General features: G+C 64.5%; 100 protein-coding genes, 4 tRNA genes and 1 riboswitch (1 of these 105 running past the window's edge). Of the genes, 53 read left to right on the top strand and 51 right to left on the bottom strand.

Annotated features, from left to right (window positions below):
• Nucleotides 1-5: 5 nt before the first annotated feature.
• Entirely contained in the window at nt 6-311 is a 306-nt protein-coding gene (locus A4H34_RS02580; protein WP_064230973.1) for an MTH1187 family thiamine-binding protein, read from the top strand.
• 170 nt (nt 312-481) lie between these two features.
• On the opposite strand, the gene eda is transcribed toward A4H34_RS02580, so the two are convergent.
• From eda to A4H34_RS02595, 3 genes are all read right to left on the bottom strand, one after another.
• The gene (gene eda, locus A4H34_RS02585; protein WP_009197931.1) at nt 482-1,135 is read right to left on the bottom strand and encodes a bifunctional 4-hydroxy-2-oxoglutarate aldolase/2-dehydro-3-deoxy-phosphogluconate aldolase; all 654 of its coding nucleotides are present in this window, start codon (nt 1,133-1,135) and stop codon (nt 482-484) included.
• 492 nt (nt 1,136-1,627) lie between these two features.
• Entirely contained in the window at nt 1,628-2,707 is a 1,080-nt protein-coding gene (locus A4H34_RS02590) for a zinc-binding dehydrogenase (RefSeq protein WP_064230974.1), read from the bottom strand.
• Nucleotides 2,708-2,850: 143 nt separating this feature from the next.
• Nucleotides 2,851-4,317 carry a GntP family permease gene (locus A4H34_RS02595; protein WP_231870926.1) on the bottom strand — a complete coding sequence of 489 codons (1,467 nt, stop codon included), beginning with the start codon at nt 4,315-4,317 and terminating at the stop codon, nt 2,851-2,853.
• Between the two features lie 357 nt (nt 4,318-4,674).
• On the opposite strand from A4H34_RS02595, the gene A4H34_RS10585 reads away from it, so the two are divergent.
• Genes A4H34_RS10585 through A4H34_RS02610 form a run of 3 tightly spaced genes read left to right on the top strand, consistent with a single transcriptional unit; the run spans nt 4,675 to nt 8,081 of the window.
• The gene (locus A4H34_RS10585; RefSeq protein ID WP_197480396.1) at nt 4,675-5,667 is read left to right on the top strand and encodes a FadR/GntR family transcriptional regulator; all 993 of its coding nucleotides are present in this window, start codon (nt 4,675-4,677) and stop codon (nt 5,665-5,667) included.
• Between the two features lie 26 nt (nt 5,668-5,693).
• A complete protein-coding gene (locus A4H34_RS02605) occupies nt 5,694-7,184 on the top strand; it encodes a mannitol dehydrogenase family protein (RefSeq protein ID WP_064230975.1) in 1,491 nt (496 codons plus the stop codon).
• Nucleotides 7,185-7,244: 60 nt separating this feature from the next.
• Nucleotides 7,245-8,081: a DUF6891 domain-containing protein gene (locus tag A4H34_RS02610; protein ID WP_064230976.1), complete on the top strand. Its 837-nt coding sequence runs from the start codon at nt 7,245-7,247 to the stop codon at nt 8,079-8,081.
• Nucleotides 8,082-8,877: 796 nt separating this feature from the next.
• Here the strand turns inward: A4H34_RS02610 and A4H34_RS02615 are convergent.
• Nucleotides 8,878-10,608, bottom strand: coding sequence for a hypothetical protein (locus tag A4H34_RS02615; protein WP_064230977.1), 1,731 nt, complete (start codon nt 10,606-10,608; stop codon nt 8,878-8,880).
• A gap of 59 nt (nt 10,609-10,667) precedes the next feature.
• Entirely contained in the window at nt 10,668-11,081 is a 414-nt protein-coding gene (locus tag A4H34_RS02620) for a hypothetical protein (RefSeq protein WP_064230978.1), read from the bottom strand.
• Nucleotides 11,082-11,546: 465 nt separating this feature from the next.
• On the opposite strand from A4H34_RS02620, the gene A4H34_RS10590 reads away from it, so the two are divergent.
• Nucleotides 11,547-12,308: a chemotaxis protein gene (locus A4H34_RS10590; protein WP_231870927.1), complete on the top strand. Its 762-nt coding sequence runs from the start codon at nt 11,547-11,549 to the stop codon at nt 12,306-12,308.
• A 411-nt stretch (nt 12,309-12,719) separates the two neighbouring features.
• A complete protein-coding gene (locus A4H34_RS10850) occupies nt 12,720-13,226 on the top strand; it encodes a hypothetical protein (RefSeq protein WP_156510221.1) in 507 nt (168 codons plus the stop codon).
• A gap of 886 nt (nt 13,227-14,112) precedes the next feature.
• Here the strand turns inward: A4H34_RS10850 and A4H34_RS02630 are convergent.
• Together A4H34_RS02630 and A4H34_RS02635 are read right to left on the bottom strand one after the other, a co-directional pair.
• Entirely contained in the window at nt 14,113-14,640 is a 528-nt protein-coding gene (locus A4H34_RS02630) for a hypothetical protein (RefSeq protein ID WP_231870928.1), read from the bottom strand.
• Nucleotides 14,641-15,228: 588 nt separating this feature from the next.
• Nucleotides 15,229-16,170: a TetR/AcrR family transcriptional regulator gene (locus A4H34_RS02635; protein WP_197480397.1), complete on the bottom strand. Its 942-nt coding sequence runs from the start codon at nt 16,168-16,170 to the stop codon at nt 15,229-15,231.
• Nucleotides 16,171-16,405: 235 nt separating this feature from the next.
• Here A4H34_RS02635 and A4H34_RS02640 point away from each other — a divergent pair, with 235 nt between their 5' ends.
• The 10 genes from A4H34_RS02640 (at nt 16,406) to A4H34_RS02675 (ending at nt 25,932) form a co-directional block, all read left to right on the top strand.
• A complete protein-coding gene (locus A4H34_RS02640; protein ID WP_064230982.1) occupies nt 16,406-17,419 on the top strand; it encodes a zinc-binding dehydrogenase in 1,014 nt (337 codons plus the stop codon).
• The gene (locus A4H34_RS02645; RefSeq protein WP_064230983.1) at nt 17,410-17,859 is read left to right on the top strand and encodes a hypothetical protein; all 450 of its coding nucleotides are present in this window, start codon (nt 17,410-17,412) and stop codon (nt 17,857-17,859) included. Before A4H34_RS02640 ends, A4H34_RS02645 begins: the two co-directional genes overlap by 10 nt.
• Before the next feature lie 124 nt (nt 17,860-17,983).
• Nucleotides 17,984-18,529: a hypothetical protein gene (locus A4H34_RS10855; RefSeq protein WP_156510222.1), complete on the top strand. Its 546-nt coding sequence runs from the start codon at nt 17,984-17,986 to the stop codon at nt 18,527-18,529.
• Nucleotides 18,526-19,209, top strand: coding sequence for a hypothetical protein (locus tag A4H34_RS02650; RefSeq protein WP_138587141.1), 684 nt, complete (start codon nt 18,526-18,528; stop codon nt 19,207-19,209). The genes A4H34_RS10855 and A4H34_RS02650 overlap by 4 nt, the downstream gene beginning before the upstream one ends.
• A complete protein-coding gene (locus tag A4H34_RS10860; RefSeq protein WP_197480398.1) occupies nt 19,175-19,780 on the top strand; it encodes a hypothetical protein in 606 nt (201 codons plus the stop codon). The genes A4H34_RS02650 and A4H34_RS10860 overlap by 35 nt, the downstream gene beginning before the upstream one ends.
• 189 nt (nt 19,781-19,969) lie before the next feature.
• On the top strand, nt 19,970-21,622 hold the full coding sequence (locus A4H34_RS02655) for an MFS transporter (protein ID WP_064230984.1): 1,653 nt from the start codon (nt 19,970-19,972) through the stop codon (nt 21,620-21,622).
• A 19-nt stretch (nt 21,623-21,641) separates the two neighbouring features.
• Nucleotides 21,642-23,123 carry a sensor histidine kinase gene (locus A4H34_RS02660; protein ID WP_064230985.1) on the top strand — a complete coding sequence of 494 codons (1,482 nt, stop codon included), beginning with the start codon at nt 21,642-21,644 and terminating at the stop codon, nt 23,121-23,123.
• Nucleotides 23,120-23,758 carry a response regulator gene (locus A4H34_RS02665; RefSeq protein ID WP_064230986.1) on the top strand — a complete coding sequence of 213 codons (639 nt, stop codon included), beginning with the start codon at nt 23,120-23,122 and terminating at the stop codon, nt 23,756-23,758. Before A4H34_RS02660 ends, A4H34_RS02665 begins: the two co-directional genes overlap by 4 nt.
• 334 nt (nt 23,759-24,092) lie before the next feature.
• Nucleotides 24,093-25,415 (top strand): C1 family peptidase, encoded by a 1,323-nt coding sequence (locus A4H34_RS02670; protein ID WP_064230987.1) that lies wholly within the window; start codon nt 24,093-24,095, stop codon nt 25,413-25,415.
• A gap of 37 nt (nt 25,416-25,452) precedes the next feature.
• Nucleotides 25,453-25,932, top strand: coding sequence for a hypothetical protein (locus A4H34_RS02675; protein WP_197480399.1), 480 nt, complete (start codon nt 25,453-25,455; stop codon nt 25,930-25,932).
• 421 nt (nt 25,933-26,353) lie between these two features.
• Here the strand turns inward: A4H34_RS02675 and gndA are convergent, their stop codons facing one another.
• From gndA to A4H34_RS02750, 15 genes are all read right to left on the bottom strand, one after another.
• Nucleotides 26,354-27,805 (bottom strand): NADP-dependent phosphogluconate dehydrogenase, encoded by a 1,452-nt coding sequence (gene gndA, locus A4H34_RS02680; protein ID WP_064230989.1) that lies wholly within the window; start codon nt 27,803-27,805, stop codon nt 26,354-26,356.
• A gap of 201 nt (nt 27,806-28,006) precedes the next feature.
• Nucleotides 28,007-29,683 (bottom strand): phosphoglucomutase (alpha-D-glucose-1,6-bisphosphate-dependent), encoded by a 1,677-nt coding sequence (pgm, locus tag A4H34_RS02685; protein ID WP_064230990.1) that lies wholly within the window; start codon nt 29,681-29,683, stop codon nt 28,007-28,009.
• A 228-nt stretch (nt 29,684-29,911) separates the two neighbouring features.
• A complete protein-coding gene (locus A4H34_RS02690; protein WP_064230991.1) occupies nt 29,912-30,265 on the bottom strand; it encodes a fluoride efflux transporter FluC in 354 nt (117 codons plus the stop codon).
• A complete protein-coding gene (locus tag A4H34_RS02695; protein ID WP_064230992.1) occupies nt 30,262-30,756 on the bottom strand; it encodes a fluoride efflux transporter FluC in 495 nt (164 codons plus the stop codon). The genes A4H34_RS02690 and A4H34_RS02695 overlap by 4 nt, the downstream gene beginning before the upstream one ends.
• A 15-nt stretch (nt 30,757-30,771) precedes the next feature.
• Nucleotides 30,772-32,490, bottom strand: coding sequence for a DUF2079 domain-containing protein (locus A4H34_RS02700; RefSeq protein ID WP_082903018.1), 1,719 nt, complete (start codon nt 32,488-32,490; stop codon nt 30,772-30,774).
• A 292-nt stretch (nt 32,491-32,782) separates the two neighbouring features.
• Nucleotides 32,783-33,646 carry an LPXTG cell wall anchor domain-containing protein gene (locus A4H34_RS02705; RefSeq protein WP_064230993.1) on the bottom strand — a complete coding sequence of 288 codons (864 nt, stop codon included), beginning with the start codon at nt 33,644-33,646 and terminating at the stop codon, nt 32,783-32,785.
• Nucleotides 33,647-33,913: 267 nt separating this feature from the next.
• Nucleotides 33,914-36,691 (bottom strand): lysylphosphatidylglycerol synthase transmembrane domain-containing protein, encoded by a 2,778-nt coding sequence (locus A4H34_RS02710; RefSeq protein ID WP_156510225.1) that lies wholly within the window; start codon nt 36,689-36,691, stop codon nt 33,914-33,916.
• A 415-nt stretch (nt 36,692-37,106) separates the two neighbouring features.
• The gene (locus tag A4H34_RS02715) at nt 37,107-39,422 is read right to left on the bottom strand and encodes a DUF7926 domain-containing protein (protein ID WP_156510226.1); all 2,316 of its coding nucleotides are present in this window, start codon (nt 39,420-39,422) and stop codon (nt 37,107-37,109) included.
• 310 nt (nt 39,423-39,732) lie between these two features.
• Nucleotides 39,733-42,048 carry a heavy metal translocating P-type ATPase gene (locus A4H34_RS02720; RefSeq protein ID WP_009197885.1) on the bottom strand — a complete coding sequence of 772 codons (2,316 nt, stop codon included), beginning with the start codon at nt 42,046-42,048 and terminating at the stop codon, nt 39,733-39,735.
• Nucleotides 42,049-42,253: 205 nt separating this feature from the next.
• Entirely contained in the window at nt 42,254-42,490 is a 237-nt protein-coding gene (locus A4H34_RS02725; protein WP_009197883.1) for a heavy-metal-associated domain-containing protein, read from the bottom strand.
• 87 nt (nt 42,491-42,577) lie between these two features.
• Nucleotides 42,578-44,143, bottom strand: coding sequence for a hypothetical protein (locus A4H34_RS02730; protein WP_064230996.1), 1,566 nt, complete (start codon nt 44,141-44,143; stop codon nt 42,578-42,580).
• 114 nt (nt 44,144-44,257) lie between these two features.
• A complete protein-coding gene (locus A4H34_RS02735; protein ID WP_064230997.1) occupies nt 44,258-44,794 on the bottom strand; it encodes a hypothetical protein in 537 nt (178 codons plus the stop codon).
• Nucleotides 44,795-44,918: 124 nt separating this feature from the next.
• A complete protein-coding gene (locus A4H34_RS02740; protein ID WP_009197880.1) occupies nt 44,919-45,605 on the bottom strand; it encodes a DedA family protein in 687 nt (228 codons plus the stop codon).
• A gap of 618 nt (nt 45,606-46,223) precedes the next feature.
• Nucleotides 46,224-47,795: an adenylosuccinate lyase gene (gene purB / locus A4H34_RS02745; RefSeq protein ID WP_064230998.1), complete on the bottom strand. Its 1,572-nt coding sequence runs from the start codon at nt 47,793-47,795 to the stop codon at nt 46,224-46,226.
• Between the two features lie 112 nt (nt 47,796-47,907).
• Nucleotides 47,908-48,825, bottom strand: a complete 918-nt coding sequence (locus A4H34_RS02750; RefSeq protein ID WP_064230999.1) for a fructosamine kinase family protein — start codon at nt 48,823-48,825, stop codon at nt 47,908-47,910.
• A gap of 142 nt (nt 48,826-48,967) precedes the next feature.
• On the opposite strand from A4H34_RS02750, the gene A4H34_RS02755 reads away from it, so the two are divergent.
• The 3 genes from A4H34_RS02755 to A4H34_RS02765 all read left to right on the top strand — a co-directional run bounded on the left by A4H34_RS02755 (nt 48,968) and on the right by A4H34_RS02765 (nt 51,040).
• Entirely contained in the window at nt 48,968-49,240 is a 273-nt protein-coding gene (locus tag A4H34_RS02755) for a hypothetical protein (RefSeq protein WP_156510227.1), read from the top strand.
• A complete protein-coding gene (locus A4H34_RS02760; protein WP_064231001.1) occupies nt 49,228-49,875 on the top strand; it encodes an LppA family lipoprotein in 648 nt (215 codons plus the stop codon). The genes A4H34_RS02755 and A4H34_RS02760 overlap by 13 nt, the downstream gene beginning before the upstream one ends.
• An 826-nt stretch (nt 49,876-50,701) precedes the next feature.
• Complete coding sequence (locus A4H34_RS02765; protein WP_064231002.1) at nt 50,702-51,040, top strand: hypothetical protein; 339 nt, start codon at nt 50,702-50,704, stop codon at nt 51,038-51,040.
• Between the two features lie 363 nt (nt 51,041-51,403).
• Here the strand turns inward: A4H34_RS02765 and A4H34_RS02770 are convergent, their stop codons facing one another.
• Together A4H34_RS02770 and A4H34_RS02775 are read right to left on the bottom strand one after the other, a co-directional pair.
• Nucleotides 51,404-52,198, bottom strand: coding sequence for a MerR family transcriptional regulator (locus A4H34_RS02770; protein ID WP_064231003.1), 795 nt, complete (start codon nt 52,196-52,198; stop codon nt 51,404-51,406).
• A gap of 219 nt (nt 52,199-52,417) precedes the next feature.
• Nucleotides 52,418-52,804 carry a phage holin family protein gene (locus A4H34_RS02775; protein ID WP_064231004.1) on the bottom strand — a complete coding sequence of 129 codons (387 nt, stop codon included), beginning with the start codon at nt 52,802-52,804 and terminating at the stop codon, nt 52,418-52,420.
• 223 nt (nt 52,805-53,027) lie between these two features.
• Between A4H34_RS02775 and hisC the strand changes: the two genes are divergently transcribed.
• Entirely contained in the window at nt 53,028-54,083 is a 1,056-nt protein-coding gene (hisC, locus tag A4H34_RS02780; protein WP_064231005.1) for a histidinol-phosphate transaminase, read from the top strand.
• Between the two features lie 154 nt (nt 54,084-54,237).
• Here hisC and A4H34_RS02785 read toward each other — a convergent pair whose 3' ends face one another.
• Together A4H34_RS02785 and A4H34_RS02790 are read right to left on the bottom strand one after the other, a co-directional pair.
• Entirely contained in the window at nt 54,238-55,056 is an 819-nt protein-coding gene (locus A4H34_RS02785; RefSeq protein ID WP_082903019.1) for a YwiC-like family protein, read from the bottom strand.
• A gap of 242 nt (nt 55,057-55,298) precedes the next feature.
• Nucleotides 55,299-56,180: a hypothetical protein gene (locus A4H34_RS02790; protein ID WP_064231006.1), complete on the bottom strand. Its 882-nt coding sequence runs from the start codon at nt 56,178-56,180 to the stop codon at nt 55,299-55,301.
• Between the two features lie 277 nt (nt 56,181-56,457).
• Between A4H34_RS02790 and A4H34_RS02795 the strand changes: the two genes are divergently transcribed.
• The 6 genes from A4H34_RS02795 to A4H34_RS02820 are packed head-to-tail and all read left to right on the top strand — an operon-like array spanning nt 56,458 to nt 61,782.
• Nucleotides 56,458-57,465 carry an AAA family ATPase gene (locus A4H34_RS02795; RefSeq protein ID WP_009197866.1) on the top strand — a complete coding sequence of 336 codons (1,008 nt, stop codon included), beginning with the start codon at nt 56,458-56,460 and terminating at the stop codon, nt 57,463-57,465.
• A complete protein-coding gene (locus A4H34_RS02800) occupies nt 57,462-58,355 on the top strand; it encodes a DUF58 domain-containing protein (RefSeq protein ID WP_009197865.1) in 894 nt (297 codons plus the stop codon). Before A4H34_RS02795 ends, A4H34_RS02800 begins: the two co-directional genes overlap by 4 nt.
• Nucleotides 58,345-58,782, top strand: a complete 438-nt coding sequence (locus A4H34_RS02805) for a hypothetical protein (protein WP_009197864.1) — start codon at nt 58,345-58,347, stop codon at nt 58,780-58,782. Before A4H34_RS02800 ends, A4H34_RS02805 begins: the two co-directional genes overlap by 11 nt.
• Nucleotides 58,776-59,747, top strand: coding sequence for a vWA domain-containing protein (locus tag A4H34_RS02810; RefSeq protein ID WP_138587145.1), 972 nt, complete (start codon nt 58,776-58,778; stop codon nt 59,745-59,747). The genes A4H34_RS02805 and A4H34_RS02810 overlap by 7 nt, the downstream gene beginning before the upstream one ends.
• Nucleotides 59,747-60,730 carry a vWA domain-containing protein gene (locus A4H34_RS02815; RefSeq protein ID WP_064231008.1) on the top strand — a complete coding sequence of 328 codons (984 nt, stop codon included), beginning with the start codon at nt 59,747-59,749 and terminating at the stop codon, nt 60,728-60,730. Before A4H34_RS02810 ends, A4H34_RS02815 begins: the two co-directional genes overlap by 1 nt.
• On the top strand, nt 60,727-61,782 hold the full coding sequence (locus A4H34_RS02820) for a tetratricopeptide repeat protein (RefSeq protein WP_064231009.1): 1,056 nt from the start codon (nt 60,727-60,729) through the stop codon (nt 61,780-61,782). The genes A4H34_RS02815 and A4H34_RS02820 overlap by 4 nt, the downstream gene beginning before the upstream one ends.
• A gap of 102 nt (nt 61,783-61,884) precedes the next feature.
• Here A4H34_RS02820 and A4H34_RS02825 read toward each other — a convergent pair whose 3' ends face one another.
• Nucleotides 61,885-62,505: a TetR/AcrR family transcriptional regulator gene (locus A4H34_RS02825; RefSeq protein ID WP_009197860.1), complete on the bottom strand. Its 621-nt coding sequence runs from the start codon at nt 62,503-62,505 to the stop codon at nt 61,885-61,887.
• Nucleotides 62,506-62,695: 190 nt separating this feature from the next.
• On the bottom strand, nt 62,696-63,124 hold the full coding sequence (locus A4H34_RS02830) for a (deoxy)nucleoside triphosphate pyrophosphohydrolase (protein ID WP_040322959.1): 429 nt from the start codon (nt 63,122-63,124) through the stop codon (nt 62,696-62,698).
• A gap of 266 nt (nt 63,125-63,390) precedes the next feature.
• Here A4H34_RS02830 and A4H34_RS02835 point away from each other — a divergent pair, with 266 nt between their 5' ends.
• Nucleotides 63,391-64,182, top strand: a complete 792-nt coding sequence (locus A4H34_RS02835; protein ID WP_064231010.1) for a DUF6882 domain-containing protein — start codon at nt 63,391-63,393, stop codon at nt 64,180-64,182.
• A gap of 263 nt (nt 64,183-64,445) precedes the next feature.
• On the opposite strand, the gene A4H34_RS02840 is transcribed toward A4H34_RS02835, so the two are convergent.
• Together A4H34_RS02840 and A4H34_RS02845 are read right to left on the bottom strand one after the other, a co-directional pair.
• On the bottom strand, nt 64,446-65,366 hold the full coding sequence (locus A4H34_RS02840; RefSeq protein WP_082903020.1) for an NAD(P)H-dependent flavin oxidoreductase: 921 nt from the start codon (nt 65,364-65,366) through the stop codon (nt 64,446-64,448).
• Nucleotides 65,367-65,522: 156 nt separating this feature from the next.
• Nucleotides 65,523-65,596 (bottom strand) — tRNA-Gly (locus tag A4H34_RS02845).
• Between the two features lie 230 nt (nt 65,597-65,826).
• Between A4H34_RS02845 and dcd the strand changes: the two genes are divergently transcribed.
• The 10 genes from dcd (at nt 65,827) to A4H34_RS02895 (ending at nt 74,770) form a co-directional block, all read left to right on the top strand.
• Nucleotides 65,827-66,420: a dCTP deaminase gene (gene dcd / locus A4H34_RS02850; protein WP_064231011.1), complete on the top strand. Its 594-nt coding sequence runs from the start codon at nt 65,827-65,829 to the stop codon at nt 66,418-66,420.
• Nucleotides 66,421-66,563: 143 nt separating this feature from the next.
• A complete protein-coding gene (locus A4H34_RS02855; RefSeq protein WP_064231012.1) occupies nt 66,564-66,860 on the top strand; it encodes a DUF4235 domain-containing protein in 297 nt (98 codons plus the stop codon).
• Nucleotides 66,861-66,934: 74 nt separating this feature from the next.
• Nucleotides 66,935-67,036: riboswitch (TPP riboswitch) on the top strand.
• A gap of 34 nt (nt 67,037-67,070) precedes the next feature.
• A complete protein-coding gene (locus tag A4H34_RS02860; RefSeq protein WP_064231013.1) occupies nt 67,071-68,093 on the top strand; it encodes a thiamine ABC transporter substrate-binding protein in 1,023 nt (340 codons plus the stop codon).
• A gap of 118 nt (nt 68,094-68,211) precedes the next feature.
• Nucleotides 68,212-69,861 carry an ABC transporter permease gene (locus A4H34_RS02865; protein ID WP_064231014.1) on the top strand — a complete coding sequence of 550 codons (1,650 nt, stop codon included), beginning with the start codon at nt 68,212-68,214 and terminating at the stop codon, nt 69,859-69,861.
• A complete protein-coding gene (locus A4H34_RS02870) occupies nt 69,858-70,691 on the top strand; it encodes an ABC transporter ATP-binding protein (protein ID WP_064231015.1) in 834 nt (277 codons plus the stop codon). Before A4H34_RS02865 ends, A4H34_RS02870 begins: the two co-directional genes overlap by 4 nt.
• A gap of 230 nt (nt 70,692-70,921) precedes the next feature.
• Entirely contained in the window at nt 70,922-71,818 is an 897-nt protein-coding gene (locus tag A4H34_RS02875) for a GNAT family N-acetyltransferase (RefSeq protein WP_009197852.1), read from the top strand.
• A gap of 332 nt (nt 71,819-72,150) precedes the next feature.
• Nucleotides 72,151-72,855: a DUF3137 domain-containing protein gene (locus A4H34_RS02880; RefSeq protein WP_009197850.1), complete on the top strand. Its 705-nt coding sequence runs from the start codon at nt 72,151-72,153 to the stop codon at nt 72,853-72,855.
• 326 nt (nt 72,856-73,181) lie between these two features.
• The gene (locus A4H34_RS02885; RefSeq protein ID WP_156510229.1) at nt 73,182-73,877 is read left to right on the top strand and encodes a DUF3137 domain-containing protein; all 696 of its coding nucleotides are present in this window, start codon (nt 73,182-73,184) and stop codon (nt 73,875-73,877) included.
• Nucleotides 73,878-74,140: 263 nt separating this feature from the next.
• On the top strand, nt 74,141-74,386 hold the full coding sequence (locus A4H34_RS02890) for a type III secretion system chaperone family protein (RefSeq protein ID WP_156510230.1): 246 nt from the start codon (nt 74,141-74,143) through the stop codon (nt 74,384-74,386).
• Nucleotides 74,387-74,392: 6 nt separating this feature from the next.
• Nucleotides 74,393-74,770 (top strand): hypothetical protein, encoded by a 378-nt coding sequence (locus A4H34_RS02895; RefSeq protein WP_064231018.1) that lies wholly within the window; start codon nt 74,393-74,395, stop codon nt 74,768-74,770.
• 173 nt (nt 74,771-74,943) lie between these two features.
• On the opposite strand, the gene A4H34_RS02900 is transcribed toward A4H34_RS02895, so the two are convergent.
• Together A4H34_RS02900 and A4H34_RS02905 are read right to left on the bottom strand one after the other, a co-directional pair.
• Entirely contained in the window at nt 74,944-76,212 is a 1,269-nt protein-coding gene (locus tag A4H34_RS02900) for a DUF4921 family protein (protein ID WP_064231019.1), read from the bottom strand.
• Nucleotides 76,213-77,148, bottom strand: a complete 936-nt coding sequence (locus tag A4H34_RS02905; protein WP_064231020.1) for an ROK family glucokinase — start codon at nt 77,146-77,148, stop codon at nt 76,213-76,215. It lies immediately after the preceding gene.
• Between the two features lie 468 nt (nt 77,149-77,616).
• On the opposite strand from A4H34_RS02905, the gene A4H34_RS02910 reads away from it, so the two are divergent.
• The 5 genes from A4H34_RS02910 to A4H34_RS02930 all read left to right on the top strand — a co-directional run bounded on the left by A4H34_RS02910 (nt 77,617) and on the right by A4H34_RS02930 (nt 81,343).
• Nucleotides 77,617-78,246 carry a YbaB/EbfC family nucleoid-associated protein gene (locus A4H34_RS02910; protein WP_009197845.1) on the top strand — a complete coding sequence of 210 codons (630 nt, stop codon included), beginning with the start codon at nt 77,617-77,619 and terminating at the stop codon, nt 78,244-78,246.
• On the top strand, nt 78,243-78,554 hold the full coding sequence (locus A4H34_RS02915) for a type VII secretion target (RefSeq protein ID WP_009197844.1): 312 nt from the start codon (nt 78,243-78,245) through the stop codon (nt 78,552-78,554). The genes A4H34_RS02910 and A4H34_RS02915 overlap by 4 nt, the downstream gene beginning before the upstream one ends.
• A 76-nt stretch (nt 78,555-78,630) precedes the next feature.
• The gene (locus A4H34_RS02920) at nt 78,631-80,235 is read left to right on the top strand and encodes a hypothetical protein (RefSeq protein WP_064231021.1); all 1,605 of its coding nucleotides are present in this window, start codon (nt 78,631-78,633) and stop codon (nt 80,233-80,235) included.
• Nucleotides 80,236-80,314: 79 nt separating this feature from the next.
• Entirely contained in the window at nt 80,315-80,767 is a 453-nt protein-coding gene (locus A4H34_RS02925) for a hypothetical protein (protein WP_009197842.1), read from the top strand.
• A gap of 135 nt (nt 80,768-80,902) precedes the next feature.
• Nucleotides 80,903-81,343 (top strand): hypothetical protein, encoded by a 441-nt coding sequence (locus A4H34_RS02930; RefSeq protein WP_009197841.1) that lies wholly within the window; start codon nt 80,903-80,905, stop codon nt 81,341-81,343.
• A 328-nt stretch (nt 81,344-81,671) separates the two neighbouring features.
• Here the strand turns inward: A4H34_RS02930 and A4H34_RS02935 are convergent.
• A tRNA-Ser gene (locus tag A4H34_RS02935) sits at nt 81,672-81,761 on the bottom strand.
• Between the two features lie 389 nt (nt 81,762-82,150).
• Entirely contained in the window at nt 82,151-82,936 is a 786-nt protein-coding gene (locus A4H34_RS02940; protein ID WP_064231022.1) for a hypothetical protein, read from the bottom strand.
• A 354-nt stretch (nt 82,937-83,290) separates the two neighbouring features.
• On the opposite strand from A4H34_RS02940, the gene A4H34_RS02945 reads away from it, so the two are divergent.
• Entirely contained in the window at nt 83,291-83,944 is a 654-nt protein-coding gene (locus A4H34_RS02945) for a Pr6Pr family membrane protein (RefSeq protein ID WP_064231023.1), read from the top strand.
• Nucleotides 83,945-83,988: 44 nt separating this feature from the next.
• On the opposite strand, the gene A4H34_RS02950 is transcribed toward A4H34_RS02945, so the two are convergent.
• The 5 genes from A4H34_RS02950 to A4H34_RS02970 all read right to left on the bottom strand — a co-directional run bounded on the left by A4H34_RS02950 (nt 83,989) and on the right by A4H34_RS02970 (nt 89,889).
• Nucleotides 83,989-84,417 carry a hypothetical protein gene (locus A4H34_RS02950; protein ID WP_009197837.1) on the bottom strand — a complete coding sequence of 143 codons (429 nt, stop codon included), beginning with the start codon at nt 84,415-84,417 and terminating at the stop codon, nt 83,989-83,991.
• A 36-nt stretch (nt 84,418-84,453) separates the two neighbouring features.
• A tRNA-Ser gene (locus A4H34_RS02955) sits at nt 84,454-84,541 on the bottom strand.
• A 115-nt stretch (nt 84,542-84,656) separates the two neighbouring features.
• On the bottom strand, nt 84,657-87,518 hold the full coding sequence (locus A4H34_RS02960; RefSeq protein WP_064231024.1) for a hypothetical protein: 2,862 nt from the start codon (nt 87,516-87,518) through the stop codon (nt 84,657-84,659).
• A gap of 415 nt (nt 87,519-87,933) precedes the next feature.
• Entirely contained in the window at nt 87,934-89,097 is a 1,164-nt protein-coding gene (locus tag A4H34_RS02965; protein ID WP_009197834.1) for a carboxylate-amine ligase, read from the bottom strand.
• Between the two features lie 21 nt (nt 89,098-89,118).
• Entirely contained in the window at nt 89,119-89,889 is a 771-nt protein-coding gene (locus A4H34_RS02970; RefSeq protein WP_009197833.1) for a glutamine amidotransferase-related protein, read from the bottom strand.
• Nucleotides 89,890-90,264: 375 nt separating this feature from the next.
• On the opposite strand from A4H34_RS02970, the gene A4H34_RS10865 reads away from it, so the two are divergent.
• Nucleotides 90,265-91,815, top strand: coding sequence for a hypothetical protein (locus A4H34_RS10865; protein WP_138587147.1), 1,551 nt, complete (start codon nt 90,265-90,267; stop codon nt 91,813-91,815).
• Between the two features lie 108 nt (nt 91,816-91,923).
• Here A4H34_RS10865 and A4H34_RS02980 read toward each other — a convergent pair whose 3' ends face one another.
• Together A4H34_RS02980 and serS are read right to left on the bottom strand one after the other, a co-directional pair.
• A complete protein-coding gene (locus A4H34_RS02980) occupies nt 91,924-92,748 on the bottom strand; it encodes an HAD family hydrolase (RefSeq protein ID WP_009197831.1) in 825 nt (274 codons plus the stop codon).
• A gap of 127 nt (nt 92,749-92,875) precedes the next feature.
• Complete coding sequence (gene serS / locus A4H34_RS02985) at nt 92,876-94,138, bottom strand: serine--tRNA ligase (RefSeq protein ID WP_064231025.1); 1,263 nt, start codon at nt 94,136-94,138, stop codon at nt 92,876-92,878.
• Nucleotides 94,139-94,214: 76 nt separating this feature from the next.
• Between serS and A4H34_RS02990 the strand changes: the two genes are divergently transcribed.
• A complete protein-coding gene (locus A4H34_RS02990; RefSeq protein ID WP_064231026.1) occupies nt 94,215-95,354 on the top strand; it encodes a diacylglycerol/lipid kinase family protein in 1,140 nt (379 codons plus the stop codon).
• Nucleotides 95,355-95,508: 154 nt separating this feature from the next.
• Here A4H34_RS02990 and pheA read toward each other — a convergent pair whose 3' ends face one another.
• Nucleotides 95,509-96,456: a prephenate dehydratase gene (gene pheA, locus A4H34_RS02995; protein WP_064231027.1), complete on the bottom strand. Its 948-nt coding sequence runs from the start codon at nt 96,454-96,456 to the stop codon at nt 95,509-95,511.
• Nucleotides 96,457-96,911: 455 nt separating this feature from the next.
• On the opposite strand from pheA, the gene A4H34_RS03000 reads away from it, so the two are divergent.
• From A4H34_RS03000 to A4H34_RS03010, 3 genes are all read left to right on the top strand, one after another.
• Nucleotides 96,912-99,215: a hypothetical protein gene (locus A4H34_RS03000; protein ID WP_064231028.1), complete on the top strand. Its 2,304-nt coding sequence runs from the start codon at nt 96,912-96,914 to the stop codon at nt 99,213-99,215.
• A 623-nt stretch (nt 99,216-99,838) separates the two neighbouring features.
• Nucleotides 99,839-101,281 carry a hypothetical protein gene (locus A4H34_RS03005; RefSeq protein ID WP_009197824.1) on the top strand — a complete coding sequence of 481 codons (1,443 nt, stop codon included), beginning with the start codon at nt 99,839-99,841 and terminating at the stop codon, nt 101,279-101,281.
• A gap of 90 nt (nt 101,282-101,371) precedes the next feature.
• Entirely contained in the window at nt 101,372-103,288 is a 1,917-nt protein-coding gene (locus tag A4H34_RS03010; protein ID WP_064231029.1) for an alpha/beta hydrolase, read from the top strand.
• A gap of 311 nt (nt 103,289-103,599) precedes the next feature.
• On the opposite strand, the gene A4H34_RS03020 is transcribed toward A4H34_RS03010, so the two are convergent.
• The 5 genes from A4H34_RS03020 to upp all read right to left on the bottom strand — a co-directional run bounded on the left by A4H34_RS03020 (nt 103,600) and on the right by upp (nt 108,959).
• Complete coding sequence (locus tag A4H34_RS03020; RefSeq protein ID WP_009197821.1) at nt 103,600-104,376, bottom strand: glycosyltransferase; 777 nt, start codon at nt 104,374-104,376, stop codon at nt 103,600-103,602.
• A 53-nt stretch (nt 104,377-104,429) separates the two neighbouring features.
• The gene (locus A4H34_RS03025; RefSeq protein WP_082903022.1) at nt 104,430-105,362 is read right to left on the bottom strand and encodes a DUF5926 family protein; all 933 of its coding nucleotides are present in this window, start codon (nt 105,360-105,362) and stop codon (nt 104,430-104,432) included.
• Nucleotides 105,363-105,609: 247 nt separating this feature from the next.
• Nucleotides 105,610-107,064, bottom strand: coding sequence for an amidohydrolase (locus A4H34_RS03030; protein ID WP_064231030.1), 1,455 nt, complete (start codon nt 107,062-107,064; stop codon nt 105,610-105,612).
• Nucleotides 107,065-107,241: 177 nt separating this feature from the next.
• Nucleotides 107,242-108,279, bottom strand: a complete 1,038-nt coding sequence (locus tag A4H34_RS03040) for an alpha/beta hydrolase (protein ID WP_064231032.1) — start codon at nt 108,277-108,279, stop codon at nt 107,242-107,244.
• 41 nt (nt 108,280-108,320) lie between these two features.
• A complete protein-coding gene (gene upp, locus A4H34_RS03045; protein ID WP_064231033.1) occupies nt 108,321-108,959 on the bottom strand; it encodes a uracil phosphoribosyltransferase in 639 nt (212 codons plus the stop codon).
• A gap of 191 nt (nt 108,960-109,150) precedes the next feature.
• Here upp and tadA point away from each other — a divergent pair, with 191 nt between their 5' ends.
• Nucleotides 109,151-109,597: a tRNA adenosine(34) deaminase TadA gene (gene tadA, locus A4H34_RS03050; protein WP_231870929.1), complete on the top strand. Its 447-nt coding sequence runs from the start codon at nt 109,151-109,153 to the stop codon at nt 109,595-109,597.
• 72 nt (nt 109,598-109,669) lie between these two features.
• Here the strand turns inward: tadA and A4H34_RS03055 are convergent, their stop codons facing one another.
• The 3 genes from A4H34_RS03055 to A4H34_RS03065 are packed head-to-tail and all read right to left on the bottom strand — an operon-like array spanning nt 109,670 to nt 111,704.
• Complete coding sequence (locus A4H34_RS03055; protein ID WP_009197814.1) at nt 109,670-110,272, bottom strand: TetR/AcrR family transcriptional regulator; 603 nt, start codon at nt 110,270-110,272, stop codon at nt 109,670-109,672.
• On the bottom strand, nt 110,269-110,994 hold the full coding sequence (locus A4H34_RS03060; protein ID WP_064231035.1) for an ABC transporter permease: 726 nt from the start codon (nt 110,992-110,994) through the stop codon (nt 110,269-110,271). The genes A4H34_RS03055 and A4H34_RS03060 overlap by 4 nt, the downstream gene beginning before the upstream one ends.
• A complete protein-coding gene (locus tag A4H34_RS03065) occupies nt 110,991-111,704 on the bottom strand; it encodes an ABC transporter ATP-binding protein (protein ID WP_064231036.1) in 714 nt (237 codons plus the stop codon). Before A4H34_RS03065 ends, A4H34_RS03060 begins: the two co-directional genes overlap by 4 nt.
• A 603-nt stretch (nt 111,705-112,307) precedes the next feature.
• Here A4H34_RS03065 and A4H34_RS03070 point away from each other — a divergent pair.
• The 4 genes from A4H34_RS03070 (at nt 112,308) to A4H34_RS03085 (ending at nt 114,795) form a co-directional block, all read left to right on the top strand.
• A tRNA-Ser gene (locus A4H34_RS03070) sits at nt 112,308-112,396 on the top strand.
• A 426-nt stretch (nt 112,397-112,822) separates the two neighbouring features.
• Complete coding sequence (locus A4H34_RS03075; RefSeq protein ID WP_138587148.1) at nt 112,823-113,899, top strand: hypothetical protein; 1,077 nt, start codon at nt 112,823-112,825, stop codon at nt 113,897-113,899.
• Nucleotides 113,900-113,911: 12 nt separating this feature from the next.
• Nucleotides 113,912-114,208: a hypothetical protein gene (locus A4H34_RS03080; protein WP_138587149.1), complete on the top strand. Its 297-nt coding sequence runs from the start codon at nt 113,912-113,914 to the stop codon at nt 114,206-114,208.
• A complete protein-coding gene (locus A4H34_RS03085) occupies nt 114,205-114,795 on the top strand; it encodes a hypothetical protein (RefSeq protein WP_064231037.1) in 591 nt (196 codons plus the stop codon). The genes A4H34_RS03080 and A4H34_RS03085 overlap by 4 nt, the downstream gene beginning before the upstream one ends.
• A gap of 114 nt (nt 114,796-114,909) precedes the next feature.
• Here the strand turns inward: A4H34_RS03085 and A4H34_RS03090 are convergent, their stop codons facing one another.
• Nucleotides 114,910-115,343: the final stretch of an HAD-IC family P-type ATPase gene (locus A4H34_RS03090; RefSeq protein ID WP_064231038.1), read on the bottom strand. It continues 2,035 nt past the right edge of the window; the window shows 434 of its 2,469 coding nt (coding positions 2,036-2,469); the start codon falls outside the window, past its right edge; the stop codon is at nt 114,910-114,912.

Here is a 115,343-nt window from a genome sequence, read left to right on the forward strand (position 1 = left end):
GCCCTATGTTGCTTGCATTCTCCATTGCGCCGATGACGTCCGATCGGCCCGACGGCTCCGTGTCCCAAGCGGTCGCGGCCGCGGTCGAGGCCGTCCGCGAGTCTGGTTTGCCGCACGAAACCACGTCCATGTTCACCACCATCGAAGGCGAATGGGACGAGGTCATGTCGGTGGTCAAGCGATGCGTCGACGTCGTCGCCAAGCGCTCTCCTCGAATCTCGCTTGTCATGAAGGCAGACATACGCCCGGGCTACACCAGGCAGATCACCGCGAAGGTCGAGCGGGTCAACGAAATCCTCGAAAACGGGTGAGCCGCCGCGGCCGGGGGACATGCCGACGCCGTTGCCGCGCCGCAAGGCCGGTTCCGCGAGGCGGGCGCCGCCGAGTCTCCCCAGCCGGATGCGACGTCGCTGCTGTATGCGTCTGCGGCGAACGCCCCGACGCCGGCGAACGCCCCGACGCCGGCGACGCCGGCGACGCCTCACATCTTCTGCACGGCCCCGACCAGCGCGACGGCGGCCTGGGCGATCCGGGTGATCCCGGCCCAATCCTGGGCCTTGACGAGCCTGTGAGGCACCACCCATGAGGTCCCCACCGCGGCGACGGAGGGGATGGCCAGGTATTCGGCCGCGTTGCCCGCGGAGATGCCGCCCGTGGGAACGAAGCGCACGTCGCCGAAAGGCGCGGAAAGCGCGCGTATCGCGGCCGAGCCGCCCGACGCGGCCGCGGGAAACACGTTGACGTCGGTCGCTCCGGCGTCGACCGCGGCCATGAGGTCGGTTGCGCTGGAGACGCCCGGCAGCGGCAGCATGCCCATGCCGAGGGTGTGCTGAACCACCCGCCGTGAAAAACCGGGGGAGACGACGAAGTCCGCGCCCGCGTGGAAGGCCGTCTCCACCTGCGGGACCTTGATGACTGTTCCTGCCCCCACGATCATGCCGGCCTTGGCGAGCTCCTCGTCGTCCCGGATCGATGCGATTGCCTTGGCTGCCGCCGCGGTGCGCAGAGGCACCTCGAGCACGGGAAGCCCGCCGGCGACGAGGGCGCGGGCCAGGGGCACGGCCGCCTCGGCGACGTCGATGGCCGCGACCGGGATGATGCGGTGGGCTGTGAGCTGTTCAAAGGTGATCGGCATGAGAGTCCTCGTCGTTGTGGGGTGTATTCGATGAGTGCGCTCTTTTTGGGTGCGCACTCCCTGTGGGACGCCGTCGCCCGCGCGGGCCGACGTCGGCGGAGTGAAAGCCGCCGACGTCGATCAGGGCGGACGGCCGCACCGGCGATTGCCCGAATCGGCGGGCGCTCGAACCGCGTGGCGACCAGCCATGGCCGACGGCGAATCTGGGCCGACGGGCGGCAGATTCGGCCGGCAGCCAAGCCCTGTCGACAACCGGTCCGAGGGCTGCGGCGGTTGAGCACGCGAGTCCGGCTCGCCTGCCTCCCGATCGGGCGTCAAACAGCGGCGCAACGGCATCCGCTACGATCTTACGGGCTGTGGCCGAGGGCCGACAGCGGCTCGCCGACCTCCGCCGACAGCGGCTCGCCGACCTCCGCCGGCACCGGCCCCCGTCGGCGCGGATCAGCCTTGCGTTGCGGCACTGTGCCGTCAAATCGAGGCCGCCTGCCCTGCTCAGCCTCGCATGTCCACGAGCACCTTTCCCGAGGCGTCGGAGTCCTTCGCCGTCGTGAACGCCTCCACCGCGGAATCCGCCGAATCGCCTTTGAAAACGTGGGTGACGACGACGTCGGCGATCTCCGGGCGGGCGGCCAGAAGCTCGATCGCCTCGTCGATCTCCGTGTTGAAACGGAAACACCCGCGAAGCTGAATTTCCTTGGCGATGAGCGTCGCGAGCGCGATCGGCTGCGGCCCGGCGCCCATCATTCCGATCTGGGCGTGGACGCCCGCCGGCCGGACGGCCTCGATGGTGGCCGACACGGCTGCGGGTATTCCCGAGCATTCGAGGGCGACGTCGAAGTGTCCGCGGGGAAGCTCTTCGCCGCCCGCGGTTCCTGCGCCGCCCGCACCGTCCGAGGCGTCCACGTCGGCGCAGCCCGCCCCGCCGACTCTCACCGGGCGCGCCCCCAGCCGCCGCGCCCGGTCCAGCGGCCCCGCCAAGACGTCGGTGGAGACGACCTCGGCCGCGCCTTTCGCCACGGCCGCGGCGGCCGCGAGCAGGCCGATGGGCCCGGAGCCCGAGACCACTACACGCTTGCCCTCGACGCCGCCGGCCACGTTGATCCCGTGCAAAGCCACGCCCAGGGGCTCGGCGAGCGCGGCCACGTGAAGGTCCATGCCTGCGGGCAGCGGGCGCACCATGAAATCCTTGACGATGAGAAACTCGCTCATCCCTCCCTGCGTGTGAGGGTGGGTGGAGGCCGAGCCGAGGTAGCTGCCTCCTGGGAAAAGGTGGCGCTTGTCCTTGATTCCGGGGATTGGCTCGCCGAACGTCGCCGGATGGACCGTCACGGGCGTGCCGGAGGCCAGCTTTCCCGAGGGGTCGAGGTCGACGACGCCGGAAACTTCGTGCCCGGGTGCCATCGGCTCTTCGACGACGAAGGCGCCGTTGGCCCCGTTGAAGTAATAGTGCAGGTCGGATCCGCAGACGCCGACGTAGGCAATGCGCAGGCGGACTTCGCCGGGGCCCGGCTCGGGCGTGGGAACGTCCTCGAGGCGGATGTCCTCGCGGCCGTGGATGAAGAGGGTTTTCACTTTCGCTCCTCGCTGTTCTTTTTGGTCAGGTTGTTTCTCAGCGGCTGGGTCCGGCTGCGGGTTTCCCCTTTCCGCGCCGGACCCCGCCATGTCTGCGTCGGGCCGCTCCGCCCAGCGCGGAGCGGCGGTCTGGCCGCGTCCGGCTACGCCACGACGAACAACAGGGCGGACAGAGCGAACACCATGAGGGATTCAAGCATCTGCTGAACCGTCCATGTGCGCAGGGTCGTGGCCGTGTCCATGCCGAGGAGGCGGCCCACCAGCCAGAAGCCGGAGTCGTTGACGTGCGAGGCGAAAACGGAACCCGCGGCGGTGGCCAGGGTGATGGCGACGATTTGGAGCTCGTTGTAGCCCCCGCCGAGGACGCCCGCGGACATGAGGCCGGCCGCCGTCGTCAGGGCAACCGTCGCCGAGCCTTGTGCCAGGCGCAGAGCCACCGCGATGATGTAGGCGGCGACGATGATGGGGACGCCGATGTTGTCGAGCATGTACTTGAGGGCGTCGCCGATGCCGGAGGCGCGGAGCACTCCGCCGAACATTCCGCCCGCGCCGGTGATGAAGACGACCGAGGCGATGGGCGCAAGAGCCGAGTCGAGGAGTTTCTCCAGAGCCGATCTGTGCACTCCCTTGGACGTTCCAAGCACGGGGATCGCTGTGAGGACGGCGATGAGCAGTGCGACGCCGGGCTTTCCGAGCAGGCTGAAAACTTGTGCCCACAGCGGCAGGCTGACGTGGGAAAGCTTGGGGTCGGCGTTGTACTCGCCGAACGTTCCCGCCTTCGTCATGAAATCGACGGACGTGTTGAGGAGGATGAGGAACATCGGCAGGAGAAGGATGCCCACGACGGTGGCGACCCTCGGCGGATTCTCAACGGGTTCGGTCCTCGCGCCGAAGATCGTCTTGGAGATGTCGATGTTCGGGAACTTTTTGGCGCAGCGGCGCCCCCACAGCACGCCGGTGACGTAGAAGGTGGGGATCGCGAAAATGATGCCGACCACCATGAGGTAGCCGAGGTTGACGCCGTAGAAGGTGGATGTGGAGACCGGGCCGGGGTGCGGCGGCACGAAGACGTGCATCACGGAGAAGGCGACGGCCGTGGGGAAGGCGTAGAGCAGGATGGGCCCGCCCAGCCGCTTGGCGACGGCGAAGACGATGGGCAGCATGACCACGAGGCCGGCGTCGAAGAACATGGGGAAGCCCAGCAGAAGGGAGGCGAAGCCGAGCGCCATGGGGGCGCGCTTCTCACCGAATTTTCCGATCATGTAGTCGGCGAGCACCTGGGCGCCGCCGGAATGTTCGACCAGCACGCCCAGCATTGCGCCGAGGCCCACCAGTATTCCGACGCTGCCCAGCGTTGAATTGAACCCTTCCATGACGGTGTCGTAAAGCTTGTCGAGCGGGATTCCCGCGGCGACGGCGGTCACGATCGAGACGACGACGAGCGTGATGAAGGCGTGAAACTTAAGTGCGATGACGAGGAAAAGGATGACAGCGATCGCTGCGGCCGCGATCGCGAGCAAGGCTGCAGGCGGGATGCTGCCGACCCAGGCGCCGCTTTTGTCGATGAATACCCGTTTGTCATCGGCCAGTATGGCTGTTGTTGGTTCCATGTGTGTCTCCGTTGAGCGGTGAGCCGGGACGAACTCGGCTCGAGTGTTTGGAGTGAGCCGGGGCGAGCTCGGCTCGAATGCGTCTGCCGCGGGGGCTGCCTTGCCCCATGCGACTGTGATCGCCATAATAGTAGTATCATTGACGCTTTGCCAGACGAGTGACGAAATCGCGAGATTCCGCCGTTTGCCGAGGCGAGGGTCTTCGATATGGCGACGTCGAAGCGTCTGGTTCGACGTCGGAACATTGGTTGGACGTCGAAACGTTTAATCAAGCATCGAAACTTTAGGTTTGACGCCGATTCACGTCGGTTCGTCGGTGCTCGTCCCGGCGAGACCGCGACTCCTAGCGAGGTGACCATGGCCCCGAACGACGACGGCGCAGGCGCGCAAGGCGCAGGCGCGGCCCGTGCTGGGCAGCCCGTGCCCGAGCGGAGCCTCGACTCGCCTCACGCGGGGAGAAAGGCGTGGGCGCTCCCTCCCGCGCGCAAAGCCGACGTCGAGGGTTCGCGAGCCGGCGGATCCGAGGGACGCGCGTTTGAGCGTGCCTCTGGCCCCGCTTCGGCGCGTGCCTCTGGCCCCGCTGCTCCGGAGGGGGCGACCGATTACGAGGCTCTGCTCGGCGAGCTCGGCAGGCAGATCGCGACCGGGAGCCGGCCTGCTGGAACCGTCATGACGCTCGCCGATCTCGAAGCCGAGTTCGGCGTTTCGCGCACGCTGGTCCGCGACGTCGTCAAGGTCCTCGAAGGCCTGGGAATGGTCACGTCCCGCCGTCGCGTGGGAGTGACCGTTGAACCGCGCGGAAGCTGGCAGCTTCTCGATCCGCACGTCATCGCCTGGCGGATGTACGACGCCGACGAGCGCCGCCACCACATCCTGGAAATCAGCGAATTGCGGCGCGGCATCGAACCCGAGGCCGCGCGGCTGGCGGCGTCGCGCGGGCTGCCCGGCGCCCAGCGACTCGTCGAACTGGCCGAACGCATGCGCGATCTTGGGGTCGAAGGGCGCGGGGCCGATCCGGAATTCCTCGCGGCGGACATTGAGTTTCACGAGCTCGTCTCCTCCCTTTCCGGCAACGAGATCTTCGCGCGGTTGGGGGCGATGGTCGGCTCGCTGCTGGTCGAGCGCACCCACTGGGACCTTCAGCCCGCACACCCTGACGCCGACGCCGTGCGCTGCCACATCCGCCTCGCCCGCGCGATTCGGGACGGCGACCCGGAGACGGCGGCAGAATCGGCCTCTTTCATCGTCACTCAGGCCGCCGATGAGGTGGGCGGGGCCAAAACCGAGCAAACCAGCGGTGCCAAAGGCCGGCCAAGCGGCGACGAAACCCACACGAATTCGGCCAACTAAGTTGGCGCAGTCAAAGGAGACAGTCCATGAAACTCGATCGGAAGCACCTTCCCCTCGACCGGAGAATCGGCGCAAGCGCGCCGGCAGAAACCGGGATCGTGCACATCGGCATCGCGCAGTTCCACCGTGCGCACGCCGCGGTGGCAACCGCCCAGGCTCTCGCGGCCGAGCCGGGGGAGTGGGGGATCGTCGGCGTGGCCAGCCACAACCCCGCCGTCGTCAATGCGCTGCGCGAGCAGGACGGGGTCTATTCGATCCTTGAGCTGACGCCGGAGGGCGAGTCGGTGTCCGTCGTCGACGTCCATCGCGATTTCGCCGTCGCGGCCGAGGAAACCGAGCGGGTCCTCGACCTTCTCGCCGAGCCGCGGCACAAGATCATCACGTTGACTGTCTCCGAGAACGGGTATCGCCGCGATTCCCGCACGGGGGGCCTCGACCGCTCCGACCCGGCCGTCCTCGCCGACTTCGCGGGCGGGGCGCAAACCACCGTGGGGCTCGTCGCGCGCGGGCTCGTGCGGCGCTTCGAGCGCGGCGGCGCGCCTGTCACGGTCCTTTCCTGCGACAACATGGTCTCGGCGGGCGACGTCACCCGTTCCCTCGTCGTCGAATTCCTCGAAGAGATAGGCGCGGGGCCGGAGTTCTTCGCCTGGCTGGAGGCCAATGTGACCTTCCCCAACGCGATGGTCGACCGGATCGTCCCCGCCACGACGGACGCCGTGCGCGAGGCGGTCCGCCGGATTGCGGGCTTCGACGACGCCGTTCCCGTTCCCGCCGAGGGATTCACAATGTGGGTCATGGAGGACAAGTTCGCGGCCGGCCGGCCCGCCTGGGAGCACGCCGACGGCGTCGCCTTCACCGACGAGGTCGGCAAGTACGAGCTGGTCAAGCTGCGCCTGCTCAACGGATCGCATTCGCTCATTTCGTACCTGGGCGCGCTTGACGGGCGCGAGACGATTCCGGACTCGCGCACCCAGCCCTTCGTCGAAGAATGCGTGCGCGCCGCCCTTTACGACGAGTATCTGCCCTCGATCGACCTTCCCTCGGGCTTCGATCCGGATGCCTACATCGCCCGGCTGTTCGTGCGGTGGACGAACTTCGCGCTGGGCGACAAGACGGCCCGGGTGGGATCCGACGGGTCGGCGAAGCTCCTTCAGCGCATACCCGCCCCGGCCATACGACTGCTCGAAAAGGGGAGCGTGCCGCAGCAAATGGCGCTGACGGCGGCGGCCTGGATCGCCTGCGTCTGCCCTCCGCAAGGCTTCGACCCAGGCCCGATTGCGCGTGAAATGGTCGAGCCGAAGCGGGAGGCGCTCGCCGCGGCGACGGCCGGCGCCTCAAACGTGCGCGAACACGTCGATGCCGTCATGAGAGGCGGCTTCCTTCCCGACGAACTCGTCGCCTACGAGGCCTTCACACGCAGGGTGGCCGAGCTCGTGGAGGCCATCGTGCGCGACGGCGTGCGCGCGGCCGCGGCGGACGCCTTGGCGAAGCGGCCATTGGAGGATCGCGAAGGATAGGGGGAGCTCTCGCCGAAGCTTGAGGCGACTTTTGAGCGGCTTGCACGATAGCGTAGGGCCATGACGAAGTACAACGAGCAACCGGCGGGGCTGCGCATCCCTTCTGTTGGGGATCCCGATCTGGAGCAAGAGCTCAGGGACCGCTGCTGGACGTCGATCGTGCTGGGGCGCCCTTACGCAGACATATGGAACGACCTGTCCGCCGATCTGGCTGACCTGGATCCTATGCCCGTGCAGCGCCCTTCTGCCGAGCGGGCTTCCGATCCTTCGTCTGTGCGGAGCTCCGACCCTTCGACGGTGCAGGGCTCTGGTCCTTTGGACGGACCAGGCGCTGCCATTTCGCGGGGGCGGACGTCCGGCGCGCTTGACACCGACGTCGTCGCCCAAAAGATCGTCAAGGGCCTCTTCGAAGCCCGGCGTTCCCAGCAAAGGGAATTTGGCCCCGTGAAGACGAACCTGTCTGCGGCCTTCGCCGCCCTCAACGACTACGGCGTGGTGGCGCGGCAGAACTTCATGTGCTGCATGTCCTGCGGGCTTGACGCGATCAGCGGCGAGGTCGAATCTTCGGCGGAGTGGGACGGCTATGCGTTCTACCACTCGCAGGACGCCGAGAGGCTCGTCGAGACGGGGTCGACCTATGTCGCCTTCGGGGTGTTCTTGCGCAGGTACCTCCCGATCGACGAGATTAAGGCGATGTCGCCTGCCGAGAGGGACGCGTTCGCGGACGAAAAGGCGGAAGCTCTGGCCAGATCCGTGATTGTTCCGACGTTCGAGATGTATGGGATCGACGTCGAATGGGACGGCTCGGCTGGGTCGCGGATGGCTCTGCACGACGTCGATTACTACGTCCCTTTGAACGAGGGCAGGTTGAAGGATGAACGCGCGGTCGGCGGATGATGCGAGGGCGCCGGTGGAAGCGGTGAATGAGCGCGAGAATTGGCGGATGCGGCAGGTTAGGCGGACGGGCGCGAGGCTGTGAGATCGGCGGGCAGACGGAGGCACATGGCAGGCGCAGGGTTGACGAAGGTCGAGGGCAAAGGACGAGCGCGGAGTTGGCGGACAGATTGGGGGCTGCGGGTGCGCGTGGTGTTGCGGATCAGGGGTGGCGATGTGAGTGTCGGGCTGGCGACGTGATGTTAGAGGGTGCGTGTGCCGTTGCGGTGGATGACTGGTGCGGCGGACAATCGCGGGGTCGATGGATGCGAGATCAGCGGACAGGACGATGAACGTGGGATCAATGTGCGGGCAAGAGACGGGTCGGGGATAGAGGGCAGTAGGTTTGACGGATGAAGCGAAGCAAGAGGACGGACGCGAGGAATGGCGGATGAAGCGAGTTTGACGAGGGGTCGTTGGCCGGAAATTGGCGGAGCGAAAGAGGGTGAAAGGCAGGGCTGACAGGCAGGAGGCGACGGAAGACAGAGTTGAGAGGCATGCAGAGTTGAAGGGCCAGAGTTGAGAGATTCGAGAACAGACAACATGGCGAATGGGGTGGGAGCCTAGCGGTTCCCACCCCATTCTTAGCTTTGCAACGAGGCCCTCTCTTAGCTTTGCAACGAGGCCCTCGTTGCCTTGTGTCAACCTCGGCCATCCCTTCACGTGCGCGCAGTCGCCCTGCGTCGAGTACATGCTTTGCGGGGATGCCCCACAATGGGGCATCCCCGCAAAGCGATTGTGAGCGCTCGGCTTCCTCCCGTCAGGCAGGAACGCCGTCGCTTGGCGTCTCCTCGCGCCGCCCGGCTTCCAAGAACGTGATCGTCTTGTCGTCTTCGTACAGGGAAACCTGCGTTTCCTCGATTGGATGCGAGCGGGAGTCTTCTCTCTTGTCCTTGCCTCGACGTCCCCCGGTCAAACCAGCGATAGCTCGCGAGGACGCGGAACGCCCGGTGGATCCCGAGCCTCCGGTGCGCCCGGCTGCGCCCATTCCCGCGGAGCGCGCGCCGCCGAATGATCCTGCCGATCTCCCGGCGGCCGAGCCGCCGGCCCGTCCGGCTGCGCCCGAAGCGGTGGCTCCGCGGGCTGAACCGGTGGTGCGCGCAGCGGTCGAGCTCGTCGAGCGAGCGGCCAGTCCGCCTCGCGCTGCGCCGCCCGCGCGGTTTGCAGTTCCACCGGAACCCTCGTTGACCGATCCGGCCTTGCCGACCGACGTCGCCGACGAGGTAGCACGGACCGCGGTGGTCGCGCCACGTGTGATCCCCGACCCGCGAGCGGAGCTCGTTGGGCTGGCGGTGCGGGCGGCGGTGGTCGCGCCCTTGAGGATCCCTGAACGCCCGGTAGAGGTCGATCCGGCGGACGTGGGACGCGCTATCCCGGTGGCCCCGCCTCGTGCGGGAACGGCCTTGCCGACCGACGTCGCCGATGAGGCAGCACGGACCGCGGTGGTCGCGCCGCGCGTGATCCCCGACCCGGAGGGAGACGTGGCGCGCACCGCCGCGCCCGACCGCATGGAGCTGGCCTTCGAGGTCGGCGCGGCCTTCGCCGCAAGCGCCGCACGCGCTGCCTGGTAGGCCTTGTATCCGGCCACTGCCGCGCCGCCGCCGACTGCGGCGCTTGTGGCCAGGGGGTTGAAAACGGCCGAGGAATGCGACGACGAACCCGAACTGTGAAAAGCGGCCGTTCCCGATCCCGGAACGAGCGCGCTCGATTGCGGCGTCGTGTAATGCGAGTGTTGCAGCGACATGCCGCCCGCAGACGAGCTGGCGCTGTGGCTTCCGGCGTCGCTATAGCTGCCGGCCGTGCCCGCAGAAGCGGGAGGAGCGGAAACTCGCCAATCCGTGGCAGATCGCGACGGAGCCGACGAATGCCCGGAAGATCTGCGATCCGATGAGCCTTGCCGCTCGGGCTTGTTAGGCGCCCACTTCTCTCTCTGATACGCCGAGCGCGCCGCTTTCTTGATACGAGAGATTGCAAACCGCTTCGGAAGCGCACCGATGGCAGCGGCTGTGCGAGCGTCCAGCGTTGCCAGGACTTCTTTCGCGTGGGTGTCGATTTTCGCGTGTGCGTTGTCGCGTATTTGCTCGACTTGTCCGGAAATGGCCTGCTCGATCAAGGGGCCTAGTAACGGCGTGTTTCTGGCTTCGCTCTTGCTCTTGTCGATTTGGCTGTTCACCGAGTCGAGGTTCGCCTGAATTGCCCTGCTTTCGTCTTGAGCTTGGCGGCCGCCTTCGACGAAGTCGTTTTGGACCTCGACAAGTTTGTCGACGCCCGTGGACGTTCTACGCAAGCTCGAGGCCAGCTCGTCAAGGCGGGCCGAGGCCGATTTAGCGGCTTCGCCTTCGATGCCCAAGTCGGCTGCGACCCTCCGGTTGACTTCGGCGATTGTCTGCAATCGGCCGCTTATCTTGCCGAGGGTTTGATTCGTGTGCTCGATCAGGTCGGGATTCCAATCGTTGATGGCCCTGAGGCGATCGGCGTTAGGAGTTGCCATGGTTGCCCCCCGAATTGTTCCTATTGGTCTTTACACGAGACGGGCTCGTCCGCTGCTGTTTAACTATTGAGGGCATCGTGAATCTTGCTCATTCCCTTTGGGCTGGTGTAAGAAAACTTCTCGCTGAGCCCGTCAAGCGTACTCAGAATGTCCTGGCGTTCCGCCTCGTCTTCAAACTCGAACGAGTCGACAGACCATCGCAGATCCTCGATCGTCTCTTCCTGGTCAAGGGACAGATTCGCCATTTCCTCGTCAAGGGTCACCAGCGAGACGTGAGCCGGCCTCCCGAACTGCTGGAGCTCCTTGAGGGCTGAATACTGGGACGAAGCCCCTTGCGTGTTGTTGATGCCTAGAGCGGCTTGGTCCACGGCTACGCTGAGCTCTTGCTTTGCGGCCTCGTACTCGTCGCCGGCCTGCTTCAGTTCGTTCAACTGGCGCAGGAACTGGTCCTTGTCCAACCGGAATATCGCCACGCGATCATCCCCACTTACTTCCTGGGCGCAAGCTGCGCCTTCCCGACATAATGGCGGCAGGATCGCGAAAAACCCCTGTCGTCACAGCTTTAGGATACGCGTCCCGAGGCCCCGCAAACTAACCCGTTTGGGGGCACTGGCATGCCACGATAAATGAAAAGTCAATGAATGCAAAGAAGAGCCGCGGAAAGGAAGCTGAGGGGACTCGTTCCCTTTGGAGTAGCACGCTTTCCCCTTGGAGTGGCACGCTTTCCCCTTGGAGTGGCACGCTTTCCCCTTGGAGTGGCACGCTTTCCCCTTGGAGTGGCACGCTTTCCTGTGGAGTGCCACGCCGGCCTGGGATTGCCTGCTCTTTCCCTGCTCATCGTTCGCCGAGAAGGGGTGTGGGTGAGAAGCGCGGAGGAAAGGGGTACTATCCTGAATGGCACAGTTTCCTGCAATTCTGAGTGCAGAAGGAAAACAAAAATGAACGACCACCACCACTTCATAGGTCTATCACACGCAGTGAAAGGTTCCTCATTCGCGCTGAAGCTAACGATGGTCTGCCTGGCCTTTTTGTTGAGCGCCTGCAGAATTGACGGGACTCTCGAGTTTCAAGCCAACGGTTCAATGCACTTAGAGATAGTATTTGAAGACACCAAGGGTTTGATGGCGAAAATTGGGAAGAATTGTTCCAATCTAAAGAACTATATTAGTTCTCTTCGCCCTTTTTTCGCCAAGGCCACTTATGAAGAAATAATATCAGATGAAGGTGTGCGTAAGTGCAAAGTGGTGTCTGATGAACCATTGGATAATGTTGAGACAAGAAAAGAGGGTGATAATAACCTACTGATAATAGGTAAACAGGGTGTCATTAGAGAAGAGAATGAACTGGATGTAACGATGCGTATCGGAGTGCCAGGAAAAATTATAAAAACGACGAATGGGGTCATTGAGGGCAACAAGGTAGTCATAAGGGGCGTTAATCGCACAGCTCGAGGTGTCACGATCACCTGGACAAGCGACGCGAACGCGCCACGTAGCTCTTCGTCGTCAGATTCATCAAGCAGCTCGGCGGGCGGAAAGACAGCTGCCGGTTCGTCAGCGGATGACAGTGGTTTTCCTGCGTGGGCGTGGATCGGCTCCGGCGTGGGCGTCCTTGCTCTTGCCTTGATTCTTGGCGTTCTCATTGGGCGACGTAAGAGGCGTGCCGCCGCACCGCCTTCGCTCAATCTCGGCCAGAGGTAATTGGCGGCGGCCCTGCCACCGCCGCGGCGGAGCCCGAGCTCGCGCACGGCGACGCCGCAGAAGGGGTCTTAGTCGACTCAGCGTTGAACGAAGCGTGAGTGAGAATCGCTTCTCGCCCGCGCCTCGTCAAGTTTCCGCCTGTGCGGGAGCTAATCGCGGTCATTTTCGCGACGGCCAGCTTCCAGGAAGGTGATCGTTCTGTCGTCTTCATACAGACGGACTTCTGCAGACGCGATTGGTTCGTCGCTGCGAGACCTGCGCTCGTTCTTCTTGCGGCCTTGGCTTCGGCCCGTCAGACTCGACAAGGCTCGCGAGGTTTCGCCACGGGAGGCAGTGTTCGCTCGGTTTACCGCACGGCCGGCGGAAGCGCGTCTCGCAACGGCCCCGCCCCGTTCCGAAGAAGCTGTCGCTTTGCCGCCTGTCGCCGCCGAGCGGCCTGCGGCGGTCCTGGAAATCGAACTGCTCGTCCGGCTTGCTGCTCCGGCTCCGCGTGTGGAAGCCGCTTCGCGCGTTGCGGAGGTTTGGCTCCGAGCGCCGGGGACCTTGCCAGCCTCTCCCGCGGACGAGGATGAGGCAGGTTTGCGGACCGCCGTGGTTGCGCCCCGCACGATTCCGTTGCCTCGAGCCGACGGCGAGGGCGCCGGAGCCCGGCTCGCCGTCGTCGCTCCCCGGAGGATGCCGCCCGATCGCGCTGAAGCAGAGGAAGAAATCGGCCGAGCAACCCCGGAAGCGCCGCCACGCGGCGTCGCTCCGCGCGCGCCGGCAGACGGAGTTGTGGACCTGACCGCCGTGGTTGCGCCTCGCACGATGCTCGCCGACGAGGGCGGCGTCGATCGAATCGTCGCTCCGGACCGCATCGAGGAGGGCTCCGATCGGGGAGAGGACGCCTGTGCGGCACGAGCGGCCCGCATGGCTTGATATGCCTTGTATCCGGCTACCGCGGTTCCGCCGCCGATGGTTGCGGCGGCCAACGGATTGAAGAGCGCGGAAGGGCGCGCGGGCAAATGCGTTGAATTTGAGGGGCCAAACCCTCCCAACTGTGAAGGCGCGTAGTGCGAGGCCTGCAAAGCCGGTCCGTCTGATGGCGTGCCGTTTGGGCTGAGATGCCCGCTCGTGTAACTGCCCGAGCCGCCAATCGAAGGGGTACTGTTCGGGGTGTGCCAGGCTGTCGCCGACCGAGTGGGGCCCGCCTGGGTGCCGCTTGCGGGCCCGCTGTCTGAACCGTTGGCGCCGCCGTTGCCCTTGCCGGCTGAGTCCGGTGGAGCCGAGACGTGCCTTGACGCGGGCTCGTTGTCCTGAAAAGGAAAATCGCGAGCCAAAGCTTCTGTGCTTTCGCGCAAAACGCGCAGCACATCCTTGGCTTGGCGATCCACCTCTGCGCGGGCGGAATCGTCCTCTGCTTTAGCGATGCTCTGTAAGGAGCGATCTTTTTTCGCGCTTGGAAACGAAACGCTAGCTCCATTGTAAGTATTGTAAGCACTGTTGATATTTTTGAGTAACTTTTGAATCTCCTCGTTGTCGCTTTGCGCCTTCTTTCCCAGGCCGAGGGCTTTGTGCTGCACTTCGGCAAGCTGTTTCACTTTCTGAGAGCCGTCCAGCAAGCGGGTGGCGAGCTTGTCCAGGCGAGAGGAGGCTGAACGGGCAGTCGTCCCTTCGAGGCCGAGGTCGGCTGCCACACGCCGGTTGATCGTGGCGATGTCGGCGAGGTTGGAGCTGACTTTTTCCAGGTGTTTGTTTGCCTGCTCGATCGGGTCCGTTCTCCAGGTTTTGATGACGTTAAGGTGGTCGGCGTGAGGAGTGGCCATCATTTGCCTCCTGCACTTTTCTGCCCTTGCCCTGAACCTTTCGGCCCTTGCGCTGAGCTGGAGCTGTGTATGCCGTCTATAAGCGAATCGAAACCCGGGGTTTTGGAAAGGACGTTGCCTATGAGGTTCATTCCTTCGGGGGACACATAGGTGAATTTCCGATCGAGTTTGTCCAAGATCTTGACGAACTCGTTGCGTTCGGCGTCGTCCCGAAACTCGAATGAGCTCAGCGAGGCCCTCAAGTCCGCAATCACCTTGTGCTGCTGCTCGGAGACGTGCTTCAGCTCTTTGTCTACGGCCACCAGGGACGTGTGGACCGGCGTGCGGAGATGCCGGAGCTCATCCAGGTTCGACCACCGGTCGTCGTCGCTGGAGGGCGCGCAAACTCCGTTGCTTTGAAGGTCCTTGCAGCTCTGACCCACGGCAAAGCTGAGCTCGTTCTGCGCGTCCTCGTATTTGTCGCCCGCCTTTACCAGTTCGGCGACTTGTCGCCTGAACTGATCCTTGTCCAATCGAAACACTGCCACGTGGCAACCCTCCTTGGTGGTTGTGTATACAAGTTTCTAGTATGCGTAATGCTGTTGTGGAAGAGAACCAGCTTCTTCCTATGAATGCAGCATACTGTCAGAGGGGGCTGTTACCTAGCCCCGACCGAGAGGCAACCATGTTACTTTGACAGTAAAGTAAAGGAACTCTGGGAAAAGTTGCCGCAAATTGCTCTTGCGAGGTCGATCCTCCGCCCGCGTGTCGCGAGAGCCCCGGACGTTGCCGGTCGCTCGAAACCCGCCCGCTTCCGTGGGTAGAGGCTTCGGGAGACCTCGATTTTGAAAAGGCAGAGCCAGGCCCTCTGCGCATGGAAGCCCGTCTGGATGGCGTCGCACCGGCTGCCTGCGGTCGCCTCGGCGTATGCGCGAGCGTCGCGAATCTCCTCCGCCTGAAGTTCTTGCCCGCCGATCGCCTCGGCCCTGCGGGGGCGTTGCTGCGCTGGGCGAGGCGGGACCAGTCGAGGGGCTATCGCCTCTGCCCCTGCGGGGGCGCGGCGACCGCGCGTTTCGGCGTTGAGCCGTCGGCACTGGTTTTTCGGCGTTGCGCTGGCACGCCCTCCCGGCGTCGTCCTAAGCGCCGTCCCCGGTGCCTTCGGCGTCGGCGTGCGTTTCGCTCTCCGCGCCGTCACGCGCCGCGTTCTCGGCAACGGAACCGAGTTCGTCGAGGATCGCGGACAGATGCGCGATGCGTTCGGAGTTCCACACGACGTCGGGGTCCGGCTCGAAGTAGGAGAAGATCAGGCCCACCAGGTGGTACGCGGGATGCGTCCATTCTTCGACGGCGGTGGAGCCCCAGGCGGCGATGCGGAAGGTGCGCGTGGCGAAGTCGGGGTCGTTGAAGGCGGTTATGGCAAGCCCGTAACCCATCGCCCCCGAAGCCTCGGCGAGAAGCTCGAAGCCGCCTTCGGGGTCGATGCCCGGAATGAGCCTGTAGCCGAGCATGCTCGGCAAGCCCCTGAAGACGTTCGCACGACGGCTGACGAGTGCGACGGACGCCGACCGGAGGGCGTTCTGCGCGTTCTCTCGCACTGCGTCGTCGCGCAAGCCGCGGCAGGTGGCCGTCAGGCCGTAGTAGAGGTCCGTGTCGGGGGAGGCGAGTATGCGTTCGAAGTCGGCCTGGGTCACCATCCTCAAGCCGGTCACCGTGGCGTTGCGGCGCTGCTGCGGGTCCTCCCACGTTTCGATTCCGGAGTCCAGGAGCGGGCGGAGGAGGCGTATGTCCTCGAGCCCGTCCGTTGTGAACTCCACGCGCTGCACCGCAGCGGAGACGACGTCGGCCAGGAATGCTTGGCGGGACGGCCATTTGCGATAGGCGGTGGCGCGGCTGACCCCCGCCTCCTTGATGATGTCCTCGAAACTGATGCGGTCGATCGTCACCGAGAGGCCGCGTTCGTGGATCTGGGCCAGGGCGCAGTCGAGCATGCGAGCGCCGGCGGCGTCCGTGGCCTTTATTTTCCGATACTGCGTGAGAGGTTCGGTTCGTTGTGGCGCTGCGTTGGGCGTCATCCTCATGGCACCATTCTTGCAGAGATCGAAGTTTTCAGTTCCCGTGGAATTCACATGGTTCTCCTTGGTAAGACTTGGATTCCAAGGCGACGAGACCGTCGGAAAACGCGTGTCGCGCGGCAGCAATGCAGAGCCTGTGGATCTTCCCTTTCGCTTGAGGCTGGGAGCGGGTAGCCTGAACGGACGGGTCCGCCGCACTCGGACGGACGCCTGACGTACACCCCAAAGAAAAGGAAGAGCAATGCGCGGAGCAGTCATTTACGGCAAGGGCGACGTTCGATTCGAGGAGCGCGAGGATCCCCGCATCCTCAATCCTTCCGACGCCGTGGTTCGCACCGTCGCCACGTGCGTGTGCGGCTCGGATCTGTGGCGTTATCGCGGAATCAACGAAGTTCCCGAGCCGACGCCGATAGGCCACGAGTACGTCGGGGTGGTCGAGGAGGTCGGCGACGCGGTGAGGGGCGTCAAACCGGGAGAGTTCGTCGTCGGCGGATTTAGGACGAGCGACAACACTTGCCCCGTCTGCCGCAAGGGCGCTCACGCAAACTGCCAGAACGGAACGGGCTACGACGGCTGCCAGGCAGAAAAGATCCGCGTGCCCAACGCCGACGGCACCCTCGTTGCGGTTCCCGGGGAGGTCGACCGCGACCTCGTTCCCAGCCTTCTGACGCTTTCAGACGTGGCGTGCACGGGATGGCACGGCGCGGTTTCGGCGCTTGCGGGACCGGGCAGGAGCATCGCCGTCGTCGGCGACGGCGCGGTGGGGCTGTGCGCGGTGCTTGCGGCCAAGCAATTGGGGTCTGAGCAGGTGATCGCCATGAGCGGCCACGCTGACAGGCAGGAGATCGCCCGCGAGTTAGGAGCGGACATCATCGTCTCCGAGCGCGGCGAGGAGGGGTCTGCGCTAGTGCGGGAGCTGACCGAGGGGATCGGCGCCGACGGCGTCGTCGAAGCGGTTGGAACCGCGAGCGCGCGCGACCAAGCGGCGCTTTGCGTGCGCCCCGGCGGGATGATCGGCGTGGTCGGGGTGCCTCACGGCGGCCTGAAAGATGACGGGCTCTTCTTCCGAAACGTCGGAGTATGGGGCGGGATCGCGCCCGTTCGCCGCTACCTGGATCAGCTCGTCCAGTTGGTGGTGGACCGCAAGATCAATCCGGGCAGGGTTTTCGACCTGCAGCTTCCTCTCGCCGACGTCGCCGAAGCCTATGCGGCCATGGACGAGCGCCGGGCCACGAAGGTGCTTTTGTGGCCGTGAAGCAGCCGGCTCCCGCGCCATTGAACCGAATCGACGTTCTGCTCCTCGGGGTGGGCCTCGCCGTGGGGGCCTTTGCCGCCGCCTGCGGCGTTTACGCTGTGTTCCACGGCGGGGAACGCGTCGGGCGGGACGGCGCGACGAATGCCTTCGCGGCGATCGCCTGCGCGGGGCTGGGGCTTGCGGCGTGCGGAGCGATGCGGCGCAGGCGCGTCGCCTCCGGCCTCGGCCTCATTTTCACCGCCCTTGCACCGGCGGGGCTCGCCTGGCTTGCGGGGATGCTTTCCGCGTTGATCGGCGTCGTCCTGATTGTGCGTGCCTCGAGCTTCGCCGATTTGCTCTTCGATCGCGAGCGGCTCAACGAGGAGGCCGGCGAAGACGCGGGCAATGCCGACCAGGGAGGGCTAAGGAACAGCCGACGAAAAACTAGTACAAATTACTAAAAAACAAATGAAGACCCCTTGCCTCATTCGATGTGTCCTAAGTAATATAAAATTATAAGCACATCCATAAAGCCACACATTTAACTTGACAATGGTGGCTTATACCGTTTTGGAGGTAAAACTCATGAAAACCACAAAGTTCGCGCTAATAGCCGCATTGACGATTTCGGGCATTCTTGCACCGCAAACCGCCTCTGCCTCGGACCGGGTTTCTCCTTCCGGCGCTGTTTCCGCTGCTACTGCCCACCCTTCTGACGATCCCGCGAAAGCAGGTACATCTGATGCAACGGTGAGAGGTGGCTCTGAGTCGGCAAACAGACCGCAGGAGGTGTTCATTGGCCTGGTTGAAGCGCACGACGCGCATCTATCCGGGGGTGACGTGTCTGGCCACGTCACGTGGAAACTCCTCAGCGGCACATCTAGGAAGCTACAAGTAAAAGCAACCCTTAGAGCTCAGACATCATGGTTTTCCTATTCCACGATGGCGTCTTCTCGTCGCAAAAGTGTTTGGCCTGGCGGTGGACGTGGCAAAGCTGCGGTGGCTCGCTACAAGTGCAACGGCAAAGAAGACACTAAATGGTACACGCTCGGAGAAATCTATGCTCCGGGGGAGCAGAAATCTTATGGCCGTGCTGTCAGCAAAATTATTTCCAGGGAGTGCGGCGTTTGAGAAGCACTAATGACGCCCATGTCCGCAGATCCATTGTGCTCATCATGCGTGGGCATGTTTTGGAACATATCCGTGAGGCTCCTGCGGATGTCGTGGAGCTAGACTTCGCTGACGTCTTCTTTCAAATGAGCCATGCCCTTGGAATCGAGGGCGAACGCGACAGTTTGATCGGCCAGTGGGAGACGGTTTTCCTCTACGATGACGAGTCGTTGATGGAGGGGGACTATCTTGCCTCCGGCTTGCGGGGCGAGATCACCTATCCGGTCGATGCCGACATCCCTGTCGCGCTGTTCCTCCAAGTCGCCCAGCTGGTCTTAGAAGTTTATGCTCGTTTCGTTTTGAGCGAGGTTAGAGTCATCTTTCCGTCCAGGAGAGGGATTATCAATTGCCAGACAGATCTCTTTAGACGGTTACGAGATCAAGACCGAAAGGTGCGCGAGCCTTTCCCTGAGCCGTCGAAGGGAGAGGCTCGTGACTTTTCTCTGTTGATTCGCACTATCGATTCGGACCAAGTCAAAGAGCCGAAGGAAGAGCTTGTTCTTTTTGATAAGCCCATGCCGCGCTCGGAATGGAGTTTGAGGGCGATCGGCAGCCTGTGTTCGAGCATGATCGATGACTACCTTCCGTACATCTATGGAGGAAAGAATGTTGAATTCCTCTTTCGCAAGGAAAATCAGTAGTGTATCGATTGCGGCGATGATCTTCGTGTCAGCATGCGGAGAACGTGACTCGGGTCCGCAAGCCAGTACTGCCCATTCGCCTTCGGCCGCTGAACGATCTGTCGCTCAGCGGCCGCTCGTGCTGCATGTGCAATCCGCCGTCGGCCGATCGTCTTTCTCTGCCGACTCGCGCATCAATTCGCGACTGAACACCCCCATGTCCGATGAGATGCCAGCGCCAAAAAGATGGCATCTCTATTCTCACTCCGGGCATGACATACGCCTGACCGTTGAGAATTGCGATTCGATCGATGTGCTCGAGTTCGTCGCTTATCCTCAGGGTCTCAACGATCAGGGGATTCCGAAAAGTCATAGATACGGGCTCGTATGCGGTCCCGAGGAAGGGCGCCCCGCTTGTAAAGGCCAAGCGGCGGGATCTGAGACAAAAAGAAACAATCAGTTGGATATCGCATCAACGACGGTCCAAGACGCCGTCGGCGACAGCACGCACTTCGCAATAGCTGGGATATGCATCCAACACGATTCGGGCGAGGATCTCGGCTTTATTTTCTTCTTCCGCAAGGCCGCATGACTGTATGCCTCCGCGTCCGCCGATCGGACGACGCGGGCCTGGCCAGTTTGCCGGCGCGAGCGCCCTTTCCCGGTTCCTAGCCTTGTTTTGCGGCCGAAATTGCGGCCGCGGCAGGATGCCCGAAGGCTGGACGCGAAGTCCCGGTCGGACCGACGAATGCTCAGCCGGGGCGTAAGGGAAAGGAAGTCCATGCTGAACAAGGGCGAACGGCGGTCTGGAACGGTGCTTGCCGGACTGATCGTAGCCGTCTCGATGACGACTATCGATCAGACGATTGTTTCCGTCTCCTCCCAAACGATCGCGTCAGGTTTGGGGTTGGATTCTTCAGGAATCGAATGGGTGGTCAACGCCTACCTGCTAGCTGCGGCAGCCGCCTTCCCTCTGGGCGGGAAGATGGCCGATGCCTGGGGGTACAGGCGAGTCATGCTCGCGGGAATAGTGTTGTTTTCCACGGGGAGCGCGCTGTGCGGGGCCACGCCGGCCGCCCTGGCGCAATCGTGGATAGTTGCGGCACGGGTCGTGCAGGGGATCGGCGCAGCGCTCATGTTCCCAGCTGCAGTGGGAATCCTCATCGGCGCTTCGAGCGCGCGAGATCGGGCGAAGTCAATGGCCACGTTCTTCGCCATAACCGGGGCCATGACGGCCATTGGGCCTGTCGCGGGCACGTGGCTTGTTCAGTATTCATGGCGGTACATTTTCTTCGTCAACCTTCCTTTGGCTTTGATTGCCTTCGGCCTCGTTCTTGTCGGCTTCGTCGGCGCAAAAGACATCGACGGCGGGGCAAACGTCGCTGGTGCGGCAAACGTCGGCGGCGCTGGAAAAGCAGACGCCGTCGATCTTCGAGACGCAAAGTCCTCTGATCGGACAATCGATTGGACGGGCGCCGCCATTGCCGCAGTCGCTATGGTTCTTCTTATTTTGCCGCTGAAGAAAGGCAGCGACGTCGGCTGGTCCGATCCGCGAATCCTCGCCAGCTTTGGCGGCTCGCTCGTTCTTTTTCTGTGTTTCTTTCTGTTGGAGCGCCGCATCGCTCGGCCGGTCGTTGACGTCAGGGCCTTCGCAAACAGGGCCTTCACCCTCTCGACGCTCGCCACACTCGTCGCCTCGGCCGTTTTCGTCCCGCTCATGTACTTTGTGAGCGTATACGGCCAGCTCTCACTCGGCTTGAACGTCGGGCAGGCGAGCGGGCTTATCCTCGCGTTTTTCGTCGGCTTCCTTGTAGCGTCGCAGTTTGGCGCAAGGCTTTTCGACAAGCGGGGGATTGCCGTCGTCGTGCTCATCGGCGGGGCAGTGGCGGCAATCGGCTTTATCTTGCTGTGGCGGCGTGCGGGAGGATTGGCATCCGGTCTGCCCGCGGCCGGCGACCTCACCTGGCAGCTCGGATGCGCAGGCGCAGGAATAGGATTCATGTTCAGCCCCGCTGCGACCGACATGGTCAATCGGGCCGCCGAATCGGCGTACGGAGAGACGACGTCGATCTCCCAAAGCATGAAAAACCTCGGGGGAGCGCTCGGGATGGCGGTTTTCGCGTCGGTCAGCGTCTCGAAGTTCGCCGACGCCGTCTACCGAGGGCTCGGCAGCTTTGGAATCACGCGAGAGCGCGCCTCGGAGCTGGCGGCAAAGATAACGTCTGGCCACGCGCAGTCCGGGCGGCTGCCCGGCGGAGGCGGCGCCAAGCGAGCTGCTATAGACGCCGTTCGCAAGGCATACGCAGAGGCAGCCGGCAGCGTATTCTTGGCAATGGCCATCGCCTGCGCGCTGCTGATCGTCATAGCCCTCCTGTATCCTCGGTCTGCGTCGTCGACGCGGCAGGCGAAGAGTCAGGAGACGCAGATGCAATGAAACGAGAGAAAATGATGCAATGAAACGAGAATGGACGCTGTACTTTGCCGCGTCGACGGTGCTCCTGGCGCTGTACATCGCGTCGAGGTTCGCTTTGGATCGCGGGGCGGCCGGGGAGGGCGCGCGGGTAAATCTCCTCGCGGTTGTCGCCGCCTGCACGCTCGTCTCCGTTCCGACTCTCCTTTTCGCGACTTTGGCGAGCCGAAGCTGGAGATACGGCCCCGTGGTCGGCTCGCGAGGCGGATGGGCGTTTGCGGCAGTTACGGTTGTAAGCGTTTGGGGGGCGGCTCTCGCCGATCGGAACGCCCTCCTCGCTCAGATTTACGCGATTCCGGAGCTCTTCATCGCCCTCGCCTACCGCAGGGCGCTTGCAGCCGCTGCCGTCATGAACTTCGGCCTCGTCGCGGTGCAGGCGCTCGGCGGGGAGCCCACTCCCGACAACCTCTCGAAGTGGGCTGTGGCGGCCGTCGCCACGGTGGTTCTGACCGGGCTTTTCGGCAAACCCATCGACCTGCTTGCCGAAACGAACATGAGGAATCAGGAGCTTGTCGAGCAGCTTCAAGCTCGCAACGCGCAGATTGCCCGCCTGTCGCACCTCGAGGGGACGGCGCGCGAAAGGGAGAGGATCGCACGGGAAATGCACGACACGATCGCTCAAGGCCTCGCGTCGATTCTGGCACTGGCGCGGGCGGCGGCAGCCGAAGTCGCACAGGCGGGCGGCGCCGGAGCAAATCGCCAAGCGTCGCGGCATTTGGCCATGATCGTTGAACTTGCCCAGGAAGGCCTGGACGACACTCGCCGGATGATCGCCGACGCAAGCCCGCGGGCGCTGGACGGGCGCGGATTGGCGGAGGCTGTGGGCAGGGCGGCGGACCGGCTCGAACGTGAGGGAATCGCGGTGGCACGCTCGCTCGATTCCACGCTTCCGCCTTTGCCGCAGCCTGCGAGGGTCGCCATCCTTCGCATCGCGCAGGAGGCGATTGCCAACGTCGCCCGGCACTCCCGGGCTGCCAATGTTGCGGTTTCGCTTCGGTCCGTCGCGGGAGTGGCGGTTTTGGAGGTTCGCGACGACGGCGTCGGTTTTGACCCCGCAACGGCGGGCGCCGTCGATGCGGAAGGCGGCAGCTCCTCGAATCAAGCGACTTTGCGGAGCCGACCGGAGTCCGCGGACGAGGGACGAGCTGGCCTTGCGCGCGTGCGGCGCGTGTGGCAACGAGGCCGCCTGGGGCGTGCGCCGGAAGGAGACGATTCGGGTTTCGGGATCCCCGACATGCGCGGCAGGGCGGCGGACCTGGGCGGCAGCGTGAGCATCGACAGTTCGCCCGGACGCGGAACCCGCGTCCTCGCGCGGATTCCGGTTGAAGCTCCCGCCGTGGAGGATGCGGCGTCGGCTGAAGGCCCGACGTCGCGAGAAACGGCGAGCCAGGCGTTGCAAGAACCCGCGGACTCGGCGTCGCAAGAGGCCGCGGACTCGGCGTTGCAAGGAAAGGAAAAGGAATGATCTCGATCGTCATGGCCGACGACCATCCGATGATTCGCGAGGGCATCAAGAGCATGATCGAAAAGTACGCGAATCTCAAGGTGCTCGGCGAGGCGTCGGGAGGCGCGCGTGCGCTCGAATTGGTTGAAAAGCTGCGCCCGGACGTTCTGCTTCTCGATCTGCGGATGCCCGACATGAGCGGCTCGGACGTGGCCCGCAAGACGCTTCAAATCTCTCCCGACACGAAGATCCTCATTCTGACGATGTACGACACCGATCGCGACATCCTGGCCGCCATTGAAGCGGGCGCCAGCGGCTACGTGCTCAAGGACATCGAGCCCTTCCGCCTGGCGGAGGCGATTCGAGCGACTGCCTCGGGACGCACCGTGCTGGACGAAAGGGCGGCGAGAGCCGTGACGCAGAGCGTGAGAGGCGGTTCTTCGACCGACGGCGGAGTCGAAGAGCTGTCCGAACAAGAAAAGCGGGTCCTGGCGCTCGCGGCGGAAGGGATGACGAATCGTCAGATCGCGACGGCCTTGGGCGTGGGCGCGGCCACGGTCAAGACATACTTTTCCCGGGCTTTCGCCAAGCTCGACGTCGTCGATCGGACGTCCGCCGTGGTCGAGGCGATGAGGCGCGGCGAAATCGACGCGTGATGCGCGGCAAGTTGAATGCGGATTGGCCATTCGATGAAGAAGACGCAAGACAATCGCGGTGGCAACGGTTTTCGACGTAGGCGTTTACGAGGATTCCCGAACGCAGGCCCTTTGTAGCCGCCGTCGTCCGCGGGTTCTGAATCGGCCGCGGAGAGAAGATGCTCCCTTCGTCGCGCGGTTTGCGGCGTCCCTGCGAGAGCGTTTGCACGTCCCTCTGGTTCCTCAGGTCCACATGTGGACCGGCCGTACGAGGGCCGAATTCCGGCGTAGAATGAGGCAATGCTCAGGATGAAGGCCTTGCGATCGGCGGGGCCCGCGGGACAAGGAGGAGCTTATGACCGATGATTCTTTGACCGGGGAGGAAGTGCGGGGCTTCGCCGCTGCCTTTTCCGCCGACCGCACCGCCCGGATCGTCCAGAACGCCGTCGCCGAGACGCCCATCGACAAGGTGGCGATGGATCGGGAGATCGTCACGTCGATCGACCCGTCCGTCTCCGTCAAAGTCGACACGTGGCCGATCACGAACCAGAAGAAGTCCGGCCGCTGCTGGCTGTTCTCCGGCCTCAACTCGCTCAAGTCGGCCGTCTACGAGCACACCGGCGTCGAGGAATTCGAGTTCTCCCAGAACTACCAGCATTTTTGGGACAAGCTCGAAAAGGCGAACTACTTCCTGACGTCGATGATCGAGCTCGCCGACCGCGACGTCGACGACCGCACCGTCCGCTACCTGTTGTCGAACCCGATCGACGACGGCGGCCAGTGGAACATGTTCGTCGCGCTCGTCGAGAAATACGGAGTCGTGCCGAAATATGCGATGCCGGAGACGGAATCTTCGTCCAACACCCGCGCGATGAACCAAACGCTCCAAAAGCTGCTGCGCAGGGGCACCCGCGACGTTCGCCGGGCGTTCGCCGAAGGGGCCGACCCGCGGGCGGTCAAAGCCGCCGTGCTGGAACAGGTTTACAGGGTCCTCGCCATTCACCTGGGAACGCCGCCGCAGCGCTTCGTCTGGCAGTGGCGCAACAAAGACGGCGAATTCGGACGCGAAGGCGAGATGACTCCCCTCGAGTTCGCGGCAAGGTACCTGCCCGATTTGAGCGAGTACGTGTGCCTCGTCAACGATCCGCGCCCGACGTCGCCCTACAACGCCCTGTTCACCGTGGACAGGCTCGGCAACGTCGTGGGCGCCAAGCCGGTCGTCTACCTCAACGTGCCGATCGAGGTGATCCGCAGGGCGACGTCGGAAACCCTCGAATCGGGCAAGCCCGTGTGGATGGGATGCGACACAGCCAAACAATGCGACTCGAAGCTCGGCATCTGGGACGGGCGCCTCTTCGACTACGAAGGCACGTACGGCATCGACCTGGAGATGACGAAGGCCGAGGAGCTCCAGTACGGCGAGGCTCAGATGACGCACGCCATGGTTTTCACCGGGGTCGACATCCTTGACGGGAAGACCCGCCGCTGGCGGATCGAGAACTCCTGGGGCGACGAGATCGCCGACAAAGGCTTCTTCACGATGAACGACTCGTGGTTCGACCAGCACGTATTCGAGGTGGCCGTCCACCGCGACCGCCTCTCCGCCGATCTGCTGCCGGCGCTCGACTCCGAGCCGATCGTGCTGCCCGCGTGGGATCCGATGGGCTCGCTCGCCTGAGGGGAGGCATTCGCAGATGCCGAGGACGTGGACGCCCGTGAAACTGCGGATTGTGAGGGCGGCGGTGCGCACGGTTTTCGCCGTCGTCGCGCTGTCTGTGATCGGCTGGCTGTACCTAGGGCCCGTCACTCTTCAAGCTCCAGACGATGGTGAGCCGTTGAAGTGCGAACCGTTGGGAAAGTCCGATTTGGATAGCTACTATATGGCTAACTTCTCTGATTACGATACAGGGAAGCGGATACTCTATTACATGGACAATGAAATAATGGATCCAAAGAAAAGATTCGACACCGATACAAAGAAAAGCCTTGAACAAGGTTGGGAGCGAGGCTGTCAACTGGCCAGAGAAGGGCGCAGGGATCTTCTTATGATCGTTTTGGTCTTGTCGGCAACCGTCTTCCTTGCTTTGGGTTCTCCGCGCCCGTTCCCCAAGCTGTTCAAGTCGGCGTCGCGCGATTCCTCGCCGTCAGATGAAACTGCTGAGGCCGATGCCGCTGCGCCAACGGAGTCCAAATAGGTGACGCGCCGTCTCGAGCCGATTCGTTTCGAGACGGCGCGCCTCCAAGCAAAGAATGACACGTCAAGCGGCATGAAGGCGTCGGCGGCAGGTTCGACTTGTTAGTCAGCCGGCTTGGTCGGCTCGGTCTGCCTGGTCGGTTCGGCAGGCCCGAACCGTTCGACCATGCAAGAACAGGACCTAGATGCATGATCAGGACCGAAATGTGGTCCTTTTCTTACACCCAGGTCCTGTTCATCGGGGTCAGTCAGGCTCACCGGGAGTCGACCAGCGCCTGCGAACTTGCGAGCGCCGCAACAGCGCACTAGCCCCGCTACGACAGCTGACCAGCAGCTGCGACAGCTCCCCGGCCCCGCTACGGCGGATCACCGGCCGCCGCGCCCAGCCAACGAGGCGGACGCTGGTCGGCTTGGGCCGGCCCCTACTCCTCGATCTCGCTGCGGTCGCCGCTCCACAACGTGTGGAACGTGCCCTCGCGATCAACGCGCTTGTACGTGTGAGCGCCGAAGAAATCGCGCTGCCCCTGGATGAGGTTCGCGGGAAGCTCGGCCGCGCGGACGCCGTCGTAGTAGGCGAGCGACGAAGCGAAAGCCGGGATCGGAACGCCGGTGAGCGCGCTGAAGCTCACGATGCGCCGCCAGGACTCCACGGACTTGCCGATCTCGCCGGAGAAATAAGGGTCGGCCAAAAGCAGCGGGAGCTTCGGGTCCCGCTCGTAGGCCTCGGTGATGCGGTTGAGGAAGACGGCGCGGATGATGCAGCCGCCGCGCCAGATGCGAGCCATCGCCCCCAGGTCAACGTTCCAGCCGTTCTCCTCGGAAGCCTTGCGTATGAGCTCGAATCCCTGGGAGTAGGCGACCATCTTCGAGGCGTAGAGCGCCCGTCGGACGTCCTCGATGAAAGCCGCAGGGTCGGCGACGGAAACGTCCTCGGTCCCCGCGGGAAGCCCCCGGCCCGCCTGCCGCTCCGGCACCGAGCCGGAAAGGGAGCGCGCGAAGGTCGCCTCGGCGATGCCGGTGGTGGGAACGCCGACCTCGGCCGCATTCTGAACCGTCCACGCGCCGGTTCCCTTCTGGGAGGCACGGTCAAGGACGACGTCGACGAAGGCCTTGCCCGTCTTTGGATCGACGTGCTGGAGCACGTCGGCGGTGATCTCGATGAGGTAGGAATCCAGCTCGCCCCTGTTCCACTCTTCGAACACCTTGCCGATCTCGGCTGCGGACATCCCGAGGGCCTTGCGCATGAGATCGTAGGCTTCGGCGATGAGCTGCATGTCGGCGTACTCGATGCCGTTGTGGACCATCTTCACGAAGTGGCCGGCGCCGTCGGGGCCGACGTGCGTGCAGCAGGGAACGCCGTCGACGTGGGCGGAGATCTTCTCGAACATCGGGCCGAGCCGGCGGTACGACTCCGGCGTGCCGCCGGGCATGATGGACGGCCCGTTGAGGGCGCCCTCCTCGCCGCCGGAAACGCCCGAGCCCACGAAGTGCAGCCCGCGCTCGCGAATGGCGGCCTCGCGGCGCACGGTGTCGCGCCAATTGGAGTTGCCGCAATCGACGATGATGTCGCCGGGATCCATGAGAGACGCCAGCTCGTCGATGACGGCGTCGGTGGCGGGCCCGGCCTTGACCATGATGATCGCAACGCGCGGGGCAGACAGCGCGTTCACGAAATCGGCCATGGATTCGGCGGGGAAGAACTCGCCCTCGTCTCCGTGCTCCTTGACGACCTTCTCCGTTTTGGCCGCGCTGCGATTGTGAATGGCCACCTTGAATCCGTTGCGGGCCAGGTTGCGCGCCAGGTTCGAACCCATCACCGCCATGCCGGTGACGCCGATGTCCGCCACCGCCTTGGCCGGGGTTGGAATCGCCATGTTTGCTCCTTCGTGTGTCACGGCCGACGTCGCCGCTCGCTGCGCTTTCCCGTCGAAAGCCGCGATCGGGGCTGAAAGCCTTGTTCTGCGGATTGAGGTTTCGATCCGCGGGCGTCCGCTTCCCGCCCGTGAAATCGTCCACCCATAAAAATACGCCAGGCGCGCCCCGAGTGGAACTCGGAGCGCGCCGCAGCGGCCGATTTATGCGCCGAGCGCAGCCGAGACGACCGCCTTGGCCGCCTCCTGGACCTCGGCCAGATGCTCGGCCCCCTTGAAGGACTCGGCGTAGATCTTGTACACGTCTTCGGTTCCCGACGGGCGGGCCGCGAACCACGAGCTTTCGGTCGTCACCTTGAGGCCGCCGATCGGGGCGTCGTTTCCGGGCGCCCGCACGAGTTTGGCCGTGATCGGCTCGCCGGCCAGCTCGGAAGCGGCGACGTCCTCGGGGGAAAGCGCTGCCAAACGGGCCTTCTGCGCTTTGGTCGCGGGCGCGTCCACGCGCGCGTACGCCGAGTCGCCGTAGCGCTCGGCCTGCTCGGCATGCAGCTGCGACGGCGACTTCCCGGTCACGGCGATGATCTCCGAGGCGAGCAGGTCCATGATCAGCCCGTCCTTGTCCGTCGTCCACACCGTGCCGTCCGTGCGCAGGAAAGAGCCGCCCGCGCTCTCCTCTCCGCCGAATCCGACGTCGCCCGTCAACAGGCCGGGAACGAACCACTTGAAGCCGACAGGGACCTCGATGAGCTTCTTCCCGATTCCCGCGACGACCCGGTCGATGAGCGAGCTGGAGACGAGCGTCTTGCCCACAGCCGTGCCCTCGCGCCAGCCGGAGCGATGCGTGAAGAGATACTCGATGGCCACGGCCAGATAGTGGTTGGGGTTCATGAGGCCGCCGTCGGGGGTGACGATTCCATGGCGGTCCGAGTCGGCGTCGTTGCCCGTGGCGACGTCGAAAGGCGTCTTGCCGTCCGGGCCCGGCGTCATCCTCGCCCGCAGGGAGGCCATGGCGTTGGGGGAGGAGCAGTCCATGCGGATCTTTCCGTCCCAGTCGAGCGTCATGAACGACCACTTCGGGTCGACGACGGGGTTGACCACGGTCAGGTCGAGGCCGTAGCGCTCGCCGATCGCCCCCCAGTACTCGGCCGAGGCCCCTCCCATGGGGTCGGCCCCGATGCGCACGCCCGCCTTGCGAATCGCGGCGAAGTCGATCATCGCGGCGAGGGCGTCGATGTACTGGTCGAGGTATTCATATCCGCGCACGCTGCCCTTGGCCCGCTCGTAGGGGACCCGGGCAATGTTCTTCCAGCCCTCGCGCAGAAGCTCATTGGCCCGCGCCGCGATGACCTTCGTCGCGTCGGTGTCCGCGGGGCCGCCGGTGGGCGGGTTGTACTTGAAGCCGCCGTCGCGCGGGGGATTGTGGGAAGGCGTGATGACGATTCCGTCGGCCAGGCCCGATCCGGTCTGGCGCACGCCCGCGGCAGTCCCCGCACCGTTCGCGCGCAAAATGGCGAGCGACACGGACGGCGTGGGCGTCCACGATCCCCGGGAGTCGACGCGGACGTCGACGTCGTTGGCGACGAGCACTTCGATGGCGGTGCGCTCCGCGGGGGCAGACAGGCCGTGGGTGTCGCGGCCGATGAAAAGGGGGCCGTCATAGCCTTGGGCTTTGCGGTATTCGACGATCGCCTGCGTCGTTGCGGCAATGTGGGCTTCGTTGAAGGCTCCGTCGAAGCTCGAGCCTCTGTGGCCGGAGGTTCCGAAGACGACTGCCTGGAGGGGATCGGCGGGATCTGGTTCGATGTCGTAATAGGCGGAGATCAGGGCATCGACGTCGATGAGGTCCTGATCGCGGGCCGGAGTACCTGCGCGTTCGTTCATGGCCCAATTGAACCACGGAGCTCTCTTTAAGGCTAGGGAGGTCCGTCCCAGGAACCGCCTGCGTCTCAAAATGCGGACCTTCGACGTCGGACGCTCGATTCGGGGGCGTGCCCCCGGTCTGGTCCGCGGACGGGGGCTTGGAGCGCGGACGCTCTGCTTCTTTCGCGGACGCAGCGGTCGGCTCGCGAGCCTTCGCCTTGAGCTTCAGAAGGTCGAGGCGAACGCCGTTCAGAAGATCGAGGCAAACGCCGTTCCGCCCAGAAAAGCGAGCAGGCTCGAGCCCGCAGTTCCGAGAACCAACCCCGCGGATGCGAGCCTCCTCCCTGCGCGGGCAAGTTCGACGGCGTCGAGCATAGCCGTGGAAAAAGTTGTGAATCCGCCGAAAAATCCGGTTGTGACCATCCGCAGGGCTCTCGGGTCCATCGCGGAGAAGGCCGACGTCGCCGCGCCCAAGAGGAAACAGCCGAGGACGTTGACGGCGAAGGTTCCCCACGGAAATTCCGGATGCCGCCTGCGGACCAGGCCGTCGAGGCCGGCGCGGCATACCGCGCCGAGGCCTCCTGCCAGAGCGACCGCAATCATGCGCTCGCCTCCGGCTCCGACTCGTCTGCCAGTTGGTCGCGCCGCCCGGCGCTCCTTTGCCTTGCGTTTCCTCGCCCGGCGCGCGTTCCGAGGGACAGCCCGCCCCATGCGCACAGCAGGCCGCAGGCGATCGATCCCGCCGCGTAGGCCGCTGCCTGCGCCGTCGTCGCTGCCTCGACCTCGGCTGCGAACGTGCCGTAGGTCGTGAACGATCCCAGGAAGCCTGTGCCCAGAAGCAGGCGCACCCGAGGGTCTGCGCGCCGGAAACGGCGTGCGAGAAGGCCCGCGAGGAGCCCGAGCAAGAATGCGCCGGCGAGGTTCACGGCGAGAGTCGCCCATGGAATCGCACACGCCCATGCCTGCGCCCCGCCGGGAAGGAGCTCGCCTATCCAGGCGCGCAGCGCGGTTCCGGCGCAGCCTCCCGCGAAGACGGCGGCGTACGGCCCGGTCAGCCGCCGCGCAAGCTGGCCGGCGCGGTTTCGCTCACGCACAGGCAGCCCTTGCCGTCATTGCCGCACGGCCACCTGATAATTCAGGCGGGAGTAGACGAGCTTCCACCTGCCGCCGAACTTTTGCTCCGCCCAGACGTCGGCGGGCAGCCCCCCGGTGGAATTCGACGGCGCGAAGATGACGGCGTCGATCTTCGCCTTGCCGTACGTGCCCTCCCAATAGACGCGGTTGCCCGGCACGTTGTAGGCCAGCATGGGCAGGTTGGCGACGACGTTGTGCCCCGTGCCAAGCGCCTCGACGGCGTCCCTTCCGGCCTGGGCCTGCTCTTCCGTGACGGAAAAAGGCGTGCGGCCGTCGACGAGCTGCCCGATCGGGCCGAACCACGCGACGCCGACGTTCGATACGAGCGCGACGCAGGCCGCCGCCAAGCGCGCCCTGTACGTGCCGCGCCACCGCGAGCATGCGTCGATCAGGGCGATCGCGGCGATCGGCACGAGGATGGCCGAGTAGTGCCAGTGCCAGCCCCAGTAGTGCTCGACGTTTCCTGCGAAGCGCCAAAAGAGCGTGGGCAGCATGATCCAGACGTATGGGCTGACGAGTCCGACGAGCCCCGTCGCAAGGGCAAGAAGCAGGAGCGTCGCATATTTCGTCGCCGGAAGGAAGAAGCGAAGGAGGAAATTCGATGCGACGGCGTCGTTTTGCGCGAGCCTGTTCGTATACTCCCATCCGCCCTCGGGGTTGAAGATCGGGAGGATGACGAGTATCGCCAGAAGAGTCCACGCGAGGCCCCACGCGGCGAGGCGGGCGCCGGCCTTGCCTTGGGGGGAGGACAGCGCCTTCTTCAAGGATGCGCGCGAACGAATCGCGAACCTGTCGTCGGTGCGGGCCGCGGCTCCCCACGCCTGCCACAGAAAGACGAGGCCGACGGCGCAGACTGTCAGGCCGAGGTCCTCCTTGACGAAGACGAGGAGGCCGACGGCGACGAGCGCCGATCGCGAGTTGCCCTTCGTGTCGAGCCATCGGGCGAGCCCGTAGGCAAGCAGCGGGACCGCGAAGGCTATCTCGTGGAACTGCGATTCGACCGCGCTCCACAGGCCCCAGCTCATCGCGTAGCCGATTCCGACGACCGCCCCGAGGCTCTTTCCCAGCCGTTTGACCGCCAGAAGCGTTATCGGGACCGAGCCGAGGGCGAACAGCAGGTCTTGGAGGACGAGCAGGGTCAGCCCCGAGGGAAACAGTTTGTATACGGGGCCCAGCAGGACGAGCAGCGGGTGGAAGTGGTCTCCGAGCAGATTGAATTCGGGCCCCTTGATGTCCACCGTCGGCGCGTCGAATTGGGAGTACTGCTTGGCGAGCTCGGTGAAGATTCCCAGATCCCACGACGGCGTCGCGAAAGTCCTCCATTGCAACTGCGAGTAGAGAACGTAGGCGAAGGCCGAGAGCGCGGCTATCGACCAGGCGAGAATATGGGCCACTGCCCTCGAGGGGGCGACCGCTGCGACGGGAGCTCCGTCCTTTGAAGGCCCGGCCGATTGCTGCGGAACCCGCGATTCGGGCCCGGCGCACGATTCTGCGTCCGGCTCCGCCTCCGGATCGGGATGCGACTCGAGATTGGGCTCGGCGGCTGGATCGGAGCCGGTTTGGCGGGCGGGCTCCGTTTCTCGGTCGGAGCCGGTTTGGAGGTTGGACTCAGGTTCGGCGCCTGGCACTGCCTCCGGACTGGGCCCCGCGATCGGATCCAGCGATTCGGGTGAGGTTTCTTCTGAGCTGGTCACAACGGAAGTCTAACCATTGGCCGCGCTGTTTCGTCGCCTTGCAGCTCACGCGAGCGTGTTTCCTGCGGGGGATGGTGCGGGAGTTGGGAAGCGCATGTGGGCACAGCGAGCGCATGCGCGAGTGCGGAAAAGACTCGGACGAACGTCGGGCGCCCGGCGAGTCACAGAGCCCTCTGACAAACCAAAGTCCTCTGACAAACTAGAGCGGTTGGGGCGAAACTCGGTTCGCCCCAACCGCTCTAGTTTGTTGAGAAGGATGATCCAGCCAAAGCCGAATCACCGAATCAGTGGGTCAGTAGGCCCTGCGACGGCGTGCAACGAGAACTCCGCCGGTTCCGGCTGCGGCGACCGCGACGGCGGCGAGGGTCGTGACCGAAGCGCCCGTGCGCGGAAGCTGAGTGCCAGAGACGCTGCCCTTCTGGCCCGAGCCCGCGCGAGGCGACGGGACGACGGGAACCGATGCTCCGGGATCCTGCTGGTTGGGCGCCACGCCGTGATCGCCGCCGTTCTCGGCGCCGGTCTTCTGCGGGGTGCCGGTGTTGAGCCCGGGAACCTTGTTGTCACTCGGGCTGCTCGTGCCCGACTGAGAGGGGTCGCCCGGACTCTTCGGGTCCTGCGCCGAGGGGCTGCCCGACGAGGGCTGGCCGGAGGGAGTGGACGGGCTCGGCGTGCCGTTGTCGCCCTGGCCGTTGTCGCCGGCCTGGCCGCCGCCGTTGCCATCGTTGCCGTTGTCGCCGGCCTGGCCGCCGCCGTTGCCATCGTTGCCGTTGTCGCCGGCTTGGCCGCCGCCGCCTTGGCCGTTGTTGTCCTGGCCGCCATTGCCGCCTTGGCCGTTCTCACCCCCGTTGTCGCCGGCTTGGCCGCCGTTGCCGTTCTCGTTGCCGCCTTTGTCGGCTTCGCCGTCGCCCGGGGGCGTCCTCTTATCTTCTCCGTCGCGCGGAGTGCCGTCGTCGGCCTGCGGCAGATTTGCCAGCGGGGTCTTGGCCAGAGCCTCTTTTACGGCGGCCCCGGCGGTACCGTGCGCGTCGGGAGCCTGGGGTGTTTCTCCAGCGAAGCTCGGCGCGGCCATGCCGGCCACGCTGGCTCCGGAGATGGCGAGAGTGGCGATGATGTGGCGGGGAAGTACCCGCTTTGAGCGCGAATGCGATTGTGTCACGAGCTTTCCTTTGTTTCGTCCGTTTTGTCGTTGCGCCCAGGTTCTCGCATGGGTGAGAGGCAGCCGACAACTCGGCGGACCGCTACCTGATAGCCTGCAACGATTCTTTTGTTTCACGATAACACTTCGGAAGTGTAAGAACCTAGGAATGTGGCGGGTACTTCTACCACAAACAGCTTCCGTTTCTCGTCGAGATTCCCGCAAAACGGCTAAATCAAGGGAAAAACTCGTATATGTGCGGCTTGCCTCAGCGTGGGCGACCGCACTCTAGATGACCTCGCGTTTGGTGATCATCCGCAGCGCGAGCCACCCCAGCGGCACGCGTCCCCAGAAGGTGAGGAGACGGTAGAGCACCGCGGTGGAGACGGCGATCGACGTCGGGACTCCGGCCACGGTCAGGCCCGTCGTCAGCGCGGTTTCGACGGGGCCGATGCCGCCGGGGGACGGGACGACGGAGCCCAGGGAGTTCGACAGGAGGTAGGCCAGGGCCAAGGTGACGATCGGAAGGTTGTATCCGAAGGCGGCGAGCGAGCCGCCGAAGCAGGCGACGAAGGCGATCGTCTGGACGGTGGACCCCGCGAATCCGTAGGCGATCCTGCTGGGGTGGGTCGCGAGCCACACGAGGCGAGGCCATACCTGGTCGATCGTCGGGCGGACCTTCTTTGCTGCCCACCTGCGCAGGGGCTTGACGAGGAATAGGGCGGCGACCGCAAGCACGCCGATGGCGATCGCAACGATGACCGCGCCGGAGGGCATGGACAGGGAGCCGATCTTGCCGGTGGCGAGGCTGATCCCGATGAGCAGGATGATCGTGGTGACAAACTGCGCGAGCTGAACGAGGGTGACCGTCGCGAGGGCCACTGGCGTGGAGACCCTGCGTTTTTGGAGGAAGCGCAGATTGAGGGCGGCCGGGCCGATGCCGGCCGGGGCGACGAGGGTCACGAGCGATGCGGCCACCTGCACCATGACGGTGTCCTTGGCGTTCAAGGGCTCGGATGTGTACGCGCGCAAGGTCATCGCCGCCCCGATATAGGTGAACAGGCCGGCGACGAAGGCGAAGAGCATCCACAGGGGGTTGGCGCTGGCGAGGGTCGAGCGAAGCTCGTTGAAGTTAACCGACACGACCAGGATGTAGACCGCCGCGAGGCCGAGGGAAACGGTGACGACGGTCTTCACGGAGAACCGGTAGAGCTGGGTGGGCGTCACTTCCGCGACCTCGGGGACCTGCTCGGTGAGGCGGTCGCGCAGCCGCTCCAGCTGCTTCTTCTCGGTGAACTTCGCCATCGTCTCGGAGGGGACGATGGCCTTTTGCAGGATCGGAGCAAGCGAGACAATCTGGTCGCGCGGCAGGCATCGGCTTGCCGAGGCGATGGCGCGTTCGACGCCGACGATCCCCGCCATCATGGCCATCGCCTGCGCCATGTCGATGCGGCGCTCCATCTCGGAGGCCGCAAGGCGGCCGTTCTCCCAGTGCAGCAGCCGGGCGCGCCCGCCCTTGAGCGCCGTGACGCCCGCCCGCACGTCTCCGTGGGAGAAGCCGCGGCGATGGGCGTCTTGGAGGATGTCCCACACGTCGTCAAGCGCCTCGTCGGGAATCTCATTCGGTTCGATGTCGCTCAGGGCCGTGGAGCCATCGACTTCGAGGATGACGACCTTCGAGCTGTCTGAACCCGCCACGGCCAGGCCGCGGTCGGGGGCGAGTCCGGCGGAGGCGCTCGCCAATTCCATAAGCGCAAAGCGGTCCATCGCCCCGTCGATCGTCTTCTCTGCCTGGCGGGCCGTAGTGGTCAGCACGAGCCGCTGCCACGAGGACTGCAGCACTCCGACGATCTGCTGGTCGGCGTCGAAGAAGGAGGCGTGGTGCGGATTCCCAGAGGAATCGACGACGATGTAGTTGCGGGAGGCCTCCCCGCTCAGCGGCGGGTGATAGGAGGCCAGGAGCTCGTTTCGCAGGGCGAGGGGGTCGACGTCGTCGGCGGGCCTGAGGCGCTGCGAGGCGGCCTTCGCCGAGCGACTGATAGGGCCGAAGCCCGGCGCGGGCTCCGGAGTCTGGTGGTTCTCTTCGGATTCAAGCCGATCGTCGGCCCGCCGCGGACCGTCTGCGCGCCGGGGATCGTCGGCCTGCTGCTCGGACTCCGGCGAGGCGGCCTTGGCCCCTTTGGGCTTCGGCGGGGCGCCCTCGAAGGATTCTCCCGCCTTCTGCAGGATGCGGTGGATCTGGTCGATGCCGTACCGGTCGATGTGGCCGAGGTCGCCGTGTGCGGGGGCGAGCCATGCGGTGAGGGCGGCGTCGTCGGGGAGCCTGTCGATGCGGACCACCAGTTGGGCGTCCACGCCGGCGCGCCTGACGAGCTTGACCAGGTCGGCCCCCGTCGCGCGGTCGGGGACGTCGCCGGCGATATAGCGCCACATGAGTCCGCACAGCACGCCGAGAAGCGCCGTGATGAGGGCTCCGGGAAGGGTCTGATTGCCCTGGAGCACCGAGAGGACGAGAACGAGGGAGAGCAGCGGCCAGCCCCACCTCGTCGTCTTCGCACGTTTGCCGGACCCGGCCACCGTGAGTATCGCCGACACGACGGCGACGTACGGGATGAGCTTGAAATAGGTCTGTTCGACGAGGGAGTCGGAAAGCTGACCGGTGATGGGCGAGAGCGGGAAGTAGCGGCTGAACAGCCACAGAAGGCCGTAGGTGAAGGCAGCTGCGCTGGCCACCGCCAAGGCGCCCGTTGCGAGTGTGCGCCATCGGCGGTGCCAGGCCATGTCGATGATCAATGCGGCCGGCAGGAAGAAGCCGATGAGGCCCTCCAGGGCGTTGACGGGCATGAACAGGATCGACGTGATGATGCCGCTCGTGGCTGTGCGGACGTCGCGTATGACGGCCAGGGCCGTCGAGGAACCGTAGACTGTGACGACCATTACGCCGACGATCGCCAGCAGCGTGATGACTGCAGACACCAGATCTCGCGGACGCCTCAGCCACCGTGTTTCTTCGTCAACGAGCAACACCGGCCGCCGCGGGGTCGTATTCGTCAGATTATCGTCCACATGTGAATTCTAAGGCAATGGATTGAGAGTTAGGCCAATTGGCGAAGCTCGCCCGGGGTTCTTGCTCCCCGCCCTTCGAGGCGGGCCGCCCGCTTCTCGTCGGCCTTGCGGGAGAAACACTCGCGCTGCTGCCCGCCGCGAATCGGCCCCGCGGCCGACGTCGCCTCTCGTCGTCCTTCGTTCGTCGTGCGACGAGCGGCGGGTTTGGATGAAAACGAGCCCCTCTCGCGGCAAAGCGGACCCCCGAGGGACCCGCCCCGTCACGAGAGGGGCGACCGCTTTGGTGCGTGCAACTTTAGTCACGCTTGCCAACCCGCCCCGTCACGAGAGAGGCAACCGGCGTGGGCTCCCGTGGACCCCGCTCGGTCACGATGCGGCGGCTTGGAGCGGGGGCGTGTCCGTCAGGTCCGTTCCCTCACGAGAAGTAGCGGCGGATGACGAGGCCCGTTCCCACCAGGCTCAGAGAGACGGAGAAGACGACGCCCGTTCCCATGTCCAGACCGGTTTTGATGAGGGGCCGTTCCTCTGCGGCGCGCGCCATGGTGGGCAGGGCGACCGGAGTGCCGACGATCGGTGAGTTGATGCTCGAGCCCGGACGTCTGACGCGGGGCTTCCCCTTGCCGGAAGGCTGGCCGCCGTTGGGGTTGGCCGCTCCCGGATCGCCGCTCGGGGATTGGGAATCCGTCGGGCTCGGCGTCGCTGCGGGCGCCGAGGGCGAGATGGGCGGCACGACGACGCTCGGAGAGGACGGCGCAGCGCTCGGGGAGGCCTTCGCGCTGGGGGTGTCCGTCGGCGAAGGCTCGGTGCTTTCGGAGGGGCTCGGGCTCTCCGAGGGGCTGGCCGTCGGGCTCTCGCTGGGAGTCGGCGAGGGTTCCTCCGTGGGGGAGGCCGTCGTCGGCGAGGGGCTCGGTTCCGCGGTGCCGGTCGGCTCGCTCGACGGTTTGGGCGTTTCGACCGGTTTCGAGGGCATGGTTTCCGTCGGAGACGGAGCGGGGTGAGACGAAGGCGCTGTGGGCGTGGGCTCGGGCGGCGTCGTCGGGTCGGAGGCCAGCGAAGTTGCGCTCGGGCTCGGCGTGGGAGTGCTCGGGCTTGGTTCCGGCGCGGAGGCGCTGGGATTAGGCGTGGGCGAGCTTGGGTTCGGCTCCGGCGCGGAGGCGCTCGGGCTCGGCGCAGGGGTGCTCGGGCTCGGCTTAGGCGTGGGCTTCACATCCGAAGGCGGGCTGAGAACCTCCGTCGATACGGCGACGCCGTGGACCGTGTTCGCCTTGACGACGAAGGAGTTCCCCTTGTCGCCGTCGACGGTGTAGGAGGGGTCGCCCCACCGCACTCCCTCGGGCGCGCCGAGGGCGGCGGAGGAATCCTGCGTGACCGTGATCTTGGTTCCCGCGGGGAACTTCGATCCGGCGTCGACCTTCTGGCCGATGCCGGCGGCCAGCGAAAACGTTCCGGAGCGCTTGTCGGCAGCCAGGGTCCCCGGCGGATTCCAGCTCGGATAGTCGGAGGCCGTGGTTCCCGCGGGAAGCTCGTAGCGAGCCGTCACCGGGAAGGCGACGCGCCGCGGAATCGCCTCGGCGTGGGGGCCCGTTGCGCGCGACGTGACGGTGAACGACCCGTGCTGCGCGTCCACGAGCCCGCTGGAGGCGAAGGGGTCGGTGTACTTCGCGGCGGCGGCCTTGACGATCTTGGTCTTGCCGAGCCCGGCGGTGTTGACGTAGGCGAAGTTCGGCGTGATCCTCCCCTTGTCGGGCACGGTGGGATAGGCGATGCCGTAGTTGGTCTGCCCGCGCCACGGGCCGGTTATGGAAACCGTGGCGGTGGAGCCGTTGATCGAGACGGACATGTCGAAGTCGCCGTAGGCGGTGGTGTAGTCCGTTCCCGCGCCTCCGGTGACCCGGACGTCCCGAACTTCCTTGTCTCCCGCAGATCCGCGGTGGTAGAGGGCCCACTTCGAGGGGTCGGCGAACTTCTGGCCGGGCCCGATCGTGTCCGTGATCGTCACCGTCGAACGGGTGGCCCCGTCCGGCCGCATGTGCTGCCCGGTTTCCCTCAGCCGCTCGGCGACGTAGTCGGCCCCGAAGCTCACGGTCCAGAACACCGATCTGCTCTCGGACGTCAACGCGGGGGTGACTTTCGCGAACGTGTGCGGGTTGTAGCCCTTGGAGCGCTCGCGCACAGAACCGCCGGGAATGGCCAGCTTGTACTGGCCCCCGTTGATCGTGAAAGCGACCGGCGACGCCGTGGGGGCGAGAGCTGTCAGGCGCAGGCTGACCTTGCCCTTGGGCGCGGCGTATCCCCGGGCTTTCAAGGAGTCGACCGTTTTGTCGAAGGCGCAGTCGACCTCGTTGCGGCCGAGTTTGCACTGGCCGATCGCGGTCTGCTTTCCGGCGGCGTCGATCGTGAGGTCGGCTTGGGATCCGGGCTCCAGCGTGCGGAAGGAGGCCGGGATGCCGATCTTCATGGATTGTCCGGGAGCGATGTTCGCTTTGGCGGCGTCCCAGGCGAAAGAGAGCGATGCGTGGTCGCCGACGAGCATGGGATGCGACGCTTCGGCGGCGGTGAGCGGATCGCCGTTGGCATCTGTGCGGGTGAGCGTTGGTGAGGATATGGCAATGGCCGCGTTGACGTCTGCGTTCGATGGCGTGATGAACGCGGTCAGCGCGGTGACGAGGATGATGATCACCCCCGCTATCAAGGTCCGTGTGCCCATCGGTTTGCGTGATGAATGGGCCATAATGACTCCTTCGGTCGAAGCCATACTTAGTCCGTTAGGTAAGCGCGTGGTTAGTAGGTGGCATGTTTAATTAGAAACTAACTTATCAATGCATGTTTCCCTAGGGATCCCCCCAGGGGGGGAGGTCGCATGGGCAACACTCCCCATGTTACTACTTTTCGTTGATATTTAGCGATTTCTGGAAAGGAGCTCCGCAGGTGAGATTTAGGAGACCTTTCCCCTGGTTCTTTCTATCTTGGGAGCAAAATAAGCGGGCCCCGCTCTCGCGTGTCGGGAGAGCGGGGCAAGAATGCCCGGTAAACCGGGGAATCTAGGCTCGTCGCAGCCGCAGAGAGTTCGCCACCACGATGACGGACGAGCTCGCCATCGCCGCCGCCGCGATGCCGGGTACGATGAAACCGGCGACCGCCACGGGGATTGCCACGACGTTGTACCCGAAGGCCCAGGCCAAGTTTTCCTTGATAATTCGCAGGGTCTGCGCCGAGATGCGGATGGCCGCCCCGACGGAGCGGATGTCCGAACTCACGACTGTGATATCGGCCGCTTCCTTAGCGACGTCGGCGCCGGACCCCATGGCTATGGACAGATCTGCGCCGGCCAGGGCGGCGGCGTCGTTCACCCCGTCGCCGACCATGGCGACTTTCTGCCCGGCTGCCCGCAGCTCTTCGACGATCCCGACCTTGCCTTCAGGAAGGATCCCCGCGCGCACGTCGTCGATGCCGACCTCAGCGGCCACGGCCGACGCCGCAGCTTCGTTGTCGCCGGTCGCGAGGACCGGGTGCAGCCCGAGGGACTTCAGCTCGGCGACGGCGGCGGCGCTTTCCGGGCGAACGGCGTCGCGAATGTCAAACGCACCCAGCAGCGATCCTTCGAGCGCTACGCCGACGACGGACGCGCCCGGCTCGCCGCCGAGGCCCGACGCGCCTTCCACGCCTTCCTCGGCGAGCCAACGCGCCGTTCCGGCGGCGATTCTGCGGCCGTCAAGGATCCCCTCCACGCCGTTTCCGGCTCGAGCCGCAACCGATTCGACGGCTTTCGGCTCGATTCCGCGTTCGTGCGCCAGCGCGACGATTGCCTTGGCAATCGGATGCTCGGACCCGCGCTCGACGCCGGCCGCCGCCGCCAAGAGCTCGCGTTCGCCGACGCCCTCGGCGGGCCGGACGGCCGAAACGGCCATCGTGCCGGTGGTCAGCGTCCCGGTCTTGTCGAGGACGATCGTCTGGACGCCATGGGCCGATTCGAGGGTTTCCGGGCCCTTGATGAGGATGCCGAGGCGTGAGGCCCGGCCCGAGCCGACGAGCAGGGCCGTGGGAGTCGCCAGGCCCAGGGCGCACGGGCAGGCGACGACCAACACGGTGATCGCACTCGCCAGCGCCATTTCGAGCGGGTTGCCCAGAGCGAGCCTCGTTGCGAAGGCGATGGCGGCGATCGCGATGACGGCAGGGACGAAGACGGCCGAGACCTTGTCGGCCAGACGCTGGACCGGCGCCTTCCCCGTCTGTGCCTCGGTGAGGAGCCTGCCCATTCTGGCCAGGGTCGTCTCCTCGCCGACCCGCACAGCCCGCACGGTCAGGGCTCCAAAGGTGTTGACGGCGCCGCCTGTCAGCTTGCTGCCGGGGCCGACGTCTACGGGAATCGACTCGCCCGTCAGGAGGGAGGCGTCGACGGCCGACTCGCCTTCCACGACCAATCCGTCGGTGGCCACCGTCTCTCCGGGGCGAACGAGGAACTCGTCGCCGACTTCCAACTCCGCGGCGTCGATCGTCTCCTCGACGACGCCGCCGCCTTCCCGGCGCACCCGAGTGGCCGTAGTCGGCGCGAGGTCGAGCAGAGAGCGCAGGGCGTCGCCCGCGCTTCGGCGCGAGCGCGACTCCAGCCAGCGGCCGAGGAGGAGGAACGTCACGATGAAGGCCGCCGACTCGAAGTACAGATGCGGCGTTCCCGAGTGGCCGAGTCCGTGGATGCCGGTCATGCCCATGGTGTAGCCGATCCTTCCGGCGCCGCCCCACAGGAGGGCCCACGCGCTCCACCCCATCGACGCGAGGATGCCCAGGGCGACAAGCGTGTCCATCGTCGTCGAGCCGTGCCGCCCGGCCCGCCAGGCCGCCTTCAGGAAAGGCCAGCCGCACCAGAAGGCGACGGGGAGGGAAAGCGCGCCGACGGCCCATTGCCAGCCCGGGAACTGCCAGGCAGGGGCCATCGACACCGCGACGATCGGCGTCGAGAGGACGAGGGCCGCCCAGAATCGACGTCGAAGGTCCGCCACGCGAGCCGAGGCCGCGCGGGCCGCGGCCTCCTCGGCCCCTCGGGCCGCCTCGCTTGCCTGGACGGTGCGTTCTCCGGCGTCGTCCGTTGTGATTCTCCGCAGAACCGTGGCGCCGTATCCGGCTTTCTCAACTGTGCCGACGAGGTCGGCGTCGGAAGGCCCGGCCGCGTCCGCCCACTCGACGTGCGCCTTCTCGGTGGCGAGGTTGACGATCGCCGTGACTCCGGGGATCTTGTTGAGTTTCTTCTCCACGCGGGCCACGCACGAGGCGCAGGTCATCCCGGTGACGGCCAGCTCGACCTCGGTCTGCGGCCGCGCCGGATCCGCGCTGGATCGCGCCGGATCTGCGCCGGGTTGCATTGGATCCGCGCCGGATTGGGTCGGATCCGCGTGTCGGAGCCGCGCTCGATCGACGGTCTGCGGTTGAGCCCTGTCGGCGCGATCGGACGGTTGCCCAGGGGCGTTCCGAGATCGTCGCCTATCGGCCTCCTCGGACTGTGCTCGATTTGCGGTTGACGTCATAGCGTCGGCGCTCCTCTCCCGCGCGTGCATTGTTTCAGGACTGTCAGCGAACGATCGACTCGACCTCGTATCCGCCGGCCTCGTCAATCGCCTCCTTGAGGGTGGCGTCGGGGATGTCGGCGTTCGTGTACACGAGAACCTTGGACGTTCCGCCTTTTGCGAGGGTCACCGAAACGTTGACGACGTCGGGAAGGGCCTTGAGCTCCTCGGTCACATGTGAAACGCAATGCTCGCAAGTCATACCGGTGACGCCAAGCTCGATGGTTCGGTCGAATGTCATGTCTGTTCACTCCTTTGCTCGCGGCGCTCCATGCGCCGACACATGCTTCAACGCACGTGCCCCTCCCGGTATTTCAGAGACGGTGTTTCACAGGCCGCCGTCGTCGCCGGGATCAGTGAGCCGCGACGCCCATTCGGGCGGGTTCGGGCGCGGGAACGCCTCCATCTCGGCCGCCCAGGCCTGAGGGGTGATGGATTCGACGAGCGGAGGCGTCTCCTCGTATGTGACGTTGAGCTTCGTCTCGCCGGATGCGCTTGCCTGCAAGGTGAAGGCCAGCGGCGCGCCGCGTTCCGGGGTGGCCGCGAGCTTCTTGATCTGCCCCAGGTATTCGAGGACGGCGCTGGGAAGCAGGGAGATCTCTTCGACGACGCCGCCGTAGACGGGGCGGCGAGGCCTGCCGCTGCGCGCTCGCCGGCTTCCCGGCCCCCGGTGGGCGCCGTCGTCGGCGCTCGCGCTCCGATCCTCGGACGAGGAGGCTTCGGAACCGGCCCCGGAAGGCGGAGCGGCTTGCGAGGGCGAGCCGCCTCCGGAAGGCGGAGCGGCCTCGAAGGGGTCGGCAGAAGCCGGGATGAAGAAATTGCCTCCGTAGCGAAACTGCCCGCCGACTATCTGAACGATGAGAGTGCACGTGCGCCATCCTTCGGGCGCGACGTTCTCGATGAGTGCGTGGATGTCCTTGAGGAGGGAATCGACGTCGTAGTTCGACCGCTCCCGAAGCGACAGCGTCGTGACCGCGGGGAACGTCGAAACGTCCCAGGTTTCGGGCCGGCCTTCTCTCGCGACGGCCTTCTCCATCTCGTCCATCGGCATGACGCAGAAAAACGCACCGGGGCAGATGCGGAGCACCCTGTTGCCGATCGCGTAGGGCGCGTCGACGAGGAGGGCGAATCCGAGGGCCTCCATTCCGTTGGGGGAGTTCGCGAGGCGGGTCACCCGAACGGGCACCCCGCGGGCCAGGGCCGACAGGTAGTTTTCGTAGACGTTCAGGCCGTCGCGGTACTCGATGCGCTTGGCCCACAGGCCCGTCGACAACCTCTCGAATCCGCTTTCGGGCGGCTTTTGGGGGCTGACGAGGGTGACGGCGGTCGGCTTTCCTCCGTCGGTTTCGACGTCGACGGCGGCGGTTCCCCATTCGCGCTTGACCACGGGCCCCATGAGCTTGCTCGGTTTGGCCGCGACGAACTCTCCCGTCCGGGCGTTCTCCCACCCCCAGGCGACGCCGTGGTAGACGGCCGCAAGCTCCGGGTTCGGGTCTCCGGGGCGGAAGCGCCACAGTTCGGAGCCGCGGGTCAGGCGCCCCGGCTCTATCCACAGAAGTTCCGCCGTCGCGCCGCCCGCGCTGACGACGCCGGACGGATCGTATGGGGCGTCTTCCGTGACGCCGCCCAAAAAGGCGTCCGGGTGCAGCGGGCCGACCGCGCGCCGGGTGTGGACGAACGGGTCGATGGGCGCTTTCAGGATGTGCAGCGGCTCGTCGGCCGGGAAGTTCGCCTCGTTCACTTTGCACAGGAGAAGCTCGCGCAGGCAGCCGGCGTCGCGCACGTCCTCGACGCTTGCCGCGTCGACGGCGAATCCGCAGAAATCCTCCGCCCCCTCGGAAAGATACCTGTTGGCCTGCCAGGGGGTGACGGCCAGCTGGTAAACGACGCTCATTGGGCTCCTTCGCTCGTCGGGTTGGTGTTCTTGATCTTCACGGTTTCGCCTGCCTTATCGAGGTTCGCCGTTCGGCGCCCTCGATTGAGAGGCTCGGTTCGGCCCGTCCGATCTTCATCGGTCCATGAGGCGCCGAGCCCATTCGGGCTCTTCGTCGCGGGGGAAATATTCGAGTTCCTCCTGCCAGTCTTCGGGCGCGATGTGCTCGAGCATGGGAGGGTATTCGTCTGGGAAGGGGATCATCTCGGTGTTTTCGAGGTCTCCTCGGAAGACGCTGAGGGCGTAGGCGAGCGGGGCGCCTTGTCCTTGCAGGGCGTGGAGCACTTTGATCTGCGCGAGGTACTTGAGGATCGCGACGGGGAGCGCGTCAGGGTGGAGGGCTCCCGCTGCGCGAGACGCTTGCACGAACGGATTGGCGGGCACTTCGAGTACGTGCATCGGCTCGGAAGCAGAGAACTGCGCGGGCGCTATGGCTCCGCAGAACAGGTCGATGAAGTCGCCCACCTCAGTCACGCCGCTCACCTGGGCGGCGTCGATCGCGAAACCGCAGAAGTCCTCTTTGCCGCCCTCGATGTAGGACCGCGCGCGCCAGGGGGCTATCGCCATTCGGTAGCCGACGTCGATCCGATAGTCTTCGTAGTTTTCGTCCACGGAAGCAGCCTCCGTCCGATTGACGTCTTCACTCTATCGGGAGCGGAGCAACCCGCGCGCCGAGCGTCCAGGCTTTGGGCGGGTTGAGATGCCCTGTCGGCGTGCGTTTCGGCGGCGCCGCCTCTCAGTTTTCGGCGGGCACGGCCTCGCGCTTGCGCCTGTTGGAGCGGATGCGCAGCGCAACCCACAGGGCGCCGCCGAGCAGGCAGACGACTATCGTGACCTTCGTCAGTATCCCGACGTAGCCTTCCACCTTCGTCCAATTCGAGCCGAGGGCGTGGCCGGCCCAGATGAGGATCGTGTTCCACACCGCGGACCCCGCCGTCGTCAGGGCGGTGAACTTCCAGAAGCCCATGCGCGTCACGCCCGCCGGAATCGAGATGAGGGAGCGGAAGATCGGTATCATTCGGCCGAAAAAGACCGTCCAGGTTCCCCTCCGGTCGAAGAACGCCTCGGTTTTTTCGATGTCCGAGGTCTTGACCAGCGGGAGTTTGCCCATGAGCTTGCGCGTCCGCTCCCTGCCGAGCAGAGCGCCGACGCCGTAGAGCGCCCACGCGCCGACCACCGATCCCGCGGTGCACCACAGAATCGCCCCGAGCAGCGTGAAGTTGGCGCTTCCGGTGCCCGCCGTGAAGCCCGCCAGCGGAAGGATCACTTCCGAGGGGAGCGGCGGGAACAGATTCTCCAGCGCGATGAGGGACGCGGCGCCGAGTCCGCCGAGGTCGTTCATAATGTCGACCGCCCATCCGGCGATGCCTGAGAGCGCCTGAGGATCGGCCGACGACGACGCGGCGGCAAGGAATCGATGCACGAGGTCTCCTTGTTCTCTCTACGTTTCTTTCCACTCTATCGACCCAGCACGCTTCGCCGACGCGATTGCACGCTGGCTCGATCGACGGTTGTGCAGTACCCGTTCGATACGTTCGGCCTCGCTCGCATCACTCGCCGCATGAGCCGCTCGAGAAGTGAAAGGCCTCCAATAGTTTGACAGCCGAGTCTGGGAAGCGGCTGCAGTTTGCATGTGATCTGACTCCCGTCTTGACGGAGGCCCTCGACCGCCGGAGACCTTGACCGTCAGAGACCTCGATCCGTCCCGAAGCGAAGATGGCTCCGGTCTGGAGGAAGCGTTTCGTCGCGCCGGAAATCGCCTGCCATTGTCAGCGGCGCCCCGCATTGGCGGCGACTGACTGGACCGCCTGGCGTGACTGGATCGTCTGGCGTTTCCCGGACCGCCTGGTGCTGCCTGGACCGTCTGGCGTTGGCGGCGTCTGGCGTGCCTGGACCGCCTGGCGTCGGAGGAACTGCCGCGTTTTGACCGGAACATCGCTGCTCTGGCGGGGCTGACCCCTCGAGCTGACACCCCGATGGGACGGAAAGCAGGGGGAAGCGCAGCGTGCTTTTCTCTGTCCTATAGGCGGCCGTCGGGGTCTTATAGGTGACTGTCGGGCTCGGATGCCTCCTCGCGCTCGGCTGGCGCCGCGTGCCCGGCTTGGCCGGTGGCCGCCTCCTCGCTGGGCTGTGCGGCGCCGTCGGGGTGAGCGGCGTCGCCGGGATGCGGCTGCGTGGCGCCGGTGAAATGCCCCGCGCCGCTGAAGTGCGTGGCGCCGTCGAGGAATCCGACCAGCCGAGCGGCCAGCCCGGTGTAGCTCGCAGGTGTCAGCGCCGTCAGGCGCGCTGCGACGTCGTCGGGCATGCCCAACGAAGCGATCGCTTCGCGCATGTCCTCGGCCGTGACCTTGCGCCCCCGCGTCAGCTCCTTCAGACGTTCGTAGGGGTTGCCCATTCCGGTGGCGCCGCCGAGCCCGGCTGCGCGCATGGCCTGCTGGATCGGCTCGCCCAGAACCTCCCACGAGGCGTCGAGGTCCTCGGCGAGCCTTTGCGGGTTGGGGTCCACGCCGGCGAGCCCGCGCACGAGGTTGTCGAGAGCCAGCAGCGAGTGTCCGAAGGCGACGCCGATGTTGCGCTGCGTCGTCGAATCTGTCAGGTCGCGCTGAAGCCGTGAGGTGACGAGCGTTTCGGCGAGCGTCTCGAACAGCGCCGAGGAGACCTCGAGGTTCGCCTCGGCGTTTTCGAAGCGGATGGGATTGACCTTGTGCGGCATCGTCGAGGAGCCGGTTGTGCCCTGGGCTGCCAGGTTTTGGTGGAAGTAGTCGAGCGAGATGTACGTCCACATGTCGGTGGCGAGGTTGTGGGCGATGCGGTTCGCGTGGACGACGTCGGAGAAGAGGTCCGCCTGCCAGTCGTGCGGCTCGATCTGGGTGGTCAGCGGGTTCCACACGAGGCCGAGGCCTTCGACGAAGGCTCGCGAGAGGGCGGGCCAGTCGACGTCGGGCAGGGCGGCGACGTGCGCGCCGAAGGTCCCGGTGGCGCCGTTGATCTTGCCCAGGTAGTCGGCGCTGGCGATCCTGCGGAGCTGGCGGCTCAGGCGGTGGGCGAAGACGGCCATTTCCTTGCCGACGGTGGTGGGTGTGGCCGTCTGCCCGTGCGTGCGCGAAAGCATGGCCAGATCCGCGTGCGCGTGCGCGAGTTCGGCGAGGGCGTCGTGGAGTTTGAGCGCAGCGGGGAACCACACGTCGGTCACCGCGCCCTTGATGCACAGGGCGTAGGCGAGGTTGTTGACGTCCTCGGAGGTGCACAGAGCATGGACCATTTCGGTCAGGCTGGGAAGGGCGGTGTTCGGCCCGACGACGTCGGGCGCCGCCTCCATCCGGCGTTTGATGAGATACTCCACGGCCTTGACGTCGTGCTTCGTCTCGGCCTCGATGGCGGCGTGCTCGGCTATCTCCGCTTCGCCGAACTTTTGGGGGATCGCCCGCAGGTAGGCGACGTCGGCCTCGGAGACGACGGGGGCTCCCGGGAACACCTCGTTTTGCGAAAGGAAGATGAGCCATTCCACCTCGACGGCGATTCTGGCGCGATTGAGCGCGGCCTCGGAAAGGAAGGCGGTGAGCGGGGCAACGGTTTCGCGGTAACGGCCGTCCAAGGGCCCGAGCGTAATCATGGCGTCATTCTCCCACGGACGGCGGGGCGGCGTGCGGACGGCGGGCGGTTGCCCGTGTGGACAACGAGTCGGCGTGCCGCATTCGTTTGCGCAGCCGGGCGCGGGGCGGCGCTCAGATGTATCGCCGGGCTTCGTCGACGGTTTGCCGCCCGTAGCCGCCGCCGAACAGCGCGGCGTGGACGATGAGAATGTGGAGCCGATGCAGGCCCACGCGCTCGCGCCATCCGTCGGCAAGGGGCGAGGCCTCGTTGTAGGCCGAGTAGATGCGGTCGACGAAGGGCGCGCCGAACACCGTCAGCTGTGCGAGGTCGGATTCGGCGTGCCCGCCGTGGCAGGCCGGGTCGATGAGGACGCCGACGACGTCGTCCCGGCGGTTTCTCGCGCTGCCCGTCTTTTCCGCGACGCCAAGGCCTTCGGCGGCTTCTTCCGCTGCGGCGAGCCCTTCGGCCGCGATTTCCGCCGATTCGCGCGAGGCCCACATGACGTTTCCCGCCCACAGGTCGCCGTGGAGGAGGGCTGCGTCCGTGCTGACGGACGCGGGCTGCGGCGCGTCGAATTCGCCGTCGTTCAGGCGTTCCGCCAAACGTTCGAGGACGGCCGTGCCTTCGGCGCCGATGGATCCGTTTCGTCGGGCGTCGACGAGGTAGGGCAGGAGCCTGTCTTGCGCATAGAACTCGCCGAAGCGGCGGGAGAGGCCGGGGCCGACGAGGGGGAGCGCGGCTGCGCCCATGACGCCGTCGCTCGCGGCGCCGTCGGCGTTGACGAGGCCGGCGGGCGCCTGGCCGAACACCCTCGAACCCTCGGGGCAGAAGGCGTGGGTGGCGGCGAGCCGGCGGCCGAACTCCTCCGCCGCTGCGGGGGAGGCTGTGACGGCGGAAAGCCTTGCCGTGTCGAGGCTCGTGGCTGTTGCTCGGAGGAGACGCACGACCGGTGCACCGCCGGCTCGCGCGGCGCGCGCCAGATCGGCCAAACCGGCTGCCTCCGCGGCCGTCGCCTGCTTGCTCGCGCGTTTGGTGAAGCTCGCATTCATAACCTAGCAATGTTACTCGACCACTCGGCAATTCTGTCAATGGGCAACGCTTCCGTAGGATTAGACTGCGCTACGTCGCTCGTAGTGCAACAATAGTCCGTAGGTTTCACAAGGCGCCCTCGAAGAATCTGTTGGGCGCTCGGTGAACCCAATAAGCACGCGGCATCAAGGAGAGATAGCGGCTGAGGCCTTCGTGGATCTGGCGAGTCTGGAGGCTGCTGCTCAGCATTCCAAGGAGGCGTCGGGTTCCGGAGCTCTCGGGAAGGACCCGATGGACGCTGATTCGGGGTTCCAGCAGGTTACGCCGGAGGACTCCAAAACGAGGGTCACAGGGTATTCTGGCTATCTCGTCGACGGGAGCAAGGCGCAGGAACAGATTGCGAAGGTCATAGTCGCCAAGGGGTGGACGCTGTGAAGGCGGGGCGTCGTATTCGTTTCGCTCTCCTGGCTGTTGTCCTCGGCCTCGCAGGATGTTCATCGGATGCTACGCCTTCGACGGAGCCGACAGCGGGGAAGAAGGCGGACCCCTTCGATTTCAATAGCCGCCCATACTACTACGGAAAGAAGCCCTTTAAAGATCGAGTCGATATCCGAACGGCAGATGCTGATCTGCGGGCTGCGCTAGGTCGCGTGCGCGGTCGAATTGACGCGGAGTTTGGCAAACAGGACTGGACCTGGATAAAGGAACCAGTCAATGTCTTTTACGGATGCGCTGACGGCAAGAATGAGGGAGGAGAATATAACAACGCTCAAGGTAAAACGTACGGTATTCCAATGGACAAGTTCTCTCGTATTCATAAGATCTTCAAGGAGGAGGTTGAACCTCTTGGTTTCACCACTGTCGTCGAGATTTCTGACAAAGGGGACAAGAGCTTCGACTATTACAACGAGGGCGACGGTGGCTACATCAATATGGGCATGACCCGCGAGGAAGTCTTCGGTATGTGGTACACGACCGGATGTCGGCCGGCTCCCGCGGGATCGACGCCTGATCCCGATAGGCGTTTGGATACCCCGACTCCAAGCGAGTCTGCTACAGCATCGCCCTGAACCGACAGAGTCCGTTGGTTCGATCACCCAAACCTGTCGTGCGTCTTATAGGGCTCACTTGAAGGTGCGAATTCTGCGGCGTGCGCTTGCGCGTGTGGGCTGTACGGATTGGGCTCGTGATCGGCGGTTCTTAGCGGATCGGCATGCCTGCTTGCGTGGGGCTGCACGCTGCCTTAGCCCAGCCTCCTCTGACGTCGTCATCATGCTTGCCTGTATTTGCGGATGTCCGCACGCGAGGCTGAAAGCGTGCTTGAGCCCAGGAAACAGTATTGGCGGGAGGCGCTCCATGCCAACGCCTCCCGCCAAATGCCACCGTCGAAGTGTCAAGCGGCGAAGGGAACGAACCGCTTGAGCCGGGCGGCGATGCTTGCCTGTCTGTGCATGCCACCACCTTTCTTCGTCGGCTCACTGCACACAACACATTCATCGCATCTGCTGAACTGACAAGCGCTGACCGTTAGGATCGCTTGCTCGTCCTGCTGACATCATCTATACAACCCTCCTATCCTTAGGCGGTCATGAGTTAATCCTGGGAAACCCCGGGGAAGCCTATGGCGCGGGTGGCGTCTTAGAGTGCCTGTGCTGCACCCCTCGGCGTGCTCAGCAGGGCTTCCTAGGGCGTTCGTTGCGGCATCCGCGCGAGCGACAATGGCGTCAACCTGCCCGGGGCCTCGTTTGCATTGCGGTTCGCGGCGGGTCCGGGGCAGTGCCAAGGCGTGGCTTGCCGACTGATCGGGGGTCGGCACTCGGGTGCGCGTATCGGCTTCCAGAACGCTCGAGACGTCCCTCGGTGCGCTCGAGTCGACATTGAGACCGCGCCTTCTCCGTGCGCTACACCACCGGATGCCGCCCGTTTCCCAAGGACGCCTCCGCTGCGAACGTCGGCCGCGCCGAAGCCGAGGCGTCCGGTGCGCGTGGAAGCGTTGGGGCCGATGCGGACGGCGTCGACGCCCTCAATTCGGGGCGGGCGGGAGGCACGGATTGGCGGCTTGGGAACGCCGAGTCGTTCGGACCGAGCATTGGGGAGCCGAAGGTTGGACGGCACAGCGAGGCTGCCTCGCCGGACGGGAAACCCACGTCCACGTCGAACGCTCCCAATGCGACTGAGCAGGAACGGGATGCGGGGGACGGTTGGACCTCGCGCTGGCCGATGGCCGACGATTGATGCGGTTGGCAGGGGCTCTCTTGTGGGAGCCCCTGCCAACTGCGTCAGAAGCCAACCGCATCAGAATAGGTGGCCGCTGTGTGCGAAACTCGTGTGGCCGCCTTGTGCAAAGCTTGAGTCGCCTTGCGTAAAGCCTGAGTGGCCTTGCGCAAAGCTTAAGCGGACGCCGCATGAGGGAGGCGACCCGGATTTGAAGCTGCGAGGGGCTTTGCCCCCGGGCGGCTTCCGTCTGTGGGAGACCGTCCGCCTATCGGATACCGTCCGCTTGCGGAAAACCGCCCCGCTTGGCGAGACGATCCGGCTTGGCGTCGGCCGATTGCAGATCGGCCGACGCCAAGCGGCGGGAGGGCACCGTCGGCAGGGTCACTGCCACGTCGCCGTCGTCGGGTCGACGCCGTTTGCCCTCGCATTCTCGTCGATGATCGACTTCAGCCAGTCGGTGAGGCCGGGCTCGATCTCGTCGTAGTACTGGCGGAACCGGTCGTCCGTGACGTACCCGCGCGCGATGAGCACGTGCTTGGAATGCGTCACGTCGAACCACGTGCCGAGCGAAGCGCGGTGGGCCTCGGCGAGCTCATTCGCCCGATCCGAGCCGGGCTTGACGCCGTCGCGCTTGGCCTGCCCCAAGGACTGCTCGAGTGCTTGGGTGTCTCTGCCGACTCTGAACCAGTCCTGTGGCGTCATCTTCGCCTTGACGGCCTCGGACTGGCGCCATTCCGGGGTGTCGCCCCACTTGGCCTGAGCTTCCTCTTGCCACGCGGGATCCCAGCCGCCGAAGTGTTCTGCCTTCTGAGCGGGGTCGAGATTCGTTCCCATCTTCATTGTCTCCATAATCTGGTCTACTGCGGAGACTTTCTGCCGCAGATGGGAGATGCGTTCGAGGAGCAGTTCGCGTTGCCTGGCCAGATGCGCGAGCTCGTCCAGGCCCGGCTCGTCGAGCAGCTCGGCGATCCGCGCCAGGGCCATGCCGGTTTCCCGGTACAGGCACACGCGCTGGACGCGCTCCACGTCTTCCCGGGTGTACAGCCTGTAGCCGGACCACGAACGCAAGCTCGGTGTCACCAAGCCGATTTCGTCCCAGTGGTGAAGCGTGCGAACGCTGATGCCCACGAGGTCGGCGACCTGGCCCACGGTCAGCTCCTGCATGTTCTCTCCCATGGCTCTAGCTTCCAACCTCACGTCGCGTGAGGGTCAAACGCGGCGCAAAAACGGCGAAAGGGGCGTCTCGGTTTGGGGTTGCAGCGGCCGCGGGAAGGGCGCGGCCCCGCGGATGACGGAGCATGACCGCGAGAAACCGGAAGTTGCGACGGACTGCGACCTGACCGGGTGCGGCCGCGAGAGGCCGAAAGCGACGCCCAGAAGGCACGCGCCGGAGGCCTAGCGTCGCCGGTACTCCTCCGGGAGTAGCGCGTCGGTGAAGGTGTTGAACAAGGACAGGAGGATTCCTCCCATAATCGCCGCCACCCAGGTGGTCACGGTCACGCCTATGTCGAACCCGGCGGTGAGAGTCGCGGTGAGCTTGAGCATTGCGGCGTTGACTATCAAGAAGAACAGGCCCAACGTCAGAATGTACAGCGGTATCGACAAGATCACCAGAATCGGGCGGACCAGGCAGTTGACGACGCCGAGGACCGCTCCCCCCGCCAAGAGGTAGAGGGCGATGTCCCGATTGGTGCCCAAGCCGTGCAGGCTGATGCCCGGTACGAAAAGCACACATAGCCACAGGCCGAGGGCGTTGATTGCTGCGCGAACTAGGTATCTCATGCAGCAATCCTAAGGCTGAGCGCTGGAATTTGCCTGGGTCGTCGGTTTGATTGCGCCCTCCGCTGGCCCCGTCGAAGGGCAGTTCACGTTGCTGCCGTTGGAGGGTCCTGCTTGCGTTGCCTCGTCGAAGGGCAGTTCGCGTTGTCGCCGTTGAAGGGCCGCTCGCTTTCCCTTGTCGAAGAGCCGCTCGCATTGCGCCGCCCGCGCGGGGCACACTAGATACATGAGCAAGCAGCAGTGGTTCCGCCCTGAGATCCTCGGCCTTCCCGCCTACGTGCCCGGCAAGAAGGGCGCGAACACCGACGTCGTCAAACTCTCCTCCAACGAGAACCCTTTCCCTGCCCTTCCTGCCGTCCAGGCCGCGGTCTCAGCCGCCGTCGGCGATCTCAACAGGTATCCGGACATGTTCGCCACCGGGCTGATCCACGACATTTCGTGGTTTCACAAGTGGGTCGACGACGGCGTCGTCGTGGGCAACGGGTCGACCTCTCTCATCGAGAAGATCCTTCAGGCGGTCGTGACGCCGGGCGGCGAGGTCGTGCTTCCCTGGCGCTCCTTCGAGGCGTATCCGATCGCCGTTCAGGCTGCCGGGGGAGCAGCCGTCAAGGTGCCGCTCAACGCCGACGGATCGCACAATCTTCCGGGCCTGCTCTCCGCCGTCACCGAGCGCACCCGCGCGCTTTTGCTGTGCAGCCCCAACAACCCGACCGGCGTCGCCCTCAAACACACCGATCTGGCGGCATTCCTCGCAAAGGTCCCCGAGCGCGTGCCCGTGCTGCTCGACGAGGCGTACATCGACTTTGTGGACATGGACGACGCCGTCCGCTCCGACGAGCTGCTGCGCGAGCATCCGAACCTCATCGTGCTGCGGACCTTCTCCAAAGCCTACGGGCTGGCCGGGATCCGCGTCGGCTACGGGCTGGGGCACCCGGAGATGATCGCCGGGCTGAGGGCGATCGGCACGCCTTTCGGCGTCAACGCCCTCGCCCAGATCGCCGCGAGTGCCGCCTTGCACTCTCAGGAGGAGGTGCGGGCAAGGTGCGGCGTGATCATTCAGGAACGCAAAAACCTCGTGGCGGCCCTCGCCGCGCACGACATCGCCGTACCAGCCTCCCAGGCGAACTTCGTCTGGCTCGCCGGATTCGGCGAGGCCCTCGAAAACGCGTGCCTCGACGAAGGCGTGACCGTGCGTCGTTTCGGCCAGGAAGGCGTGCGCGTCAGCGTGGGCGAGACCGAGGGCTCGCTGCGCCTGCTCAGAGCCGTCGCGTCGATTCTTTGAGCGCGGCGGACGGGCGGCGTGCGGGAACAAGCGCTTACTAAGACGTTGGAGCGAGCGTTCTCAAAAACGGAGGGTGCCAAGCATCGATCGAACATTGGGGAAACGGCGGGCACGGAGAGCAGCTGGCGTCCAGCGCCAAAAGAGACCGAAGCGCTTAAAAGACGGTGAGCACGAAGGCCAGCGAGGTGAAGACTTCGCCGAAGCCGATGGCTTTGACGCTCACGGGCCTGCCCGCGCGTGCGAGGAGCGGCACGACGACGGCGCGGATCGCGATGGCGAGCCACACGGCTGCGTGAATCCAACCGACCTCCCCGCGCCATGCGAGAACGAACGCAGCCGCCGCCCACGAGGCGTGCCAGAGGACGGACGCGGCGAGGTAGACGTTCGAGTCGCGCTCGCGGATGTTCGTTTTGACATAGAAAAGCGTTCCGGCGAAATACCCGAAGAAGAGGGCGGTCAACAGCCAGGCTCGGGGCGAGGCGGCGAACCCGGGGGCGCCGTCGCCCGCAATGTCGAACATCACAGGGATCATGAGGCAGGCGGCAGCGATGGTGTCGAGGCCCGAAATCAGCGAACGCTCGTCGCGTTTCCACGCCTCCCACGCCGCAATGGCCACCAGCGGTGAAAAGACGAGCGCCCACCGCCACAAATAGGGTGCGCCGACGAGCGAGGCCAAGCCCAAAGCCGCAACGATCAGCCCGTAGAGCCGCACCGGCGGGAAGTAGCGTTTCTTGCACCTGGATTTGAGCCACACCGTGGCGCTGTAAAAAAGGAAGTATCCGACGAACCACAGCGCGAAGACCACGATCTCGACAGGCCGAAAGCCGCCCTCGACGACGCCGACCAAAGGGGGAATCGTCACCATCGCCCACGCGCCATGGTATTGCGGAATCCACAGCCTCGCGTTACGCCGCTTCCTGCGCTTATTGCGCGAAGCCCCGGGCGAGGACTTGCCGATGGTTGTGGAAGTCATGGTCCAAGTCTACCGTCCGAGACACAAAGAAGGTAAGGGGAGCCTAATTCTCCGAGTTCGGGAGGGTGGTCGCCCGGCTCGTAAGGGCGGCTGCGACACTGCAATAAGGTTGACGGGCCGTACGCGGTTTCCCGGCTCGCAAGGGCGGCTAGGAACAGGAAGAGCCGGTCAGAAGTCCGGACACGGGGTGGAAGAGCCGGTCAGAAGGCTAAACGTGGCGGAAGGGCCGATCGGATAACCCCTCAGAAAAGCCGGGCCGCGGCTCGCTTGAGCTGGAATCCTTTGCCGGAGAGCTCGCTGGTGCAGGTGATCCCCTGCTCCTGGGAAATGGAACACCAAATTCCATTGTGGGAGACGGTTGAGCCGTAGGCGACCTGGATGGAGGAGTTGAGCGCCGAATTGCAGTCGGCCGTCGCCTCCTTTGCCTGGCTCAAATGGTATGTGGCCGTTTTGTTCTCGCAGCCGTCGGGAGAGGGGTAGTCGTAGATGTAGATTGAGCAGGAGACGCTCTCATCGTCGTCGTCGAACTTGCAGCGGATGTTGTGCTTTCCGGTGGTGAACTCGGTTACGTCTTTGGCGCCGCTGGGGGCGGGGCTCGCGAGGTGCCACCACGAGCGGTCCGAGACGAGGTCGGAGACTTCAGATGTGCTCTTCTTCATCTGCTTCGTCAGGTCGACCGTGTACTCGGCGCCGCAGTTCTTCGACAGCGCAGCCAGCGTGGACGTGGCGAGCTTCCGTTCCTTGTTGAGCTTGTCTTCCTTCTTCGCCGCCTGGATGAAGACGGTCAGGCTCTTGGCGTCGTCTTTGGCCGTGCACGAGCTCTTTTCCTTGAGCTGCGAGACGGCCTCGCGGGCCTCCTCCAGCGAGCCGTTGGCGTTGAGCGTGGTCGTCTTCGCGGTCGACGGTGCGTCTGCGGTCGTCGACGTCGCCTTCGGATCTTTGTCGGGGTCGGCGGCGTCGCGCCCGTCGCGTATGACCTTGATGTAAAAGACGGCCATCAATGTGAGGAGCAATACTCCTGCTGCGAAAACGAGGAAGTAAAGGGGGCGGCGGGACTCGGGGGGCTGCTCCGGCCATTGCGAAGAGCCTTGATCGAGCCACGGATTGTCAGGCGCAGAGCTCATTTGCCTGATCACCGTCCTTTCAGATCGCCTGCCTAACATTCCAAAAGTAACCTACCGAGCGCCCTTCTTGCTAGTTCTGTCCACTGTGAGACGCGGCTTCCGTTTTCGGACGCCGTTTCTCACGAGGAGGTTAGATCTGAAAGAATCTCCCGGGGCGGACTGCGGCTCCTGAGCCTTCTGCCCAGGGCCCCCGCCCCTGTCGGCGGTCGCTGCTATTGTAGAGTGTGCGTGCGCCAGGTTAGAGTGTGCAGGCGCCCAATTGACGAGTCTGGAAGGCATGGCAATGAAAGAAATGGCGTCCGGCGACATCAGCGCCGCGGACTTGGCGCGCAGCGCCGATTTGCTTGAGAGGATCCACGGGACCTTCAGGGGCCGCGTCGTGGGGCAGGACGCGCTGTACACGGCCCTCGTCACGTCCCTGCTCGCCAGGGGGCACGTGTTGCTTGAGTCTGTGCCGGGCTTGGCCAAGACCACTGCCGCCACGACGATCGCCTCCGCGATGTCGGGGACCTTCTCGCGAATCCAGTGCACGCCGGACCTTATGCCCAACGACATCGTCGGCACGCAGATGTACTCATATGAGACCGGCACCTTCACGACGCAGCTCGGGCCGGTGCACGCCAACGTCGTCCTCCTCGACGAAATCAATCGCTCCTCCGCGAAAACGCAGTCCGCGATGCTCGAAGCGATGCAAGAAGGCCAAACGTCTATCGGAGGGGCCGTTTACGAGCTCCCGCGCCCCTTCACCGTCATGGCCACGCAGAACCCAATCGAAGAGGAAGGCACGTACGTCCTCCCCGAAGCCCAAATGGACAGGTTCCTCATGAAGGAGGTCTTGACCTATCCGAAGCCCGCCGAAGAGGTCGAGATTCTGACGAGGACGGCGACGGGCACGTTCAACCGAAGAAGGGGCGAGAATCCGGTCACTACGGAGGACGTTCTGTTCCTTCAGAACACGGTCCAGCGGGTCTACGTCGACGACGCCATCAAGAAGTACGTCGTCGCGATCGTCAACACCACCCGCGGCGGCGGGCCGAGGCCGATCCAGGGGCTCATGGAGAACATCCGGGTGGGAGCCTCCCCGCGCGGCGGCCTCTCGCTCATGCAGGTGGGCCAGGCCCTGGCGCTTCAGGCGGGGCGCAACTACGTCATTCCCGACGACGTCAAACAGCTGCGGCACGCCGTGCTGCGCCACCGCCTGGTTCGGACGTTCGACGCGCTGGCCAACGACGTCACGCCTGAGGCGCTCATCGACATGGTCTTCAACGCGGTGCCGACGCCATGACGCGCACGACAGCAGGCCAGAGGATGGCGCTCATACGCGCCCGCCTGTCGCTTCCGCAGGTCAGGCGGGCGGCCGGCCTCTTCGAGGGCTCGCACACCTCGATCCTCACAGGCAAGGGAAACGACTTCGAGGACCTCACCGACTACCAGCCGGGGGACGAGGTCCGGGACATCGACTGGAAGGTCTCCGCGCGCGCCGGAAAGCCCATCATTCGGCGGTTTGAGCGCGACACCGACGTCTTCACCCAGCTGCTCATGGACACGAGCCTCGAAATGCGGGCGCTGGCGCCGTCGGGCGAGGAGAAATCGGCGATCGCCCTCGCGACGGCGGAGACCCTGGCCTATCTCGCCTCGTACCGCGGCGACAGAGTGGGCCTCGTCTACGGCAACTCCGCGGGGGCGATGCGCCTACCTGCCCGCCACGGTTTGAGCCATCTCGATTTCCTGCTCGATCGCACCGAGCACGCCTTCGAGCAGGCGCAGGCGGAGACGAATGTCACCGCCGTCGTCGATTACCTGTTGAAGACGACGAGGGAGCGCTCGCTCGTCATTCTCGTCACCGACCAGTTCTGGCCGGCTCCCGCGGAGGAATTCACCCTTCGCCGGATCCGCGAACGCCACGAGCTCATGGTGGTCCGCATCGAGGACATGCCCCTGACCGCCGAGGGCATCGCCGCAATGGCCGACATAGAGGAAAACCTCTTCCTTCCCGAGTACGTGCGGGAGGACGTCGAATTGCAGCGCGAGGTCCAGGCGGAGCGCGCGATGCGCGAGTGGGGCGCGTCCGAGCTGCTCGCCCGCTACGGCGTGCTCAATGCGTCGTTGGCTTCGTCTGCGGATATTCTGCCCGTCGTCGTCGGCCTGCTGAAGAGGCAACATCATGCAAAGTAACGAGTTGTTTCGGCCGGAGCCGGGCGCCGGGGTCGTCACGTTGACGGCCGGCCTCGTCGTGCTCGCAGCGATCTTGTGGTTTGTGGGCTGGCATTACGCCTACGCCAAGCGGCGCGGGCTGCAGATCGAGCTTGCCCCGGTCGTTCAAACACAGCGCGAACGTTGGATTTCCACGCTCCAATCGATTCGAGCGGAGGACTTGCGCGAGCTTCATCAGCTTCTTTCGCGGACCATGCGTGAGATTCTCGGCGAAAGGGCGGGGCGGGATCTGAGCACGTGGACCGTCGCCGATCTCAGGGCGAGCGGAAAGTTCACTTCGGTGTGCGGGCTGCTCGAGTCGTGGGAACAGCCGGCTTTCGGCCCCGTGAGCCAGGCCGACGCCGAAGAGTCCGTCCGGCGCGCAGTTGAGGAGGTTTCATCGTGGTAGTGCCCTGGGCGATTCCCCTGATCTGCTTTGCTGCCGCGGCCATAGGGCTCGCCGCGTGGTTCCTCGGCAAGGACCGGCGCGCCTGGAGCGTCTCCTATGTTGCGCACACCCGCTTCCTGCGCCGGGGCGCGAGGTATCGCAGCCGCATGACGAGGCTGCGGCTGGCGGCTGCGGTTCTGGTCGCCGCCATGGGGGCGGCTGTCGTTTCCTCGGCGGTCATCGCGGCGCGGCCGTCCGAGTTGAGGACCCATTCATCCAAATTGGCTTCGCGCGACCTTATCCTCTGCCTTGACGTCTCGGGGTCCGTCGAGGCGTTCGACGCTCAGGTCCTCAAGACGTTCGCGGAGATGGTCGATCAGTTCCACGGCGAGCGGGTCGCCCTCGTCGTGTGGAACCGGTCCTCGACGGTCGTGTTCCCCCTTTCCGACGATTACGCGATGGTTAAGGAAGAGCTGGGCCGCGTCAGGAAGGTCCTCCAGGGAGGCCGAGACGTCGACGACCTGTACACGAGGACTTCCGCGGGAGACCGGTTCACAGGCGCCTCGCTCATCGGCGACGGGCTGGTCAGCTGCACGCAGAGCTTCGACTACGCAGACAAGGACCGCTCCCGCACGATTCTCTTCGCCACAGACAACTGGCTTGAAGGCAGCCCGGCCTTCGAGCTGAAGGAGGCCGCGAGCATAGCCCAGAAGCGCAAGATTCGCGTTCTGGGGCTGCTCATCAGCGGATACCCGCAGGGCCGAGACGAGTTCCGTTCGACGATTCAGGGGATAGGCGGGAAGGTGTACGACGCTCGAGGCGCCCGGGCTGGCGATCAGATCGTCAAGGAAGTTCAAGCCCAAGACAAGAAGGAGCTGGCCGGCGCCGCGGATGTCAGCGTCGTGGACACGCCGGGCCGTTGGCCCGCGCTTGCGGGAATCGCCGTCGTTCTAATCATCGGATTGGCGTGGAGGTACCGGCTGTGATGATGTGGATATGGCCCGTCTGGCTCGTCGCCCTTTTTCTCCTTCTCGGGCTGGGTGCGTGCTTCTTTTGCTGGAACCGCGAAAAAGCCTCGCGCAAGGGCGCTTGGAAGGATTGGACGAGGCGGGGTCTCATGGTTGTGGCGGTCGCCTCCATCGGCGCGGCCCCGAGCGTGGCGCTCCCCCGGGAAAAGACGGTGCGAGGGGCGAATGTCTTCTTCGTCGTCGACACAACCGGCTCGATGAACGCGGAGGACTACGACGGCAAGAAGCCCCGCCTGGAAGGCGTGAGGGCGGACATTCGCCAGATAGTCTCCCGGATCCCCAACGCCAGGTACTCGATCATCTCGTTCAACTCCGGGGCCACCAGAGAGCTTCCGATCACCACCGACGTCGCCGCCGTCGAATCCTGGGTCCAAACGGTCAAACCCGAGCAGTCGGGTTATTCGAACGGGTCCTCGGTGTACCGCCCGGTCAAGGTCCTCAAGCGCGAGCTCGAGCGTTCCCGCCGCAGCCACCCCCAGTCGGTGCAGCTCGTCTATGTATTCAGCGACGGCGAGCCGCGCGGCGACAAAGGGCAGCAGAAAACTTACGACCAGATTCGCAACCTCATCGACGACGGAGGCGTCCTCGGATACGGAACGGCGGCCGGCGGCCCGATGAAGGAAACCACCTTCTCCGGGACGGGCTCTGGGACGGGCAGTTACATTGAGGACCCGCAAACCCGGCAAACGGCCATTTCGAAAATTGATGAGAAGGAACTCAAAGCAGCGGCGGGCCAGCTGAAGGTCAATTACATGCATCGCACGGCGCCGGGCCAGACGATCGACGTGCCCGATGTGTCCAAAGTGGAGCAGCGCACCAGCGACGGCCGTGAGGAACGCAGCCCGGTGCTATGGCCCGCCGGCATCGCGCTTGCGGTGCTCGCGGCTTGGGAGATCGCCGTGACGATGCCGCGCATCCGATTGAGAGTGGGGCGAAAGTGAGCGAGAACGAGACGGCGGCGTACGAAGGCTGGCCCGGCCAGGGCCAGGCGGGGCCGAGCGCGGGCGAGAACCCGCTTGCTGCCGGCGGCGACGGGTCGGCGACGGACGACGTCGGCCTGATGCTGAGCGAAGGCGTCAACCTGGCGGAAGGCGACATCGCGCCCACAACCCTGCGCAGAATGAGAGCGTGGAAGTGGGGCGGCGGCGCGGTGGTCATTCTGCTGACGCTGTGGTGCACGGCCATGTTCCTGCTCCCGCGCTGGGCCCGTATGGCCTATGACTCCGATCCTGAGGCGTCCGCGGGGCGCTACCGCTTGGCGATGAACATCACGCCGAGCTTCCTGCAGGGCTGGGAGACGCGTTTCAATCTTGGCACCGCCTTGGCCAAGGGCAAGAAATACTCGGAAGCCATCGGCAGCCTCTCGATCGCTTTGGACAGGGCGCCGAAGTCCAAGAGGTCCGGCAACCAAATCGCCGAGACAGACGGGCCCGAATGCAAAGTCAGGCGAAATCTCTCTCTCGCCTACGAAAAACGCGGAGACCAGTCCAAGTCCGCCGGCCGCAAGGGGGCCGCAAAAAAGGACTTCGCGCAGGCCTCCTCGACGATGGCCCCTTGCTCAAAGAACAACAAGAACAAACAGTCCAAGGACCGCCAGGACAAGAAGGCGAACCCGCCCTCGCCGAGTCCTACTCAGAATCCGAGCCAGAATCCGAGTCAAAACCCGAGCCAGAATCCCAATCAAGGCCCCAGTCAGAATCCGAGCCAGAATCCCAATCAAAGCCCCAGTCAAAATCCGAGCCAGAATCCGAGTCAGGATCCCAATCAAAGCCCGAGTCAGAATCCGAGCCAGAGCCCGTCGCAATCGCCGGGTTCCGATCCGAGTGACCCGGGCCAGGATCCCAAGCCCGGGGGCGCTTCCCCCACGCCCGCACCGCCGTCGAACGATCCGAAGACGGACGAAAAGGAGAACAAGCTCAAAGAGAGGAACCGTGAAGGCGACGAGGAGGCGCGCAGAAAGAGAAACGGCGGAGGCTACAAAGTCAACTGGTAAACGCTGCAAGAGGCCGGAGCGTGAACGGAAGGTCGCCGTCCGCCATCGGACCGAAAGCGGCTCGCGCCTGAGGCTGTCGGGCTCAGGGCGGGGCGAGACGCATCAGGGGCTGAGCGAGGCGAGGTCGTCCGGCACGGAGGCTCCGACCGAACGCAGCACGAAGCGATCGGTCGCGTCGAGGAAAGCGGAGCGAGCGGGCTCGTCCTCGGGTACACGGCGGCCAGTCAGCGCCCCTTGGAGGAGCTGGACGGTGACGTCGAGGTTCTGATCGGGGATGGCGCCCGCTTCGATGCATTCGTCGAGTATTCGGCGAAACAGCCTTCCCGTGACGGAAGCGTGCTCGCGCAAAGCCACGGCGGTCTCCTTCGAGACGACGTCGCGCAGAGGAGCCCCCGGCGAAAAGAAATAGCCGCGCTTGGCCAGCATCTGTTCGCGCGCATAGACACGCAACCTGTTCAGGGGTGAGTCTGTCCGCGCCAGCTTGGAGTTGATGCGATCCATGTAGGCGTTCACTTCGAACTCAATGTAAGCCAGAAGCAGCTCTTCTTTGTCGGAAAAATGGTTGTATATCGCCGTTCTGCCGATGCCGGACTCGTTTGCCAAATCGCTCATGCTTATCGCGTCGAAGCCCTTTGCGGCCATGAGGCCGGAAAGGGCGGCAAAGAGCGCTTCGCGTGTGCGCTCGCGATGTTCGGAAAGGTTCTTCCCCGATATTTTCGGCATGGCGAAAGGATACGTCAGCGGTCTGGTGACTTTATGCCAATTTGCTGTGCCCGCGGGTTTGCCCTCGGTTGCTCGCTTTGCCTGTTCACTGTGCCCGTCAGTTTGCTGTGCCCGTCAGTTTGCTGTGTGCGTCAGTTTGCTGTGTGCGTCTGCTCGCGGTGTGTGCTTCTGGGGCGCCCGCCGCCGTGCGTCACGGCCGCCCGAGTGAGCGCATGAGCCGGGCAAGCGGCGAAAGAATCTGCAGATCGCCCTCGAGCCAAGGGACCGATTCCAGGTCGCTTTCGCCGAGCCACCGCAGCGCCGTATGGCTCTGGCCAAGGCGCGGCTCGCCTTTCGCATACGCCGCCCACAGCCGCATTCGGCGTTCGCCGGGAAGGGTCCAGTCGCCGTCGGGCCCCGCGACGACGCCGACGCCGGCCGCGATAGACACCTCGATCCCGAGCTCCTCGCGCAATTCGCGGCGCAGAGCGCTTTCGGGATCCTCTCCGGGCTCGACTTTGCCGCCGGGAAACTCCCACAAGCCGGCGAGCTCTTGCGGATACGAGCGTTGGGCGGCCAAAACGCGAAGCCCGCGCGGAGAGTGCGCGAAGATCGCTGCGGCGACGATGAGTGCTGACATCCCGTTTACGATGTCAGAGGAGAGGTCGCCGTGCACGACGCCGCGCCGCCGAGGATTGTCAGGAGGCACGATGCCGGGGACTGACAAGGGACGCACGATGCCCGAGCCCTGGCTGGACGGGCATGAGCCGCCAGCCTGCGGCCGAGCGGTCAGAGCCCCGACCGGTTGCTCCGGCCGGGCGCCGAACAGCCCGCCCGAGCGAATAAGGCGGCTGACGGGGCCGCCCCATGGAACAACTGCGGCTGTCTTGTGAAACACTGGAGTGCATGTTGTACGAGCACGGACTTCGCCAGATCAACTGGGTGGCACAGCACGCGTGCCTGTGGACGTGGACGGTGCAGGAGCGGTTTTTCCGATGGTTGAAGGAAAATTACGGGGAAAACTACAGGATGGGACTCGATCGGAAGACGAACCGGGTGACCGTCGAGTCTTCCCGCGGATTGCTCGTGATGCGCGGCGCCATAGTCGCGTCGGTCGCGTCCCTGCCGACCACGCTGATGTGGGGATGGTGCCCCCGGTTCAACGAGGAGACGGTCGCTCATCCGATCGCCCTCGCCATGAAGGAATACGGCGAGAAGCAGGGGTTCAGCGAGTTTGCGACGGAGGAGGTCGAGTACCGATCCGACTCCGGCCCGTTCGGCGTCGTCTCAAAGTTGGCGGAAGACGTGGCGTGCTGCGTGAGCGACCTCTTCGGGCCCGACTATCGGTTTTACATGCCTTCGATGAATGTGTTCGGAAATCGGGTGACGATCGCGATATGGGACATTCCGCGCGAGGCGCTGTTCGTGGATTTCCTCGAAGCTGTGGGCTACTTACCCAACATCATTCCCCGCGTCGACGATCCCGCGTGGTCTCTCGATGGTTTTGCTCGGCTAATGGGGGCACAGCTCACGGAGGTGGGCCTAGATTGGTGGCGTTTGACCAAACAGGGCCAATCCGTTGAGATCGCTTTGAAGCGAGACGGAGAAGGCAACCTTCGCGACGTCGAAATGCGCAAGCTTTCGGGCGACGCCTTGCCGAGTAAACGAGGAGCCGACTCCTACGAAATGCCTTGGTAAACACCTCTATCGCCAGAGTTTGAGTGTGCGAAAGCCCGAATGTGTGAGGTGACCCTGTGTAGACTCACATATGGTTGAGATGGTGGGCGGCTTCGCCCTGTATGAACGAATTCCGGCGCCATTCAGGCTCGCATGCCGATAGAGCCTGAATGGCGCCGGAAACTCGCGAGCGCAAGTCGCGCTCGCATTCGAGTGATTTCCCGCGTCACGTGATGGGAAACTTCGAGCGGCGTACCGTGCTTAGGCGATGCCGGGTATCACGCTTAGGCGATGCCGGAGGCGAGGCGTTCGACAAGTTCCGCGACGGTGGGAATGTCTTGGATGACTCCGATCCCAGAGTTAACCGTGACGACTCCCTCGTCGAAATCGCCGACGAGCATTCCCGGCCGTAGGCCGCCCTTTTTCATGAGATCCTGCTCGATCGGGGCGCCGTCGTGGCTCGCCGCGTATTCCGCTGCGTACCTGAGGGCGGCGGGGGTGGGCAGCGAGCGTTGAGTTTCGGAAACCTCCACGAGATCCTCGCCGGAGGAGTCGAGAATGAGGTCTTTGACAGCTTGCGCAGCGGGGGATTCTTTCGTCGCGAGAAAACGAGATCCGACGTAGACCCCTTGCGCACCCAAGGCGAAAGCGGCGGTGACGCTCCTGGCGTCGTTGATGCCGCCAGCCGCGAAAACGGGGATTGAGACGGCGTCGACCATGGCTGGAACAGCGGTGAAAGTACCCATTGGCCCATCGGGAAGCAAGCCGCCTTCTTCCCGCCCCGTTGCTACCAGGATGTCCGCTCCCAATGCTTCGGCCTGGCGGGCGGCTGCTGCCGTCGGAGTGAGAGGGCGAAAAACGATGGTGCCGCCGTGCTTCTTGATCGCGTCGAAAACGTGGGGATTGGGGGAGCCGACTACCGCATACGCGTTGATGCCCGTATCGAAACATGCCGCAAGCCACGGCCCCAAGAAAGGATCGCCGTCGATCGTCGCGTTTGGATCGCGAACGACGACGTTCACCGCGAGATTCCCAGGAACGGATGGAGCCGCGTCTAAGATCTCTTGAGCCTTAAGGATCTCGTGTCGCAGGCGATCCGCGGTTTGGACGGGATCGCTCGTCAGGGACGTTTGCCCCGCGTTCGGCCCCAGCGTTCCAAGAGCGCCGCTCAAAGCCACGGAGGCGACGAACTCTGCGTTCGTCATCTAGTTCATGGGAGCCTGAATGAGCGGGTATCGCGTGTGAAGTAGTTGAACTGTCATCTTTCTTTTTTACGCGCATTCCAGAAAACCGTCAAGAGCGATCGCCCTATTTGGGCTTTTGGTGTTTTTGAATGACAGAGGATTGCGCTTCGGCTCCGATGGAGCGGGCGACGGGAGTCGAACCCGCCTCTGAAGCTTGGGAAGCTTCCATTCTACCGATGAACTACGCCCGCATGACGCAGATGAAATTCTATCAGATGAAACCGATTGACGCGGCATCCGGCTGAGCACGTAGCCGGCGCGGCATCCGGCTGAGCACGTGGAACAAAACAAATAGGTGATGCTCGAAGATAACCTTTGCTTGCTTCGTTCGAGAGGGCTGCTGGCTGTGTCACTCGCCTGCAAAATTAGGCGCGCCAACGGATGAAGTTCCGTGAGCCAGCTCGTTAGATACCCTTGAATCGTGCTTCTATCCGATCGTGACATCCTCTCCTACGTCGACTCGGGTCGAGTCCGCCTGGAGCCGTGGGACCGGCAGATGATCCAGCCTTCGAGCGTCGATGTTCATCTTGACCGCTTTTTTCGGCTGTTCAACAACCATCGCTATCCCGTCATCGATCCCGCTGCCGACCAGTCTGAGCTCACTCGCCTCGTTGACGTTCCGGCCCAGGGTTCTTTCGTTTTGCATCCGGGAGAGTTTGTTCTGGGATCGACTTACGAGACGGTTACTTTGGCCGACGACGTCGCCGCGCGCCTCGAAGGAAAATCGAGCCTGGGCAGGCTAGGGCTGCTCACCCATTCGACGGCGGGATTCATCGACCCGGGTTTCTCCGGCCACGTGACCCTTGAGCTTTCCAATACGGCCACGCTGCCCATCATTTTGTATCCGGGCATGAAGGTGGGGCAGCTGTGCTTCTTCCAGCTTTCTTCCGCGGCGGACAAGCCCTACGGGTCGGGTGCGAGCGGTTCGCGATATCAGGGCCAGCGTGGCCCTACCGCATCGCGATCTCATCTCAACTTCCACAGAATCGACGTCGGCGACGCTCCCATCAAATAGCGAGTGCGACGGGCACGGATCGCAATTGCGCAGCGGACCATAGCGAATGATGTGGATGGCAAGTGGACGCTGTGGATGGAAAGTCGCGTGACATCCTCGATCACGCGATAATATGACCAGCGACGACAAGAAGGGAGTCCCCTATGGACATTGGATGGAAGCTCGTCAGTGCGGGCGCGGGCATCGTCTCGGGAATCATCGCGAACAAGGCCGTGGACGTGGTGTGGAAGTCGGTCTCCGGCCGCGCTCGGCCGGAGGAGAACGATTTCTCCGAACCTCTTCGCACCGCGCTGGTCTTTTCAGTCGTATCGGCCACCGTGGGCGCTGTGGTCAACGAATTGGTTCTGCGCCGGGCGGCGCGCTGGTATGGGCTGAGCGATGCGCTCGCTGCCGGTTTGAAAGATTCCTCGAAATCAAAAGGCTCTTCGAAATCGAAGTGACGTCTGAGGCCGAAGGCGCTCACCCGTGCGTTTGGCCGACTTTTGAACGCTAGAAGCCTTTGCTTGTAGCATTGTCCGTGCGACAGGGGAGCGCCACAAGGGCGCTGAGAGTGCGAAAGCAGACCCTCGAACCTGATCCGGTTAGCACCGGCGAAGGGAGTCGAGCTCTCCCCGCCGAAGGCGGCGGGCCCTCCTGAAATGGAGGAAGCAATGATACGCAAGAGACTTCGCTCCGCCGCCTGCCTAGTTGCGGCACTCGCGATGGTGGGTTGCTCGGGTGAATCGACTGAGGCAAAAAAAGCCGACTCTAAAACCGTCACCGTGCTCACGCACGATTCGTTCAATCTTCCCAAGGAACTCGTTAAGGAGTTCGAGTCGAAGACGGGATACAAGCTCGTTACGACCCCCGCGGGCGACGCCGGCGTCGCCAATCAACTGGTCCTCACGAAGAAATCGCCGAAGTACGACGCCGTCTACGGAATCGACAGCTACACGGCCGGGATTCCCGCCGGCGAGGGACTGCTCGTCGACTATGCCTCGCCGGCTCTGCCGCAATCGGCCAAGGAGTATGAGATCAAGGGGGTCAAAGGGCTGACGCCCGTCGACCGCGGCGACGTGTGCATCAACGTGGACCACAAATGGTTCAAAGAGAAAGGAGTCAAAGAGCCGACGGGCGTGGACGATCTCGCGAAGCCCGAGTACTCCAAGCTCCTCTCGATCATCGATCCGAACGCTTCGACCACCGGTTTCGCCTACCTTGCGGGTGTGAGAACTGTGAAGGGCGAGGACGCGAAGGGGTACCTGAGCCGGATGGCGGCGGGCGGCGTCCACGTCGCATCCGACTGGACGAACGCCTACAACGTCGATTTTTCGGCTGGAGAGGGCAAAGGCAACTATCCTCTCGTCCTGTCCTACGCCTCGTCGCCCGCGTTCGCGAAGGACACCGGCGTGATCGAGTCGACGTGCGTGCGCCAGATCGAGTACGCCGGAGTGGTCAAGGGAACCGACAACGAGAAGGGCGCGAAGGCCTTCGTCGATTTCATGGTTTCGAAGAAGGTTCAAAGCGCGATTCCGACGTCGATGTACATGTATCCGGTGGATTCCAGCGTGCAGCTGCCCGCCGAATGGGCCGCCAAAGCCAAGCTGGCGAAGAATCCGATCGTGCCCGATCCGGGCAAGGCGGCGGCAAGCCGCGACAAATGGCTCGAGGATTGGGCGGCGATCGCGAAATGACGGATCGTAGAAGGACGCTGCCATTCTGAGGGCGAGAGCCGCCGCGGCCCGTCCCCGGGGCGCCCGTCCTCGCGCCCCGGGGACGGGCATCGCCACAGCGGCCTCCGTGGGGTTTCCAATGGCGCTCCTGGCGGTCTTCTTCGCATGGCCGGTCGGGGCGATGCTGGCCCGTGGCGTCGCGCCTCGCGCCCTCGAAACGCTCGGTTCGCCGCGCACGTGGGATCTCGTTGCGACGACGTTGCGGATGGCCGCCGCCGGAACGCTCGGCTCCGTGATCCTCGGGATCCCCGGGGCCTACGCCCTTTATGTGTGCCGCTTTCCCGGGCAGCGGGCCCTGCGCGCTGTGGCGAGCGTGCCTTTCGTCCTCCCAACCGTCGTCGTCGGCGTGGCTTTCCGCTCCCTGCTCGGCAAGGACGGCGCATACTCCTTCCTGGAGCTCGACGGGACCGAAACGGCCGTGGTCGCCGCGATGGCGTTCTTCAACTTTTCCGTGGTCGTGCGAACGGTCGGCACGATGTGGGCGGGCCTCGATCCGCGCTCGGCGGACGCCGCGCGGATGCTGGGCGCCGGGCCCGTCCGAGTCTTCCGCACGGTGACGCTGCCCGCCATCGCGCCCGCGATCGCGGGCGCGGCCAGCCTCGTCTTTCTCTTCTGCTCCACCGCCTACGGAATAGTGATGACTCTGGGCGGGGTGTCCACTTTGGAGTCGGAGATATGGGCGCGCACCAATCGGCTCAACTTCGACGTCGCAGCCGGCCTCTCGCTCGTGCAGTTTGTCATCGTGGCGCTCGCCCTCGTCGTCTCGTCGCGGTTCTCCCGCTCTGCGGCCCTGCGCATGGCGCGCCGCAAGAGAAGGCTGCGCCTGGCGGATGCGCCCGCCGTCGCGCTCACCGCCGTCGTGATTCTGGCGCTGATTCTCGCCCCCATAGCCTCGCTCATCGCCCGTTCGCTTGTTCACGCGGATGCGTGGAGTCTCGAAAACTACCGGCAGTTGGCGACGTCCGGATCGGGCTTCACCGGCGGTGTGACCGTGATCGAGGCCCTTGGCAACTCGTTGCGCGCCGCCGCGTACGCGACGCTTGTAGCCTTGGCCGTCGGCGTCCCGTTGGCTTTCGCGCTTTCGCGGCCTGCCAGAACCAGGCGGGCGCGCATCGGCCAGTCCCTCGCGGAGGCTTTCGCCATGGCGCCGCTGGGAGTCTCGTCTGTGACGGTCGGATTCGGCTTTCTCATTGCGCTTCGAGGCCCGCCGCTGGAACTGGGAAGCGAGGCCGTGCCCTTCGCTCAAGCGATCGTGGCCGTGCCGATGGCGCTGCGCGCCCTCCTGCCGGTGCTGCGTGCGATCGATCCGCGCCTGCGCGAAGCCGCCGCGACGCTCGGCGCGGGTCCCGCGCGCATTCTGCGGACCGTCGATCTTCCCCTCGCCGCCAAGGGCTTGATGCTCGCCGCAGGCTTCGCCCTTGCGATCAGCCTGGGTGAGTTCGGCGCCTCGAGCTTCCTGGTCAGCGGCGAGAACGACACCCTTCCCGTTCTCATCTCGCGTCTGCTCAACCGGCCGGGCGCCGCCAACTATGGGATGGCGCTCGCTGCCAGTGTGATTCTGGGGCTTCTGACAGCGCTCGTCATGTTCCTCTGCGAGCTGCCGGCAGGGCCCGATGCGAGGATGCCCGGAGCCGAAAAGGCTGCAGAGGCCGCGTCGACAGAGAAGAGATCAGCCGAATCAAGGGTCGAGGAATCGAAGACAATGGCAAGAATCGAGGAATTGAAGTGAGCGAGGCCAATGCGCCGCTTCTGCAGGTCGCCGATTTCAGCGTCGTCTATCCCGACGGGCACGTCGCCGTCGACGGCGTCGACCTGACCGTGGCCGAAGGCGAGATCGTCGCCTTGCTCGGTGCGTCGGGCTCGGGAAAATCCAGCCTTTTGCGTGGAATTGCGGGGCTGGAGTCCGCTAGCGGCGAGGTGCGCATCCGTGGGGTCGACGTCTCGCGGCTGCCTCCGCACAGGCGGGACTGTGGAATGGTCTTCCAGGACGGTTTGCTCTTCCCGTATAGGAACGTGGCCAGAAACGTCGCCTATGGAATCGAGAGCCGTAGGCGCGTCCGGCGGATTGACGGCCGCGGGCGTGCCCTGCCAATCGAGGGCTTCGGCCTGCGCACCGTCCGGGAGCGCAGGCGCGCCAGACGCCAAAAGGTTGCCGAGCTCCTCGAACTGGTTGGGCTTCCCGGATATGAAAAGCGCGAAGTCACAACGCTTTCGGGAGGTCAGGCGCAGCGGGTCGCTCTGGCGAGGTCTCTTGCGCGATCGCCTGCGCTCATGCTTCTGGACGAGCCCCTTTCGGCCTTGGACCGCGACCTTCGCGAGGCGCTCTCGCTTGAGCTGCGGAGGATTCTGACCGGAACCGGAGCTCTGACGGGGGCGGACGCCTTGACGGGGGCGGGCGTTTCGGCCGGGGCGGACTCCTTGACGGAGACGGACGCTTTGGCCGGGGCGGGCAATTCGACGGGAATCGGCGCCTTGTACGTGACGCACGACCACGAGGAGGCCCGGCGGGTCGCCGACCGCGTCGTCGTCATGAAAGACGGGCGCTTCGTGTCGAAATGACCGCGCTCGTGTCGAAATGACCGCGCTGGTATCGGAATGACCGATCGTGCGGGCGGTTCGCGGACGGCCAAGGAAAGGACGACGAAGCAACGGCGGTCGAAGATGGGGCCGCCCGACGATGCAGCCGGCAGACGCTGGGAAAAGATGAGTCTTACCCGCCCCATTCGCACATGCTCCCACAATCGACGAGGATATAGGTCCCACGTCCTAGCGGCAATAGAATTGGCGGTATGCGCATCGCCGAGATTGCCCCCGCCGACGTGGGGTCGTGGTTGCCGCGCGCAGTCGAGCACATGGCTCGGGTGCGCGTGGCTAGCGGCGCGCTGCGCGAAGGGCATCTCGCCGAGTACAAAATGAGGAAGGCGGCTATGTTTCGCGTCGGGGTGCCGCGCGATTCCCGCATTTTCACCTCGGAGGCGGGCGAATGGATGTGGCTGCGCCTGGGCGACGAACCGGAGGTTGTGGCCTCGCGCATAACCGGCGACCCAGCCCCATGGGTGCGCAAGATCTTTGCGACGTGTGACGACAGGCCGGTGGCGATGAAGGTCTTCCCGGGGGAGCGCGGCCTCGCCGAGCTTCCCTCGCGTGAGATATCGGAGAGGCTTGCCGTGCCCATCTCCGACGTCCACCTGACCAGCACGTACGACGACATCCACGTCCGATCGATGACGGCGGCCGAGCTCGACACGTTCCTGGAGCGAACCATGCGTTCGGCGGACCGTCATCTCGCTCTGGCGTCCGGCTCGTGCCCGATGCGCGGCTCGTGGGACGTTTTGATGAAAGCAAGGGAGCGGCTTTCCGACGGTGTGGCCACCCCAGGGCACGCCCTCATGGCGATCTGCGTCGACTCGACGACGATAGGCGGAATGTGGGTGGAAATCGACGGCAAGGACGCTCGCATCTGGGACCTTCACGTCTACGAGGGATACCGCGGGCACGGCCACTCGAAAGCCGCATTGCTCGCGATGGCAGAGGGGCTCAAACGCGAGGGCGTCCACTACCTCAATGTCACGGTCATAGCCCCGAACACCGGCGCAATCGACATCTACGAATCCGTCGGTTTTCGAGTGACGGCGCGGCACGTCGTGCTGGAGCTGCCCACATTGGCGGGCCTCATCGAGCTGTAGCCGGCGGCCCTGGCTTAGGCTGTGGTTGCGCCCTGTCGCCTGGGCTTGCGCCCTTGCGGCCTGGTTGAGCCGCGCACCTAGGCCCTGGACTGAGCTGCGGCCTCGATTTCGCGCCGAGTGCGACGACGCGGCGGGCCGACGTCGGACCTCGCCCGTGGGGAAGGGTCCACGCCAAGCGGGCTGAATCTTGCACTGCGGTCCACATACACTTGCGACTGTCAGCCGGCGCTCGCATACGCGGGCCTCATGAACGAATGTCTTGCCATGGTCCCGCGGTTCTTCTTCAGGGGGCCGGCGCGCTGATTCATCGGACCGCAGTCAGAGGTTAGGAAATGATGAGTTTCAATGTGCTTGCGAGCATTGCCGCGAACGACGCCGCCAGCAACGCGTCGTCGTCCGGCACCCCGATCGGGGTCAAGATCCTGATAGGAGCCTTCGTCGTCGTAATAATGCTCGTGGGAGCGTGGCTTGCAGTTCTGCAGCAGATGCGGCGCCAAAAGTGGGCCGAATCCCACGGATTCCGCTACATCAAGGCGGACGCGAACTTGGGGAAGGCCACTCGCCACGTCTTCGGGCTCGCCGGGAGGAGGCACGTCGCCCGCGACGTCGTCGTCATCCCCGCGGCGGCTGGAACCGCCCTCTATTACGAAGTCACATGGGTTGAAAGGCACGGCGAGGACGAGGAAAAGAAAAGGTGCACGTTCTTGCGTTACTCTCTGCCTGGGCCGCTGCCGCGCATGCACATCAAGCCGGAGGGGTTCTTCGGCTTAGCGAACAACGACATCAACACGGAGTGGCAGGCGTTCAACAAGGAGTTCGACGTCAAATCCGAGGATGAGCAGGCTACCCACGCGTTGTTGACCGGGCCGATGCAGGAGTTCCTCATGGCTCGGATGCGGAAGATGCACATGGAGATCGCGGGAGGGGAAGCTTTTCTTCGCCTTTCCAACTACAAATCAGAGGATTCCATTGCGTACGCAAGCCTCATGGACGAATGGCTCGCGAGGGTTCCCGGGTTCTTCTTCGGCCGGAGGTAGAGGCGCCTAGGCGCTTTTCGCCGGTCCGACGAGCCGCCGCCCGGCTCATTGCCGCGCATACGCATCAAAAGCCGGCGCCCGCTGCGCTGATCTCGACCGCACGCCAATGTGCAAGGGGAGATCTCCACGCTCGGAGGTCTGGTGTGGCTGCCGGCGCCTGCCTAGAATCGGAATCAGTGACTTTCGCGCGGTCGGCGTCGAACCCTCCGGGCCTGCGGGTGGAAGGGCTTGCGGTCGAATCACTGCACTGACACTTGCTGCGTTATATCTCGACCGCTTCGAACGCGAACAGACTGCGCTTGGGCGGCCCCGTAGTTAGGGACAAAATGACTGCTGCAATCACCGAAGTTGACGATCCAGTGAACAAAACGCTGGCCATTGGACTGTTCACGTTTATATTCGTTTCTGTAGGCCTGTATGCCGTCTATTTCTTTATCATCTCGCGTTATCTGAGAGGAAGATGGGCGCGCAACAACGGAGTGCAGCTCATCAAGTCCGACAGGGACTTGGGAAGGCAGACCCGGGATGTGTTCGACCTCGCCGGCTGGGATCATTGTGCTTACGACGTTCTAATCATTCCGACGAACGCAGGGAATGCGAAATACTACGAGGTAAGATGGTTTACCAGGGACTCGCAGGGTTCATTGGGAAGTTCAGAAGGAAGGAAAGTGCAGCATTCAAAGGCTTACTTTTACTATCCGCTTCCTGGCTTTCTGCCTTATATCACGATCGAGCCTGAACGGCGGTTCGGACGTGCCAACGACGACATCAACACGGAGTGGCAGGCGTTCAACAAGGCCTTCGACGTCAGGTCGAGCGACGAACAGACGGCGCACGCTCTTCTAGCAGGCCCCGTCCAAGAGTTCCTCATGGATCGCATGCGCGACTATCGCTTGACGTTTACGGATGACGAGCTCTATCTTTCAGTCGGTCGCTACAAGGCCAAGCGCTCTCTTGCCTACGGTCCGGTCCTGGACGAGTTCGTGTCCCGAGTGCCCGCATTCGTCTTCAGCCAAGAATAGGAGTCCGATTAAGAAGGGAGCGGACCAAGAGGAGCAGTTCGACGAAGGCGAGGAGGACTGACGTTTACAAGCGGTCCGACGCACTCCGGATTGTGTGTTACGTTCATTCTAGAGTGAAAGTAGTCTGGAGGCGGGGTTTGAAATAAACCGCGACAGAGTGGCGTTTACGTGCGAGCGAGGGCTTGTTCGTTCGCGAGCGCGCCTCTTCTTTTAGAAAATGACGACAGGGGAGATGTATTGTGACTCTCGCATCCAAACGTGAAATGAGTGAGACCATGCCCGTTGTGATCATGGTGATCGTCGTGGCCATATTCGTCGGGATCCTCGGATTCGCATATGAACGGCAAAAAAGCGACGAGCGGCGGCAGTGGGCGGAAAACCGGGGATTCGATTTCACGGAATCCGACAGGGACCTGGGCCGGCAGACGGGTCGGCTGTTCAGGATCGGCGGGGCGACGGCTCGCGATGTTCTGCGCATCCCGACGCGTGCGGGCGAGGCGCTCTACTAAGAGCTCGTGTGGACGGAGAGCTACGGCGACGACCGTCGGACGGAAGCGTGCGCCATTCTGCGCTATCCGCTTCCCGGGCCGCTTCCTCTCATGCGCATCAAGCCTGAGGGCGTCTTCGGTTTGGCCAACAACGACCTCACCACCGAATGGCAGGAATTTAACAGAGAGTTTGACGTCAAAACGGACGACGAACGCGTGGGCCAGGCCGTTTTGACCAGGCCCGTGCAGGAGTTCTTTATGGATCGTCTGCGCGGCGAGCGCTTGGCATTCGACGGCGACGGCGTCTTCCTTTGGATTGATCGGTACGACGTTGAAGACGCGGATCGGTGCGTCAAACTCATGGAGGAACTGACGGCTCTCATTCCCGCGGCCGCCTACGAATGAGGCCCGACGCGCTGGCAAAAGACTTGTTCTCTCTCGGCAGCGCAGGCGAATGCCCGGCGGCGTGAGCGAAAGCTCGACGTCACAAACTGAGTTCGCCGCCGTCGGCGTCGGATGTCTCCGCTGGCGGCGCGGGCCTTATCGGTGGCGCAGGTCGCCGCCGACGATGCAGGCTTCTATCGGTGGCGCAGGTAAGGGTTGTACTTGAGCGAGTTGACGCGGCAGGAGCATTCGGTGGCGATGCTGATGCCCGAAGCGAGCTTGCCCTCGGCGCGCAGATCGAGCAGTCGGGGCACCACCTTGTCTCTGAGCGTCCAAGGATCGACGGTGTTGACGTAGATCTTCGTGCTGCCCTCGAAGCCCGCGAGTGTGGAGACCCGCCACTTGAGGAGGATGCGCCAAGGCATCGCCACGTCGGTGTCGATGGGAGCGCAGTACCATTCTTCGTTTGTGGGGATTCCACCGCCTGTTGCGGCGTGCATCGCGTGAACTAGATCGGACATGTGGCGCACTTCGCCGGGAGTGTGCTCCCAGGGTTGGATCGCCGAAGACCGGCTCCACACTTCGAGCGTGGGGTAGCGGTGGCCGAAGCCGACGATCGCGACGGCGCCGTCGTTCTCAGCGATGACGAGGTTGTGCTTGGCGGCGTAATCCACCCCGGACTCATTGTAGAGGTTGGGGTTCGCGCGCACGCGTTCGATCTCCACGGTCTGATTGACCGTTCGCTCGTCGATGGAGACGAGCTGCTTGTGAAGATGGTCGAAGGACGCGCCCGCGGGTTTGAGCCAGTTCTGAAAGACCTGCACGTACGCAACGTAGCGGTTCTGCTGGTAAAGGTCTTGCATGGCGTCGATCGTGAGCGTCCAATAGCGGGAATGCTCCTCGGGAGTGAGCGAGCCTGCCCAGGCCAGCTGGGACTTGTCGGTGGCGCCGTCGAGATAGTGGCGCCGCCCGAGGATGAGGTCGTGCCCCCCTCCGAAGAAAGCGGGGGCGCGCTCGGCCATGGCATCTTCGTTCATGCCCGACCCTCGGAGAACCGCTTGGATATGGGCGCGCCCGGCCGGGTCCGCCATGTAGCGCTCCATGCGCTCGCGGGCCGGCCCCGGCATCTGATAGTCGTAATTCTTCTCCCAGTAGGCGTAGGAGACGATCTCGAAAAGGTTGGGGACCCTGCGGAACTCCCAAGGGTCCGCCAAGCCGTCGACCGGCATCCCTCTGACGATCTCCCCGCTGGAAAGGATGCGCGACTTCTCCGGCGGGGTTTCGAGGACGCGGGACTCACAGAAGGTGCATGTGTATCCGAAGTCGGTTATCGGCCCGGAGTCGGGGGCGGAGGAGGGCAGCGGCCGGTTTCCGCGTCCGGGCACCGTCCAGACGACCGTGCCGGTGAATGGGTTGCGCTGCTTGAGAGTTCCGTCTGCCATCCGGGTGAGGATGTCTGCCATTTAGCGCCTCGCTAGGTCTGCGGCACCGATGATGCCGGCGTTGTTTCCGAGTGTGGCGATCTTGACGAGGGGAGCGGGACGGAATTCCTTCGCGGTCAGGGACTTTTCGAAGGAGGCGCGCGCGGGAACGGCGAGAAGGTCCCCCGATTCGCTGACGCCGCCAGCGAGGACGAAGACGTCCGGGTCGATCGCCGCGCTGAGGGTGGCCATTCCGATTCCGATCCACTCGGCTATTTCGGCGAAGCACTCCAGCGCCGCCGGGTCGTCTGCCTGTGCCGCGCGAGTGACGTCCAGCCCCGTGATCTCGCGGTCGCCCGCCAGTTTGAGCATGCGCGCGCCGTATACGGGCGAATCCGCGGCCAACTGGCGCGCTATGCGAACCAGCGCCGTGCCGGAGGCCTGCGCCTCCCAACATCCCAGAACGCCGCAGCCGCACCGCTGGCCTCCCGGATTGACCACGATATGCCCGATTTCTCCCGCGAATCCTCCGGCCCCGCGCAGGAGGGCGCCGTCGACGATTATCCCGCCGCCGATCCCCGTCCCCACGGTGACGACCACGGCCGAGGAGTGCTCGCTTGCCGCGCCGTACTTGAACTCTCCCCATGCTGCTGCGTTCGCGTCGTTCTCGACGACGACGCGGTGCCCGGTGGCCTGCGAGACCTTCTCGGCCAGCGGCTCGTTGCGCCACGCCAGATTCGGAGCGAAAACCACGGTTGTGCGCTCGCGGTCGACAAAGCCGGCGGCCCCGATGCCTATGGCTTCGACGTCGTACGACCCGGCCAATTCCTTCACGCACTCGCCGATTGTGTCCGCCACTGCATCCGAGCTCGACGCAGGCGTCGGCTTCCGCACGAGGGCAAGTATCTCTCCATTGTCGTCAACGGCTCCCGCGGCAATCTTCGTGCCGCCGACGTCCACGCCGATGTTCACACGCATGACTTTAGTTTAGCCGATTCTGGGGCCTCGGCAACGCCGCGATACGGTTGAAATTCCAACGACTTCCCCAGGTCGATTCCTGTCTTAGACCGACGGCTGCTCGAGCTGATGGCTGCCTCAGCTCGCCGGCTGAATGCGGAACCTGGCCACGCGCCGGATCGGTATCCGGAGGCCGCCGACGCATCTGTCCATCCCGTGACGGGACCGATGTGCTGCGATGCGCCCGGGCCTGCAATGTGAACGGCACTCGCTGTAGACGAGCGGGTTTCCTGCTTGTCTACGGACGATTCGGTTCGCCCTCAAACCTTCATTGATTCTTTAAAGTCATTAACTCCTGAAAAGTCAATGGGCACCATTGCCCATAGTGTCGGTTTCGTAGGCGGAGTAGTTTCTTCAGCAATTCGGAGTCCAGCGAATCTTCGCGGTTCGGCGGGCGGCCACCGAGTCTATCGTGAAAGGGAGTGCATCATGGTGGCGAAGGACTTTTCGTCGTTGGCGGCGGCGTTGGCGACGGTTGACGGGCAGGTGGCCCAAGCTCAGAGGGATTTGACGCGGGCGCGCGCCCTGCGGGGCGCCGTGGAACGTTTGCGCGGGTACGGCAAGAGCGCTGGCGGCGAGGTGACGGCGACGGTCAATCAAGCGGGGGCGTTGACGGCGATTCAGTTCTCGACCGGGGCCTCCGGCGTGTCATTGGACAGGTTGGCCGAGCTGGTCGTGGAGGCGTCGCGTCAGGCCCATCGGGATGCGGCGAATCGATACGCGCGCTTGATGCATGAGACTTTCGGGGCAGATTCGGCCACGGCTGCGGCGGCGTTGGCCGAGGCGGGTCGCCTGCTCAATGCCGGTCGAGGTTCAAGCGAAGCGCTCGGGGTCTCTGCCCTCCAGTCGGGTGTGTGGCATCCGGGTGCTCCGAACGAGCCGACGGAAAGGTCTGCCGACGCCGAGCCCCGGGCGGCTGGCGCCAAGGAATCGAGGAAGCCGAGGCATTTGGGGCAACCGGGCGGCGGACTGGCGGGCCTGACCGGACGGTCGGGGAGCGCCGGCGGGCGGGCCTTCCGCCGCAGCAAAGAGGACGATGACGAGGGCGGTCAGTCGTGAAGAATCTCAATGTCAACCCGCAGGGGCTGCGTGATCATTCGCGGGCGGTGGACGACGTCGTCGGCGGGGTGTCTAGCGCCCGCAAGGCCTCGGGAGCCACTTTGTCTTCCGGAGCTTTTGGGATCATGTGTCAGTTCTTCGTCCCTCCATTGACGATTGTGAAGACCGTGGCCGACGCGGCGATCGAGGCTGTGGGCGAGTCTCTGGAGGAGACGGCGGCCGGGCTGCGGGCCGCAGCCGACGATTTCGAGTCTTCCGACGCCGAGCAGGCCGCCCATATACGCACCGTCGAGACGGGGCTGGCGTGAAGGGGGCGTCGTTCGCCGAATGCCGGCCGTTACTGGCCGACGCGAGCAAGAAGTTCTTATAGGAGGCAAGGCAATCATGGCTGTTTATGCGAAGGCTGCTCGGGGCGAGGACGAGCCGTCGGCCCTGGCGGGGCTGGGGCTGATCGAGGACGGGGAAGGCCTGACCCAGGCGTTGCAGGCGAAGTCCTGGCTCGCAGGCTCTCTCGCCGGGTTGGGCGGAGCGCTCGACATGGCCGACCTCGCCCGCGACCCTTTCGGCAAGCTGTTGTCGTGGGGGTTGGCGTGGGTGATCGAGCATTTCTCGCCTTTGAAGGACTGGCTCAACGATCTGACGGGCAATCCCGGCGAGGTCCGCGCCTTTTCCCAGACGTGGTCCTCGATCGGGGGCAGCCTGAATGAGAACTCGGCCGTCCTCGCCCGCGCCGTCAACGAGGACATGGACGGCGCCGAGGGCGTCACGATCGCCGCCTACAGGTCTCATCAAACGGACATGTCCCGGCATATCGGCATGGTCGGAGGCTTGTCCGAGGGCATGGCGACGTCGTTGTTGGGGGTCTCGGTGGCGGTGCAGGTCGTCCACGACCTCGTGCGCGACCGCATCAGCGACACGGTCTCCTCCCTGGCGAAGTACACAGTCATGGAATTCCTGTCCCTCGGTGCCCTGACGCCGTTTATCATCGAGGACGTCGCGAGCCAGGTTCTCCATTCGGCCACTGTGCTGCGCGGGCACATCAAGGATCTGTTCCATTCCGGCCACGCCCTCGGGCAGCTGGCCGACGGGGCGAAGAACGTGCTCACCAAGTTCAAGAACGCTTTGGCCAACCACTCGGGCGCAGGCGTGCGCAAGGCCGCGGGGCAGGCCGACGACGCAGCCCCCGCCCTCGCCAACGCCCTCGGCCGAGGCAAATCTTTCAACCCGCCGCCGCCCAAGCCGCTGGTTCCCGGCGGCAGCGTCGAACGCCGAGCTCTTCACAACGGAGGCAGGCGCGGCAACGGCGCGTATGCGGATTATCATTTTGACAGGAAAGGCAACTTCTTGGGCGTGGAGACGGTTCACAGCGGCCGAAACGTCGCCCGCCGCCGCCTGGGAGGAAGCGCCGACGTCGCCGAGCGCAAACTCTATCGGGACATGAACAAGGGCTCTGTCAGTCCGCTCAAAGATCCCGTCACCGGCCAAATTTATCACTACCAGGCAGGCCACAGGGTCAACTCTCACCTGATCGATCCCGCCCGCCACCGGATCCTCAACAGCGAGTATGACCCGGCGACCGTCTTTGGCGGCAAGCACGCCGACGCCGCCCCGCACGTCGAACAGATGCGTCAATCCATCGCCGACCCATCCAACCCGGCCCACGACTGGGAAAGCGCATACAAACAACTCGATCCAGACGGAAGGGAGATTGTGAGCAAGTTGGAGATGAAGGAGACGAACCTCAATCTCACCAGCCACGAGAAACACATGAATCATCCGGACCTTTATCAAAAGTACGAGCGTTCAATCACCCGCGACCTGCCCGAAGACTCTTGGGTCCACACCTACATGCAAGAAACCGGCTCCATACATGGACGGCCTGAAACCATCGTGACTCACGTTGATTCGATTGTCTCCGAAGGGCTGGAAGAACTCTGTTCCTCGCGCTCCTTTTCCAACGTGGAGCGTGGTTTGGAAGCCATGCAATAGCGTTGCTTTCCCATGCTTTTGTGGGAGAATAATGCTTGTTATCATAAATGAAAACTCCTAAAGCGAAGGAAGATTAATCATGACAATCAATAAGCTACCTCCGTCCCATGAGATCGATACTCGTTACATGGGTCATGTTTTCCAGATCATGGAGGACTGTGCGGATGAACGAGCCGAAGGGTGGACTAAACTTGGTCTGTTGGTGAATCAGTCTCCAGATAATCCAAGCGTGCTCACTTATATCGCTGTAGTCTGGAAGGGGAAAAAGTACGATAAATGGTTTCCTGAGCTTGCTTTAAAAGCATTAGCCGACATTTTCTATGATTGGCAGCAAGAATTGATTGTTGGAGATTTTCCAAAATGGACAGCGATGTTTTTTGGTGCGGTTTTGCAGTCCGATGGTAACGTTCGCACTCTCTGGCTCCCAGAGTATGCAGCCGACTATGGGGCGTGGCGAATAACGCGAGATGCTCCCAATTGGCCGAGGGTCGAGGCCGAGCTCGATAAGCTTTTAGCCAGGGAGCAGGGGTAAAACCTCGAGTTTCAACTTCTCGGTTTGGTCGGGAGTGATGCGCGATCACTGGATTTCACTCTAACGAGTCTAGAGACCCTGGGTTCGAGCTAGAAGACCGCGCAGCTCTGCCAGCTGAACTGATGTGGAACTGATATGGAACCGTCGAATGAAGAATCGGCCTTGCTAACCCCGCTTCAGGAGGTTGATACCCATTACATGTCGCGAATCGTCGAGGTTCTGACTCGCAAGGCGAATGAGAACGCCAACGGTTGGACGAAGCTCGGGCTTCTCGCCAATGTCAACGAGGAGGCCGGCACCCGTCTGATGTACAACATGGTGGTCTGGAGAGGCGAGTCGTGGGACGACTGGCTGCCGGACCTCGAGATCGAGACGGTCAGCCGTGCGATCGCCCGATGGAGAGAAGGGGCGGGCAACATTAGCGAAGCCCCGCTGTGGACGTCCATGTTCCTCGGGGTGACTGCTCAAGGCCACGCCCGCTGGTCGCCGGGTTATGGTGAGGGCTTTGGACAATGGAAGATCCACACCAATCGTCCGAACAGGCCTGTGGTGGAAGAGGCGTTGCGGGGGCTTTGACCTCTGTCGTTATGGGAACATCCGCACTCTCTGGCTCCCGAATTATGCCGAAGATTACGGCAAGTGGAAGATTGCTCTCGATGCTCCAAGCTGGCCGAGGGTTGAGGTCGAGCTCAACAGGCTGGCGGCCAGAGTGCAGGTGTAAAGTCTCTGGTCCATCTGCCCGAGTTTCCCGACAGCGGGTAGGTAGATAGGTGAACACAGTGCCTTCAGTTTCGTCCGAGCACTGCGGAGGGAAGCAGCGGAGGCACTGACGCCAGCAGTGTCGCAAACAGCAAAGCCCCGGCTATAAGAAAGGCCGGGGCTCGCGTAAAGCGGTTAGGCTCTGCGGAGACGGCGGGATTTGAACCCGCGAGGGGCTTTGAACCCCTACCTTCTTAGCAGGAAGGCGCACTCGACCGGACTATGCGACGTCTCCAGTACCATCAAGGATAGCGTGTTTGTTGCACTCGATCCACCGGGTCTGTTGCCCATTGGCCTATGGACTGAGCCTGCTGAGCTTGCCCGCGCCGGTGAGCGTGAGCCTGTCCGCCGCCGACGAATGCGGCCTCGAAACTGTGCTTCGCGGTGGCGGCGTACCTGCGGGCTGGATCGGCGAGCGCCGTTTAGCGGGTGCTCTAACCCCGCGGCTCAGCGAGATTTGAGAGGAGGAAGGCGGATTCCGAGGGAAGGCGGAGCCGCCCCTCAGATTCGCGCGACCAAAGAGAAGGAAGGGGCTGGAAAGGGAAGGGGTCGGAAAGAGACGCCTGAACTCAGCTCCGCCTGGGAGGGGGCGAGGAGGACTGGCGGGACAAGGCCCGTGAGCGTTCAGCTCCGTGCGACCTGGGAGAAGGCCATGACGAGCCGGCATGAGACGGCCCGCGAGCTGTTGGGCACCTTGAGGTCGGTCGATTCGGTCGTCAGATCGAGTCGCGTGACGGCCTGCGAGGCGGGGTCGTACTCGATCGTGGCCTCGCGCACGCGGAATGTGCCGTCTTGGGCGCATGGCGCGAAGCCCGCCTGCCGCTCCTGCGCAAGCGGCGCGTTCACCCGCCCGACGGAGAAGACCGTCTTCTCGGCCTGCACAGTTTCGCGTTCCGCGTGCCGCAAGAGGTAGGCGAACTTCCCCTTCCAGAACAAATGCCCGACGTCGGCTTTGGGATCCGACGGCGAAACCGACGCCGCCTCGTTCCCGCTCCATGTCACGTCATAGACCCCGCCGAAGTCCTTATTCGTGGGGTTCGCGTTGGCGGCGTCGTTCGAGAAAACCTGCATTGTCACGCGCGCGGACGCCATCGACTTGACCGACGCCAGAACCGAGCCCTTGCTCGCCCTGCCGACGCTGCTTGCCGGCGAAGGCTTCGGGTTCCGCCGGTTGCTCGGGGAGCCGCCGTCCGAGGAGCCCGACGACGCCGAAGCGCCGCCCGCCCCCGGCGTTTTGGAGTTGACGCTCGACGTCGCGGAGTCGGCCCCCGATGAGGCTGAACCGCCGTTTGACGCGGCGGTGGCTGCGACATTGGAGGCGTCGTGCGTTGCGGGGGAGGAATCCGAGCCGCACGATGAGAGCAGGAGACAGAGGCAGGCCGCGCTCGCGGCAAAAGCCGAGTTCTTCATCGAAGCCCTTTCGAAATGGGTGAGTCACTTCGTTCAAAGTGTGGTGAGCTACTTCATCGTACACCGAGCATCCCCGCCGGCGAGGGCATTTGACCCGCCGTGTTGACTGCGGTTTCTGCAGCGCGCTTCGTATCTCCGGATTCGTTGCTCTACGCGGTTTTGCCTTCGGCATGGCGTTCTCTTCGCAAACCTCCTGCGCTGTTTTGCCTCCGGTTTTGCCTTCAATTCACCGACCTCGCCTACTTTGTCCGCCTCAGTCGGCTTGGGCGATCGTCGAACGTCCGTGCTAGAATTGACGCTTAGGGATCAAGTCTGAAAAGGACCGAACGAGGAAAGAGGAAAGCGATACCGAAGATGGAAGCAAAGCGAGTGGCGGTGAAGCGCCGCGGCATTCAAATGGTCAACGCCCTGGCAATCGTCCTTCTGGGAGTGACAGGTGTCTACGTGCAGATGTATCCGTTCAAATGGTTTCAGTTTACCTATTACACGATGATATCGAATTCTTTGGTGGTGCTTTTCTTTGGCCTGCATTTGGTTTTGCTTGCAGTCAACTGCACAGGGGTCCTCAGGTCGAAGGGGTACCTTCGCGTGAAGGCGGCGGTGACCACCGCCATTCTCATGACCTTCTTCACCTTCGGAATTCTGCTGTTGCCGAAGACCGACCCTTCCGAGGTGCTGGCCTACGACAATTTGACGGTCCACTTCATCGTCCCGATCCTCGTGGCCGCAGACTGGCTGTTCTTCGACCCGCGCGGCTCTTACCGCCGGACCGAGCCCCTGCTGTGGCCGGCCCTTCCCCTTGCCTACCTCTTCTACGCCTTGGTTCGGGGGATCGTTTTCAACGTCCCAATTCCCGAGAACGAAGACAGCCCCTTCCCGTACTTTTTCCTTAACGGACGCCAGATTGGCTGGGGTGCCGTAACCCTCTACTGTGTGGTGATGCTGGTCCTATTCGTGCTTCTCGGCTACGCAATGTACTGGGTCAAACGCGGCAAAAAGCGGGCGTAGACAGACGCCGTCAAGGCCGGTGCGGGGAGGCGGGAAAAGGTCTCTTAAGGCAGCGCGATGTAGACGGTGCAGGTGGTCTTCCCGCTCTCGATCTCGCTCAGCTCGTAATCCACGGTGAATGCGCGCTTGAGCTCGCCGGATTGCGTGTCGTTCCACACCCGCTGCCAGGCGAGCTCGGTGGCGGCTGCGACGTCGCCGTCGTCGGTCTCCCCGCGGTAGACGCGGAAACGCCCCTTCTTCGCTTCGGCCTCCAGCTGTTCGACGAAATCCTTCTTCACGGCCATGACGCTCAGGTCGTAGTTGCCGGATTCGTCGCTTTCATAATTGGAGTAACGGGAGATGATCGTCCCATTCGGGGGGAGGTCCAGATTGAACTTGCCATTCATGATGTCCGTCCACAGATTGCCTATCTGCGTCATGCCCTCCAGGGAGTTGTTGGTTCGAATGGTGACCGCTCGCAGTTGGTAGTTCATGTCTCTCCCTCGGTTGCGTGAATGTCCCTTTGTCCGCGGAAGGTAAGGGATTCGAACCCTTGGTGCGGGGTCGCCGCACAACGGTTTTCAAGACCGTCACATTCGGCCGCTCTGTCAACCTTCCATTGTTTGATAGGCACGTCGATTCTAGCGCATACCTTCCGAACGCGCACAGGGAGCGGATCCTCCTCCCCATTGACGACGTCGGACATGCGACGATAGGGGAGTGCCAGTGACTGTCACGCTTCGGTCGGTTCGTTTCCTCCGACTTCGCGTCTTCCGCCTTCCCGGTCCTTGACCGCGGCGACGGCGATGCCGGGTATGACGAGTATCGCCGCCATGCCTGGCAGGACGATGCCGGAGTCGTTGAGCCCGAAAGCGAGCGCCATGCACACGCCCAACGAGATGAGGCCAAGGCGAAGACCTTCAAACGTCCGGCCCTCCAGCGGCCGGAGAGACCAGCTCTCCTCCGCCCGGATCCTCGTCCGCCGTGCCCATTCCCGCAGGCGAAGCCAGACAAGCTCCGCCCACATGTGGCACCACGCGATCGCGCGCCGTAACTTCGACCTTCCTTCGATGGCGTCCTCTCCCAATGCCTCTTCTCCCAATGCGCCCGTTTCCGTGCGCTCTGTGCGGCCTCCCTCTTGCGCTGTTCCGGTCCATACGGGCTGGGCCGCGACGGCGGTTTCTACCCTGACGGCCGCGCCTGCGTCCGCTTCTGCGCGGTCCGTTGCGCTTGAGAGGGCGTCGCCTGCAGGAGAGGAAACGCCGCCCGCGCGAGAGGGAGCGTCGCTTACGCGGGAGAGGGCGCCGCCTGCGCGTGGGAGGGCGCCGCCTGCGCCGTCGGGATTCTTAGGGACGCGCACGAGGTGAATGAGGCAAAGGAAGAAGAGAAGCAGCGCGGCCAGCACCACCCACCGGTGCGTCGACGCTGAGAGCAGCCGAATGTTCGTGCTGAGTTTGCGGCCGACGACGGCGAGCAGGTCCCCGTCGACCACCGACTGGACGAATCGTCCAAGGTGGGTGCGCGCCTCGGCCGGGCGCATCCAATCGACGACGGCGATCGCGACGGCGGCGCCCATCGTCACCGTTCCGACCACAAGGAGCCGTCGCCACGACAGCCGCAGCTTGGCGACCATCAGGACGAGGAGGCCGAGCGCGGGGACGAAGGAAAGGACGCCGCCGAAATCGGCGCCCATGGAGGGCAGGGCGTCGATCGCGCCGATCGCGAGGCCGATGAAGAGAACGACGCCGCCCGCTGCGAACCTGCCCCACCTTCGCAGCCACACGCCCAGGAAGGCCAGCCCGATGAGGGCCCCGGATGCGAGGAGGGCATACGCTTCGTTGCCTATGCCGTAGAACCGGGCGGCGGTCAGGAGGTTGAATCCGACGGGGGAGTCGGCCATGAGCTCGGATCCGGTCGCGGCGTCGATCGCCACGAGCGCCGCCGTCGAGCAGGAGACGACCGTCAGCGGCGCGAGCGAATGCAGCCGCGCGAGGGGGAGGACGGCGGCGGCGACGGCGGCCGCCCCGATCCAGCTGCCGCCGAAAAGGGCGACGTACGGCCTGGAAGCGGACCACCAGCCGAAGTAGTTGGCGACGAGGCTCGCCAGCGGCAGCGCCGAGAGAGTCAGCCCCAGCCACTGCCACAGCTTGGCGTAGGCGCGCCTTCGCCCCAGGGTGGAGGCGTAGAAGCGCCGCGCGAAGAAGAAGAGCGACAAGAGGAAGTATCCGATGGCGGCCCAGGTCATGTATTGGATGAATTCGCCCCGGAAGGTGCGCATCTTGTTCGCGTGGAGGGATTGGTCCGCGAGCTCGTCCACGCGGTTCGTGTAGCAGGGCTGGGATTGCTCGCAGGCGTCGGCGGTTCTCGCCACCGATATGGGGGATCCGGCGATTCCCGTGCGGTCCGCGCCGGCCCATTCGAACAGCGTGGGCACGACGTCGAGCATCTGGATGAGCCCCTCGTGGCGAACCGAGTCGCTGCCGGCCAACCCGACGGGGATGATCCGGCCCTTCGTGGAGACGTCGGCCATGACGAACAGCTGCATGTAGGAGTATGTGTCGATGTCCACGGCGGACATGATGACGACCCGCGTTCCCGCCGGCACCCGTTCGAGGATCGACTCGACCCGCAGCGTGTTGATGGCCGAAAAGGCCCGGCGGTCGGGCTGGAGGGTGGAGCCGTCCACGGTGTCGGGCGGCGTGGGGTTCTCCGGGCCGATGCCGTCCGTCGGCGTCGGGGTGGGCTGTTGGTCGTTCTCCAGCTCCTTGCGCTGCTCTTGGAAGAGCTGGCGCGCCGCGTCGCGTTCCTGGTCCGAGGCGTAGCTTTCGGCGTCGGCGTCGACGATCGTGAGGTCGTACTTGGCCGCGCTCCTGGCCGTTTCTTCGCCGAGCTCTTTGACGGTGAGCGGGTTCGGCGTGTGGTTGGCGGGAACGTCTCCCGAGCCGTTTGCCAGCACGTAGGCGCCGCCGTCGCCGATGCTGTGCGTGGTGACTCCCGCTTTGTGGAGGGACTCGGCGAAGCGGCCGAGCCTGGCCTTCGGGTCGGTGGCCGCGAGCGCACGCGTGTAACGGTCCCAGTTGGGGAGGACGTCGCCGGCGGCCACGGGCGGCTGGGCGCACGTGGGGGTGGTGGATATCGCGCGTTCGGAGATCTGGCGTCCGGCGGAGAACGCGAGCCAGGTGTCGACGGGGCAGGGGGCCCCGCGAGTTGCGAGCGGGACGAGGTTGGCCATCGCGCCCGACGCCCCGAGCTGGGCCAGGTTGGGGGCCCTGGCGTGGTCGAGTTGATCCCAGCGCACGCCGCCGGTTACGACGACGACGGTGCGGCGCTTGCCACCCTTCGCCGCGGCTTGTGCCCCGGAAGCCGGCGCGGCGCCGCGCGAACCCGCTGCGGCTCGATTGGCCGACGGCGCGCCGTTTGCCGCTCCCGCAGAGCGCTCTCTCTCCGCCTGCTTTTGCGCCAGCTGACGTGAGGATGCACCAGCGGCGTTTGCGCCCTTTGCAGCCTGGGCAGAGCGGGGGGCGACGGCGAATACGGTCAGCGCAAACAGGAAGAGAACCGCCCAGGCACCGAAGCGCCGCGCATGCGCTGCCATAGAATTCCTTTCGCCGTCGGAACTATCCTATCGCCGAGCGGTCGGTTTGCGCGGCTCATTGCGAAGATAGGCGCGCGAGCCCCGGCGGCGCATCGGGAATGCAGCCGACGGGCCTGCCGACCGTTGCGGATGGCCGGCCGCTGCGGAGGACCGACCAAAGCGGTCCGCAAAGCGCCGTATGGTTGGCCGAAGCGGCGTGCAATTCGCCGTTTGGCGTGCCTCATGGTTGCAACCGCCTTCTGGCCTTTCGCGCCGGCCGCTCTTCACGGCCCCTTTGGCTCGATCGGGTTTGGTTCAGCCGCGCTTGGCTCGATTGAGGCCCTGCCCGATTGAGTCCGGTCCGTTCGAGCCTGGTCCGTTAAAGGTCCAACCCGATTGAGTCTGCTCTTCACATGCCTTTCGCTTCAGCTGCGCTTCACGGGTTCTCCGCGGTCGGGTCCGCCCCGATCGGGTCCGGCTGTATCGGGCGGCCGGCGTTGAATTCAGCAAGGGCGTGGGCCGCGACGGCCTTGAGGTCGCCGTCGGGCCCCGCGGCCGCACGCAGCCTGTCCGCTGCGGGCGAGGCGATCAGTTCGGGCACCGCGGCCAGGTCCTCCGCGCAGCCGAGGAACTCGGCTGCGGGCTCGATCCACGCGAGCAGGTCGGGAAGGGTCTCGGCGAGCGGCGCGCATTCGCCGTCGGCGGACTCGACGAGCTCGGCGTGCGCCCCGTAGCGGGCGCCCCTCCACTTGTTGGTTTCGAGGAGGTGGAAGGGCAGGGAGAGAAGCGGGCGCCCGGCGTCGAGCTCGCGCGAAGCCGTCTCGACCAGGGCGTGAACGAAGGCCGCTATGGCGCGGATTTCCGCGAGGTTCGTGGCGGAGTCGCAAGCGCGCACCTCGATCGTGCCGAAGCCGGGGGAGGGCCGGACGTCCCAGCGGATTTCGTTGTATTCGCGAATGGCGCCGACGTCGACGAGGTCCCCGGCGATCCTTTCAAGGTCGCCCCACGAGTTCAGGTGCATCGGCAGGCCGGCCGTCGGCAGCTGCTGGAACATCATCGCCCGGTTGTCGGCGTATCCGGTGTCGACGTCGTCCCAGTAGGGGGAGGCCGCCGATATTCCCAGCAGATGGCCGATTTTGGCACTGAGAAAGTTGTGGATGGGGGCGACCTTCCGGCGGTCCTCGACGCCGACGTGCACATGCGTGCCAAAGATCACCATCTGCCGCCCCCAGTAGCGAGTGCGTTCCACAAGCTCCCTGTAGCGTGCCGTCTCGGAGACCGGCTGGTCGCTCGGGTGAGCGAAGGGGTGCGAGCCTCCGCCGGAAAACCCGACGCCGAGCTCCTCGGCATAGGGCAACGCGGCGTCGATCGCCTCCTCCATGTCGGCCGCGCATTCGGCCACGCTCACACGCTTGCGGGAGACGAACTCGAGCATATTCTGGTGCATCTCGCCTTTGACGAGACTGCATCCCCGGCGGCGAACCTCCGCCAGGATCCACTTGGCGTTGTGGCCCAGTTTCAACGTTTTCGGATCGACGATCTGGACTTCCCATTCGAGCCCGACCGTCGAGCGCTCGGAGTCGCGAAAAGCAATGGACATGCGATCACCGCCTGTATCTGGCTACGAACTGTATCTGGCTACGAACTTCGTGATCAATCGGTTGGATTCGGCAACCTCGGCGGCGTCGCAACGGGCGATGACCGCCGCTCTCTCATCCGCCGGGTAGTAGGTGTCGCCGTAGGTGTTGATGCGGATGCGCATCCCTTCGCGGGTGATCTCGGGATGGAACTGGGTCCCGTAGACGTTCTCGCCCCAGCGCACCATTTGGACGCGACAATAGTCGCCCGTGGCGAGCACGACGCCGTCGCCCGGCACGTCGCCCACCGCCTCTGCGTGGCCCGTGTACCCGTAAAAGACCTGCGGCATGTCGGCGGTCAGAGGGTCGCCGGCGGCCTCCGGCGTGAGGGTCATGCGCGGGGCCTGAAGGTCCTCGCCGTATCCCTCGACGAGCTCGCCGCCGAGCGCTTTGACGATCGCCTGGAGGCCGAAACAGATCCCGAGGGTCGGGACGTCCTCTTCCACGAGACGTTTGCTGAGCGCAAGGATGCGGTGTTCCATTACCTGGTGTTCGCGGCTCTTGCGGTTCTCGTCTTGCCCGAACCCGAAGGGGGAACCGGTGATGATCACTCCGGAATACCGCGACAGATCGAGACTCGCGGGGTCGACGGCGTCTTCGTCGACGAGGGAGATCGTCTCGATGCCGCTGTTCGGGTCGAGGCGGCCCCAGTCGATGATGGTTTCAAGCTCGTCGTCCGCGATGGCGCCGGGCATTCGACAGACCGCCAGCAGGAAGGGCTGCGCGGTCTGGACGATGCTCGGCGTATTGGTCATTCCGTTAGTTTAGACGGCCGACGCCGAAACGGGGAAAAGCGTCTACCGTGAGTATGCGCCTGGCCCGCGCAAATTCACCTTCGAATTGCCATGGCCGTCACTACATTTATGCCACTCAGATTGCGCATAACGTGGATCGCGCATAAAGTGAAGATGCAGTAGACTTAGAACCTTGCGCCTTGAATACATTGCCTTTAAATCCGAAACTAGTGTGAAGTGTGGTATGTTTCCCTATTTTTAGCTTAACTGTCTTGATTGCTAAATGTGGTACTTTCCATCACAATGCCTATAAGCAGTAAAGGCATGTCGAGCATCTCTGCGTTGGGCGGTTGCCCAAGGCCGACATCCTTGACTTGGTTAAAAATATAAAGTAGAATGAAGCTGTACGCACTAACTACGCCACAAGGAGTGTTTAACGCCATGGTGAATTCTACGTCCACCCCAGACGACTTCGTCAATATTGATGAAAAAATTGCGGCTCTAAAGCTCGCCGCGATCGATGCATACATGTACTATTATTCCTGGGAACGGAAAGGTGATCATTACGAACCCTCGATGAATAACATCACTGAAATGCCCAGCATTTTTGACGTACTAGATCATCCGCCGCGAGTTACTCGTCCCGGCTCCGACGGTGAAGGTGGAGGAGACTGGAGCTGCTCCAATTGGGATATCGGAAAAAAGGTGTTCGGTGCTTGGAATGATAAAAGCTATGGTGATGCGTTTGAGCATATTCGGACTAGGATCCACGACGCAATTGCGCCATGGAAGCCAAGTTTCCCAACACATTGGTCTATACAAGCGGAAGCCGATGCAGGTTGGCAGGCTATATCTGAGATATCTACAGGAAGTGTAAAGTATAGAAAAATCGTCGATAAGGGGGGAACGGACGGGGACTCTGAGGAAACTACCTCCCCAGAGACGCCGGGGCTTGTCGAGGCATTTGACGGAGTGAAAACTGATTGCAATACGATGAAAGGTAATTTTGCCGATTCCATTAAACTTAACTTTTACGACAACTTGAGAGGTGTTACAAACAATCTGAGGGATGCTGCGATTTACTGGAACTCTTCTTTGAATGCTGAGGCTGCAATATTTAAAGAAGTGAGAAAGTCGGTGAGTAAAGTGATTGATGACGCCCGCAGCGCGTGCGAAACGCTTGCTAGTGGTGGCAATCCGCCGTCTCTGATTGCAACTTTGAAACTTGTGGATGCTGTAGCTAAAATGGCCACAGCAGCCGGACAGGAGCATCCCGACCCGGGAAGCGTCACGTCAGCTGCAACCGAGACGGCGATTGCAACCATTGAACTGAACGATTCCATGGAAGTCGATATCGAAGGAGACGGACAAGGGGCGAAAGCTGGCGATTATGACGATGTGCTCAAGTTTGTGGAATCGTCCTTGAAATCAGTAAGTGAAAAGATGCGAAGAGCGGAGTCAGCTATTGAAAAGTCCATTAATAGTAAACTTGATGAGATGTCGGGAGGGGGGAAGAGCTCTTACGATTTACAATTTGAACCCGTAACTGATTCGTCGGAATTTACAAAGGTAGATGACGCAACTTTAAAGCGTTTGAGCACGAATCGTCTTCCTACAATCTCTGGTCACCTGAGAACCTGCGCAGATAAGATAATGTCTGTTTCGATGTCAAATGTTGTTATTCGAAATGTAAATTGCGGTTATGGTGCCCACGGTCCTAGCGGGGGGTTCGAGGAAATGCGCGAAACACTCGGAAATTTGCTTCGTGACCTCGCTTGGGAAGTTGAGAATGGGGCAGCAAATATTGAAACCGGGCGGAAACTCACCGAAAGTGCGGATGAGGACAATAGAAATGCATTCGACCAAAAGCTAAGGGACATAGCCGATAAGAAAGATAAACGGTCAGATATAAAGATGGGACATGGCCACCGATGGGATCTGTCTTGATGGTTGGAGTGTAAGTATTGTTTTGAGTCCGATGGCCTTTTAAATCGGTAGTTTTGGAAGGCGTTATTTTCAGTCTTTCAGGATGAAAGTCCGGATGCTGGTGAGTCTCTACAGCAGCAGTTCAAGGACGAGGGCGAGGCCGTCGGCGTCGACGCCTGTGGTGACGGCGTCGGCGGCCTGCTTGACCGACGGGCCGGCATCGCCCATTGCCACGCCGAGGCCCGCCCAGCCGAGCATCTCGACGTCGTTGCCGCCGTCGCCTACCGCAAGCGTGGAAGATGGCGCGGCGCCGCAGCTCTGCCTGACGTCCTCCAACGCGGCAGCCTTCGAGACGCCCTCGGGGGAGACGTCAAGCCAGGCCGTCCAGCCGATCGCGTACTCGACGCCGCGCAAACCCGCCGCGTGCACCGCGTCCATGAGCTCGCCCGCGCCCATGCCCGGGTAGCGAACCGTCAAGCGGGTAGCGTCGGGGACCGCCAGTTCATCGATCGGCACGACGACGGACGGCCCCGTCAGCTCGCCGTCCGGGAAATGCGCGGTCAAGCGCCGCGGCTCGTCGAGCGACTCCACCGCGTACAACGCCTCGGGAAGCTCGGCGTGCAAAGCCGCGACCTGCCGCGAGGGATCGAAAGTATGGACGTTGAACGCCTCATCCCGCGCCAAATCCAGCGTGATCGCGCCGTTCGAACACACGGCCAGCCCGTCGGCAATGCCGACCTTGTCCAAAGCCTCGCGAGTGCCGTAGATGCCCCTGCCGGTGGCCAGGCAAATCCGCGTCCCCGCCCTCATATGCGCGGCGATCGCCTCGCCCACCCGCGGCGAAAGCGTGTTGTTGTGCCGAAGAACCGTGCCGTCGATGTCAAGGGCCACAAACAGATCCGGCCCGGCCCCGGGCAGGCCGGACTCCTCGACCGCCTCGGCCAGAGACTTCATGGCTGCAGCGGCACGCGGTTTTGCGAAACTCTCGGCCAAAGGCTTCGGAGTCGTGGGTTTGCGCGAAGCCTCAGAAACGGGGGAAGGGCCCTCGGGAACAGAGCCGCCTTCGGAACCTAAGCGCTCGTCAGGCAACGGGCTCGAAGCTCTCGCGCCCGCCAAGGTATGGCCGCAGCGCCTCGGGGATGTACAGCGAGCCGTCGGGGCGCTGATGGTTTTCGAACAGGGCGACCAGCCAACGAGTGGTCGCGAGGGTCCCGTTCAGCGTGGCCGCCGTGCGGGTCTCGCCGTCGAACCGCTCCCGGATGCCGAGCCGCCGCGCCTGGAAGGTGGTGCAATTCGACGTCGACGTGACCTCCATAAAGCGGTTCTGAGTGGGGAGCCAGGCCTCGCAGTCGAACTTCTGCGCGGCCGAGGAGCCCAGGTCGCCGGCGGCGGTGTTGATGACGCGGTAGGGCAATTCGACCTTCGCAAGCATCTCCTCCTCCCACGCGAGGAAGCGACGGTGCTCCTCCTCGGCCTCCTCGACGCGGCAGTAAGAGAACATCTCCACCTTGTTGAACTGGTGGACGCGAATGATCCCGCGCGTGTCCTTGCCGTAGGAGCCGGCCTCGCGGCGATAGCAGGAGGACCACCCGGCGTAGCGCAGCGGGCCGTTCGAAAGGTCGACGATCTCGTCCTTGTGGTATCCGGCCAGGGCCACCTCAGAGGTGCCGACCAAGTACTGGTCGTCCGCGGGAAGATAGTAGATCTCGTCCGAGTGCGCGCCCAGGAAGCCGGTTCCGGCCATGATGTCGGGGTTGACGAGGGTCGGCGTGGTCATCATCGTGAAGCCGGCGGCCTCCGCCTGATCGACGGCCATCGTCAGCAGCGCGAGCTCGAGCCGCGCGCCCACGCCCTTGAGGTAGTAGAAGCGCGAGCCGGAAACCTTCGTGCCGCGCGCCATGTCGATCGCGTCGAGCGCCTCGGCGACGTCGAGGTGGTCCTTCGGCTCGAAGTCGAAGCCGCGAGGCTCGCCCACGTGCTTGAGGACCTCGTAATCCTCCTCGCCGCCGGCCGGAACGCCCTCCAGCACGATGTTCTGGATCGCGGCATTGGCCTGAAGATATTCCTGTTCGGCTTCGTTCGCCGCGGCTTCCAGCTCCTTGACGCGCTCGGCCAGCTCCTTCGCTTCGGCGAGGACGGCAGGGCGCTCCTCGGGGCTTGCCTTTCCGATCGAACGCGAGAGCTCCTTCTGCGAGGCCCTGGCAGTCTCGAAGGCCTGAAGGGCCGACCTGCGGGCCTCGTCGGCGGCCAGCAGCGCATCCACCGAGGCCTCGTCGTTGCCGCGGCGGCGCTGGGACTCGCGCACCGCATCGGGATTCTCACGTACAAAGCGGATGTCGATCATGGGGACAATTCTACGTCGTTGCCCCCAGTGCTCGCAGATGACTCCTCCTACTCTTCGATCGCATTAACCTTGGAGCATGACATGGCATTGGTGGCTGATACTCGCGCTGGCTCTCGCGGCTCTCGGCCTCTCGCTGCACAATCGCGCCTCGATCGGAGCCCTGAGGAGCCGACTCGTCCACGCCAACGCGGCGGCGACCGGGATCCTGCCGCAGAAAACCGCTGAGACGGGCAAGAGAACAGTGGCCGTCGTCGTCAATCCCACGAAGATCGGGGACATGAGGGACCTTAGGGCGGTGGTCGAACAGGCCGCGGCCGACGCCGGATACTCCGCGACCCGCTGGTACGGCACAACCCCCGACGATCCGGGAGCGGGCCAAACCCGCGCCGCCTTGGCGGAAGGGCCCGCCGTGGTGATTGCCGCGGGCGGGGACGGGACGGTGCGCACCGTCGCCGGGCAGCTTGCCGGAACCGACGTTCCGCTCGGCATCCTTCCGCTCGGAACGGGAAATCTGCTGGCCCGCAACCTCAACCTGCCGCTCGGCTCCTCGCTGAGCAACCTCGCCATGGTGGCCTTGACCGGAAGGCCGCAGCGGATCGACGTCGGCAGAATCGGAGCCCCGGAGCCGACGGAGGGTGAACTTGCGCAGATCGCCGACATGGGGCCGGATGCGCGGCCCTTCGCCGGGCGCGAGCCGTTCCTGGTGATCGCAGGAATGGGCTTCGACGCCGATGTCATGAACGACGCCGACCACGGGCTCAAGCACGCCATGGGCTGGGGCGCCTACCTCGTCTCCGGCTTCAAATTCATGCGGCGTTCGCGCGTGAACGCGATGGTGGTGGCCGGCGACGGCTCGAACAGCTTCCGGGTCGAGGCCAGGTCGATCCTCTTCGCCAATTGCGCGCGGCTTCCCGCGGGCTTCGTGCTCGCGCCGGACGCCCGCATCGACGACGGCTGGCTCGACCTCGTGCTTGTGGACACCAAGGGCTGGATCTTCGGCTGGGGCGACGTCATGCGGCGGATGGGCCTGCAGGGAATCGGCGTGCGCCGGACGATTCTGCCCTCGGCGGGCACAATCGACCTGCGGCGCATGCGCTCGGCGACGGTCACCGCCGACCGGCCCGAGTTGGTCGAGGCCGACGGCGACGCCCTCGGATACGCCACGAAAGTCATGGCCGAAATCGACCCGTTGGCGCTCACCGTCCACGTGCTGTGAGCGCGCGGCCTTCCGGCGGCTCCGCCTTTGCCTTCGCCGCCGTTCCTCGTTTGGGTCGTGCAATCCTGCCTTTGCGGGCCGCTAAAAGGCGGCTGCGCAGGCTTGGAGGCGCCTTCTTACGCCGGAGGCGCTTTCTTACGCCGGAGGCGCCTTCTTACGCCCGCCCGGCCAGCAGCCTCTCGACGAATTCGCGCCCTGCCTGGAAGTCGGCGTCGGACGTTCCGGGGCGCGGCCTGATCCTCTCGCCGCTGGCCGAAGGGTAGGAGCCGAGGAAGACGACCTGCGGGCACACGCGGTGCAAGCCTATGAGAACGGCCTGGATGCGCTCGTCGCACAGGTGGCCCTCGGCGTCGATCGAGAAGGCGTAGCGGCCCAGCGAATCGCCGATCGGCCGCGACTCGATTCGCGAGAGGTTGATGCCGCGGGCGCTGAACTGCTCGAGCATGCTCAGCAGAGCGCCGGCCTCATCGTGCGGGAGCTGGACCAGCAGAGTGGTTTTGTCCGCGCCCGTCCTTTCGGGCTGCGGCCCGGGAAGGCCCACCATGATGAACCGGGTGACGGCGCCGGGGTTGTCGGCGACGTCGTCGGAGAGCGACTCGAGGCCCATGAGCTTGACGGTGGCGGGCGGGCACAGGGCCGCCTCGAAGCCGGGGCTGTCCGATTCGGCGAGGGTTTTCGCGCCGGCGGCGGTCGACGTCGCCGGCACGTGGACGACCGGGCCGAGGCGCTCGGCAATCCATCCGCGGCATTGCGCCCACGCGTGCGAGTGGGTCGATATGGCGCGGATGTCCTCGCGGCGCGTGCCCGGCCTGACCGCGAGCGAGAACGCGATCGGCACGAGCATCTCCGCCTTGATCTGCAGGGCGGAGCCGTCCGTCAGCGCGTCGAGGGTTGCGTTGACCCCGCCCTCGACGGAGTTTTCGATCGGGACGACGGCGTAGTCCGCCTCGCCCGAGCGCACGAGCCTGAGCGCCATCGGAACGTCGAGCGCCGGAATCTCGATCGAATCGGGCGGGGCCACCTGTTTCAACGCCGCGTACGTGAACGTTCCCGCCGGTCCCAGGAACGAAAAACGCAGGGGGGCCTGCTTTGTCGCGCTCATTGGTCTCCTTCCGCCCGCTTTCTTCTCGCTCGCGCGCCTTCTTCTCGCTCGCACACTTTACCTGCCGGTTTCCGCGCGGACGGGCCAACCCTCCGAAATGTGGGCGACGCCTTGGCCTGGCAGCGGACCGCCGCACGCGGTCTTCCCCGATTTCACGCATCCGCAGGGCGCTCTTGCATTGGCAAGGCTCTCTCGCATCCGCAGGGCGTTTTCGCGTTGGCAGGACTCTAGCGCATCCGCAGGGTGTTCTCGCATCCGCATGGCTCTTACGCATCCGCGGGACTCTCGCTCGGCAGCCTCGACGGCGTCGACGCTTGGGCGATTTCACCGCTCTGTAACACGCTCTGAGACTGAGCGCAAACCGCAGGATTCGCCGGGCGATTTCGGGGATTTGCGGGGCACGCGCGCTTGGCCGCGGTGCATGCCGCCTGCGCCCCTTCCGATAGGCTGGTCTCATGGTCCTTCGCTCTGCCCGCCAAACGATCCTCGTCGCAGTGGCATTGCTCGCGGTTCTCGCCGGGGTGTGCGCGCCAGCCCGTGCGGGGACGGGGGGAGCGGCCCGTGCGGGAAAGCCCATGGCCGAGGGCGGCGGGAAGGGGCCCGTCGTCGTCGTCGGTTTTTCGGGGGTCAGCTGGACGGACGTGACCCGGAAGGCCGCCCCTCACCTGTACGAATTCGGCGAGAAAGCGGCGGTTTCGAACATCGTGGTGCGCACGGTCCACGAGACCGCATGCCCGGTTGAAGGCTGGACGGCCCTTGGAGCCGGGCAGCGCACGATCGACGACGGCTGCCGCCTGCCGACCGTTGCGGGCAAGGCCCCGGCCCGGTGGGCCCGCCTGAAGGAGGCCAATTCCTCCAGCAGTTACAAGGCAAAGATCGGCGCGCTCGGCGAGGCTCTCCAAGGGCACAGCGCCCTCGCCGTCGGCCCGGGCGCGGCCCTCGCCCTCGCCAAGCCGAACGGCCGCCTTGTCGGCGGCTATGCCGCCCTCGCCCCGCTGCCGGTTTCGGGGGAGGACGGCGACGTCGGCGGCGCGGCGCGAGCCTACGCCAGGTCCGACGCGGACGTCACGATGATCGACCTCGGCGCCGTCCGCTATCCCGGCAGCGAACTGAGCGAGAACCACCCCGTCGAGGCCCCGGGAATCGCTCAGCGCCTGCGCGAGTACTTCACGCCCGAGGGGGCGGCGCCCGAAGCGGTGAGGCAGCAGATCTCCTACATCGACGCGCGATTCGGGCTGCTTGTCAAGCAGATTCGCAAGAAGACGCCCAACGCCACCGTTCTCGTGGCGAACGTCGCCGACGCCGAGTCCTCGCGGCCGCATTTGGGCTATTTCGCCGCCGCCGGGCCTCGCATGGGCGGGCCGGCGCTCGCGACGTCGGATTCGACGCGGCAGCCGGGGCTCGTCCAGGTCACGGACATCATGCCCACGCTGGTCGGTTGGCTCGGCGCAGGGCCGCAAGCCCGTGGCAATGCCATAGGCTCGGCGATCACGACCGCCAAGGCCTCCGACGGGGAGGCGAACATCGCCCGGCTTGACGCCGAACACACCCGCGCGCAGGTGACCCGCTCGCTTTCCGGCTCCTTCTACGTCCTGCTCGCCGCGCTGTCCGCGGCGATCCTCCTCATGTGGGCCAGGCGGAACTCGTACAGGTGGACCGAGACCAATGAGCGCTTCTTCCTGCAATTGAGCGCCCTTACGGCCGCGCTTCCCGTCTCGACGCTGCTCGTCAACCTCATCCCCTGGTGGAGGATGTCGAATCCCCTCGTGAGCCTGCTCATGGGGGTTGTGCTCATTGCGGCCGTTCTCGCTCTCATCGCTTTGCACGGGAAGTCGCCCTTCGCCCCGTTCGCCGTCATAGGCGGCGTCACCGTCGCAACCTTGGCCCTCGACGTGCTCCTTGACGGCATATGGCACGGATACCCCCTCCAGCTGGCCGCCCTTCTGGGCATGCAGCCGCTCGTCGGCTGGCGTTTCTACGGCTTCTCGAACAACGCCGTCGCCATGTTCGTCGCCGGGCTCGTGCTGGTGCTCGCCTGGCATTCTTCGCGGGCGGCGCGCAAAAAGTCCGTCGCGGTCATCCTGGGCGCGGGCGCGCTCGCCGTGCTCCTCGACGGTTCGGCGAAGTTCGGCGCAGACTTCGGCGGGCCGCCGGTCATCGTCGTCGGCCTCGGCGTCCTCGCCACGATGGTCGCCGGAAAGCGCCTCACCTGGCTTCGCTTCGGCGCCGTTCTGGCCTCCGCCGTCGCCGTTTCTTTCGTGTTCGCCCTCTTCGACTACCTTCAGCCGGCCCCCAAGCGCTCTCACCTCGGCAAGTTCGTGGGGTCCTTCTTCGACGGCGGCGGCCTCGCCATCGTCTGGCGCAAAGTCACCCAGATATTCGGCGGAAATGCGCTCTTCATCCCCGTCGCCCTGGCGATCGTCGCGGCGATCTGCGCAGTCGCTTGGCTGCTGGCCAAGCGCGGACGCTTCGCAAGGTTCCGGATCGAGGACGAAATTGTGAGGCGGTCGGTGGTTTCGCTCGTCTCGGCGCTCGTCGTCGCTGCGCTGCTCAACGACTCGGGCGTCACGATGCCTGCCGTCGGGCTGATCGTCGCGGCTCCGCTGTGGTTCGTCGCCACTCTGCGCCGCGGGGAAGGGGCGACTGCCGGTCAAGGGGACGCCGCCGTGCAGGAAGGCGCGGCCGCTGCGCAGGAAGAGGCGAGCGTTACTCAGGAATCCGCTGCTCAAGAAGCGGGGCGGACCGCGACGCCGCGGTAAACGAGGAAGGCACGGCCAGTTAGGCCCCGAGCACGGCATGCGCGGGGGCGGGTGCGCGGATCGATCTTTGCGGCGGGAAGGACCTCGATTAAACGCATACCGCTGGGTCGATGTTGAAAAGCCAGGTATATTATTCTAATGTATTCGAGTCCTTCATGGAGCTCTGCAGCGTATGTTGCTCGCCACAAAGAGTGCATATCATTCCGCGTGGCGTCGTGCCCTTCATAGCGCAGCGCCTTTCCTTTGTCCTTTTGGTCGGTGTTGTCGGGACTTCGCCCCCAATCTCGAAGCACCTGTCGCGAACTTGCAGATCTGCCTGCGGCCTTTTCGCCGTGTAAGGCCGCACGATCGATTTGCCTCGGAATGCCGCAGCTCCCTTCGGATGTGAACAGACGTGCGCGGCGTCGAAACTCCTGCCATTTCAAGGAAAAGTCGGCTTCTTCTCCTCCTTCGGCGCGCGAATCGCGCTTATTGGAGGAGATATGGTTTTCTTCTGGCCGAGCAATCCTTTAAGCTACTTTGGACCGCTTAAGAGCGGCGTCGTGCGAGGAATCCGGCCAGCCGTGCCTGTCCGAATGGCGACGTCGTATCGAACGTCTAAGAACTTGAAGGGAGTTTCGCGCATGGGACCAGGTGGGGCGGACACGCTGTCTGCGGATCCGAAGGAGCTGGCGACTGAGGCTGGCAACGCACAGGACTGCGCCGCCAAAAGCCAGCGAATGCGGACGGAAAATACAGCCGGCAGCATCTCGGGGAAGATTTCAGGAGGCAAGGCGGCATCGACCGTCAAGACGACGTCCGAGCACCTTTCGAACGAGCTCAAAGACATCGAGCATCAGCTGAGCGACTACTCAGACGATGTCGTGGCGACCATGAGGACGATCGAGCAAACCGATCAGGACGAGGCGGGGATGTATCGGGGCATGATTCCCCCTGGGGACGCCGGCGGCTTAGCCGAGGGGATAGGCGCCGGAGCAGGAGCCGGCGCCGTAGACGGCGGCGCCGCAGGCGGGAGCGGCGCTGCAATTGGCGGCGGACACTCGTACGGATCGGCCGGCGGCGCGTCTGGCGGCTCAGCTGGCGGCGGGCACTCGTACGGATCGGCCGATGGCGCGTCTGGCGGCTCAGCCGGGGGCGGCCACTCGTACGGCTCCGCCAACGGCGGCGCCGGCCAGCTTTTCGGCTCCCCCGGCGCCAGCGGCATGAGTTCGCTGCTGGACGGAGCCGGTGGCGGCTCGGTTGTAGGCGGCCACTCGTACGGTTCGACTGAGAGCGGCCAGATCGTCGGCTCGCACGGCGGGCATAACTCGACGGGCGCTCTGAGCGGTATCCACAGTTTGATGAGCGGCGATTCCGATTCCTTCTCGTCTCATGCGGGAGGATCTCACCCCGCGCCCATGCCCCGCGTCGAAGGCTCGGGCGATCCCGCGCCCATGCCGCACGCGGAGACCTCCGGAAACGCCGCGCCGATGCCGCACGTCGAAAGCCAAGATGGAAAGATCCTCCCTTCCGTCGAGCAGGGGCACAGCTACGGGTCCCAGCTTTCCGGCAGCGGGAGCTCTCACGGAGGCTCCTTGGGCCCGGCGCCCATGCCGCAGGTTGAGACTCCGGGCGATCCCGCGCCCATGCCGAATGCAGGAGGTACGGGGAATCCGGTTCCCATGCCCACATCGGAAGGCTCGGGCAACCCCGTCTTCACGTCCCACGGAAGCGTCCATTCGGCGACAAACTCCTCCGGTTCGTTTACCCCGACGCCGATGCCGCACGCGGCGCCTTCCGGCGACCCCGTCGCGATGCCCCACGTCGAAACATCGGGAAATCCGGCCCCAATGCCGCGAATCGAGCCTTCCGACCCGCCGGTCTTCACCCGCGGGGGAGGGGCGGACTACGGCCCGCGGATTCCCGGCGTCGGCGCCGACGGCGGCTCTTTTGCTCCGTCTCCCATGCCGCACGTCGAGAATCCGGGCAACGCCGTTCCGCTTCCCAGCACGCAGGGTTCGGACGTTCCGGCTCCTATGCCCCGCGTGCACGGCTCCGGCGGTTCGTCGTCGGCCGCGACCGCGTGAGGCTCGAATCACGCAATCGTGAAGTGCGCAAACCGACAGCGCATCAGAGCTCAATTGCCGACGTTTCGGCGCTAAGAAAGGACTTTCTCCATGAAATGGAGCGACATCACCGACTGGGAAGAGTCGACCCTCGAAACCGAGTATCAACAACTGTGCATTCGAGAGAAGGAGGCGGAAGACTGGGGGCGCGAGATTCTCGAGCTCAACAAGTCGACGAGCTGGCAGGGCGACGCCCGCAAAGCGGCGGACAAGAGGGTCGAAGAGATCGACCAGGACGTCGCCCAGTTCATCGTGAATCTGCGGGCGATGAAAACCGCGACGTCCACGATGCAGCAGGGCATGGGCGCCGTGCAGGGCCTCGTGAGAGACGCGAAGGCGCACGCCGAGGGCTCCGGTTTGACCATCTACTCGGACGGCACCGTGGAAGACACGAGCGGAACCGATTGGGGCGACGTGGCTCTCAGCACTGCAATGAACCCGTTGAGCTACGCGCTTCCGGGAGCGGGCACCCTCATTTCGGCGGGGACTTCCTACGAGATGAACAAAGCCGCCAGGCAAAAGGCGGTCGACGAGTGTGCAGACCGCGTCGATGAGGCCGTCAAGAAAGCCAACGAGATAGACGAGGCGTACTCGCAAGCTCTCAGCGACATCGAAGAAGGCAAGGTCAAGCCCGAAGGCTCCCTCAAGCACACCGTGGACGGGCCCCTTCCCATGCCTCAGGACACCAGCGACACCCGTGCCGTGGCCGAATGGTGGGACTCGCTGAGCCGCGAGGAGCAGGAAAGGCTCGCCGACGAAGAACCGGATCGCATCGGCAACCTCGACGGCGTCGATGCCTGGGCTCGAGACAGGGCCAATCGCCATCGGTTGGACAGGGATTACGAGGATCTGAACAGCAGGAAAGAGTCCAACGAGAAGAAAGTCGCCGACTATGAAAAGTGGAAGGCCTCTGCCGCAATAGGGGTGCCTGCGCCCTGCAGCGCCGATGAATACAACCGTGCGAAGAGCGAACTCGACAGGCAGGCGGAACTCGACAAGCTCAAGACTGCTCTTAAGCAGGGCGCCCAATACAACGGCACGTCGCAGCTCCTTCTTTACGACCCCGTCGAACCCGGCGAGAATCAAGACCAGCTCCATGCGGCTGTGACGGTAGGCGACGTCGATAAGGCAGACAACGTTGCGGTTCACGTGGGCGGGTTGACGACGAGCGTGGACAACAACGTCGTCGGGTACACCGCCGAAATGGCCAATGTGGCCGGCACGGCCGGAGGAAACACGGCCTCGGTCATGTGGTTCGGATACGATCCTCCGCAGGCGGGAGCGGGCTCGAACGGCCTCTTCACCGTGTCCGAAACCGAGCGCGCAGCCGCCGGAGGAGCGGACTTGTCCCACTTCCTCGAGGGGCTGCACGATTCGCGGCAGGGCAGCGGAGAGGGCGGCGATCCGAGAATCACCGCCCTAGGCCACTCCTACGGTTCGACGACCCTGGGATACGCCCTGACGCAGGTGCGTGACGGCGTCGTCGATGCCGGAGTCTTCTACGGGCCGCCGGGAGTCCCGGCCAAGGACGTCTCCGATTTCAACGTGCCGTCGGACAGCGTCTACGTCATGAAGAACGACCAGGACATCATCGGCGCAGTGCCGAACAAGGGACCGATGGGCATGGCTCCCGGTTCCGACATGACGCAGCTCAGCGATCCCACGGAAGTGCCCGGCATTCAACACATCGAAGGGAACCACGGGATCGACCCCGGCACGGGTTTGGTCACGGGAATCCTCGGGCCCATCGCGGGCGCTGGTTACGAGGGCTACCAAGACCACGTCAATTACTTTGACAGCACCAATTACCAGGATGCAGACACGCAGAAAGAGATCCATAAGTATCTGCGTCAACAGGGGCTGCCTGAGACCGATGAGAACGTCCGGGCCGAAACCCAGCGCCGCCAGCAAGAGAACGCGACCTCCCAGCAAAGGGAGGTGTCCAAGGTCGTCAACGGAACCAAGTAGGCGTCGGCGCGGAACCGCGTAGGCGCCGACGGCGCGGTGCGAACGGGTCGTCGAAGCGAGGCTTGCCGGGCTGGCCGTGCTTTGCGCGCCAGCCGCCGGGCGTCGAAAACGGCGGGCATTCCGGAGGAGCGATACGGCTCTTCCGGGGTGCCCGCCGTCGCGCGCTTCAAGTTGCCGATTGTGGAGAGTGAAATGCAGCCCGTTGCGGACGGCCGCCGTCAAGCCGAGGGCAAGGCCGCTGCGGACGGCCGCCGCCCGAAGGAAACGCAGCCCGCCGCGAAGGGAAAAGCGCCCTCTCGGCTGCCGCGCCGTCAGCCTTTGTAGGCGTTGTACGGCTCGTAGGGCTTGGAGGCAGAGTTCCTCTTGCCGTGCGGCACGTGGATTCGGCGCAGGCGCCGCGCCAGCACGGCCTTGGCCACGCCCTTGTACTGGTCGGCCCGGTGCAGCTGACCGGCGAAGTTGTTGCCCGACGCGCGATGTTTGAGGTCGCAGACGACTTCCTGGACGGTGAACCCCGCCACGAGCAGGTCGATCGTCATTCCGGTTTCCACGCCCCAGCCGCTCGCCAGCGGCAGCGCAGCCATGAAGGCCTCGCGCGTCATGCACCGCTGCCCGGAAATCGGTTGGCGCGGCTCCCATCCCGTTGTCCGCTTGATTGCCTTGAAGGCGGCCCCGGTGACGAGGCCGAAGCCGCCCGCCCCTTCCTGAGGAGGCAGCGCGGCGACGGTGAAATCGGCTTTGCCTTCGAGCACAGGCGCAACCAGCGGCGAGGCCTCGACGGCGGTGTCGCCGAGGTCGGCGTCGAGAAAGAGCAAAAGGCGCGGTGGGCGGCCCTCCGTGTCGCGCATGGCCGCCACCTGCGCCCCGGTCTCCATTGCGGAGGCCTTGCCGCGGTTGATCGAATGGCGCACGACGGTCGCTCCGGCGTCGCGGGCGGCCTTCTGGGTGTCGTCCTCGGAGCCGTCGTCGACCACGACGACCAGGTCGACGTGCGGGATGGCGCGGGCGGCACGGATCGTCGCGGCGATCCTGTCTTGCTCGTCCTTAGCCGGTATGACTACTGCTACGCGCTGCTCGGAGGTTGTCACACTTCTAGCCTAGCCTTCAATGTTGAGATACAAGTGCTTCGACGGTCGGATGTTCATCGCAGCGTCACTTGACGGGAAACGATACCCGCCCGCGCGCGTTTCTCTTCGGGTGTGAGCGGATCCGACGCTGCGATGGCAGCGTCGAGTTTCGGTGCGAATTCGGCCATCGGGGCGGCGAGTTCGTCGGCCTCGGCACCTTTTGGCAGTTCCCACACCGGGATGATGAGCCCTAACGCCCTGAAAGCGCCGACAAAACGGGAATCGTCGAAGGAGAAGTCGTCGGCCGCGCGAAGCCTTGCCAGCCCGTCGAGAACCGCGTCGCGGGGCTCGGGCCTGACCCACCTGACGAACTCGCGGCTCATGCGGCACCAGAATGCGCCGCGGACGCCGTCGACGGCCCTCATCGGGACAAGCTGGGATCGCGAATCCTCGAGCGCCTCCTTGTTCTCCGGTTTGGCGGCATCCTCTTCCGTCATCCAGAACGATGGAATCTCGTGCAATTCGAGTTCGCCGAAGCTCGCGACGACGTCCTGGAGGCGAGGGCCGGGCTCGGGTAGATCCGAAACCTGGAGCGCCTGGCCGTCGGGAAGCTCGATCCCGTCGATGATCCGCGCGGCGATGTCACGCGAGGCGTCCCCGGAGCTCATGACCGTCTGCGCGGCGACCAAAAGCACGCCGTCGGCCCGGCGCAGCGCGCCCGCCATCGAGGGAAGGATCGTCGTCAGGACGACGTCGGCCGAACCGTACTCCTCCGTTGTGGTTGCCGGGAGCGTTGCCAACGGCAGAATTTCGCGCATGGCGACGAGCTCGGCCTCCGCGGAAAGGCCTTCGAATGGGCGCTCGACGAAAGCCACGGCCGCTCTGGGCTTCTTCGGCGCGATCGATGGCCGAGACTGTGCGGACTGCGCCGACTGTGCGGGCTGGGCCGACCCGGCCGGGGCCGCTGCCCGCCTCTTGGACGCCGCTCGGCGGCTCTTCTTCGACATGCTGTCCTGCTTGTCCTTTCGGTCGGTGGGCGCCGCGCCCGGGGTGCGCGGCCTGGAAAACCGCGCGGGGACTCGTTCAGTCTCCGATTGTATGCGCTCGCCGCAGCTTGGGGCCGGATATGTGCCGCACGAGTCGAGTTGCGGAATTCACGCGGTGGGATGCGCGACGTCGGGAAGGCGACGGGGCGCGACGAGCGAGCGAATGGCCCGGCTCGCAAGCGCTGAGCGTCAAAGGCGCCGGGCGGCCTTATTCGTCCCAGAAATGCTCGACGTCGATGACGCCTCCGGCCTCCTCGAAGTCGCGGCGCACTGCGGCGCGGAATTCGGCGTCGTGAAGGTAGTCGAGGGCCACCGAGGCGAGGCCGTAGGCCCCGTCCGTCGCCGCGGCGTCGCCCGAGGGGGAACCGGCTGCCGCGGCCATCTCGCGCGTGTGGAGGGCGACGTCGGAATCGGCAACCTTGATGAGCGGGTGGATGCCGGGGATGCGAACCGACACGTTGCCGAAGTCGGTGCCGGCCGCGATCGTTTCTGTCACGACTCCGGCGGGCAGAGGGTCGCGCCCGCGTTCGCGCTGGGACCTGACCCAGGCGCGGGTGAGCGGGCCGTTTGTGCGGACTGGCATCTCGTTCGTGGTCTCGGAGGTGACGATTTCCAAGCCCGTCCCGGTCATGAGGGCGGCCCCGCGCAGGACGTCCTCGACTCGCGCGACCAGGTCCTTGAGCGTCTCGGGGTACTTCGACCGCGCCAACAGGCTGATTTCGGTTCTTTCCGGGACGATGTTCGGCACGTCGCCTCCGTCGACGACGATCGCGTGGAGCCTGTCCATCGGCAGTATCTGCTGGCGCAGCAGGCCGAAGCCGGTGAGCGCGAGGGTGGCGGCGTCCAGCGCGTTGCGTCCCATGAAGGGCTGGGAGGCCGCGTGGGCGGGCACGCCGGTGAAGATCGCTCGTATGCGCCGCACGCCGAGCCACGTCTGGTGCGTGAGGTCGTAGGAGTAGGAGTGGGTCTGGACGGCGGCGTCGATGCCGTCGAGCATCCCGCGAACCGCAAGGACTTCCTTGGCGGTGGAGCACTCCTCGGCGGGCGTCGTTTGGAGGACGACGCGGCCCGGAACCGACCCGGGGCGCCGGCGTTCGAGCTCGTGGAGGGCGAGGAAGGCGCCGACGGAATTGCCAGCCATGACGTTGTGCCCGCAGCCGTGGCCGATGCCTGGGAGCGCGTCGTATTCGGCGAGGATGGCGATCGCCGGGGCGGGCGAATCCGCGTTGCCTGCGCTACCGGTGCTGTTCGCGTTGCCGGCGGCGCCGGTGCTGTTCGCGTTGCCCGCGCTGTCGGCGTTGCCGGTGCTGTTCGCGTTGCCGGCGGCGCCGGTGAACTCGGCGCGCAGGGCGGTCTCCATCCCGTAAACGCCCACCTCGGGTTCGATGCCGTGGGCGCGCAGCAGGTCGGCGACGGCGGAAACGGCGAAGCGCTCCTCGTATCCGACCTCGGGGTTGTCGTGGACGGCGTGCGAAAGCGTGACGATTTCGCCCGCGAGCCCCTCGACGGCTGCGGCGAGGGCTTCTCGCAGCTCGGCGGGGGAGCCTTCGCCGTCGGCGAGCGAGGCTGCGGGTCCGGCTGCGGCCTTCCGCGCCTGCGTCTCTTCGGCGAAACGGCGTTGGATGGCATCGGATGGAACTGTGGGCTTCGACAAATCGCGCATGGTTCGATGGTACTCCGATGCGGGAGGGTCGGCGCCGCGAGCACGGCTTCGTCTCAAGCAGGGATCCGCTTCGCGCGCGGGACGCCGGTGGGGAGGCGATTCCTCCAAAGCCGCCCGCAAGGGCATCCGCTTCGCGCGCGGGACGCCGTCGACCCGGCTCCGCCCGCGGCCCTGAGGTCACAGGCCGAGCGTCTTGCGCACCCAATCGACGACGCCGCGGGTGTAGGCCTCCCGGGCCGGTTTGGCCGACAGCGCGAGATCGTGGCGGCCTCCCGGGATTTCGAGCATGTCGACGCGTTCGGACAGCAGCGGCGCCAGCCGTTTCATGTCCTCGACCCCCAGCACCGCGTCGCGCACGGCGACGTCGTCCCGTCTGGGAAAGCGAGGGCGGCGGGAGGAGGCGTCGGAATGGGCGACGAGCAGCGGGACGTCGATTTTCACGTCGCCCGCGGCGATGCGCGCCTGCGCGCGGCGGACGGTTCGGATGAATCCCATGCGCGCGACGGCCCGGCGGAGCGGTTTGTGGCGAGGGTCGAAGGAGAACTCGCCGCCGAAATCCGTGTGGAGCGCGCGGGCGTAGCGAAGGAAGAGCGGGCTGAAGACGAGCCGGGGGCGGCGGGCCCCGACGCGGTCGATGAACCGCGTGAGCGGTCCGCGCTCGAAGGCGCCGCCGTTGTGGTCGAGCCACGGCGAGTTGAGGACGACGGCGTCGACCGTCCCGGGATTGTCCGCAGCCCACAGCGCCGCCTGAAGGCCGCCTGTCGAATGCCCGATCAAGGCGATCCGCCCGGCGCCGAGGGAACGCAGGCGCCCGATTGCCAGGCCAATCTCTTCCTCCCGCACGTAAATGTCGCGCAGATCGTCGCGGGAGGCGTTTGAGCGCACGGACCTGCCGCACCGGCGCATGTCGAGGCCCGCCAGCGGGATTCCGGCCTCGCGGAAGGCGGCGGCCTGCTCGACGTGGAAAAACGAATCGAGGAAGCCTGGCAGGTACAGGGCCGCTGCGCCGGATTTTTGGGCGAGGTCGCCGGCGTCGGCCTCGTGGACGAGCACCGCGACGTCGGGGCGCCCAGGCGGGGATCCGCCGTCGTCCTCGGAAAGGGCGAAGGACGTGGCGACCCACGTCGGCCCTAGGCAATCCGTGCGAATCGAAAGGATGTCGGAAGGGGAAGGAGGCCGCACGGATGCGGGCGCGGGAGGAATCTCAGCGGCCATGTGCCGAAGGGGGCGTTGGAAGCGCGCTCACCGAAGCGAGCTCAGTCGACGATGCCGTAGAGCCGGTCGCCGGCGTCACCCAGTCCCGGGACGATGTAGCCGTTTTCGTTGAGGCGCTCGTCGAGCGCGGCCGAGACGATCGTGACGTCGGCCCGATCGCCGACGGCCTCCTCCAGGTTCCGCAGGCCCTCGGGGGCGGCCAGAAGGCACACGCAGGTGACGTCGCGCGCGCCGCGCTCCAGCAGGTAGTTGACGGCGTCGATGAGCGTGTGGCCGGTGGCGAGCATCGGGTCCACCACGTAGCACTGGCGGCCCGAAAGGTCGTCTGGCAGGCGGTTGGCGTACGTGTGCGCCTCGAGCGTGGTCTCGTCGCGTTTCATTCCGAGGAAGCCGATTTCGGCGGTCGGCAGGAGCTTCGACATTCCCTCGAGCATCCCCAGGCCCGCGCGGAGGATGGGCACGAGGATGGGGCGCGGATAGGCCAGGGACAGGCCCTTCGTCGGCGCGACGGGCGTGACGACGTCGATCTCGCGGACGGCGACGTCGCGCGTGGCCTCATACGCCAAAAGGGTGACAAGCTCGTCGACGAGCTGCCTGAAGACGGGCGAGGGCGTGTTCCGATCGCGCAGAAGGGTGAGTTTGTGAGCCACCAGAGGGTGCTCGATGATCTGAGTACGCATGCGTTGACTATATCAGCGCGGTCCGACATATTTGGGGCGCTTCGAGATCGTTGGGCCGCCTCAAAGCGTTGCCCTCGGACGCCCGCCGAACCACGCGTGCGGCGCGGGGCGGACTGCACGACGAGGCGGGTCCAAATAGAGTGCGCCGAACAGCGCGTGCGGCGCAGGGCCTGCCCGGGCACAATGGGGGCGTGCATGAAATCGAGCGGGAGTGGATCGGCCGGGCCATGGAGCTGGCCGACCGCGCGGCGCTCGCGGGCGACGTCCCCGTGGGCGCGCTTGTGGTGCGCGGGTCGGCTGCGCTCGGCGTCGGCTGGAACACGCGCGAGGCGCGCAACGATCCCGCCGGCCACGCCGAGATCGCGGCGCTGAGGGAGGCGGCGCAGGCCGTGGGGGACTGGCGGTTGGAGGGATGCGACCTGTACGTCACCCTCGAGCCGTGCACGATGTGCGCGGGGGCGATCGTCGCCTCTCGCGTGGCCAGGGTGGTGTTCGGGGCGTGGGATCCGAAGGCTGGGGCGGCCGGCAGCGTTCGCGATGTTCTGCGCGACGCGCGGCTCAACCACAGGGTCGAGGTTGTGGGCGGCGTCTGCGAAGACGAATGCTCGCGCCAGCTTCGCGCCTTCTTCGGGAGGTGACGGCGGCCGAGCCCGCATCCGCTTTCGCCGCGCCGCCTTCTTTTCCTCGCCTTCCTCATTTCCGTGCCGCCTTCACTTCTTTGCCTCCGGGTCCTCCGCGGCTGCGGCGGCGTCGATGACTCCCTGCAAAAGGTCCCCGTAGACGCGGATGGCCTGCTCGCGTGTGAGGGAAGTTGCGGGCTCGAGTTCGAGCAGATACTTGCTGGTGACGACGCCGGCGACGACGGCGATCGCCTGCGCCAGGCTTTCCTCGCGCACGATTCCATGGGGGAAGCCAAGGATGTCGGCCGCGCGGCGCCACTGCTCGACGATGACCCCGGCGTACTGGCGCGCGAGGGCGGGATTCTCCCGCGCGGACTCCACGACGAACTGCGCGACCTCCGATTCCCAGAGGTCGGTGAGGAAGGCCATGAGCCGTCGGCCGAGGCCGCGCCTGCCCGGCGTGATGACCTCGGCCAGGACTCGCTCGGGGTTGATGCCGATTCCGACAGACTGCGTGTAGAGCTGGACCTTCGAGTCGAAATAGTAGTGGACGAGGGCCGGATCGACGTTCGCCGTCCGCGCGACGGCGCGCAGCGACGCCGCCCGGAAGCCCCGTTCGTCGAAGACCTTCCGGGCGGCGTCGAGGATCTGCTCCCGCGTTGCGGGGGAGCCCCTGCGGCGTCCGCGAGTCACTCCGTCCTCCGCCTCAGGGTGAGCGAAGCCAAGCTGAGCGCGGCGGCTGCGAATGCCGCGACGATGGCCAGACTGGTCCAGTAATGGCTCGTCAGATCGGGGAACTCCGCCACCTCTTGCAACGCCTCGACCGCCCAGGTGAGCGGCATTGCGTTCGACAGGCCCTCTAGCCACCCGGCCATGTCTTCGCGAGGCCCGAGGAGCCCGCACAGAAGCACCTGCGGCACCACGACGATCGGCATGAACTGGACGGCCTGGAACTCGCTGCGGGAAACCGCCGACGCGAGCAGCCCGAGGGCGATTCCCAGCATCGCCGTCGTCAGGGAGACGAGCAGCATCCACGCGATGCCGCCCTTCAGCTGCATGTCTAGCCCCCAGTAGCAGACGGCCGTCAGCAGCGAGGACTGCCCGACGGCCAGCACGCCGTAGGCCAAGGCGTACCCTCCGATGACGTCCATTTTGCGGATCGGGGCCGCCATGAGGCGTTCAAGGGTTCCGCCGGAGCGCTCGCGCACCGTGGCCACGGCTGTGAGCAGGAACATGAGGAGCAGGGGGAACATTGCGAGCAACGTCATCTCGACTTGCGAGGAGATCGGCTCTTCGCCGTCGAAAATCTGATGGACCAGCCACGCCAGAATCGACGGGACGAAGGTGACGAGGGCGAGAGTGCGCGGGTCGTGGCGCAGCTGGCGCGCGACGCGCGCGGCGATTGCGAGAGTCATTCTGCCTGCTCCTTCGCTAGGGCGAGGAAGGCGGCGTCCATGGACGACGTCGCCGTCTCCTCAAGGATGTCGTCGGCCGTCCCCGTCGCCAGGATGCTGCCTTCGCGGATGAAGACGAGGCTGTCGCAGCGCTGGGCCTCGTCCATGACGTGCGAGGAGACGAGCACCGTTGTGCCGGCGGCCGCGCGCTTGCGGATGAGATCCCAGATTTCCTCGCGAAGCACAGGGTCGAGGCCCACTGTGGGTTCGTCGAGAAGCAGCACCGGCGGGTCGCCGACCATCGTGCACGCGAGGGACAGCCGGGAGGCTTGGCCGCCGGAGATGTCGGCGGCGAGGGCGTGTGCGCGGTCCGTCAGCCGAAGCTGCGAAATCATCTCGTCGGCCGCCGACGCCGGAGCCCGTGCTATTCGCGCCCAATGGGCGACGTTCTCGTGCACAGTGAGGTCTTTGTATGCGGCCGAGGCCTGGGTCATGTAGCCGAGCGAGGCGCGGGCGGCGAAGCTTCCCGCGGGCCTGCCGAGAACCGTGACCGTTCCCGACTCGACTTTCTGCACGCCCGCTATTGACCGAATGAGCGTGGATTTTCCTGAACCCGACGGTCCCAACAGCCCGGTGATCGAGCCTTTCTCAAGGGAAATGCTCACTCCCTTGAGAACGCGCCGCGAGCCTCGCGTCACTTTGAGATCGTCGATGACGATTGCTTCGTTCATGGTTTCAGGCTAATGAAACGCCATGCCCCGCCTCAATAGACGATGAATTAATTTGAGGCGTTGCAGGGGTAGTTGTTTTTGGCTGAAACAGGCGTATTAGGTCTGTGTGGACGACGACGTCGAAACAGAATATCTTCTAGATGATGAAATATGGCGCTCCTGGGTGGGTGTCTCTCCTGGGTGGGTGTCTCTCCTGGGTGGGTGTCTCTCTGGGTGGATGTCGCTCCTGGGCGGATGTCGCTGTCGGCCGGGAGGAGGGGGCGACGTCGGCAGACGCTTTCAGGCGCGGTCCGCGTTTCGGCAGGCGTTCGTGTCGGTCTGCTCGCGGGACGGCTCTGCGTGCGCGGGGCGCCGTTTCGCCTGAAGATGATCCAGGTCTATTCGGAGGGGACGGCTCTGCGGGGTGCCGACGGCGTGGAGAGGCCCGAAAGGCGGGTACGACGTCGGCGGCGTGCAGCGAATATGCGGCGTGACGGCTTGACGCGCGCTTCGGTCGCGCGGAACCAGGCATTGGCTCCGTAATCGACGTGCAATCCGGCGATGTGTCCCGGCCTACAGGTTGCCGAGTGGCGCTGTGGGGGTTATGCCGCTACGATAGTCGGCGGTAGCGTGTCCGAGCGGCCGAAGGTGCAGCACTCGAAATGCTGTGTGGTTAATAGCCACCGCGGGTTCAAATCCCGCCGCTACCGCCACAATCGTCTTACACGAACCCTGGTCATGGAGTGACCAGGGTTCGTTTGTTGTGGGGACAATTGGGACGGCGGGAACGCGAGGGGCTGAACATCTGCCTTTGACGCAGCTTGCTGCCTATGGCGGATCCAAGTGTCTTGCGAACTTTCGCTCTCTTCGAGGCCGAATGCCGATGTTCCGAAGCGGTCCCCTTTTCGAGAAGTCGGAAATGTAACGCAAATCCAAACGTAAGGGAAAATAGCTAAAGCAGCTCTTTAACTGCAAACAAATATTTTCTACACGCCATTGAAAACTACTATGCGGTTAGCAAGTGTGAAAGGCCACGTTCCCCCTTTGCGTCTATCCAATCCAATGTAAAGGCATACAATAGAAGGCATACAATAAAAATGCAGCCGAACCAAATATTCTACCCCAGGGAAGTGATTTCAGTGGCTGATGTTAAAGTTGACTTGGATTCTCTAGGCTATCTTTCGGGAAGCTATCGCGGGCTTTCCGATACAGTGTCGAGTGCGCAAACCTACCAGAGTACCCACATCAACCTCAATGCCAGTGGGAAGGTTTCGGGCGTGTCCACTGCGGTCTTGGATCAAGCGAAAAAGGTCGAGGACGCTCTAACCACGTGGCTAAGCGACACTGAGAAGGCAACGTCCGGATCCGCGGACTGCGTGGACGACTGTGTCCGCAGTTATCAAGAAAACGAGCGTGTTTCGGCCGAGCTTTTCGATGGACACTACACGCCAGCCGACGTTGCATCGGCTCGGTCCGGGGCCTCGTCGACGGCTTCGGGCAAGCTGACTACGCCGGCGGCCCAAAAGACTTTCGCGACGGTGTTCAACGCTATAGGCATGGTCGGAAATTCAATTTCCCCTTCGTATTGGTTAGGCACGGCGGCCGACGCCGTTCTGGACCTCATTCTGGGTCAGGGCGAGCACGATCCTTTTGCCGCCATAGGCAACACGATCGCGGGAGATTGGGAGCCGTTCTCGGTGGCATCGGACGCCTTGTCAAAGATGTCGGATTACTTCAAGGAGCTTGGCACTGAGACCAAGAACTACTGGAACAACGTGGATCCCGATTGGGATGGAGGCGCCTCTGACGCGGCTAGTGACGCTTTGGGGAAGATGGGAACATCTTTCGATGACGCCTCGGAACGTTTAACTAAGTTTTCCAGTTCGTATAACGCTGTCGCGGTTGGCGTTTACGACACCGCTGACACTTTGGCGGGACTTCTGCGAACTCTCGCGGATTGGGGGATCGCCGCCGTCGCCTCCGCCGCTGCAGGAACGGCGACGTTCGAAACGGTAGTTGGCCCCATCGTTGGGTACGTGGCGGCGGGCGCTGCGGTGCTCAAAGTGCTCAGCACGGTACGAGAAATTTTCGATGTGCTCGGGAAAGTCTGGGACTTTGTCACGCTATTTACAGGCCAGTGCTCCCTGTGGCTTGGTCTGGTCCATGGATCGGGCGACCCTTTGACCATCTACAAACCCAGTTTCTCAGAGCAGTAGGATGATGTTGCGATGACAAATCAAGACAATCCCAAACCCGTCCTACCGTCGATCCCGGCAGGATCGCCTATGGACGACGCGCTTCGCGGTTCGCTCAGGAAGATGAAGAATGACGCTGATCCGCAGATCAGAAGGCTCATCGACGACATTCTTGCCGGTAAGCGAACAATGCGCGACCTGGCGGCAACGGAGTGGTTTGGAAGGCGAGTCCGCGAGGCTCGTCCGAATCTCGAGGCGATTCGAAAAGAAGTCGAGAAACTTGAGAAGGAACCGGGCGCGGCCGACAGGATTACGGAAAAGCCCGAATGAAGGCTGAGAGCGGCGCAAGGGACGCGAGGCCTCAGGACGACGACGGCCGTGAGAGCCGCGGGGCATCCGAAACCGAGGACCCGGGAGCCGTTCCGTCATCCGGAAGAACCGGCCGTTCTCGCTTGGCCTTGTCCGTTGTCGCCGTCATAGTCGGCATTCCCGGATTCGTGGCGGCTGGTGCCGGATTCCCCAATGTCAAGACCGTTGCCTTCGGGGCGACGTCGCTCATCATCGCTTCCGTCATAGGGTGCTTTGCCCTGGTGTGGAAGGCTAATCGACGCGACGCCATCATGTCGGCAATGCTGTTGGCAGGAGCCCTCGGTCTCGCTTTCACCGCCGTTTACGCCCTCATTCACTATCGGGAGATACACGAGATCTCGATTCGCGGCGATTCGAGTCCCAGTGCCCGCAAGCAGGCTCTTGCCCTCATATGCGGCCCCGTCATGGTCGGCCTGTGGTTCCTTCTTCTCGGCTTGGGAGCTATGCGAAAGGCGCGAAAAAAGGGCGGCGGAGACAAAAGAGAGCCTGAGGCGAGAGAGCGCCAGAAGCAAGAACAGGGGACTGAGGAGAACCGCCGACAAAGCTAGGACCGTTTGGGCGGCAAACACCTGGCCTGGGCGCCGCTTTCCTCGGCCCGGCCTAGGCCCGAGGAACTCAGCTTCCCCCGGCGCGCGGTCGTCCCGTTATGCGCCTTCGTCCCGTTATGCGTCTTCGTGCCTTTGCGTGCTTTCTTGCCGTTGCGCGCGTTCTTGCCTCAGCGCCTCGCGTTCGATCCTGCGCTGCGCGGCCGCGGCATCGCGCTCGGCCTTCGGCATCCAGTAGGCAGGATGGCCGGGCGTGAACCACCACAGGAGCTCGATCGCGACGGCACCGCATCCGCCGACAGCCGCAGCAAGGGCCATGACCCCGAGATTCGACGAGTCGAGCATGAAGGTTTTCTGGAGGGCGGAAACGCTGAAAATGAGGCCATATCCAACGAGCGGCAAGACGATCAGGGCGATCTTCCACCACTCGTAGGGGCGCGCGACGATCGCCAGCACCCACGTCGAAGAGACGATCAGGGCCAAAAGCGCCGCCGTGGAGGCCTGAGCCTGCGTCGCCGAACGCAATGCGATCGTGTACGTGATAAAGGAAG

It is taken from the genome of Peptidiphaga gingivicola (genome assembly GCF_001652275.1).
In the GTDB taxonomy this organism is placed as follows: Bacteria; Actinomycetota; Actinomycetes; order Actinomycetales; family Actinomycetaceae; genus Peptidiphaga; species Peptidiphaga gingivicola.

Coding starts and splice junctions, on each gene's coding strand:
- A4H34_RS02580 (WP_064230973.1), top strand. CDS start 6: ATGTTGCTTGCATTCTCCATTGCGCCGATGACGTCCGATCGGCCCGAC.
- eda (WP_009197931.1), bottom strand. CDS start 1,135: ATGCCGATCACCTTTGAACAGCTCACAGCCCACCGCATCATCCCGGTC.
- A4H34_RS02595 (WP_231870926.1), bottom strand. CDS start 4,317: ATGGAACCAACAACAGCCATACTGGCCGATGACAAACGGGTATTCATC.
- A4H34_RS10585 (WP_197480396.1), top strand. CDS start 4,675: ATGGCCCCGAACGACGACGGCGCAGGCGCGCAAGGCGCAGGCGCGGCC.
- A4H34_RS02605 (WP_064230975.1), top strand. CDS start 5,694: ATGAAACTCGATCGGAAGCACCTTCCCCTCGACCGGAGAATCGGCGCA.
- A4H34_RS02610 (WP_064230976.1), top strand. CDS start 7,245: ATGACGAAGTACAACGAGCAACCGGCGGGGCTGCGCATCCCTTCTGTT.
- A4H34_RS02615 (WP_064230977.1), bottom strand. CDS start 10,608: ATGGCAACTCCTAACGCCGATCGCCTCAGGGCCATCAACGATTGGAAT.
- A4H34_RS10590 (WP_231870927.1), top strand. CDS start 11,547: ATGAACGACCACCACCACTTCATAGGTCTATCACACGCAGTGAAAGGT.
- A4H34_RS02635 (WP_197480397.1), bottom strand. CDS start 16,170: ATGAGGATGACGCCCAACGCAGCGCCACAACGAACCGAACCTCTCACG.
- A4H34_RS02640 (WP_064230982.1), top strand. CDS start 16,406: ATGCGCGGAGCAGTCATTTACGGCAAGGGCGACGTTCGATTCGAGGAG.
- A4H34_RS10855 (WP_156510222.1), top strand. CDS start 17,984: ATGAAAACCACAAAGTTCGCGCTAATAGCCGCATTGACGATTTCGGGC.
- A4H34_RS10860 (WP_197480398.1), top strand. CDS start 19,175: ATGTTGAATTCCTCTTTCGCAAGGAAAATCAGTAGTGTATCGATTGCG.
- A4H34_RS02655 (WP_064230984.1), top strand. CDS start 19,970: ATGCTGAACAAGGGCGAACGGCGGTCTGGAACGGTGCTTGCCGGACTG.
- A4H34_RS02660 (WP_064230985.1), top strand. CDS start 21,642: ATGAAACGAGAATGGACGCTGTACTTTGCCGCGTCGACGGTGCTCCTG.
- A4H34_RS02665 (WP_064230986.1), top strand. CDS start 23,120: ATGATCTCGATCGTCATGGCCGACGACCATCCGATGATTCGCGAGGGC.
- A4H34_RS02670 (WP_064230987.1), top strand. CDS start 24,093: ATGACCGATGATTCTTTGACCGGGGAGGAAGTGCGGGGCTTCGCCGCT.
- gndA (WP_064230989.1), bottom strand. CDS start 27,805: ATGGCGATTCCAACCCCGGCCAAGGCGGTGGCGGACATCGGCGTCACC.
- pgm (WP_064230990.1), bottom strand. CDS start 29,683: ATGAACGAACGCGCAGGTACTCCGGCCCGCGATCAGGACCTCATCGAC.
- A4H34_RS02690 (WP_064230991.1), bottom strand. CDS start 30,265: ATGATTGCGGTCGCTCTGGCAGGAGGCCTCGGCGCGGTATGCCGCGCC.
- A4H34_RS02715 (WP_156510226.1), bottom strand. CDS start 39,422: ATGGCCCATTCATCACGCAAACCGATGGGCACACGGACCTTGATAGCG.
- A4H34_RS02720 (WP_009197885.1), bottom strand. CDS start 42,048: ATGCAACCCGGCGCAGATCCGGCGCGATCCAGCGCGGATCCGGCGCGG.
- A4H34_RS02725 (WP_009197883.1), bottom strand. CDS start 42,490: ATGACATTCGACCGAACCATCGAGCTTGGCGTCACCGGTATGACTTGC.
- A4H34_RS02730 (WP_064230996.1), bottom strand. CDS start 44,143: ATGAGCGTCGTTTACCAGCTGGCCGTCACCCCCTGGCAGGCCAACAGG.
- purB (WP_064230998.1), bottom strand. CDS start 47,795: ATGATTACGCTCGGGCCCTTGGACGGCCGTTACCGCGAAACCGTTGCC.
- A4H34_RS02750 (WP_064230999.1), bottom strand. CDS start 48,825: ATGAATGCGAGCTTCACCAAACGCGCGAGCAAGCAGGCGACGGCCGCG.
- A4H34_RS02770 (WP_064231003.1), bottom strand. CDS start 52,198: ATGGGAGAGAACATGCAGGAGCTGACCGTGGGCCAGGTCGCCGACCTC.
- A4H34_RS02775 (WP_064231004.1), bottom strand. CDS start 52,804: ATGAGATACCTAGTTCGCGCAGCAATCAACGCCCTCGGCCTGTGGCTA.
- hisC (WP_064231005.1), top strand. CDS start 53,028: ATGAGCAAGCAGCAGTGGTTCCGCCCTGAGATCCTCGGCCTTCCCGCC.
- A4H34_RS02785 (WP_082903019.1), bottom strand. CDS start 55,056: ATGACTTCCACAACCATCGGCAAGTCCTCGCCCGGGGCTTCGCGCAAT.
- A4H34_RS02790 (WP_064231006.1), bottom strand. CDS start 56,180: ATGAGCTCTGCGCCTGACAATCCGTGGCTCGATCAAGGCTCTTCGCAA.
- A4H34_RS02795 (WP_009197866.1), top strand. CDS start 56,458: ATGGCAATGAAAGAAATGGCGTCCGGCGACATCAGCGCCGCGGACTTG.
- A4H34_RS02800 (WP_009197865.1), top strand. CDS start 57,462: ATGACGCGCACGACAGCAGGCCAGAGGATGGCGCTCATACGCGCCCGC.
- A4H34_RS02805 (WP_009197864.1), top strand. CDS start 58,345: ATGCAAAGTAACGAGTTGTTTCGGCCGGAGCCGGGCGCCGGGGTCGTC.
- A4H34_RS02815 (WP_064231008.1), top strand. CDS start 59,747: ATGATGTGGATATGGCCCGTCTGGCTCGTCGCCCTTTTTCTCCTTCTC.
- A4H34_RS02825 (WP_009197860.1), bottom strand. CDS start 62,505: ATGCCGAAAATATCGGGGAAGAACCTTTCCGAACATCGCGAGCGCACA.
- A4H34_RS02830 (WP_040322959.1), bottom strand. CDS start 63,124: ATGTCAGCACTCATCGTCGCCGCAGCGATCTTCGCGCACTCTCCGCGC.
- A4H34_RS02835 (WP_064231010.1), top strand. CDS start 63,391: ATGTTGTACGAGCACGGACTTCGCCAGATCAACTGGGTGGCACAGCAC.
- A4H34_RS02840 (WP_082903020.1), bottom strand. CDS start 65,366: ATGACGAACGCAGAGTTCGTCGCCTCCGTGGCTTTGAGCGGCGCTCTT.
- A4H34_RS02855 (WP_064231012.1), top strand. CDS start 66,564: ATGGACATTGGATGGAAGCTCGTCAGTGCGGGCGCGGGCATCGTCTCG.
- A4H34_RS02860 (WP_064231013.1), top strand. CDS start 67,071: ATGATACGCAAGAGACTTCGCTCCGCCGCCTGCCTAGTTGCGGCACTC.
- A4H34_RS02865 (WP_064231014.1), top strand. CDS start 68,212: ATGGCGCTCCTGGCGGTCTTCTTCGCATGGCCGGTCGGGGCGATGCTG.
- A4H34_RS02875 (WP_009197852.1), top strand. CDS start 70,922: ATGCGCATCGCCGAGATTGCCCCCGCCGACGTGGGGTCGTGGTTGCCG.
- A4H34_RS02880 (WP_009197850.1), top strand. CDS start 72,151: ATGATGAGTTTCAATGTGCTTGCGAGCATTGCCGCGAACGACGCCGCC.
- A4H34_RS02885 (WP_156510229.1), top strand. CDS start 73,182: ATGACTGCTGCAATCACCGAAGTTGACGATCCAGTGAACAAAACGCTG.
- A4H34_RS02890 (WP_156510230.1), top strand. CDS start 74,141: ATGAGTGAGACCATGCCCGTTGTGATCATGGTGATCGTCGTGGCCATA.
- A4H34_RS02900 (WP_064231019.1), bottom strand. CDS start 76,212: ATGGCAGACATCCTCACCCGGATGGCAGACGGAACTCTCAAGCAGCGC.
- A4H34_RS02905 (WP_064231020.1), bottom strand. CDS start 77,148: ATGCGTGTGAACATCGGCGTGGACGTCGGCGGCACGAAGATTGCCGCG.
- A4H34_RS02910 (WP_009197845.1), top strand. CDS start 77,617: ATGGTGGCGAAGGACTTTTCGTCGTTGGCGGCGGCGTTGGCGACGGTT.
- A4H34_RS02920 (WP_064231021.1), top strand. CDS start 78,631: ATGGCTGTTTATGCGAAGGCTGCTCGGGGCGAGGACGAGCCGTCGGCC.
- A4H34_RS02925 (WP_009197842.1), top strand. CDS start 80,315: ATGACAATCAATAAGCTACCTCCGTCCCATGAGATCGATACTCGTTAC.
- A4H34_RS02930 (WP_009197841.1), top strand. CDS start 80,903: ATGGAACCGTCGAATGAAGAATCGGCCTTGCTAACCCCGCTTCAGGAG.
- A4H34_RS02940 (WP_064231022.1), bottom strand. CDS start 82,936: ATGAAGAACTCGGCTTTTGCCGCGAGCGCGGCCTGCCTCTGTCTCCTG.
- A4H34_RS02945 (WP_064231023.1), top strand. CDS start 83,291: ATGGAAGCAAAGCGAGTGGCGGTGAAGCGCCGCGGCATTCAAATGGTC.
- A4H34_RS02950 (WP_009197837.1), bottom strand. CDS start 84,417: ATGAACTACCAACTGCGAGCGGTCACCATTCGAACCAACAACTCCCTG.
- A4H34_RS02960 (WP_064231024.1), bottom strand. CDS start 87,518: ATGGCAGCGCATGCGCGGCGCTTCGGTGCCTGGGCGGTTCTCTTCCTG.
- A4H34_RS02965 (WP_009197834.1), bottom strand. CDS start 89,097: ATGTCCATTGCTTTTCGCGACTCCGAGCGCTCGACGGTCGGGCTCGAA.
- A4H34_RS02970 (WP_009197833.1), bottom strand. CDS start 89,889: ATGACCAATACGCCGAGCATCGTCCAGACCGCGCAGCCCTTCCTGCTG.
- A4H34_RS10865 (WP_138587147.1), top strand. CDS start 90,265: ATGAAGCTGTACGCACTAACTACGCCACAAGGAGTGTTTAACGCCATG.
- A4H34_RS02980 (WP_009197831.1), bottom strand. CDS start 92,748: ATGAAGTCTCTGGCCGAGGCGGTCGAGGAGTCCGGCCTGCCCGGGGCC.
- serS (WP_064231025.1), bottom strand. CDS start 94,138: ATGATCGACATCCGCTTTGTACGTGAGAATCCCGATGCGGTGCGCGAG.
- A4H34_RS02990 (WP_064231026.1), top strand. CDS start 94,215: ATGACATGGCATTGGTGGCTGATACTCGCGCTGGCTCTCGCGGCTCTC.
- pheA (WP_064231027.1), bottom strand. CDS start 96,456: ATGAGCGCGACAAAGCAGGCCCCCCTGCGTTTTTCGTTCCTGGGACCG.
- A4H34_RS03000 (WP_064231028.1), top strand. CDS start 96,912: ATGGTCCTTCGCTCTGCCCGCCAAACGATCCTCGTCGCAGTGGCATTG.
- A4H34_RS03005 (WP_009197824.1), top strand. CDS start 99,839: ATGGGACCAGGTGGGGCGGACACGCTGTCTGCGGATCCGAAGGAGCTG.
- A4H34_RS03010 (WP_064231029.1), top strand. CDS start 101,372: ATGAAATGGAGCGACATCACCGACTGGGAAGAGTCGACCCTCGAAACC.
- A4H34_RS03025 (WP_082903022.1), bottom strand. CDS start 105,362: ATGTCGAAGAAGAGCCGCCGAGCGGCGTCCAAGAGGCGGGCAGCGGCC.
- A4H34_RS03030 (WP_064231030.1), bottom strand. CDS start 107,064: ATGCGCGATTTGTCGAAGCCCACAGTTCCATCCGATGCCATCCAACGC.
- A4H34_RS03040 (WP_064231032.1), bottom strand. CDS start 108,279: ATGGCCGCTGAGATTCCTCCCGCGCCCGCATCCGTGCGGCCTCCTTCC.
- upp (WP_064231033.1), bottom strand. CDS start 108,959: ATGCGTACTCAGATCATCGAGCACCCTCTGGTGGCTCACAAACTCACC.
- A4H34_RS03060 (WP_064231035.1), bottom strand. CDS start 110,994: ATGACTCTCGCAATCGCCGCGCGCGTCGCGCGCCAGCTGCGCCACGAC.
- A4H34_RS03065 (WP_064231036.1), bottom strand. CDS start 111,704: ATGAACGAAGCAATCGTCATCGACGATCTCAAAGTGACGCGAGGCTCG.
- A4H34_RS03080 (WP_138587149.1), top strand. CDS start 113,912: ATGACAAATCAAGACAATCCCAAACCCGTCCTACCGTCGATCCCGGCA.
- A4H34_RS03085 (WP_064231037.1), top strand. CDS start 114,205: ATGAAGGCTGAGAGCGGCGCAAGGGACGCGAGGCCTCAGGACGACGAC.